Origin of the sequence: Streptomyces daghestanicus (genome assembly GCF_020521275.1) — a bacterium.
GTDB lineage: Bacteria > Actinomycetota > Actinomycetes > Streptomycetales > Streptomycetaceae > Streptomyces > Streptomyces griseoviridis.
Window position 1 is genome coordinate 54,811 of record NZ_BNDX01000011.1, and the last position, 115,343, is coordinate 170,153.

A 115,343-nucleotide genomic window follows, 5' to 3' on the forward strand; every position below is an offset into this window, starting at 1 on the left:
GACGCGGGCCCGGTAGGTGCCGTTGGGGTGGGCCGGGGCGTCCGGCACGGGAACGGCACTCGCCCACAGGTCTCGCAGTCTGCGGCGGACCTCCAGCGGGACGATGTCGTCGGTCGGCCTGGTGGGGTGCCGGTGACCGTCCGAGCCGAGCAGGAGCAGGTCGCGCGGCATCAGACGGGCGTCGCGCGCCAGGCGTACGTCCGCCGAGTGGAAGTCCATGGACGTGGGGAGGCCGTCGGCGCCGGTACGGACCGTCCCCGTCATCAGGCCCACGTCACGGTAGAAGGGCCGCTTGCCTACGTTCAGTTCGCGGTACTGGTCCTCGAAGCCCAGCAGGTGCCCGATCTCGTGGGCCAGCGTCTGCAGGTCGCTGTCCCGGTCGTCGGTCAGGCTCCAGAGCCTGGAGTGCGCCCGCTGGGCGTTCGCGGTGAGGCCCACCGTGTGGTGCGCGTCCTCGGCCGAGTCGGTGAACTCCACCCGTACGGCGAGCCGGGCCCCGTCGGGCAGCCGGTACCCGGCGCCGGAGAGGTAGCGCGTGACGCCCTCGTGCGCCTTCTCCTTCGCCTCGTCGGACAGGTGCTGGGCCCCGGCCTCGGGGGAGAGGAAGATCCGCACGGTCAGCTCCGTGGTGGTGGAGCCGTCCGGGTGGGCCAGCCGGCGCACGTGGTAGCGGCGCTGGTCGATGGGGCCCGCGTGCCCGGCCACCGCCTGGGTGGCCGTGGAGGGCGCCTCGACCGGGTACTCCTCCAGGACCCGCTCGCCAGGGTCGTTGTCCCGCCACTCCCGCGCCTCCCGCGCGGCCTCGTCCGCCGGCCGGTGCCGCCAGCCGGCGATGCCGTCCGGCCGGTTCCTGAGGTGGGCGGCGAAGCGGCCCAGTTCCCAGACACCCATCGGCGGGGCGTCCGCGGCGTCGTGGTCGAACCGGGCCCGCGCCAGGTCGGCCGGGCGCAGTCCCTCGCCCGCCAGGTCCAGGCGCACCCGGTCGGCCACCTCGGCCAGCAACTCCTCGCGGGTCTTCGGACGCCGGGTGACGCGCGGCGGCGCCGACTCCTCGACGCGCAGCGTGTACGGCACCGCGGACGCGGTCCCGAGGACATGGTCCAGGTAGCGCGCATACGGGCCCAGCAGCGTGGCCGGCGGGACGTCCCCGCCGCTGAGTCCGAGCAGGCCGGCCACGTGCTCCAGGCCGTCCGGGCCGAGGCGGGCGGGGAGCGCGGGCGGGGCGGGCGGGGCCGGCGGGGTCGGCGGGGGGGCCGGGTCCGGTACGGGCGACGTGTACGAGAGCTGCGGCGGCGCCGTCGACACGACGGGGACGGGCGGGACCGGTGCGAGGGCGCGGGCCGGGTCCGTGCCGGAGGGGGCCGAGCCGTGGGGGACCGCCCGGTACTTGCGGTTCTCGTCGAGCAGGAGCAGCACTCCGCCGTCGTCCGGCCGGTACTCGCCCGCCGCACCGTCGGGCCGGAAGGTGTGAGCGCGGCCGTGGGCGAGGACGGTCACGGGGCGGGCGAGGAGCACGGCCAGCAGCGCCGGGTGGGTGTCCAGGACACTCGGCAGGTCCCGGTCGCCGTCGGTGCCGCGCCGGGCGAGCTGGACGGCGGCCAGCTCCGCGCGGGCGCGGGCCGGCAGCACGGCCCGGTGTTCGGCGGTGCGCACGCCGGCCGACGGGGGGACCACCCCGCGGGCCTCCCACTCGCGCCGCACCCGCGCGGGTGCCTGGAGCAGGGCCGCCACCCGGGTGCCGGCCACCTCGTCCGGGCGGAAGGTGTCGGTGAAGGTCTCGGTGGCGGTGGTGCCGTCGTCGGGATGGGCCAGGGCGACGACGCGGGCCTCGCGGAGCCGGGCGAGCCACCTGGCCCGCTCCCGGCCGGTACCGTCCCGCCCCACGCCGGTGAGCCGCTCGACCGGCCGTGACCCGGCGTCCCGCGCGAGGGCGCCGGCCCGCGCGTCGAAGTCCGGGTCGCCGGCCGCCAGCGCGTCGCCCAGTTCCGCCAGCGCGTCCGGGCCGTACTGGTCCAGGAGACCGAGGACGTCCTCGTCGCCGTAGACGCGGCTGAGGTCGCGGTGCAGCGAGTCGGCGGTGTGTCCCGCCCCGGGCGGCAGGGCGTCGGCGACCGCCTTGAGGAAGCCGTCCCGGTCGGCGGCGGGCGGGGTGAGCGGCAGCGGCCCGGTGACGCCGTCCAGCCGGACGGTGTCCGGTGCGCCGTCCCGGCCGGGGACCACCTCGTAGACGGGGCCGGTGTCCGGTGCCGTGACCGGCGCGGCACCGTGGTCGTGCCGTACCTCCGGGGCGAAGGGGTCGGCGGTCACCCGGTCCGCCGACGGCGTCCGGGCCAGCTCGCCGAGCCGGGCGTACTCGACGGCCGCCTCGCCGAACTTGCCGTTCAGCCGGATCAGTTCCCCCTCGTCGCGCCGCCCGGTGAGCCAGGCGTCCAGGGCACGCTCGTACCCGCGCACCGCCGTCCGCGCCGCGTCGTCACGGGGCCGTGACGCCAGGAACGCCTCCGCCCGCGCGCGCCAGTCGGCCAAGGTCTCCTCGTAGCGCCGCCGCGTCTGGTCGGACCGGGTCCGCAGGGTGTCGTGGGCATGGGCGTGGGCGCGCTGCCGTACCCGCTCCACCTCCTCGTCCAAGGCTGCGGCGACCCTGTCCCAGTGAGCCCGCTCCGGTGCGCTCCCCGCGGTGCCGGCGAGGTCCGCGAACCGTCGCTCCCGCAACCGCTGATGGGTGTCGGACCAGGAGAGCAGGCGCTGGAACAGGTCCAGGTCCGCGTCGGCCCGCGCCAGCGCGGTGTCCGCCGCGTCGCGCTCGGCGCGCCTCAGGTCGAGGTCGGCGGTGGCGGCGCGCACCTCGGGCGCCAGGCCGTCCGTCCCGTCGAGCACCCGGTCCAGCGCGGTACGGGCCTCGTCGAGGCGCCGCCCGGCCGCGGGCGGGTCGAGGCGCCGGCGGACCTCCCGCCAGGCGCGGTGGTTGTCCCGCAGCGCGTCCAGCGCCCGGTCGGCCTCCTCCCACCGGGTACGGGTCGCCTCCGGCAGCCTGGTCTCGTCGAGCAGCCCGGCCTCGCGCGCCAGTTCCTCCCGCACCCAGAGCTGCACCACCGTCTCGGTCGACGCCGCCTGCCTGCCGGAGGCGCCGAACACCCGCCCGCCGACCGGGTGGCCGGTGCCGACGGTGGCCAGGAACGTGGTGGGCACGGCGACCAGGTAGGCGCGGCCCGCCGGCAGGAAGCGGTTGGCCCGCCTCTCGTTCGTCTCCGCGGTGACCGTGGTGGTGCCCACGGCACCGGACCGGCTGCCCTGTACTCCCGCGAAACCCTCCGGTACCCCGCCCGTGACCTGTGCCGCCCCGCCGGTGCCCGCGGAGCTGCCGGACGACTCGGACACCGTCGTGCCGGAGCCGGCGACGTTCTCCAGCGTGACCTGTCCGGACACCCGGAGGATCTTCGCGTCCGAGAGCCGGGGCACGGCGTGCAGGACGACGTCGCCCGCCAGCGGGGCGAAGGCGGCGTTCTCCCGGACGCCGATGATCCGGTGGCCCGCGTCGCCGAGCAGGGTGCCGCCGGCGAGGGCCCCTTGCAGGGACACCGCGTTGGCCCCGTTGCGGATCATCAGGTCCGCCTGTCGGCCCGGCCGGGTCAGCGGGCTCACGCCGGGCGTGCCGGTCGGCCCGGCCTCTCCGCCGACGGCCCGGTCGATCAGCGTGCGCAGCAGGTCCTGCACCCGTTCCGCGTCGTGGACCCGCTCCACGTGCAGTTCGTGGCCGGCCCGGAAGCGGTCGCGCAGCTCCTCCCAGCGGGGGGCGTTCTCGCGCCGGAGCGTCGCCAGCGGCGACCCGGCGTCCGGGCCCGGGGCGTGGTCCCGTACCCGGGTGTCGACCACGGGCAGTCCCGGGCCGCCGGGGACGGAGTCGAGGAAGCCGAGCGGGACCTCGGCGGGGTGCGTACCGCCGTCCAGCACGACGGCGCCCGGCTTGCCGTCGGCGCCCGTCAGCAGGTGCCGGCCGGCGCTGTCCCGCAGGCTCACCACGACGTCCCAGCCTGCCTCCACCTCGGCGAACGGAGTGGCCGCCGCGGTGACCTGGGAGACGACCGAAACGTCCGACGTGCCGGTGGCACGCGACCGGCCGTGGGTGTCGTTGACGGACTCGCTCATGCCGCTGGGGGTGCCGCCGGCGCGTTCGGCCGCCGTCGAGGCCAGCCTCTGTTCCGCGCCGCGCGCGGCCGAGCCGGTCGTCGCGGACGTCACCAGGTGGCCGACGCGGCTCTCGCCGAACGTGGCGATGTCCAGCAACCGCGCGTCACGCGGTACGTAGTCGACGCGGAGTTCGGCGTAGGTGTTCCAGAGGGCGAGGCGCTGTCCGAACGACACGGCGGGGCGCCGGCCCTGGGTGACGACCGGGACACCCGCCTGCATATGGGCCCTGCCGACCGACTCGGAGAGCGCCCTGAACACCGTCTCCTTGAGCGATTCGGGGGCCGACAGCTTCTTCAACTGCCGCCCCAGGGAAGCCAGGTCGGCGTCGGAGGGGCGGACGCCCGCCGCGGGCAGCAGCCCGACCGGGTCGGTCAGGTACGACCGGGGCACGGTGAGGGCGTCCAGGACGGGCCGTGGCACCGCGGGCCTGGAGGGCGCGCCGGCGTCCAGCAGCCCCAGGTCCCTGGCGACCTGCTCCGGCACCAGGCCGACGTAGCCGTCCGGCACGGTGAACGTCCGGTCGGCGGTACCTCCGGGGCGGCCGAGGAGTGAGCCCAGTCCCAGGTCGGTGCCGGCGGCCTCGACCCGGTAGTCGACGTCCGCGGCCACCAGCACCCAGTGCTCGGAGTCGTACACGTTGTTGACGTCCCGGACGGTGGTGGTCGAGGCGCCCTCGGCGAAGCCGCCGCTGTGGCCGAGCGACCACGGGCCGGCCGTGACCAGTCCGGTGGCGCCGCCCCACCTGGACTGGTCCAGGAAGGAGAGACCACCGGTGACGCCGTGGGCCGACGCGGTCGTGGACTCCAGCCCGACCCCCAGCGAGACCGTGACCTCGGGATCGACGGAGAACGGCCCCGACAGGGCCCGCAGGTTCTGCCGTACGCCCGACACCCGCAGCCCGCCCAGCCAGCCCCGGAAGGCGCCGGGCGCGTGGAAGGCGGGCAGTGACAGGCCCGTCGCGCCGAACAGGTCGGTATGCCGTCCGGTCAGCGCCGGTGACCGCAACGCCCGCTCGATCCGGAAGGAGTGCGGGGTCGCGGGCACCGCGAAGCGCCAGTCCCGGTGCGAGGACGAGGCGGCCGCATCCAGGGCCGTCCGGATCAGCTCCGGGTGCGAGGACACCTGGAGGGGCACCGACCGCACCCCGCGCAACGGGTCCCCGCCGGCGGGCCGGGGCGTCGCCGGTGGCGCCCCCTCGGGCGGGGTGAAGTCCCGGTCCGGTACCGCGACGTCGATCTCGAAGGGGATGCGCCGGGCGTCGTCGGCGCCCGTGGCAGCCCGTGCGCGGTGCCGGTCGCCCAGACCCGGTATCCACTCCACCAGGTAGCCCGGGTGGCGGCTGCGCTCCATCGACACCGTGAACTCGCCGGTCAGCCGGTACAGATGGGAACCGGCCGGCTTGAGCTGGGTCAGCGCGTCACTGGTCGCGGTGTAGAGCGCCTGATCCCGCCGGGTGGTGTCGTAGGAGGCGGTCAGGCCCACGTCGGCGCCGAGGGTGTGGCCGCCGGCCGTGCGGGTGCCGCGCGCGGTGACCCCCAGAGCGGCCCGGAATCCGGTGGTCTGCGCCGACCCGCCGCGCGCGCTGCCGCCGACGGTGAACCGCTGCTGCAGACCGTGGTCGGTACCGACGTACGAGACGGGGTCGTCGAACCGGGGCCGTACGGTCACCATCACCGAGTCCCGGCTGAAGGCACCGGTGCCCAGCAGCAGGATCGGCACGCCCTCCGGCTGGAACTGGTGCAGTGCGGCGCGGGCCCGGTCGCCCTGGAACGCGGCGACCACCTGGAGGGTGTTGTGCACCGCGCGGGCGTACTGCGGCTGGAGCAGGGACCGCCAGATGCCGCCCTTCCACCGCTCGGCCTCCCGCTGGGGCACCACCAGCGTCGGGTGCTGCTCGGCGATCCACGCCAGGGTGTCGGTGACGAGGGTCTCGGTGGCGGAGGCGTACGCCGCGTCCGCCGCGGCCTCGGCCCGCGCGTCGCCGCCCGCACCGCCCTCGCCGGAGGTGACCGGCCGGGTGACGTCCTCGCCCACCCGCAGCGAGCGGACCGAGGTGAGGTAGAGACGCTTCCGCTCACCCGGGCCCTGCAGGAAGGGCGGGACGGGTGGTTCCGCGTCGCCCTGCCGCAGCCCGAGACGGTCGTCCCAGCCTGCCATCGCCCACAGGTCGTGCAGCGGGCTCTGGATCACCATGGAGGTGGTGAAGACCCGTTCCTGACCGCCGGCCAGCCGGACCGGCAGTTCGATGTCCAACACCGCGAGCGCGGTCGGCACGTCCCGGTACTTGGCACCCGTCGTCTGCTGTCCGGCGCCCCCGCCCAGCACCTGGTGGCCGTGTGATCCGGTGACGCCCAGGACACCGCCCACCGTGACGGTGGTGTCGCCCACGGGGCCGCGGAAACCCGCCTGGACACTGCCGCTGCCCGCGGCGGTGGTGGCGCTGACCGTCTCGTCGCGCGCGGTGTACTGGTCCGCCGTGCGGATCTCGGTCCCCGACCAGAGCGCCTTGACGCGCAGGCCGACCGGCTTGGCCCGGCCGAGACTGATCCCGGCGGCGGAGGCGTGAGCGAGGGCGGACTCGGCGCCGACCCCGCCCGCCAGCAGGTCCGGACCGTGCGCGGTGAGCCGCTCGCGGGAGAGGAGCCGGTCGACCGCGCGGGCCCGTGCGGGGTCGGGCGAGCTGGGCAGGTGGTCCACGGCCCACCGGCGGATGTGCTCGGTCGGCCCGAATCCGAGCACGCTGGGCCGGCCGACCGGTCCGGCGAACTGGCCCGGTCCCAGGGTGGGCACCCGGTCGCCGGGGCGGGGTGCGGTCAGCCCCTTGGGGAGGGTGATCTCGGCGCTGTGGAGGGCGTTGGGGGTGACGGCCCGGACCGGGTCCGTCCCCCGGGGTCTGTCCCAGACGGAGTCCTTCCAGCCGGGCGCGTGGTCGGAGATCTCGAAGCGGATGTGCCGCACCTCGCGGTCGGTGCCGCTCACCGCGCGTGACTCGCTGCTGGGGGTGTGGGTGCCGCGCAGGTCGGCCGCGTGGCTCTCGCCGCGCTGCCCGGAGACCGTGGCCGTGACGAGGACCGGCGGCACGGCGGCGGTGCCGCTGACGGCCAGGGCCGTGGCGACGGCGGAGGCGTGGCTCTGCCCGAAGTGCTGGGCGGACCGGTGGTTGACCTGCGTCCTGAACGAGGCCTCGGCACCACCGGGACCGTCTGCCTTGCCGAGTACGTCGGCCTTGACCACGACCGGACGGGACTCGGTCCGCCGGATCAGCCGGAGCAGCGGGTTCGCCGCCCGCAGGCGCGCCTCGAAGGTCCGTCCCTCACCCAGCAGGGAGTGGGGGGCGGTGGACAGCACCTGCCGCAGACCGGGTACGTCCACGATCTGCGGGGTGGTGGCCAGGGGAGCCACCAGCTTGCCCAGCAGGCCCTTCGGCACGTGCGCACCGGCCGGGTCCGGGCTCCGGTAGAGGGCGTTCTGGCGTTCCACCAGCCCGGCGGCGATCCGGTCCACCTCCTCCGGGGTCAGCCGCATCTCACCGGGGCCGAAGAGTGCCGCCAGCAGTTCGCCGTCGCTCTCGTCGAGGATGAAGGCGGTCTCGGGGGCCGGAGCCGCCGGCGGGTCGGCGGAGGGCGTCGGGCCGGCGGTGGGCGGGGGCTCGGCGGGCGTGAGGCCGGTGGTGGGCTGCTCGGTGGGCGTGAGCCCGGCGGCAGGGTGCTCGGTGGCCGGGGGATCGGTGGCCGGGCCGTTCTCCGGTCCGGTGCTGTGGAGCGGGGCCAGTTCGTGGCTCTCCGTCGAGGGCGTGCCCTCGGGGGTCGTCGCGGTGGGGAACGGGTTCGCCGAGGTGGTCCGGTACGGGGCCGCACCGGAGCCGCGCGGCAGGGCGCCCGGGGTGTCGTCCTGACCGGTGCGGGGGACCGGTCGCGGCGGGGCGTCCCCGGACTGCCCGGCGGTGTTGGCGAAGCGCGGGGTGGTGGCCGGAGCGGGTGCGGCGGTGGGGGAGGGTGCCGGCGGGACGGTCGACGCGGTGACCACCGGGGGCGCGGGCAGGGGCGGCCCGATGCCGTCGTCACTCTCGTCCACGTCCAGCATGTCGAGCACACTGTCGGTGTCGGTGTCGGTGTCGGTGTCGGTGTCGGTGTCGGTGTCGGTGTCGGTGTCGGTGTCGGTGTCGGTGCCGGTGCCGGTGCCGGTGCCGGTGCCGGTGCCGGTGTCGGTGTCGGTGTCGGTGCCGGTGCCGGTGCCGGTGCCGGTGCCGGTGCCGGTGCCGGTGTCCGTGTTCGTGTCGGCGTCCGCGCCCGTGCCGTCCGGGTCGCCCGCCGCGCTCCGGTGATCTTCCGTCACCTGCTCGTCCCCGGCGGAGCCCTCCCCGTCCCGGCCGTCCGTCGACTCCGTGGGCACCGACCGGGGCGTCTCGGATGGTGGCGCGGCCCCGTCCCGGTCACCCGACGCACCGTCCAGCAGACCGGCGTCACCGGTGTTGGGACCGGTGTACCGGGACACGCCACCGGAAGTCAGCTTGGAGACGAGAGCCTTCAGCGGCTCGGTGTCGACGTGCGGCCCGACCGCCGCGGCCAGCGGGTGCACGACCATCTCACGTGCCCCGTGACTGAGCCCGGTCGTGAGGAACCCGGAGAGGAACGTCTCCCAGGTCGAGGTGAAGCCGTAGCCGTGCATCTGGTTGTAGACGCCCTCGGCCAGGTTCTGGCCGACGCCCTGCATCACCATGTCGGTGCCGTACATGGTCAGTTTGAAACGGAGGTTGCCGGTGTGCCCGGCCTTCGCCAGGGCGGCGGGCAGGTCGCGGGAGAGCGTCTCGGCCGTCTCCTTGGAGACGGTGCCGCCCAGCACGGTCCGGAGCCGGTCGGTGAGGTGCCGGACCGAACCGGACCCGGCGGCGCCGCCCCAGTGCTCGACCACCGTCCGGGTGACCTTCTCGCCGATCTCCCGGGCGGCCGGTCCGGCCAGGCCGTCGAACCCGTGCCGCTCGAAGAGGTCGCCGCCCTTGGCGATGAAGCGCTTCTCGAAATCCTTGAACTCCTTGCCGAACCCCTTCTGGAGCTGGTTGTCGGCGGAGGACAGCAGGTCGGCGAAGGCGCGGCCGAGACGGTTGCCGCCGGCCTCGTCGCCGCCGGCCCGGCCGAACTGCTTGAAGAGGGTGCCCAGGTCGTCGCGGAGCATCCGGTCGAACCCGGTGCCGAACCGGTTGCCGAGGAACGTGCCGAGCCCCGCGCCGAGCAGGCTCACCGGGCCCGTGATCACGCCCTGGATCGCGGCGAACTTCAGCGAGTCGAGCAGCAGTTTGTCGTCGAACTTGTCGCGGTGGCCCTGGTTCTTCTGGACGAGCTGGATGATCCGGTCCATCGCGAAGGCGAGGCTCGTGGAGATCGCCACGTGCTGGGCGATGGCGAGGAGCAGCCGCTTCATCAGCAGCGGGAGCAGGGTCCGCAGCAGCGCGGTGCGGAAGGCGACCTCGGCCGCGACGGCCTGCCCCAGGCCGGGCACCCACCAGACGGCCGCCTCGAACATCATCTCCGCGAGCAGCTCGATGACCTGGGCCAGGATCATCCACTTGTAGTACTCGGCCTGGTTGGCGGAGCTGCGGGCGATGTCCGCCATGTGCTGCGCCTGCTTGGCGGCGGCACCGAGGAAGGAGTCGTCACCGCCGGCCAGTACGTCGGCCAGGGCGACGAACGCCTCGGCGGACTCCCCGGCGAACGAGCCGGCCACCGCCCGCCCGACCTCCACCAGCGCCTTGTCGATCTCGCCGAACACCGCGGCCAGACCGTCGTAGTCGTCGGCGACCGCGCGGAGCCGGTCCTCGTCGATGGACGGCCACTTCATGCCGCTGAGGGCCTCCATCAGACCCTGGGCGGCGGGAGACGGGGTCAGCACGGGCGTCCCCGCGTCACCCGGAGTGCGGTGACGGTCACTCGCCGCCGCTCTTCCACGAGTCGGCCAGCTCCATCGCCTCTTCCTCGGCCCGGGTGAGCAGCGCGGTCACGTCCCCGCCCGCGGTGCCGGTGCGCTGCACCAGGTCGGCGAGGAGGGTGAGCAACTGGGTGAGTTCCTTCATGCCGGGGTCGATCACGGCGAAGTACTGCTTGCCCACCTCGTCCTTCCCGCGCCCGCCGGCCTCCGCGTTGGTCCGGTTGATCTTCGTCACGAGGTCGTTGGCCCGGTCGATCAGGTCGCTGTTCAGCCCGTACGTCTGGAACAGCGCCCGGAGGCGGTCGGTGGTGACGAGTTCCTCAGCCACGGCGGTCGTGCTCCCGGTCCTGGCCGGCCGCGTCGGCGGGGGGCCACAGGTCCCGCAGCGGCCGCAGCATCTCCTCGACGTCGGAACCGCCGGTCATCGACCGGCGCAGCCCGGTGCCGGTCTCCCGCAGCGGCGCGAAGACGGCACGGGACTTCTCCCCGGCCTCCTCCAGCGCCTTGGTGAGGGTCTCGACCAGGGCCCGGCCCAGCTCGGCGGGGGCCATCTCGCGGTACGCCTCGGTGTGGAAGCGGACCTCCTTGACGACCCCGCCGGCGCCGGCGACGACCGTGAGCATCCGGTCCTTGGACCGTACGGAGACGGTGGTGGCCGCCGCCTCCCGCTGGGCCGCGGCCAGCCGGTCCCGGTAGTCGGCGAGCCGGCCCATGGCGGCCTCCAGTTGCTGCTGGAGGGAGTGGTCGGGGGTGGGTTCCATCAGCCGATCACTCCTGTTCCCTTGACCTGGGTGGTGCCCCAGGTCTCCTCGTCCTCGTCCAGCCAGGTGCGGCGGTCGCGGTCCCGGCCACCGGGCGCTCCGCCCGCGCCCATGCCGGTGCCCGGCGGCATGGCGGTAGGGCCGTTGGTGCTGGTGGTGGCGGTGCCGCCGGTGACGGGCGTCTCCTTCGGCGCGGTCCCCGGGATCGCGGTGAGCCCCTCGGTGGAGGTGGTGGCAGCCTTGAGCTGGGCGGCCGTGGCGCCGGGCAGGCGGGTGGCACCGGTGATACCAGCCCCCTTCGCGGCGGCCGGGGCGAGCGCCTCCCCGAGCGCCCCGGACGAGGCGCGGGCGTTCTTCAGGGCCCGTTGGTAGGCGGCCTCCTGGGCCGCTTCCTGGGCGGCGAGCGCGGCGGTGGCGGAGTTCCGCCTGACCCCGGGGACGAGGGCGGAGCCGAGGGAGGACCCGGACGGCAGCCGTACGACGTTGCCCTTGCCGTCGGTGAGCAGGCCCCCGCCGGGCTTGGTGACGGTGCCGCCGGGGTTGATGACCGAACCGGCAGGCACGGTGACCGGGTTGCCCTCGGAGTCGGTGAGGGTCCCGCCCCCCGGGGCGACGATCTCCTGGGTGCCGTCGGCGGGAAGCTTGACGCCGTTGCCCAGGTCGGTGGAGCCGGTGCCCGGCGGCGAGGAGGTGCCGTCCCCGGTGCCCGCGCCCGTCCCCTCGTAGGCGCCCAGCGTGCCGACGTCGGGCGCGGAGTCCCCGGACCCCGTCTCCGGAGTGGTCGACGGCGGATCGTCGGTGGTGATGTCGTCGGTGACGGTGTCGTCGGAGGTGGTGTCGTCGGACCCCGGATCGTTGGCGGACGGCTCCTGGTACGGCGTCCGGTACCGGGGGGCGATGAGCGAGGCCGGGATGGCCTGCACGGCCTGCTGGTAGCTGGCGCCCAGGCTGCGGACGTGGGTGACCGCGGCGGTGTCCAGCTCCGTCAGGCCCTGCGTCCAACGGGTCTTGGCGAGGGCCTCCACCTGCTTCATGGTCGCCTCGTCCGCCGCGTTGCCGTAGCCCTTGAAGGTCAGGCTGGTGACATCGGCGTTGGAGCCGTACCCCAGCGAGTAGTTGGTGGTCACCTCCTGCCAGACCTCGTTCAGGACGTTGTACGGCACCGCCACGGGCTTGGGGCGCCACGCCTCGTACGCGGAGGCGAGGTCCCAGGAGCGCAGCCGGGCCGCGGCGCCGGCGGCGCGGATCAGGGCGACGGGGTCGCCCTGGGCGAGCACTTGGTGGCGCAGGTTCTCCAGCTGGCCGGCGATGGCGGTGAGGGCGGCCTTGAAAGCGCCGGCGGCGCTGCCCTGGGCGGGCGAGTCGTCCTCGTCGATCTGGTTGCCCCAGGTGATGAGGCGGTCGTGCTGGGCCGTGAGCAGGGCCAGCACCCGCTCGAGGGAGTCGGCGGCGGTGTCGAAACTTCCGTACTTCACCGCTGTGTTGCCGGTCGGCGTGGATGCCACCGGGCCGAGGATGTTCCAGGTCTGCCGCCAGAAGGCGCCCAGCGGAGACTCCTCCGCCCACATCTCGTGCGCCAGGTTGACGCCCACGCTGATCAGCGTGCCGTCGGGCATCTGGTAGTTGGCGGTGAGGTCGTAGTCCTTGCCCTGGACGAGCTGGCGGTTGCTGCGCAGGATGACGCGCGGTGCCCCCAGCCAGGTCATGCCGGTGACGTCCTCGCGGGTGACGACCTTGTCGGCCGTGAAGCCCTCCAGGGCCTCCTCCCACCTGCCGGCACCCATACCGTTTCGCCGCCTCTCTCGTGCCCCGCCGGGACCGTCCCCCGGCCACCGCGCCCCGGCGCGGTCAGGTGGTCGTCGTGCTCCTGTAACCGAGTCCGCCGAGCCCGTCGGAGAGGACCGCGGCCATCTCGCCCGCCGTCAGCTCCGCGTCCTCCTCGCCCTTGCGGAGGATCTGGTCGACCTCCAGCAGGGTCACCCCCAGGGTGTCGAGGCCCGTGCTCAGGGCGTTCAGTTGGCCGATGAGCGACGCGGAGAACGACTTGAACCGGGCGTGCAGCTCGTCTGCGTTGTCGATGCGCCCCTTGTCACTGGCCGCGCACAGCCCCGGATAGGTGCCCGCGTCCTCCGACATGACGGACAGCGTGGTCTGCGGGTCGCCGTTGCGCAGCGTCCTGGAGATGTCGGTGACGTAGGTGTGCGCGGGGCCGCTCAGCCAGCCCTCGGTCACCTTGATGGTGCCGGTGCCGCCGTCCTCGGATGCCATGGCCGCCGTCCTCAGAAGGCGTTCGCGCCGGTGTGGTCGGCGCGGATCTGCTGGTCGACCATCTGCTCCAGGCTCGCCGCGCCCTGCCCGAAGGCGTTGTTCATCTGCTGGATGGCGGTCTGGGCGCGGGACTGGAAGTCCTTCCACGCCTCGGCGGTGGCACCCTCGAAGGACCGGGCCGCGGGGGTGATGCCGGTCAGCATGTTCTCCAGCGCGTTCACCATGACGGTGTTGGCCTGGACCATGTCCTCGATGGCCTGGTTGGCCTGGTTGATGACGAGCGTGACGTCCGACATCTGCTGCTCCTGGGTGACGGCGACGCGGCTCCGGGCGGTGCGGGGCGCGCGGGTGGGTGGAGGGTCCGGTGGAGGTGGAGGTGGAGGTGGAGGTGGAGGTACGGGGCGGGCGCGCGAGGGGTGCGGTGCGCGCCGCACCGTCAGGTCAGGGCCTGGTAGAAGCTGTCGCCGGTGTTGGCCCAGGCGCCGGCGTACTCGGCGGCGCTCATCTCGCCGGTGTTCTGGATCTGGTCGGCGTCGGTCAGGGCCTGGTGCAGGTGGTCCACGGCCTGCTTGATGTTCGTGTAGGCCTGCATCCACTCCTGGAGCTTCGAGCTGAAGATCGAGGACGAGGCGGCGACGTAGGACAGGCGGACGTCGTCGTGGATCTGCTGGACGGTGTTGCCCGCCTTCACCATCTCGGCGATCTGCGTCTCCAGGGCGGCGCGCGCGGTGTCGATGTCCTGTTGCGCGCGGTTGTAGACGGAACCTGTGGGGGTGGCCATGGTGTTCCTCTTTCGCTGGCTCCGGGGCGCGGAGCGGACGACGGCGACGGAGCGGCGCGGCGCCGGGCGGTGCGGGAGGGAACGGGCGCCGCGGCCGGTCACGGCCTGTCTCGCGGACTCCCGTGCACCGCACCGGCCGGTCCCGGCAAGGGTGTTGGAAAGATCTCCGCCCGAAGATTGCCCTATGCGTCCGCTGTGGTGCAAGAACGATCCTGCTCAGCGAGGATGCGAGTGACTCACGTCACACACCTGGCGCGGGAGCCGTGCCCCGCGTTCACCGGAACTCTCTCCCCGGTCTTCCCTGTGGCGCCCGAACTGCCCGTCCCGGAACCGGAGTCGGGCGTGGCCCGCCCGCCCGGCCCGCCGGGCGCGGAGGCCGCCGGGACCAGACCGCGGGCCGAGATGGCGGCCGGATCGAGCGAGGGCCCGGTGGGCAGCAGCGCGAGCAACCGCGCGGGCAGACCGACCGCGGCGGAGCTGTCATAGCCGAGCCGTTGCGCCGCGGCGCCGGAGGGCACCGGATACGCCACCCCGGTGTCCGTGACCAGGAAGAGCGCGCCACCGGTGCCGGCCGACGACAGCGCCCGCACCAGCACACCGCCGCCGGCGCGCACCGAGATCCGGTCCGCGGGCACACAGGCCGCAGTCACCCCGGGCTCGGCGTGCGGCGCCGCACCGGCGGCCCCGGTGGCGTCCGCCACCACCACGGTCGTGGTGACCGGCCGGTCACCACGACCCGGCGCGATCCGGGCGCAGACCCGCTGCCCGCCGGCGGCCACCGGCACCGCCCGGGGCGCGGTCGCCGGCAGCGCCTCCGGCAGCAGGGTGGCGGTGTCGTCGGCCAAGTGGGCGGCGAGATCCGCGCCGCCCACCTCCCGCACGGTCACCCGGCCGCCGCCGTAGGCCGACTCCTGGGTGCGCGGGTCACCGCGGAGCAGGCGGAACTCCAGCTCGGTGAGGGGAGCGAGGCCCTCCCGGGTGAGGACGTACTCGCGGCCCGCCGCGGTGTAGAGCCGGCCGACCCGGCTGCCGGCGCCGGCCAGGTCGGGGCCGGCCGAGCCGCGCCCGGCGAGATCGGGCGGGGCGATGTCCGGGCCGGCGCTGAACGCCCCGAGGAACGCGGCACCGACCTCGACCGGCCGTACCCCGTCCCAGCCGAGGGCGGAGTCGGCGCCGTGCGCGGTGTCCACCGCGTACCGCCGCCCCCGCCACAGCAGATGGACGCCGCCGTCCCCGGCCCCGGTGGTCACCAGCACGCCCCGGCCGGAGTCCAGGCCCGTCCCCGGGTCCGCGGTGCCGACGGCCACCGAGGTGAGCGCGGCCGTCCCTGGCGTGGTCCCGCCGGCGGTGCCGTGCACCGCGCACACCTGCCACGCGGCACCGGAGAGATTCTCGGTGGGCAGCCCGTCCGGGGCGCCGACGATGCCGAGGGTGGCGCCCCGGGGTGCGCCGGCCAGGGAGGCGGCCGCCACCTGCCGCACCGCCTGCCGGTCACCGGCCAGCAGCCGGGCCGAGGTCTGGTTGAGCACCGGGTGCAGGGTGCCGTTCAGATACAGGTAGCGGGCACCGGTGTCCCGGACCACCACCAGGGTGCCGTCCACCGCCCACCCGGTGGCGCCGCCGGGCGAGATGAGTCCCCAGATCAGGCAGACCGCCCCCGCCAGCGCGGTGACCAGCGCCCCCCAGGCCACCCCGCGCCGGGTGCGGGCGGTGGGCGGCGAGTCGGGCGAGTCGAGATCGGTGCGGTGCAGGCCGGCGGCGACCCGGCCCATCACGAACAGGTGCGCCTGTACCTGGTCCTTGCGTGACTGCACGGCTCACCCCCGGATCGCGCGGAGCTGGCCGAAGACTCCGGCGAGCAGCGCCGCGAGCGGCAGCAGGGACAGGGCGGCGAAGGTGTGCAGCAGGTCGGCGGCCCGGCCCCAGTACGGCACGAGCCGGCGGCCCGGGACCGTCCAGGAGGCGACCACCGCGACCGCGGCCAGCACCACGACACCGCCGACGACCAGCAGCCGGGCCGGCAGGTCGCCGCGCACGGCCGTGACACAGGCGGCCAGGGCCAGCGCGTACGCCCCCGGCAGCGCCATGGTGAGCCGGCCGCGCAGGCCGCCCAGGGTGCGCACGTGCAGCAGGAGCAGGACACCGAGCACACAGCCGAGGACGGGAGCGGTCGGGCCGTGCCGCTCCGGTGCGGTCAGCAGGACGGTGGCACAGGCCGCGGCGACCAGGCCGAGGGCGCCGTGCAGGGCGTTGAGGTACCCGTCGGCGCGCTCCGCGCGGACGCGGACCCGGGCCGCCGGGTAGGGATCGATGCCCTCCTGCAACTCGGCCGCGTTGGACGGCAGCGGCGGCAGCCGCAACCCGGCCAGCCGGAACGCGAGCCCCGGCACCAGGCCCCCCGCGAGCACGGTGGCCACCGCCGTCCAGCCCGCCGTGTGCACCGGGTCCACGCCGGAGGTGACCAGCGCGCCCCAGACGGCCGTGAACACGGCGACCGTGCCGCCGGCGAGGAAGAGCGGGGCGTGGGTGCCGACCGCGCCGAGGGCGAGGACCGCCGCCCCGGCCGCCGCTGCGCCCGCCGCCAGCAGCCGCGGACCGAGCAGCGACTCCCCGGCCGACCCGGCCGGCACCAGCGCGCCGGCCAGTGCGAGGAACGGCACGGCGGCGGCGCCCAGGACCGCCCCGGCGGCCGCGTCACCCACCGCCCGGGAGGCCGTGGCCGCGCCGCCGGTCAGCAGCACCGCCAGCAGCGCGGCGGCGGCCGCACGCCAGCCCGCCGCGCCGGGCAGCAGCAGCGCGAACAGGGCGGCCGCGAGCGCGGTCAGGGTGAACCCGAGCAGCAGCCGGCGGCTCAGCTCGGGCCGCCAGCCGTCCCGGCGGTCGGCCAGCGTCTCCGCCATCCCGTCCACCACGTCGTCGAAGTCGACGGCCGGGAGAGCCTCATGACGTGCCCTCAGGTAGAGAGTGGTGCCGTCCGCGAGGCCCAGGGTCTCCGCGGTGCCGTTCTCGTCCAGGGGCGCGCCGCCCAGCCGCTGCAGGGTCCAGCCGCCGTGCTCCAGGCCGGCCTCACGCAGGTCACCGCCCGCGTACTCCACCAGGACGGGCAGGAGTTCGGCCAGGGGGACGTCCGTGGGGACGCCCAGTTCCACGACGCTGCCGGGTGCTCTGACGGCTATGCGGCACAATCCGGCGGTCTGATCGCTCACGATGCCTCGGTTCGGTTTCCCCGGACCGGGAACGGCACGCCGTTCCCGTCCGCTGGACTGTCGTTCGACTGGAGATCGGCTGCACATTATCGTGATCCACTGCCGGCTCCGACCGGGCCCCGGACGGCCCGGAGGTCTCCGCGTACGCGGTCCACGGTGCGGCCCCCGCCGAGGTGGGGACCTCACGCCCGGCCGGTTCCCGCACATCCACCGCACCACGGTCTGCCCCGGGAGGGCGCGGAGTTGAGTACCGTCACGTTCCGCCGGGCCCCGCGCCGCGCCGGTCCGCAGATGCCCGAGGGCGAGCTGGCCCTCCAGGAACCGCCCGCGCTGCCCGAACCACAGGGCGCGATGGGCGGAGTCGTCACCTACCTGCCCATGGCGTTGAGTTCACTCGGCATGCTGCTGGTGTTCATCCGGCCGGGCGAGGGCAACGGCGTCCTGATGTGGGTGGCCGTCGGGGTGATGGCGGTGTCCGCCGTCGCCATGCTGGTCAGCCAGTTCCTGAAGGCGTCCGGGGACCGCAAGCGGCAACTGCGCGGCGAACGCCGGGACTACCTGCGCTACCTCGCCACCAGCCGGCGCCGGGTGCGCCGCGTCGTCGACCAACAGCGCCGGGCCCAGAACTGGCAGCGTCCCGCGCCCGAGACCCTGTGGTCCCTGGTCGGCACCGCCCGCATGTGGGAACGCCGCCCGGCCCACGACGACTTCGCCGAGGTGCGGACGGCCACCGGGGAACAGGACCTGTCCCTCTCCCTCACCCCGCTGTCCACCCGGCCGGTGGAGGACCTCGAACCGCTCTGCGCCCACGCCCTGCGCCGCTTCATCCGCACCTACTCGGTCGTTCCCGCACAGCCGATCGCGGTCCGGCTGCGCTCCTTCGCCCGGGTGCTGCTGCCCGGCGACCGGGACACCGCGCGGGCCGTCGTCCGCGGTGTGCTCGCCCAGCTCGCCGTGTTCCACTCCCCGCAGGACCTGGCCATCGCGGTGGTCACCGACGCCGACGCCCTGCCCCACTGGCAGTGGGTGAAGTGGCTGCCGCACACCCGGCACCCCGCCGACACCGACGGCGCCGGAGCCGTCCGGCTCGTCGCCGGGAGCGTCTCCGAACTGGAGCCGCTGCTCGGCGAGGAGTTCGCCGGCCGCCCCGCCTTCGAGCCCGGGGCCCGGCCCGCCCGTGCCGAGCCGTACACGGTCATCGTGCTGGACACCGGGTCGGTCCCCGCCTCGGCGCGGATCGCGGGTGCCGGCTACCGCAACGCCGTCGTCCTCGACGTCCGCGCCACCCTGGCCGACGCCCCGGACCCCGGCACGCTGCGCCTGCACATGGCACCCGGCGAGCTGACCCTGGTCGCCGCCGGCCCCGGCGGACCCGGCACCCGCACCCCGCTGGGCCGGCCCGACGGCCTCGGCGCACCCGCTGCCAGGGCCCTCGCGCTCGGACTCGCCCCGTACCGGCTCGGCGCCGCCGCCCCGACCGGGCAGCCCCTTCAGGAGGACCGCGAGCTGACCGAGCTGCTCGGCATCCGGGACCTCGCCGGCGCCGACCCTGCCGCCCTGCACGCCCCCCGGCCGGCGGCCGACCGGCTGCGCGTCCCCATCGGCGTGGCCGCCGACGGCACCCAGGTGCTGCTGGACCTGAAGGAGTCCGCGCAGGGCGGCATGGGCCCGCACGGCATGCTGATCGGTGCCACCGGCTCCGGCAAGTCCGAACTGCTGCGCACCCTGGTGCTCTCCCTGGCGCTCACCCACTCCTCCGAGACCCTCAACCTGGTCCTGGTCGACTTCAAGGGCGGTGCCACCTTCCTCGGCCTCGACCGGCTCCCGCACACCTCCGCCGTCATCACCAACCTCGCCGACGAGACCGCCCTGGTCGACCGGATGAAGGACGCCCTGCACGGCGAACTGATCCGCCGCCAGGAACTGCTGCGCAGCGCCGGCAACCACGCCTCGGTCCGCGACTACGAGCAGGCCCGGCAGGCCGGCGCCGCCCTGGACCCGCTGCCGACCCTCCTCGTCGTGGTCGACGAGTTCAGCGAACTCCTCGCCGCCCACCGGGACTTCCTCGACCTGTTCGTGATGATCGGCCGCCTCGGCCGGTCCCTCGGGGTCCACCTGCTGCTCGCCTCCCAGCGCCTGGACGAGGCACGCATCCACCAGCTGGAGTCCCACCTGTCCTACCGGATCGGCCTGCGCACCTTCTCCGCCATGGAGAGCCGGGGCGTACTGGGCGTCTCCGACGCCTACGAACTGCCCCCGCAGCCCGGCAGCGGTCTGCTGAAGAACGACGTCGGCACCCTCACCCGGTTCAAGGCCGCCTACGTCTCCGGCCCCTACCGGCAGGCCCGCCCCACCGCGCCGCACGCCGTGATCGCCGGGCAGGTCGTGCCCTTCCGGGCCGAATGGGTGGCACCCCGGCACGTCACGCATCCCGCCGCACCCGACCCCGCACCGGAACCGGAGGGCGGCGAGGCGCCGAGCGTACTGGACGTCGCCGTGGAGCGGCTGCGGCACTGCGGACCGGCCGCCCACCAGGTGTGGCTGGCGCCACTGGCCGAGTCGCCCACCCTGGACCTGCTGCTCACCCCCGACGAGCCCCGCCCGCCGCTGACCGTGCCGGTGGGCGTGGTCGACCGGCCCTTCGACCAGCGTCGTGACGAACTGGTCGCCTCCCTGGCCGGGGCCGGCGGCCACGTCGCCGTCGCGGGCGGCCCGCAGAGCGGCAAGAGCACCCTGCTTCGCACCCTGATCTGCGCCCTCGCCCTCACCCACACCCCCCGCGACGTGCAGTTCTACTGCCTCGACTTCGGCGGCGGCCTGCTCGGCGCGCTCACCGGACTGCCGCACGTCGGGTCCGTCACCGGCCGGCTCGACCGCGAACGGGTCGGCCGGACGCTCCAGGAGGTCACCGAGATCCTCGCCCACCGGGAGCGGTTCTTCGCCGAGCACGGGGTGGAGTCGATGGCCGACTACCGCCGCCGCCGGGGCGCCGGTGAATTCGCCGGGGAACCCCACGGCGACGTCTTCCTGGTGGTGGACGGCTGGTCCACGGTCCGCCAGGACTTCCTCGACCTGATGCCGGTGTTCACCCAGGTCGCCTCCCGCGGCCTCAACTTCGGCGTGCACCTGTTCGTCTCCGCCGGCCGGTGGGGCGAGATCACCGGCGGCCTCCGCGACCTGCTGGGCACCCGCTTCGAACTGCGGCTCGGCGACCCCGTCGACTCGGTCGTCAACATGCGCGCGGCCGGCACCGTGCCCAAGCTGCCCGGCCGCGGACTCACCGACGAACGGCTGCACTTCCTCACCGCCCTGCCCCGTCTGGACGGCGACGCCGACCCGGCCACCGCCGCGGACGGCCTCGCCGCCCTGGTACGGCAGACCGCCGCGGCCTGGGACGGGCCGCCGGCGCCCCCGGTCCGGGTCCTGCCCGCGCTGCTGCCCGCCGCCGGGCTCCCGGCACCGGAAGGGGAACTGCGGGTGCCGCTCGGTCTGGAGGGCGCCCGGCTCGGCACCCTCTGGCACGACTTCGAGGAACATCCGCACCTGGTCGTCGTCGGCGACGTGGAGAGCGGCAAGACCAACGCGCTCGCCCTCGTCGTGGACGCGGTCACCCGGCGGTTCGCTCCGGGCGAGGCGAAGATCATGACCGTGGACTACCGGCGCGGCCTCACCACGGCCGTCCCCGAGGAGTACCGGCTCGGCTACGCCGTCGGACCGGACCTGGTGCACCGCATGGTCGACGGGACCTCCCGGGCCATGCGGGAACGCGTCCCCGGTCCGGACATCGGCCCCGACCGGCTGCGGGCCCGCGACTGGTGGACCGGGCCGCGCGTGTTCCTCGTCATCGACGACCACGAACTGGTCGCCGGCGGCGGCGACCTGTTCGGCCCGCTGCACGAGGTGCTGGTGCGTGGCGCCGAGATCGGCCTGCACGTGATCGTCGCGCGGGGCGCCAACGGGGCGGGCCGCGCCCTGCTCGGCGACCCGTTCCTGCGCCGCCTGACGGAGGCCAACTCACCCGTCCTGCTGCTGTCCTGCCCGCCCTCCGAGGGCCAGGTCGTCCCGGGCCGGAAGCCGCGTGTGCAGCGGCCCGGACGCGGCGAGTACGTCACCCGCCGGACGGCGGTGGAGACGCAGCTCGCGCTGCGGGGACGGGACGCCCAGGACGCACAGGACACGACGGACCCCGAGGGCACCCGGCGGTAGGCCCTGGCGGGGACGGCTCAGCGGGTGCCGGCGGCCCAGCGCCGGCGGCGCCCGCGCGGGACCGCGAAGGCGGTGGCGGCGGTGAGGACGACGACACCGGCCGCCGCGCCCGCGACCCACAAGGCGGTGGCCCGGCCCCGATGACCCGGCGGGCCGGACAGGGCGAGACCGCCCCGGGCGCCGGTACCACCCGGCCCGTCCGGCACCGCGGCCTGCCGGCCCTCCGCCGCGCCGGTGCCGCTCGCGGGGGTGAACGGCGCCGAGACGGCCTCCGCCGGGTCCACCGTGCCCGCCCCGGCGCCCGCCGCCGGGTAGGCGGTGGCGGTCAGCCGGTCCCGCAGGGCGGCGGCCGGCAGACCGGGCCGGCGGGCGTCCACGAGGGCGGCCGTCGCGGCCACGAAGGCGGTGGCCAGCTCGGCGCCGCCGCCGGTGAACGGGCCACCGCCGGGGCCGATGCCGGTGAGGGAGGTGCCGGGGGCGTAGAGGTCCGGGGCGGTGACGGGCGCGACGGTCTCCTCGGGCACCCCCTCCGGGGTGAGACCGGCCACGGCCAGCACCTGCGGCAGCGCCGCCGGGTACGCGGCGGGAGCGGCGGCGGACGCCTTCGCACCCGCGCGGCCCGAGGCGTACGCGGGGGCGACGACCACCACCTCGCGCCGCTCGGCCAGTTCCACGGCCCGGGTGAGCGCGGCGCTCCCCGAGGGCAGCGCGAAGGGCACGTCCACCACCCGGGCGCCGCCCGCCACGGCCGCCTCGATCCCGTCGGCGATCCGGCCCGCGGTGGTGACACCGTCGCCGTCGGTGACCCGGACGGACAGGATGCGGGCGTCGGGAGCCACCCCGGCGAAACCGGTGCCGCCCGCCGCGCCGGCCCCCGCGACCAGCCCGGCGACGAAGGTGCCGTGGCCGATGCAGTCGTCACCGGCCCGGCCGCCGCCGACCACGTCGGGACCGGCGGTGACCCGCCCGGCCAGCGGGGCGGTCCCGGTGCCGGCGACTCCGGTGTCCAGCACGGCCACGGTCACCCCGGCGCCCCGGCTCCACTCCCAGGCCCGGGACGGTGCCAGGTACTGCTGAGCCCACGGCGTCCCCGGGACGGAGCGGGTGGACCGGGCGACACAGCCCCCGTCGTCCGGGGGAGCGGCGGACACCCGGGGCAGGGTGTCCCCGTCGGCGGCGGCCGGGCCGGCCGTGCCGACGGCGGCCGTCGTGGCACCGATCAGCAGCAGGACGAGCCCCGCCGACGTGCCCGTCCCGCCCCGTCCCACCCGCCTGGTCGTCACCATGGCGGTGATCGTACTGGGGTGCGGGCCACCCGCCCCGGCCGCCCCGGCGCCGGACGGGCGCCGACTGCCGGGTCAGCCGGCCGAGTCGGCCGTGCCCCCGCCGGGGACGTCCTCCGGCAGCAGCGCCCGCAGCTCGTCCGGCCCGGCGTCGGGCAGTTCGCTGAGCCGTCCCGCCTGCCGGGTCACCATCGTCTCCAGTACGGTCCTGGCGTACCGGGCGTTGCCGAAGCCGGGGCCGCGCTCGACGCTCTCGAAGTGCCGCAGCAGCGCGTCCACCGTCGCCGGCGGGCAGGTGTAGCCGTCCCGGGCGCAGGTGCGCAGCACGATCTCCACCAGCTCGGCGGCCTCGTAGGCGGCGAAGCGCACGGTACGCGGGAACCGGGAGGCGAGTCCGGGATTGGAGGCGAGGAAACGTCCCATCTCGGCCTCGTAGCCGGCCACCACCACGGCGGTGTCCTCGCGGTGGTCCTCCATGAGCTTCAGCAGCGTGTCCACCGCTTCCCGCCCGTAGTCGGAGGGGGCACCGCCCTCCGGGGTGAGCGCGTACGCCTCGTCCACGAACAGCACACCGCCCCGCGCCCGCTGGAACGCCTCCCGGGTCAGCTGGGCGGTGTGGCCGACGTACCGGCCCACCAGGTCGGCCCGGGACACCTCCACCAGCTGGCCCCGGGGCAGCACGCCGAGGGCGCCCAGCAACTGGCCGTAGAGCCGGGCCACCGAGGTCTTGCCGGTGCCGGGCGGCCCGGCGAACACCAGGTGGTGGCCGACGGAGGAGACCGGCAGTCCGGCGGCCCGGCGCCGCTCGCCCGCCGACAGCAGGTTCACCACGTCCCGTACCTGGGCCTTGGCCTCCGCGAGCCCGACCAGGCCGGTCAGCTCCGCCAGCAGGCCCGCCACCGGACGGGCGCCGCCGCCGGGGCCGGCGCCGACGGCGGCCGCCGCGTGCTCCCCGACGTCCTCCGGCACCAGCAGGACCAGCTCGTCCTCGGTGGCCTCGGGTGTGCCGGCCAGCCGGTACGCCTGCCGGTCGATCATCTCCTCGAAGACCTTGCGGGCCTCGCGCGCGTTGCCGAACGTCTCGTCCCTGGGCAGGCGCGCGAAGTGCACCGCGAGCGCCCGCTCGGTGTCCTCCCGCAACCGGAAGCGGTCCCGCTCGCAGAGCCGGCGCACGATGGTGACGAGTTCGTCGTCGCCGTAGTTCTCGAACTCCACGGTCCGGCTGAACCGGGAGGCGAGGCCGGGGTTGGAGGCGAGGAAGTCCGTCATCGGCGCGGAGTAGCCGGCGGCGATCACCACCACGTCGTCGCGGTGGTCCTCCATCAGCTTCACCAGGGTGTCCACCGCCTCCCGGCCGAAGTCCGGGCCGCCGGTGCCGCCGCCGCTGGTCAGCGTGTACGCCTCGTCGACGAACAGCACCCCGCCCAGGGCCCGCTGGAACACCTCGGTCGTCTTGAGCGCGGTGCCGCCGACCACCCGGGCGACCAGGTCCGCGCGAGCCACCTCCACCAGGTGGCCGGAGCGCAGCACACCGAGCGAGGCCAGGATCGAGCCGTACAGCCGGGCCACGGTGGTCTTGCCGGTGCCGGGCGGCCCGGCGAAGACGAGGTGGCGGACGGTGGCCGGGACCGGCAGGCCCATCTCCCGGCGCCGCCGGGCCAGCCGGTTGACGTTGACCAGCGTCGCCACCTGGTCCTTGACCCCCTTGAGGCCGACCAGCGCGTCGAGCCGGGCCAGCGGGTCCGCGGACGGGCCGCCGTCGTCCGGGCCACCGTGCGCGTCCCGGGGACGCGCCCCGTCGGCGCGTCCCCCGCCCAGCACGTCGGGCTCCCCGTTGCCGTGGGCGGTGAGGCGGTCGGCGGCCAGGCTGCCGCCCGGGTCGGTCTGCCGCAGCCCCGCGCCCCGGTTGCCGGTCACCGTGCACCCGACGGCCCGCACCGGACCCGGCCCGGTGACCCGCAGGCCGTCCCCGGCGCCGTCGGACAGCACGCACTCGGTGAGCGCGGCCGTCGCGTCCCCGGCGACCAGCGCGCCGTGCCCGGCACTGCGCAGCAGTCGTACCCGGACCGCCGTCAGCTCCGCCTCCCCGTCCAGCGCGAGCCCGTCGCCGCCCGCGTCCTGTGCGGCGCAGTCGATCAGCTCGGCGGTGCCGCCGTCCCCGACCACGAACCCGGTGCCGGTGCCGCCCCGCACGGTCGCCGCCCGGAACGCCGTACGGGCCCGGCCGGCGATCCTGACCCCGTGGCCGCCCGCCCCCTCTACCCGCAGCTCCTCCCACCGGCCCCGGCCCTCGTCGCGGACCTCCACCCCGTTGCCGCCGCTGCCGGTGACCTCCGTACGGCGCAGCACCGGGTCGGCGCTCCCGGCCACCACCACCCCGTGTCCGGCGGGCCCCGCCACCTCCAGCCGCTCCAGCCGGGCCGTGCCGGAACCGTCGAGCACCACGCCCTCGGCGCCGCCGCCGCGCACTCGGGTCCGCCGCACCACCGGCGCCGCCCGGTCACCGGCGTGCAGCCCGGCCGCGCCCGACCCCTCGACGTCACAGTCCGTCAGCACCGCCCGGGACCGGTCGAGGAGCGCCACGCCCTGGCCCCCGCTGTCCCGCACCCGCAGCCCGGTCAGTTCCGCGGCGCCCGTGCCACCGGTGAGCACGCCCTGGGTGGCGGCCCGCTCCGCCACGCAGTCGGTGAGCCGGGGGGCGCCGGCGGAGGCCACGTAGAAGCCGATGACACAGTCCCGCGCCGTGGTGCGCCGGACGGCGGTGGTGGCGTCGCCCTCCACGGCGACGCCGGGCTTCACCGTGCGGGAGACGACGCAGTCCTCCACCGTCCCCCGGGCCCGGCCGTTGGCGAGGATCCCGTTGCCCCGGGCGTCGTCGATCCGGCAGCCGCGCACGGTGGTCTCCGCCTCCTCACCGAGCACCACCGCGGAACTGCCGAAGTCGGACAGCGCGCAGTCGACGACCACGCTGGGCCGGGCGGAGAGGTCCACGATGCCCGCCCCCTCCGGGTTGGACACCCGGCACTCGCGGACCGCGACCGAGCCCGTCTCGCGTACCAGGACGGCCGTCCAGGCCGCCCCGCGCACCTCGCACCCCGCCAACTCGGCCTGCCCACGCGGCACGTCCACCACCGGCGCCTCCTCGTCGCTGCCGGTGAGCAGCAGTCCGGAGAGCTTCACCGCCTCCGCCAGCACCTGGACGGCGCTGCCGTCACCGGGCGCGATCTCCACCGTCCCGTCCGGTTCGTAGGCGGCCAGGGTGACCGGCCGGGCCAGGACCAGGTTCTCCGGGTAGCGGCCCGGACGCACCCGGACGAGCGCCCCGGCCCTCGCCTCGGCCAGTGCGGCGGTCAGAGTGCGGTAGGGGGAACCTCCGGCCGGGTCCACCACGATGAGCTGACGCGACAACAGGGTCCCCTCTCACAACAGTTGATCACCACATCATGCCGTGCGCCCCCGACCGCCCACCAGCACGGTCCCGCCTCCGGGCCACGGGCGGGCCGGGCCGTCACGCCCGGCGGTCGGTAGCCTTCAGGCGGCGTGGGACGGGGAGGGCCCCGGCGTGAACGTCCCGGAACCTCCCCGGAAACCCCCCGCGCGCCCACCGTCCGGGCCGGTACACGCAGACAACGAGGTGAGAGGCCCCATGTTCACCACCCGCCCCACCCTCCAGGGCACCTTCGGCATGGTGTCCGCCACGCACTGGCTGGCCTCCGCCGCCGCCCTGGCCGTGCTGGAGGACGACGGCAACGCCTTCGACGCCGCGGTGGCCGGGGCGTTCACCCTGCACGTCGTGGAGCCGCACCTGAACGGCCCGGCGGGCGAGGTGCCGGTCATCGTCGCGCCCGCCGGGGCCGCGCCCCGCGTGCTGTGCGGGCAGGGGCCCGCGCCGGCCGGGGCGACCATCGCGCACTACACCTCCCTCGGCCTGGACCTGGTCCCCGGCACCGGCCCGCTGGCCGCCGCCGTGCCCGGTGCCTTCGACGCCTGGCTGCTGCTCCTGCGCGACCACGGCACCAAGTCCCTCGCGGACGTGCTGAAGTACGCCATCGGATACGCCGAGCACGGGCACCCGGCGGTCGAGCGGATCGGCGCGACGGTGGAGACGGTCCGGGAACTGTTCGAAACCGAGTGGACCAGTTCCGCCGAGATCTACCTCCCCGGCGGCCGGCCCCCGGCCCCCGGTGCCCTCCTCAAGAACCCCGCCCTCGCGGCGACCTGGCGGCGTCTGCTCACCGAGGCACGGGCGGTCGCCGGGGCCGTCGTGGGTCCCGCACGCCGGGAGGCGGAGATCGAGGCGGCCCGCCGCGTCTGGCGGGAGGGGTTCGTCGCGGAGGCGCTGGCGGACTTCGCCGCCCGGCCCACGAGGGACACCTCCGGCGAACGCCACACCGGCACCCTCACCGGCGACGACCTCGCCGGGTACGCCGCGCACTACGAGGAGCCGGTCACCCACACCTGGAACGGCTGGACCGTCGCCAAGGCCGGCCCCTGGAGCCAAGGCCCGGTCTTCCTCCAGCAACTCGCCCTGCTGGACGACGACTTCGGCGCTCCCGGCAGCGGGGCTGAGTACGGCGGCGCGGAGTACGTGCACACCCTGGTCGAAGGCACCAAACTGGCGATGGCCGACCGGGAGGCGTGGTACGGCGACGCGGACCCCGCCGCCGTACCGCTGCGGACGCTGCTGTCACCCGGGTACAACGCGGGACGGCGCGCCCTGGTCGACGCCGGGCGTGCCTCGTCCGAGCTGCGGCCGGGCCGCCCCGACGGGCGGACGCCCCGGCTGCCCGCGGCGGCCTCCCCGGACGCGGACCCCGCGGTGGCCGTCACCCCGGGGGCGGGCGAGCCGACCGTCGCCCGGGACGGCGCCACCCGGGGCGACACCTGCCACCTCGACGTCGTGGACCGCTGGGGCAACATGGTCGCGGCGACACCCAGCGGCGGCTGGCTCCAGTCCAACCCCGTCGTCCCCGCCCTCGGCTTCCCGCTCGGCACCCGGCTCCAGATGACCTGGCTGGAGCCGGGGCTGCCCAACTCCCTCACCCCCGGACGGCGCCCGCGCACCACCCTCACCCCGTCCCTCGCCCTGCGCGACGGCGTGCCGGTGCTCGCCTTCGGCACCCCCGGCGGTGACCAGCAGGACCAGTGGAGCCCGCACTTCCTGCTCGCCGTCGCCCTGCGCGAGAGGTTCCGCGGCGGCCTCGACCTGCAAGGCGCGATCGACGCCCCGAACTGGCACACCGAGAGCTTCCCGTCGTCGTTCTACCCGCGGCTCATGGACCCGGGCTCGGTCGTCCTGGAGTCCCGCTTCGGGGCCGACGTCATCGACGGCCTGCGCCGCCGCGGACACCGCGTCACGGTGTCCGGCCCCTGGTCGGAGGGGCGGCTGTGCGCGGTCGCCCGCGATCCGGAGACCGGCGTCCTGTCGGCGGCGGCCAACCCGCGCGGCATGCAGGGGTACGCCGTCGGCCGCTGAGCCGCTGCCCTACCGCCCCCCGCCCGGCTGCCGTACCTCCGCCCGCTCCCACCCCGGCCGGTCCGGCCGGGGGCCGAGCCGCTCCGGGTCGCGGGAGCGGTAGACGACGTACGGACGGACCAGGTACTGCACCGGCGCGCTGAACATGTGCACCAGCCGGGTGTACGGCACCAGCGCGATCAGCAGCATGCCGACCACCGCGTGCGCCTGGTACAGCGCCGGCACGTCCGCCATCAGGCCCGTCTCGGGGCTCAGCCGGAACAGACTGCGCGCCCACGGGGCGAGGGAGTGCCGGTAGTCGTAACCCGTGCCGGTGGAGTGGGCGAGCTTGGCGGCCATGCCGAGGAGGATCGCGCCGACCAGGAAGACGTACATGAACTTGTCGTTGGCGGTGGTGGCCCGGAAGACCGGTGCGTTGGTGCGCCGCCGGTAGACCAGCGCCCCGATGCCGAGGACCGCGAGCGCCCCGGCGAGAGTGCCGCCGTACAGGGAGAAGAGGTGGTAGGCGCGCTCGTGCACACCGATCGCGTCGGTCCACGACTCGGGGACGAACAGGCCGATGAGGTGGCCGGCGAGGACGAACAGGATGCCGTAGTGGAAAACCGGGGAGGCGATGTTCAGCAGCCTGGACTCGTAGACCTGGGAGGAGCGGGTGGTCCAGCCGAAGCGGTCGTAGCGGTGCCGCCAGACCAGTCCGGCGACCAGGGAGACGAACGCGGCGTAGGGCAGGACGGCCCAGAGGAAGACGGTCATCGGCGGGCTCCGGCGGTGGCGGGCGGCAGGGTGGCGCACACCGCGTCCAGGACGCACGCGTAGGGCGTGCCGAAGGCGGTGAGCCGGGTACGGAGCTGCTCCAGGGCGTCGCGGTACTCGACCAGCGGGCCCGTCTCCCCGGTGCGGGAGGTGAACTCCAGCACGGCGGGCAGGAAGTCGGGGAGTTCCTCGCCGGTGCACTCCAGGCCGTGCGCGCGGTACAGCTCCTTGAACCGGACCAGGGACATGCCGCGCCGCCGGGTGTCGCCGTCGCTCCACCAGCTCAGGTAGAGACTGTGCCGGTTCCTGAAGTCGAACACCTCGACGTAGTGCGCCTGGAGTTCGGGCTGGGCCGTCACCACCGCGTGGTCGGTGAACTCCCGCAGCTGCGGCGCGGCCTCCCGCAGCAGCGGCAGCCGGGCCCGGAAGTCCTCGTCCGGGTAGGTCAGGCAGAGCGCCGCCGCCTGGTAAAGCACCTCGAAACCGGGCATCAGACCTCCCTGTCGGACGGCTCGTCGGCGGTCTGCCGGCGGCGCAGGATGTGGAAGTTCTCCACCGGCACCAGCGGCAGCCGCCTGCGGCCCGAGTCCTGGCCGAACGGCCCGTCGCCGTCCACCGCGCAGGTGTCCGGCAGCGCGGACGCCTCCAGCCGGTGCGCGTCCCCGACGGCGGCCGTCGGGATGACGTACCGCTCCTCGTACTTGGCGATGGCGAGGAGGCGGTACATGTCCTCGATCTCGTCCGGTGCCATCCCCACGGCGCCCGCGACGCCGGGATCGGTCTCCTCGCCGAGGTTGACCGCCCGCATGTGGGCGCGCATCGCGGCGAGCTTCTCCAGGGAGGCCCGCACCGGCCCGGTGTCCCCGGCGGCGAACAGCTCCGCCAGGTACTCCAGCGGGATGCGCAGGGTGTCGATCGCGCCGAACAGGTTGCCGGCGTCCTCCCCGTCGTGCCCGGTCTCCGTCAGCGCGTCGACCACCGGGGAGAGCGGCGGGATGTACCAGACCATCGGCATCGTCCGGTACTCCGGGTGCAGCGGCAGCGCGACCCGGTACCTGCTGATCAGCGCGTGCACGGGGGAGCGGCGGGCCGCCTCGATCCAGTCGTACGGGATGTCCGCCGCTTCCGCGGCCCGCCGCACCGCGGGGTCCTCCGGGTCGAGGAACACGTCCAACTGGGCTTCGTACAAGCCGCGTTCGTCCGCCGTTCCGGCCGCCGCCGTCACCTTGTCCGCGTCGTAGAGCAGCACACCCAGGTAGCGCAGCCGGCCCACGCAGGTCTCCGAGCAGACCGTGGGCTGCCCGACCTCGATGCGCGGGTAGCAGAAGGTGCACTTCTCGGCCTTGCCGGTGCGGTGGTTGAAGTACACCTTCTTGTACGGGCACCCCGTCACGCACATCCGCCAGCCCCGGCAGCGGTCCTGGTCGACCAGGACGATGCCGTCCTCCGCGCGTTTGTACATCGCCCCGGACGGGCAGGACGCCACGCACGACGGGTTGAGGCAGTGCTCGCAGATGCGCGGCAGGTAGAACATGAACGACTCTTCGTAGGCGAACCGCACCTTGTCCGACGCCTCCCGCCGGACCCGCTCCACCACCGGGTCGAGGTCGCCGTAGGCCGGGGCGCCGCCCAGGTTGTCGTCCCAGTTCGACGACCAGGCGATCTTCATCGGCTTGCCGTCGAGCTGGGAGACGGGCCGGGCCACGGGGTAGTCGGTGCCGAGCGGGGCGTCGGTGAGGTTCCTGTAGTCGTACGTCCAGGGCTCGTAGTAGTCCTTGATCTCGGGGAGCCTGGGGTTGGAGAAGATCCCGGCGAGCTTCTTGAACCGGCCTCCCGCCTTGAGCTTCAGCGCGCCGCGCCGGTTCAGCTCCCAGCCGCCGCGCCACTTCTCCTGGTCCTCGTAGCGGCGGGGGTAGCCCTGGCCGGGGCGGGTCTCCACGTTGTTGAACCAGACGTACTCCATGCCCCGGCGGTTGGTCCACGCCTGCTTGCAGGTGACCGAGCAGGTGTGGCAGCCGATGCACTTGTCGAGGTTCATCACCATCGCGATCTGTGCCATCACACGCATGTCAGTACTCGACCTCCTGGCCGCGCCGGCGGATCACCGTCACCTCGTCGCGCTGGTTGCCCGTGGGGCCGAGGTAGTTGAACGCCCAGGAGAACTGGGCGTACCCGCCGATCAGATGGGTCGGCTTGAGGATCAGCCGGGTCAGCGAGTTGTGGATGCCGCCGCGCATGCCGGTGGTCTCGGCCAGCGGGACGTTCACCGTGCGTTCCTGCGCGTGGTGCATGTAGACCGTGCCGGGCGGCATCCGGTGCGAGACGATCGCGCGGGCCACCACCACGCCGTTGCGGTTGACCGCCTCGATCCAGTCGTCGTCCGCCACCCCGATGGCGTCGGCGTCCTGCGGGGCCATCCAGATGCTCTGCCCGCCCCGGGAGAGGGACAGCATGAACAGGTTGTCCTGGTACTCGGAGTGGATCGACCACTTGTTGTGCGGGGTGAGGTAGCGGACCGTGACTTCCCGGGTGCCGTCCGGGCCGAGCCGGGGCTCGCCGAACAGGCGGTGCATGTCCAGCGGCGGCCGGTAGACCGGCAGCGCCTCGCCCAGCTCGTGCATCCAGTCGTGGTCGAGGAAGAGGTGCTGCCGGCCGGTGAGGGTGTGCCAGGGCTTGAGCTGCTCGGTGTTCTGTGTGAACGCCGTGTACCGGCGTCCGCCGTGCTCGCTGCCCGACCACTCCGGGGAGGCGTTCACCGGCACCGGCGCGGACTGGGTGTCCGCGTAGGTGACCCGCCGGCCCTCGTGCTCGGCGGCCAGGTGGGCCATCTCCTGCCCGGTCTTCGCCCCCAGGGTGCGGAACCCCTGCACGGCCAGGCGGCCGTTGGTGGTGCCGGACAGGGCGAGGATCGTGTTGGCCGTCTTCACCGCCGTGTCCAGCGCCGGACGCCCGTGTGCCGGGCCGCCGCGCACCGCGCCGTTCAGCTCCCGCAGCAGCGCCACCTCCTCGTCCGGGCGCAGGGTGATGCCCTTGGCGGGCAGCCCCTCGGCCTCGGCCAGCGGGCCGAGCGCCGCGAACTTCGCGCCGATCGCCGTGTAGTCGCGCTCCACGACGGTCAGCGCGGGCAGGGTCCTCCCCGGCTCCGGTTCGCACTCGCCGCGCTTCCAGTCCCGTACCACACCGCCGGGCTGGGCCAGCTCGCCCGGGGTGTCGTGCTGGTGGGGCGAGGCGACCAGGTCCCTGCGGACACCGAGGTGCCCCGCGGCCAGCTCGCTCAGTTTCTCCGCCAGCGCCTTGAAGGTGTCGACGTCGGTGCGGGCCTGCCAGGGCGGGTCGACCGCCGGGGAGAAGGCGTGCACATAGGGGTGCATGTCGGTGCTGGACAGGTCGTGCTTCTCGTACCAGGTCGCGGCCGGCAGGACGACGTCGGAGAGCAGGGTGGAGGAGGTGTGCCGGAAGTCCAGCGAGAGCAGCAGGTCGAGCTTGCCCTCGGGCGCCTCGTCGTGCCAGACCACGTCCCGGGGCCGCTCCCCGGGCGCCGCCTCCTGGGCCCGGAGCGAGGAGTGCGTGCCCAGCAGGTGCTTGGTGAAGTACTCGGCGCCCTTCGCGGAGGACCCCAGCAGGTTGGCCCGCCACAGGGTCACGATCCGCGGCCAGTTCTCCGGCGCGTCCGGGTCCTCGCACGCGAACCTCAGCGTCCCGGCCCGCAGTTCGGCCACCGCCTCGGCCACCGGGTCGCCGGACACCTCGCCCAGCTCCAGCGGATTGCGGTCGAAGGTCGGGTACGACGGCATCCACCCCGCCCGCGCCGACAGCGCCAGGCAGTCCGCGCCGGTCATGCCCCGGAACCTGCCCTCACCCAGCGGCGAGGCCAGGACGTCGGCGCCGAACCGGTCGTAGCGCCACTGGTCGGTGTGGAGGAACCAGTACCCGGTGCCGATCATCTGCCGGGGCGGCCGGGCCCAGTCCAGGCCGCCCGCCAGGGAGGCCCAGCCGGTCAGCGGGCGGCACTTCTCCTGGCCGACGTAGTGCGCCCAGCCGCCGCCGTTGCGGCCCTGACAGCCGGTGAGCTGGAGCAGGGCGAGGAAGGCCCGGTAGATCGTCTCGGAGTGGAACCAGTGGTTCGTCCCCGCGCCCATCAGGATCATGCAGCGGCCCTTGGAGCGCTCCGCCGTCCGCGCGAACTCCCGGGCGACGCGCACACAGGCCGCCGCTGGCACCGAGGTGTGCGTCTCCTGCCAGGCCGGGGTGCAGGGGTCGGCCGGGTCCTCGTACGACGCCGGCCAGGTGCCCGGCACGCCGGGGCGGGCGACGCCGTACTGGGCCAGCAGCAGGTCGAAGACGGTCGTCACCAGCGGGCCGCCGGGGCCGCCCAGCCGGGTCGCGGGCACCCCGCGCCGGACCGCCTCGCCGCGCCCCTGGCCGTGCGGGCCGCCGTCGGTGTCGAAGCGGGGGAGGAGCACCTCGACGCCCGCCGCGGCCTCGTGGCCGTGCAGGGTGAGGCGGGGGCCGACGTCCCCGAGGTCCAGGTTCCACCTGCCCTGGTCGGCCTCGTTCCAGCGGAAGCCGAGCGAGCCGTTGGGGACCACCGCCCGGCCCGTCGTCTCGTCCAGCACCACCGTCTTCCACCGCGCGTCCTCGCCGCCCTGCCCGAGGTCGGCGGCGCGCAGGAACTTCGCCGGGACGTACGCCCCGTCCCGCTCGGCCAGGGTGACCAGGAACGGCAGGTCGGTGAAGCGCCGTACGTAGTCCGTGAAGAACGGCGTCTCCCGGTCGACGAAGAACTCCTTCAGCACCACGTGCCCCATGGCCAGGGCCAGCGCGGCGTCCGTGCCGGGGTGCGGGTGCAGCCACTGGTCGGCGAACTTGGTGTTGTCCGCGTAGTCCGGGGAGACCACCACGACCTTCTGGCCCCGGTAGCGGGCCTCCGCCATCCAGTGCGCGTCCGGGGTGCGGGTGACCGGGACGTTCGTGCCCCACATGATCAGATACGCCGCGTCCCACCAGTCGCCCGACTCCGGCACGTCCGTCTGGTCGCCGAAGACCTGCGGGGAGGCGACGGGGAGGTCGGCGTACCAGTCGTAGAACGACAGCATCGGCGCGCCGATCAGGGAGTGGAAGCGGGCGCCCGCCGCGTGCGACACCATCGACATCGCGGGGATCGGGGAGAACCCGGCGATCCGGTCCGGGCCGTGGGCCTTGATGGTGTGCACGTGCGCGGCGGCCACCAGCTCCACCATCTCGTCCCAGGACGCCCGCACCAGGCCGCCCTTGCCCCGGGCCCGCTGGTAGCGGCGCCGCCGCCCGGGGTCGCCCTGGAGGTCCGCCCAGGCCAGCACCGGGTCCTTCAGCCGGGCCTTCGCCTCCCGGTACATCTCCAGGAGCACCCCCCGCACGTACGGGTAGCGCATCCGGGTGGGGGAGTACGTGTACCAGGAGAAGGCGGCGCCCCGCGGGCAGCCGCGCGGCTCGTACTCCGGGCGGTCCGGGCCGACCGACGGGTAGTCCGTCGCCTGGGTCTCCCAGGTGATGATGCCGTCCTTGACGAAGACGTTCCAGCGGCACGAGCCCGTGCAGTTGACGCCGTGCGTGGAGGTCACGACCTTGTCGTGGCTCCAGCGGTCCCGGTAGAAGGCGTCCGCCTCGCGCCCGCCCGCCAGCCCGATGCTGTGCAGGTCGGGCGAGGCCGTCCCGCGCCGCAGGAACCGTCCCGCGCGCAGCAGCACCGCGCCCGGCTCGGCGGGCGGTGTCCGCGTGTCCGTCACGTGCGCTCCCTTGCCGGCGGCCCTGGTTCACGAACCTAGGGCCGGGCACGGGAGCGCACCCGTTCACGGCGCCCGTACGGGTTCCCCCGCCGGGGTCGCCGTACGGGTTTCCCCGCCGGGGTCGCGCGTACGGGTTCCCCCGGAGGGGTCGCGCGTACGGGTTCCCCCGCCCAGGGTCAGGGCTTGCGGGCCCCCCGCGTACACCGGCTCGATGCCCTCCGCCCGCGCCGCCACGTCCACCGGCTCCGGCCGCCCCCCGGTCACCGGGAGCACCCCCGGACCCAGCAGCTCCGGACCGTCGGAGAACCGGGCGGACCCGGCCGGCGGACGCGGGAGGAACGGGGTGCCGTACCGCGCGGACAGCGCGGCGGCCCTGCCCACGGCCTCCGGGTTCAGATCGGCGGTGACCTGCGACAGGACCAGGAAACCGCCGGGCGCGAGGGCGCCGACGCACCGCTTCGGCAGCCCGTGCGCGCCGCCGCCGTCGACCGCGTCCCCCAGGTGGTGCGTCAGGGCCACCGGCGACAGGGCGACCGGCCGGGCCGGGTCCAGGGACTCGCCCGCCGGCCGCAGGATCGTGTCCGGGCCGCGGACGTCGGCGTGGACGTGGTCGGTGGCGCCCTCGGCGGAACCGGTCAGCAGCGCCTCGGCGTGCCGCGGCACGATCGGGTCGTTGTCCGCGCACACCACCCGGCACCCGGGCGCCACGCCCTGCGCCACCTGGTGCGGGTTCGGCCGGGCCGGTACGCCGGTGCCGACGTCGAGGAACCGGCGGATGCCCGCCTCGGCGGCCGTGCGCACCGCCCGGTGCGTGACTCGGCGGTTGGCGCGGGCGCCGCGCACCGCCGTCTCGTCGGCGGCGAGCATCCTGCGGGCCGGCTCCTCGTCCACCGGGCAGTTGACCTTGCCGCCCAGCCACCGGTCGTGGGACACGGGCCGGGTGCGGCCGGCCGGTGCCGGTGGCGGGCACGGCGTCGTCCCGGGCGGTCACGCGCGGCGTTCTCCTCGGGGCTCCGCGTACGGGCCGGCCGTCTCGGGCGGGGTGCCCGGGGGGCCTTCCGGGACGGGGCGGGCTCAGCAGCGCTCGCGGTACTCGCGCAGGATCTTCTGCGTACGCGACGCGGAGGCGGCCAGCGCCGTCATGTGGTCCAGCACCTCCAGGTGGGTGGAGACCTCGTCCCGGGAGTCCAGGTACAGGGCACCCGTCAGATACTCGGTGAAGACCATGTCCGGCAGCTCCGGCTCCGCGAACCGGAACAGCGTGAACGGCGCGTACGTCCCCGGGTGCGGGCCGGTGGCGAACTCGGCGACCTGAAGGGTCACCCGCTCCCGGCCGGCGAAGTCCAGCAGCTTGTCGAGCTGTTCCCGCATGACCCGGCCGTCGGAGCTGACCGGGCGGCGCAGCACCGTCTCGTCCATGACCACCCACAGGTGCGGCGGCCCCTCGCGCTCCAGCAGCCGCTGCCGCTCCATGCGCAGCGCGACGTGCCGGTCGACCGTGTCCGGCCCGGAGGTGCCGATCGTGCCGGTCTCCATCACGGCCCGCGCGTAGTCCTCGGTCTGGAGCAGTCCCGGTACGAAGTGCGGCTCGTAGGACCGTATGATCCGGGCGGCGCCCTCCAGGCTGACGTACAGGCTGAACCAGTCCGGCAGCACGTCGTGGTAGCGCTGCCACCAGCCCGGCCGGTTGGCCTCCTCCGTGAGGTCGACGAAGGCCGTCACCTCGTCCTCGGGCACCCCGTACGCGTGCAGCAGCAGCTGGACGTAGGGGATCTTCAGGGCGACCTCGGCCGTCTCCATGCGCCGTACGGTGGCGGGGGCCACCCGCAGCACCTTCGCGGCCGCCTCCCGGCTCAGGCCGGCCGCCTCCCGCAGCTCCTGGAGCCGCTTGCCCAGCACCACCTGACCGACGGTGGGCGCGGGTCGTCGGTCACTCACGCCACGCCCCTCCCACGTGCCCACGCATGCGCGCAGTCTTTCACGCCACCCGCCCCCTACCACAAGCCGGGCCGGGCACCGGCACGATGACCTCCGGGGTAATCGACCGGCCGCCGCCTGTCCGTCATCGTGGGGCGCACACCGGGCGCCGGGCCGGTGAGCCCCGTCCCGGCCCCCGGTGCCCCGCCCGCTCCCGCACCGCCCGGAGGCGTCCCGTCATGTCCACGACCTACTTTGCCGTCCTCGCCCGGACCCGTGAGCCCGGCGTGGCGCTCCGCCGCTTCCTGGCCCTCGACGCCGCGGTGACCGGCGCCAACGGGCTCGCCTACCTCGCCCTGTCCGGCCCGCTCGGCGACCTCCTCGGCGCGGGCTCCGGGCTGCTGCTCGCCCTCGGCGCGGCACTCGCCCTCTACGCCGCCGCCGTGGGCCTGCTGGCCGGCCGCCGCGAACCGTCCGCCACGGGGGTGCGGACGGTCGTGGCGGCCAACCTCGCCTGGGCGGTGCTGAGCCTGGCGGCCCTCGTGCTGTGGCTGTCGCCCACCACGGCCGGCGCGGTCTGGACGGTGGCGCAGGCGCTGGTCGTCGCCGGCTTCGCCCTGGCCCAGCACCGGTCGCTGAGGGAGCGTCAGAGCGCGCGTCCCTGAAGGTACTCGGCGGTCGCCGGGTCGGCGGGGAGCAGGGTCTCCACGGCCAGCTCGGCGACGGTCACGTCCATCGGCGTGTTGAAGGTGGAGATCGAGGAGAGGAACGACAGCGTCCGCCCGGCGTGCTCCACCTGCATCGGCAGCGCGGGGAACGGCTCCGGTTCCTCGGGCCCGGCCTCCGGGCCGCCGCCCTCGGGCACCGGATAGGCCGCGACCTCGTCGTACAGCGCCCGCAGCCGGGGCGAGCGGTGCAGGGCCGTCTGCCGCTCCAGGCGGGCCAGCAGGTGTCCGCGCCAGACGCGCAGATTGCGGATGCGCGGTGCGAGGCCCTCCGGGTGCAGCGTCAGCCGCAGCGCGTTCAGCGGCGGCGCCAGCAACCGCTCCGGGACGCCGTCCAGCAGCATCGTGACCCCCCGGTTGGCGGCCACCACGTCGTACGCCGCGTCCACCACCAGCGCCGGGTAGGGCTCGTAGCCGCGTATCAGCCGTTCCAGGCCGGCCCGCAGGGTGTCCAGCGCCGGGTCGTCCAGCGGGGTCTCCGGATAGTGCGGGGCGTAACCGGCCGCGAGCAGCAGCGCGTTGCGCTCCCTGACCGGTACGTCCAGGTGCTCGGCCAGCCGCAGCACCAGCTCGGCGCTCGGCCGGGACCGGCCCGTCTCCACGAAGCTGATGTGCCGGGCGGAGGAACCGGCGCGCGACGCCAGCTCCAGCTGGCTCACCCGGCGCCGCTCCCGCCAGGCCCGCAGCAGCGGACCCACACCCCGGCAGGCGGCGGGCACGGACGACGCGTCAGCGGTCATGAGGGGAACCGTAGCCGACCGGCGCGGCCGCGCGGAGCCCGTACGGCCCTCCTGTGGCACGCTGGGGTGGACCCCGGCCGACGCCCGCCGCCGGGGGACCGCCGCCCGCCCTCCGGGGCGCCGTCAGGGAAGGAGACGCGGCCCATGCCCGTCGTACCGCTGTCACCCGAGGAGATCGAGGACCGGCTGGCCGGGCTGCCGGGCTGGTCGCTCGACGGCGACCGCCTCACCCGCTCCTACCGGCTCGCCTCCCACACCGCGGCGACGGCGATGGTCGTGCACATCGCCCAGGTCCAGGAGGAACTCGACCACCACTCCGACCTGACGCTCGGCTACGACACCGTGTCCCTGAGCGTGCACACGCACAGCGCGGGCGGCGCGGTCACCGAGAAGGACGTCGGACTGGCCCGCCGCGTCGAGGCTCTCGCCCCGGCGCACGGGGCACGCTGACGCACGGCAGGCCGGGCCACGTTGACGTACGGCCGGCCGGGGCACACTGACGTATGTGCTGGACTACGACAAGGAAGCGGAGCGGTACGACGCCGCGCGCGGCGGCGAGCCCCGGGCGGCCGCCGCCGCCGAGGCCGTCCTGAGCCTCGTGCCGCCCGGCGCCCGCGTCCTGCTCGACGCGGCCTGCGGCACCGGGATCGTCACCCGGCGCCTCGCGGCGGCCCGCGACGGACTGCGGGTGACCGGGGTGGACCTCACCGACGCCATGATCCGGCGGGCCGCGGCCCGGCTGCCCGGCGCGGTGGTCCGCGCCGACGCCCGCCGGCTGCCGTTCGGGGACGGCCGGTTCGACGCCGTGACCAGTGTGTGGCTGCTGCACCTGACGGCCACCGGGGAGGACGCGCGGGCCGTCGTCGGCGAGTGCGCCCGGGTGCTGCGGCCCGGCGGGGTGTACGTCACCACGGTCGACAAGGGCGCCTCGCACAACGTGGGCAGCGACATCGACGCCGTCCTCGCCGCCCGCCCGCCCAGCCCCGTCCGGGACGCCGCCGAGGCCGTCGAGGCGTACGCCCGCGCCGCCGGCCTGGTCCCGGCCGGGCGGGCCCGCTTCACCGGCCACGGGCAGGGCCGCAGCCCCCGGCGGACCGTCGAGGACCTGCGCCGTGGCTGGTTCATGACGCTGCCGCCCGACTCCCCGACGGCCGACGAGTTCGCCGCCCGCCTGGCGGCCCTGCCCGACCAGGACCGGCCCCGCCCCGACCCGGTGTTCACGCTGCGGGCCTTCCACAAGCCCTGAGGCCGAAGCCCGCCGGGCCACCGTGCGGGGGGCGGCAACTCCGGTGCCGTCGGCGGCGACTGGGAGGAGAACACCCCCGCCCTCCCAGGAGGCCCCCCATGAAGCACCCGCACGGGCGCGGCAGACGCCGTGTCCTGGTCCCCGCCCTCGCCGCGGCCCTCGCGCTGGCCGGCGCCGGACTGACCGCCCTCGGCGCCGACACCGCCGAGGCCGCCACCGCCCGGCAGGTCGAGAAGCTGGACCGGGGCGTCGTCAGCGTCCACACCTCGGCCGGCAACCTGGTCAGCTGGCGCTGGCTCGGCACCGACCCGAACGACGTCTCCTTCAACGTCTACCGGGCCGGCACGAAGGTCAACTCGTCCCCGGTCACCGGCTCCACCAACTACTTCCACTCCGGCGCCCCCGAACAGGCCGACTACACCGTCCGCGCGATCGTGAACGGCGTCGAACAGGCCGACTCCGTCCACGCGGTGCAGTTCCGCGCCGGCTACAAGGACGTCCCGATCTCCCCGCCGGCCGGCGGCACCACCCCCGACGGCGTCGCCTACACCTACGAGGCCAACGACGCCTCCGTCGGCGACCTCGACGGCGACGGCGCCCTGGACTTCGTCCTGAAGTGGCAGCCCACCAACGCCAAGGACAACTCCCAGTCCGGTTACACCGGCAACACGATCGTCGACGGCGTCAAGCTCGACGGCACCCGCCTGTGGCGGATCGACCTGGGCCGCAACATCCGCTCCGGCGCCCACTACACCCAGTTCCAGGTGTACGACTACGACGGCGACGGCAAGGCCGAGGTCGCCATGAAGACCGCCGACGGCACCACCGACGGCACCGGCGCGGTGATCGGCAGCGCCTCCGCCGACCACCGCAACTCCTCCGGGTACGTCCTGTCCGGCCCCGAGTACCTGACCATGTTCAACGGGCAGACCGGCAAGGCGATGGGCACCGTCGACTACGCCCCGGCCCGCGGCACGGTCTCCGCCTGGGGCGACTCCTACGGCAACCGCGTCGACCGCTTCCTGGCCGGCACCGCGTACCTGGACGGCGCCCGGCCCTCCCTCATCATGGCCCGCGGCTACTACACGCGCAGCGTGATCGCCGCGTGGGACTGGCGCAACGGCGCCTTCACCCGCCGCTGGACCTTCGACACCACCTCCTCCACCAACAGCGGCAAGGGCTACGACGGGCAGGGCTCGCACAGCCTCTCCGTCGGGGACGTCGACAACGACGGCAAGGACGAGATCGTGTACGGCTCGATGGCCGTGGACGACAACGGCAACGGCCTGTGGACCGCGAGGACCGGCCACGGCGACGCCCAGCACCTCGGCGACCTGGACCCGTCCACCGCGGGCCTGGAGTACTTCAAGGTCTCCGAGTCCACCTCCCAGCCCGCCGAGGTGTACCTGAACCCGGCGAACGGCGCGGTCCGCTGGAAGCTTCCCGCCTGCTGCGACAACGGCCGCGGCGTGGCCGGCGACATCTACGCGGGCAACGACGGCGCCGAGGTCTGGTCGGCCTCCGACACGTCCATCCGCGACGAGGCCGGCGCCACCAAGGGCCGCGAGCCGTCCTCGGCCAACTTCCTGTCCTGGTGGGACGGCGACCCGGTGCGCGAACTCCTCGACGGCACCCGGATCGACAAGTACGGCACGTCGTCCGACACCCGCCTGCTCACCGGCGCGGACGTCCACTCCAACAACGGCACCAAGGCGACCCCGTCCCTGTCCGGCGACATCCTCGGCGACTGGCGCGAGGAGGTCGTCTGGCCGACGGGCGACAACACGGCACTGCGGATCTACTCGACCCCGTACGAGACCACCACGAAGATCACCACCCTGCTGCACGACACCATGTACCGGACCGGGCTGGCCTGGCAGAACACCGCCTACAACCAGCCCCCGCACCCGAGCTTCTTCCTCGGCAACGGCATGGCGACCGCGCCGCGGCCGGCGGTGTACACGCCGTAGCCGCCTGACCAGGCGCAATAAGCTATCCAGGTCCAGTGATGGGTCCGCCGGGCCTCCCGTGCGGACCCATCACGCATCGTCTCCGCCGATCTCTGGGGAGGAACTGGGGAGATCCATTTCCGAAGCATCACCTGAGGCGTCCGCTTCAGCCGGCGGCTCCGAGATGAAGCTCCCCAGCGCCGCCCGAGCACGGTTCCCCGCCTTCGGCATGAAGTGCACATACGTCCGCAGCGTGAACGCCGGATCACTGTGCCCCAGCCACTCGGCCAGCTTCGTGATCGTCTCACCCTCCGCCAGGACGACGCCGGCGAACGTGTGCCGCAACACATGGAAGCCGAACTCCCGCGGCATCTCCCACTTGTCCCGCCGCCACGGCTTCCCGCCCCGCTTCGACTCCACCCACTCCCGTACAGGCGGCTCGATGAGCCCTGCTTCGACGAGAGCCGGCTTCCACTGCCGGTCGTTGAACGTGTCCCGGCTGATGGCGCCGCCGCGGACGCTGTCGACGTGGCTGGTGGTGACGAGCAGGGTGGCACGCGCCTCGACGACGCGCGCCACCCGGCGGTGCACCGGACCGCCGGGCACCTGCGAAGCGGCGACCGCACCAAGGGCGTCGTCTCCCCCCTCGCCTTGCGGGCGACCGGCACGCCGGCCTTCCTGGGCACCGCCGGAGAGCAGGGGACAGCCCGGCCCCGTCAGCCCAGCACGCCCCGCACCGCCTTGGTGAAACGTTCGGCGACCCAGTCGATCTCCGTGTCGGAGGCGTGCACGGTGGTGCCGAAGCCGGCGCCCAGGTGCCGGTCCGAGACGCCGACGGACAGGGCCACCGCTCGGGCCAGGCAGTCGTCGGTCCGGGGGAGGGCGCCGGGCCGCAGAGCCGGGCCCGCGTACCGTCCGCCCGGCGCCGTGAGCTGGCGCATGTTGCCGTAGTAGTGCTGGCCCGAGTCGCGCAGCGTCGTGGTGCCCAGGGCCGAGGCGACGGCTCGTGCGTCCCCGGCCCGGTCGAAGAGGTGCACCAGCAAGGTGCCGCACTCCCCGGCCGCGTCGTGCAGTGTCCGGCGCCGGACACCCTCCCGTGCCGGGATCGCCGCCGCCAGCCGCCGCTTGACGGCCCGGGTCCGCCTCAGCACGGAGTCCAGCTTCGCCAGCTGGGCGCAGGCCACGGCCGCGCTCAGTTCGGGCATCCGCAGGTTGAGGCCGAAGAGCGGGTCGCCCGCGGGCCCGTCCGCCGGATACCGGCCGTGGTCCTTGAAGGCGGCGGCGCGCCGGTGCAGGCCGGGGTCGTCGGTGAGGACGAACCCGCCGTCGCCACTGGTGAGAACCTTGTAGGGGTTGAGGGAGAACGCGCCCAGGGCCCCGAACGTGCCCAGGGCCCGGCCCTCGTAGGTGCCACCGCACGCCTGGGCCACATCCTCGACGAGCAGCAGGCCGTGGCGTTCGGTGACACGGCGCAGTGCGGTCAGGTCGCACGGCGCGCCGAGCATGTGGACGGCCATGACGGCGCGGGTCCTGGGGGTGATGCGCCGCTCGACGTCGGCCGGGTCGAGCGTGAGCGACTCGTCGATCTCGGCGAGCACCGGCACCGCGCCCAGATGGGCGACGCTCGCGATGGAGGCGACGAAGGTGTAGCCGGGCACGATGACCTCGTCGCCCGCGCCGATCCCGGCCGCGACGAGCGCGGCCAGCAAGGCCGACGTGCCGCTGTTGGTCGTCACGGCGTGGCGGGCGCCGAAGACCTCACCTGCCAGGGCCTCGAAGCGGTGCACGAACGACGCCGGTTCGGGGCGGCCGTAGGCGTGCCGGGTCCGCTCCCAGTGGTCCAGCACCTCTTCGACGTTCGCGCGCTCCTCCGGGCCGAAGAAGGCGTATCCAGGACCGGGCATCTCCACTCACTCCTCGGTTGCGAAACGGTCGACACGGCCGATGGGGGTGTCGGGGCGCCAACTGAGCATGGGGATATGGGCGTTGAACAGCTCGCCGTTCTCCTTGGTGGCGGGGGCCGGCGGGTGGGCCAGGTGCAGCAGCACGTCGTCGTAGCTGTCGAAGGCGGTGTGGAAGTCCATGCGGTAGGCGAAGTCGTTGTCCTCGCCGCCCCAGCCCTCGTACCGTTCGTCCATGCCGCCGATGCGGTGGAACGCCTCGGTGCGCACCCACAGGCAGCAGCCCGGGGGCCGGCGGAGCACGAAACCCCGCAGGTCGGCGGTGTCCGCCTCGGCGGCCCCGGCCAGCACCCGGGTGCGGATGGCGGCGTCGCTGGCCCGTTCCCCGAGGTTCAGCATGTTCCGGTAGGTCAGGTGGCCGCTGGTGCCGGGCCGCCGGAACCGGGCCGCGTTGCGGGCGACGAACTCCCGGTCCACCAGGACGTCCGCGTCGAGGACGCAGATCGCCTCCGCCGCGCCCGCTGTCTCGACCACCCCGACGTTGACGGCCCACGACTTGTTGAACAACCCGGGTTTGGGTGCGAAGACGTAGCGGTCGGTGCGGGCTTCGACGGCCTGCCGCCACCGCGGCCGGTCGTCGGCCTCCACCACCGTGACGCGGTAGCGGCCCCGGTCGTAGGACTGGTCCGCGAGGGCGGCGAGACACGCCAGCAGGTTACGCAGGCGGGCGCCGCCGGTGTCGCGGTCCCGGAACGGGATGACGACGACAAGCTCCGCGTCCTCGTCGGCTCGGCCGGGCGCCGGTGGGACGGCGAGCAGCTCCTGTACGTCCACCGGATCGGCTCCGGTTCGGTACCGCGCGCCGAGATGATGTCCCAGCCGGTTGACGCTCTCCGCCTCCCACGCCGCGGTGAAGACCGGGACGGAGTACGGGTCGTCCGCGCCCCGGGCGGCGAGAGCGGCGGTGAGCGCGCGGTGCCGGGCCGGGTCCTGCGGGTGGGCCGCCAGCGCCCCGGCCGACGCGGCGATCACCGGATCGGCGTGGCCGGTGGCCGCGTCGAGGACGTGCTCCAGGCGCGGTCGCGCGTACTGCCAGTACAGCAGGCAGGCACGGCGTGCCTCCGGGTCGTTGGCCACCACGATGCTGTCGGCCACCGCTTGCGCCAGTACCCGCGGGTCGGTGGACATCAGGGCGGTCATGTGTGCCTCCTGGGCCGGGTCGGTGGGTGCGCCGCGGGTCCGTACAGCAGTCCGGCGGCGGCGAGGGTGAGCAGAGGCACCAGGGTCAGGGCGGCGGGCAATCCCCACACTTGGGCCAGGGAGCCGATGACGGGTGGTCCGGCGAGGAAGCCGAGGCCGCCGATCGCCGTCACCACGGCGACGTCGCGGGCGGGCCGGTGACCGCGCAGCCGCCCCGCCGTCTCGATGGCGGTCGGCACGACCAGGGACAGTCCGGCGCCCAGTGCGGCGAAGCCGGCCAGCGTGACCGTCGCCTGCCCGGTCGCGAGCGCTGCGCCGAAGAGCACGGCACCGGCGGCGGCGCCGTACGCCGCGGAGCGCGGACCGCCCCAGCGCGCGGTCACCCGGTCCCCGCACAGCCGGGCGACCGCCATGGCCACGCAGTAGACGGCGTACCCCAGGGCGGCGAACCCGCTGCTGCGCCCCAGGTCCTCGTGCAGGTGCACGGCGGCCCAGTCCGCAGTCGCCCCCTCGGCCGCCAGCCCGCACAGACAGGCCAGCGCCAGCACGGCCAACGCCATCCGGTCGCGTGCGGCGCCCGCCGACTCCGCTGCGGGCACGGGCGGGTGGGTGCCGGTGCCGGTGGCCGGGGCGGTCGCGGCGGACGCCCTTTCGCCGGACGGCGCGGTGGGCGCCCCGCACGGAGCCGACGGGACCGGTGGCACCGACGGGGCGGACGGCACCGACGGCCCCGACGGAACCGGCGCCCCCGAACCGGTCCGCGAGACCCGCCCGGCGGGTGCGGGCTCCGACGGTGGCAGCCGGCTGCCGCACACGGCGTTCGCCGTGACCAGAGCCGCCGCGACCAGGGTGAAGTGCGCCACCGGAGCGATCCCCCGCGCGGCGAACCACGCGCCGGTCGCAGCGCCCGTGAGGCCGCCGACGCTGTAGGCGGCGTGCAGGGAGGACATGGCGGAGCGGCCCGCCTGCCGGCCCAGGACGAGGGCCTGCGCGTTCATGGCGACGTCCGTCACTCCGAGCACCACGCCGAAGGCAGTGAGGGCCGCAGCGAGCGAGTACGGGCCGTCGGCGACGGCCATCGGGATCACGGCCGGGCAGGCGAGCAGGACGCCGGTGCGGTACACCGCGCGGCTGCCGTACCGGGTGACGAGACGGCCCGCCGCCCACTTGGCCGACAGGGCGCCCGCCGCCATGGCCCACAGGCACCACCCGAGGCCGGCGCCGCTGACGCCCGTGCGGTCCTTCACGGCCGGGATCCGCGCCGCCCAGGTGCCGAACAGGACGCCGCCGGTGAGGAAGACCAGGGTCAGCGCGACGCGGGGCCGGCGGACGTCCACGGCTTCTCCTTCCCCCTGCGGCGTCCCATCCGTCCCTGTGGTGTCCGGTGGCGCATCGGTGACGACGTCCGAAGCGTTTCCCCGCGTTCGCGGCCCGAACCGGAGCGAACAGCACCGGAAGTTCAATTTCCGGAAGAAGGAGTTCCTAGGATCAAGGTCGACCGCCGCACTACGGTGGCCCCACCGCCCGGTCCCGACGTGTCCCGGCCCAGCAGTGACGTTTCCTCAACCGCCAGCCGAAGGGAGCGACACCCCGTGCGCTTCGTTGACGAGGTCGACCAGGACGACGCTCATGTTCCGCCCCGCCCGGCCCCCGAGACCCGTCGGCTGTCCGACCTGCTCGGCGCGGCCACCGGGCCCGTGGTCCGGGACGCCCCGGCGCTGCGCGCGGTCCTGCGCGGCGGTGACGACCCCGTGCTGTACACGGCGCAGCGGGACGCCGACCCCCGCCGCCCGCTGCCCGGCCCCGCCGGCGCCCTCTACTGGCGGGGCGACCTGGTGGAGTACAGCGGCGGTGTCATGGCCGACGGCGAACCCGTCCGCTCGATCGGGCACTGGAACCCGCCCGAGCAACTGGAGGTCTTCCAGGTCGTCTCGGGCAGGGTCGTGCTGCTGATGGGCGACGACGCGACGCCGGCCACGATCTCCCTGGCCGAGTACGGCCCCGGTGACACGGCCGTGGTGCCCCGCGGGTGGTTCCACCTCACCGGCGCGCCCTGGGGACCGGCGACCGTCTTCAACATCTACACCGACCGCCGGGGCACGGGCGGCACCGACGTCGCGGGCAAGTACCACGCGCGTGCTCCGCTGCCGTACCTGATCGCCATGTCCGGCGACCGCCCGGTGGCCGAGCCGGCGGCGGGCGCCCCGGCCGTCCCGCCGGTGATGCTGACCGGGCACCTGCGCCCGGACGGCCTGGCGCTGCCGGACGACCTGCGCCGTTTCCTGACCGGGGCCGGACCGGCGGAGCTGGCGGACCTGCGCGAGCGGCTGGCCGGGCTGTCGGCGACCGGCTGGCCGCGCGCCGCATGACCGCCCCGCTGCCCCCGGTCCCGCTCCGCGCGGAGCCGGGGCCCGGCACACCCCCCGCCACCGTGCCGCCCTCGCTCGCGCAGGCCGCCGCCCGCCTGGGCCTGGACCCGGTGGGCCGGATGGACAGCGGCGGGTCGGACTCCGTGTGCGCCCTGGTGCGCGACGGCGACGGCACCCGTTTCGTCCTCAAGTACCTGCGCTCGGCCACCGGACGGGTGGACGGACACGGTCTGGGCACCTTCCGCGCCAAGGAACGGCAGCAGCGCCACCTGGCCCGGGTGGCCCCCGCCGTGGCGGCCCGGTACCTGCCCGTGCTCCACGCCGAGCACGGACCGGGCTGGTCGGCGTTCCTGCTGCCGTACAGCCCGTACCCGTCACTGGCCGACACCGGCCGCTCGGCCGGGACGGCGGACTTCGTCCGGTTGCTGGACGCGGTGGTCGGCCCGCTCGTCGACGAAGGCTACGCACCGGGCGGCCATCCGCCCGCCCCGGATCTGTGGCAGTCGGTCTACCTGGAGCGGCTGCCCCGCCGCCGCTGGATCCTGCGCCGTCATCTGCCCGCGGACCTGTGGCGGGACACGGTCGTCGTCAACGGCCGGCGGGTGCCCACCATGGAGCCCCTGTACCGGGCGGCCGGTGCCCCGCGGGTCGCCGCCCTGTTCACCGGGAGCCGGCTCTCCCTGCCCGTGCACGGCGACCTCAACCTGCGCAACGTCCTGGCGGACCCACGCCCGTGCGCCGCCCCCGAGTTCCACCTCATCGACCCGCGGGGCACCGTCCGGCCGTGGGACGTCGTGTACGACCTGGCCAAGATGCTGTTCACGCTCACCCTCTTCGACGACTGCATGCGCACCGGGTACACCGTCCACTCGCCCGCTCCCGGCGAGTACACCCTCGCGCCGGCCGGGCCGAGCGGGCTGCGCCATGCCGTGCCGGGGTTCCTCGACCTGCTGCCCCGGGTGTGGGAGGGGCTGGCCGCCGCGGGCCTGGGCGACGGCCCGTGGCTCGCCCGGCTGCTGCTCGCCCACGCCAGCCACGTCCTGGCCGAGTCGGCCTGCCGGCTCTCCGACCGCGCCGCCCCGCCCGCGACCCGGCTCAACCGCGCCCTCGGACTCCACCTCGGCGGACTGCTGCTCATGGACGACCTGCTACGGCGGCTCGACGGCGGCGGACCACCCGACGCCGCCGCCCACCTGGCGACGACCGGCGCCGCCTGACCCGGCCGCCCGGCCCACGACGAGATGCCCCGGAGGTCTCCCATGCCGTCCGTCCGTTCCGTGACCGCGCGCGAGGTGCTGGACGCACTGGCGGTGCCCACCGTCGAGGTGGACGTGGTCCTCGACGACGGCAGCCGTGGCCGTGCCTCGGTCGCGGGCGGCATCTCGCGGGGGCCGTTCGCGGTCGAACTGCGCGACGGCGGCGACCGGTTCGCCGGGCTGGGCGTCACCCGCGCGGTACGGGGGGTGCGGGAGACCATAGGGCCGGCCCTCCACGGCCACGACGTGACGGACCAGCGCGCGGTGGACCGCCTGCTGTGCGACCTCGACGCGACCCCCGACAAGTCGAGGCTCGGCGCGAACGCCACGCTCGCCGTCTCCGCCGCCGTCGCCCGGGCCGCCGCCGCCTCCACCGGCGCCCCCCTGTACCGGCGGCTGGCCGGGGACGGGACGCCCACGCTCCCGGTGCCCCAGATGAACGTGCTCTCCGGACGGGGCCCCGGCGCCGTCACGGACGTACGGGAGTTCATGCTCGTGCCGCACGGCGCGTCGTCGTTCCGGCAGGCCCTGACCTGGTGCGCGGAGACCCACCGGGCGCTGCGCTCCCTGTCGCGGGCCCGCGGCTGGGCGACGGCGGTCGACGACGAGGGCGCGCTCGCGCCGCCGGTGGACGGCAACGACGCCGCGTTCGCGCTGCTGGCCGAGGCGATCGAGGCAGCCGGACTCCGGCCCGGGACCGACGTCGCCGTGGGGATCGACGTCGGCCCCGGGCGCCGGGCCGACGGCACCTACCGGTTCGACGGCGCGGTGCGGGACACGGAGGGCATGATCGGTCTGTACGCCGGGTGGCTGGCACGCCACCCCCTGGTCTCGGTCGAGGACCCCCTGGACGCGGCGGACCGGGCGGGCTGGACACAGCTCACCGCAGCGCTCGGCGACCGCCTCCAGCTCACCGGCGACAGCCTGTTCGCCGGGCAGGCGGAGCGGTTGCGCCGGGGCATCGCCGACGGCGCCGCCAACGCCGTCCTGCTGAAGCCGGGCCAGCTCGGCACGCTCACGGAGACACTGGACACCATGGCGCTGGCCCGGGAGAGCGGTTACCGCTGCACGGTCAGCCACCGCACCGGCGAGACCGACGATCCGCTGATCGCCGAACTGGCCGCCGCCACCGGCTGCGGACAGCTCAAGAGCGGCGCGCCGGTCCGCGGTGAACGGGTCGCCAAATACAACGAGTTGCTGCGCATCGAGGAGGACCTCGGCGCGGCGGCCCGGTACGGCGAGCGGACGGAGGCGCGGTGACCGACGAGCTGATCACCGCTCGGCTGCGTCTGCGCCGGTGGCGCCCGGACGACCTCGGGGCGCTGACGGCCCTGTTCGCCGAGCCCAGCTTCTCCTGGCATCCGTTCCGCCGCGCCCGCTCCCCCGAGGAGGCCGCGCGGTTCCTGGAGGGGGTCCGTGACCACTGGGAACGGCACGGTTTCGGCCGCTGGGCGGTGTGCGCGCGCTCCGACGGCCGGCTCCTCGGGTACGCCGGGCCCGCCGCGTCCTCCTGGCCGCCCGTCCCGCGCGGCTGGGACATCGGCTGGCGGCTGGCGGCCCGGGCCCGTGGCCGCGGCCTGGGCGGCGAGGCGGCCGGGGCCGCGGTGGCCGACTGCCTGGACCGCGGGGTGCGCCCGCTGGTGGCGGTCGTGGAGTCGGGCAACGACGCGAGCCTGCGCATGTGCCACCGGCTCGGGATGCGTGAACTGGACACCAGGACGCACCCCGCGTTCGGCACCGCGCACACCGTGTTCGTGCTGGCCGACGACAGACCCCTGAGGCGGAGGGACGCGAAGTGACCGAGACGGTGCGCGACAACCAGCCGGAAACCGATACGGAAACGGGGGAAGCGCACGGAACACCGCCCTGGCCCGGGACGGCCGTACCGTCCGCGCTGCTTCCGCTGCCCCGGAGCTGGAGCCTCCGGCCCGGACCGCCGTTCCGGCTGGACGCGGACAGCGAGATCGACGCCGGTCCGGGCACGGAGGACACGGCCCGCTGGCTGAGCGCCACCGTGGGCGCCGCCACCGGCCTTCCCCTGCCCGTCCGGGACGGCAGCGCGCCGGGCGTGCGGCTGCGCCTGGACGCGAGGACCGAGCGGTCCCTCGGCCCGGAGGGCTACCTGCTGGAATCCGGCCCGGCGGGCGTGACGCTCACCGGCGGCGGTCCCGCCGGACTGTTCTGGGCCGCGCAGACCCTGCGCCAGCTGCTGGGCCCCGCGGCCTACCGCCGGGCCCCGGTGCGCCGGGACGCGGTCTGGACGGTGCCGCCGGTCGTCATCGAGGACGCCCCGCGCTTCCGATGGCGCGGACTCATGCTCGATGTCGCCCGGCACTTCCTGCCCAAGGACGGGGTCCTGCGCTACCTGGATCTCATGGCCGCGCACAAGATGAACACCCTGCACCTGCACCTGACCGACGACCAGGGCTGGCGGGTGCAGATCCGGCGGTACCCGCGGCTGACGGAGGTCGGCGGCTGGCGGCCGCGCAGCAGGCTCGGCCTGACGTCCTCGCCGCTCTGGGACGAACGCCCGCACGGCGGCTACTACACCCAGGACGACGTGCGGGAGATCGTCGCCTACGCCGCCGACCGGCACATCACCGTCGTACCGGAGATCGACATGCCGGCCCACTCCCAGGCGGCCATCGCCGCCCACCCGGAGCTGGGGGTGGGCGACGTGGTGGACACGGCCGCAGTGGAGGTGTGGACCGAATGGGGACTCAGCCCCAACGTGCTGGCCCCGTCCGACACCGTCCTGCGGTTCTACGAGCACGTACTCGAGGAGATCCTGGAACTCTTCCCCGGACCGTACGTGCACATCGGCGGCGACGAGTGCCCGATGGGGCAGTGGCGTGCCTCGCCGTCGGTGCAGGCCCGCAGGACCGCGCTCGGCCTGCCCGACGAAGTGGCGTTGCAGCACTGGCTGAACCGGCACTTCGCCGAGTGGCTGGCCGAGCGCGGCCGGCGCCCGGCGGCCTGGGACGAGATCATGGACCGGCGGTCCCCGGCCTCCGGAGCGGGCGCCCAGGCAGCCGCCTGGGCCGACACCGGCGCCGCGTTCGGGGCGGTCTCGGGCGCCGTACGGGCGGATGTGCGGCCCGACGCGCGACCTTCCGCCGAGTCCGATCTGCCGCCCGCGACGACCGTGCTGTCCTGGCGGGGCACCGCCGGCGGCGTCGCGGCCGTCCGCGCGGGCCACACGGCGGTGATGTGTCCGGAGGAACACCTCTACCTGGACCACCGGCAGGCGGCGGAGGGCGAGCCGGTGCCCATCGGCTACGTGCGCACACTCGCCGACGTCTACCGGTTCGAGCCGGTTCCGGCGGGCCTCACCGAGGAGGAGGCCGGACGCGTGGCCGGCGCCCAGGGCAACGCCTGGTCCGAGGCCCTGGAGACCCCGCAGCGCCTGGACTACCAGGTGTTTCCCCGGCTCGCCGCGCTGGCCGAAGTGACCTGGTCCGACCTGCCGGCCCCGGCCGAGCGGGACGTGGCGGAGTTCGAGGCGCGGATGGCCGGGCACCGTGCCCGGCTGGACGCGCTCGGCGTCGACCACCGCCGGCCCGGCGGCCCGCTTCCCTGGCAGCGGCGCCCCGGTGTGCCCGGCCGGCCCATGGCGTGAATCCATCCACGGTTGGCCCGCAGGTCGCGCTGCCCTCGCCGTGCGTTCAACTGTCCACGAGATTGCCCTCTTTGACGTAGCAGGCGGCCGGGGTGCCTCCCTAGTCTGGCGCGACGGACCGTCGACCACGGGGAACGATGAACATGCGCAAGCAGGGTCAGGACGAGCAGCGGGCGGCGAAGGCCGCACCGGCGCCGCGGCAGCCGTCGCCCGCCCCGCAGCCGCCGTTGCTCGCCCTCCAGCGCACGGCCGGTAACGCCGCCGTGGCGCAGACGCTCAAGCGGTCGGCGAGCGCCGGCGAGCGGCTGACCGCCGCCCCGGCGCCCGCGACGCGGCACGCCCGGGACGGCCACGCGCACGGCGCCCCCGTGCAGCGTGCGGAGACGGACACCGACGGGCGCGAGGCGGGGACGGGCGAGCGCCGCAGGGTGCTGGTGGTCTGCGACGAGAGCGGGCTCGGTCTCGGCGGTGTCCCGGTCTTCAACATGGAGCTGGTCAAGGGACTCCACCACGACCACGACGTCACCCTGCTCACCGTCGACGCGCACGCCGACTACGACCATGGCAAGACGACCACCCAGCACGGCGGTGCCCGCGTCGTCAACGCCTCGGTGCCCGGTGTGGAGGAGGGCCGCGACCGCCTCGACGTCGTCGCCCAGGGCTCGCCGGGCGAGTACGGCCTGCCGACCGGCAAGGACGCCTTCGACATCGTCATCGGCCACTCCCGGTTCTCCGGGCCCGCCGCGCAGAAGATCCGGAACGCCTGGTATCCCAGCGCCCGGGTGGTGCACTTCCTGCACACCAGCCCCGTACGCCTCGACAAGATCAAACAGGCGCCGAAGAAGGGTGCCGAGAAGGCGATCAAAGAACGTGCGGCCATGCAGAAGGCCGATCTGGTGGCCGGGGTCGGATCGCTGCTCGCCAAGGAGGCCGAACGGCTCTCCGAGGGGGTACTGCGCGTCCCCGCGCTGCACGACTTCGTCCCGGGCACCGAGGTCGGCGAGCCGGTCGAGCCGTCCCTGCTCAACCAGGCCAAGTACATGCTGCACCTGCCGCGCAAGCTCAAGGTGCTGCTGCCGGGACGGGCCGCGGACGAGATCAAGGGCGTGGAGGCGGCCGTCCAGGCCATCGGTATGCTGCGCCGCCCGAAGGACCAGGGCGGTCGCGGACTCGATGTCCGGATGACGATCCGCGGCACCCCGGACCCGGAGAAGGAACCGGAGAACTACGCCAAGTGGAAGTCGATCGTCGACACCCACGGCGCGGGCGGGGTCATCATGCGCCCCTTCAGCAAGAACCCGGCGGATCTGGAGCACGACCGGGAGACCACCCACGCGGTGATCATGCCGTCGCTGCACGAGGGGTTCGGGCTGGTCGCCACCGAGGGAGCGGGGCGCAGCCTCCCTGTCCTGGTCAACGGGGAGAGCGGCGCGGCCCAGTTCCTGAGGCAGGTGACCGACGGTTCCTTCATGGGGGTCGTCGACGCGCCCTTCAACGTCGACTCGGCCGGCGGCAAGGAGGTCGCGGGCGGCGCCGACTCGCGGGCGCGGGCGTGGGCCACGGCCATCGAGAACCTGCGGACCAACCTGCCGGGCGCCCGCGACGAGGCGGAGCGCCTGTACGAACTCCTCAAGGGCTACTCCTGGCGGCACGCCGCCCAGGCACTGGTGACGGCCACCATGGCGACGGCGCCACCCCTCCGGGACCCGTCGCGTCCGGCGGACGAGCCGTACCACGGCGCGGTCACCCGGCAGGGCCTGAACGGCACCGTGGAGGAGGTCAAGGACCAGCGGGGTGACTGGGCGCCGCACGCTTACTGGGACGGCTCGACCCCGGAACCGGCCGGACCCTGGGACCCGGCGGAGCAGAGGGCCCACATGGAGAAGCTCGTCCTCGCCATGAAGTCCGGCCCCAGACGGAGCAACTCCGCCGAGGTCCTGCATTCCGGCCGGCACACCGGCATCGACGGCAAGGAACGGCCGCGGCCCAGGGACGGGGGGACATGGCGAAAAGAGGAGAACTGACGGCGCTGCTGCGCTACCGCAGGGCACAAGTCGACCCCGTGGACGCCGGGTTGCCGCGCCGCGGCGGCCGGGGCCGCCGGGCGGCCGGCCTGTCCCAGGCGCAGGTGGCCCAGCTCCTGTTCCGCACCGAGCGGTGGTACGGCCAGTTCGAACGGGGTGGCATCGACGCGCCGCCCCCACAGCTGCTGGAGGACGTGGCCCGCGTACTGCGGATGAACGAGCAGGAACGGGCCTCGCTGTACCTGTACGCGCTGGGCCAGGAACCTCCGGACCGGTCCGCCGGCGGTCCGCAGGACGACCCCGCCCACGACACCCCGGCCGGCCTGTCCTGGGCCGGTCTGCTCGACGACGTGTCACCGCACCCGGTGGCCGTCACCGACGTCGCCTGGACCGTCGTCGCGCACAACCGCGGCTTCGCCGCGTTCCACCGGGCCCTCGTCGGCGAGCGGGCCGGAGAGGGGACCCCGGACGGCTTCAACCTCCTGCACTGGCAGTTGCTGTGCGAGGAGGCACGGGAACGGCAATTGCTGGGCTGGGAGGCCGAGTGGGCCCGGTCGGCCGCCGCGCGTCTGCGGTACTCACTGGCCCGGCACCCCAACAACCGGCGACTGCGCCGGATCGAACGGGAGGTGCTCGCCGACCCGCGGGCCGAGGCGGTCTACCGCGAGTGCGCCCACACCTTCGAGCCCGAACGGCACAGCCACCCCATCCGCCTCGACGGCTGGGGCTCGGGACGGCTGGCCATCCTCTCCATGCGGCCCTACAGCGTCAGCAGGACGTGGCTGAACATCATGGTCCTGGAACCGGAACCGGAACCGGCGCAGCCGGGCGTGGCCGGGGCCTGAAGCGGAAAGAGACCCGGGACGAGTTCGGCGAGCCGGTGGACATGCCGTCGGCCGAACCGGAGAAGCGGCCGGCTTCCGACATGGATTCCCCAGCGGTCGATCGCTGGAACACGTCAGACCACATGGGAGGGACCTGCCAGCGCAGGTCGCCTGTCGTGACGAACCGGCTAGGGGGTTCCTTCGGGAGCGCACGAGCTGCCGTCCACTCGTCCTCGCCGCTGCGGCAGGTGATGACGCGTCGGACCGGATGCCCGAGGGACTCCTCCCGCCACCGGCCCGTCGTCTCGGCCGTCCTCCGATGTCCGGGCATGTCCGGGCCCTGTGCGCTCCAGCTGGAACGGTCGACCGCGCCTGTCTCGAGGGACCCGGCGCACGAGCTGCCCGCCACCGCTCACGCCGATGTCCGCTGCCCGCCGTCAGGTCACAGGGGCGGCTGGACGGACGTCTACGCCGGCGCGAGGCAGCTGCCGCTGACGGGGAAGGCCGGCCTGTTCCCGGAAGCCGGAGGGGAGCCCCGACCGCTCCCGGACCATTGCACGGCAGAGCAGCGGGAGCCCGCGGAGATCCCGTGTCCCACCGGCGCCGGTCGTGGCCCGGCCTTCCGGACCACCGCCTGCAGGCCCCTGCGGCGGGCTTCGCCCCTGACCCGAGCAGCCTTCTGCCCGGCTCGCGCCCGCACGGACCGCCACCGGCAGTACGGCTCCCCTGGGGGGCCGTCCGATCGGCTGCCGAGCGCTGCCCAGCGCACACGTCCGCCCCGTCCTCCGTGGTTGAGGACGGGGCGGACGTGCGTCGACGGTCAGGCGCCGTTCTGGTCGCGGAGCGCGTGGACGGCGCTGCCGGTGAGGGTGTCGTCCTGTTGCTCGTAGTGGGAGAGGGCGAGTCCGAGGCCGAAGAAGGTGGGGGCCCATTCACCGACGAAGAGACCCCAGCGGTCGGCCCGGGCTATGCCGGCGCCGGGTTCGGCGCTGAGACTGGTGGCCCAGGCGGCGACGGTGAGGCCGATGGAGGCGAAGGCGGCCAGGTAGGCGTGTTCGCTCTTGACTCCCATGTCATGCATCTTCTTGACGATCATGATGACTCCGATGTGACGTGTGGGGTTCATGTGCCGGAGTGCCCCCTTCGGTGGGCGGCTATTCAACCCATATCGGAATGATGTGAAGTTCCCGTCGGCCCGTGGGCCGGTCCTGCTCGGGGCCGACAGGAGGTTGCTCGCTCCGCTGGTACCGCGGTCGCCGGACGAGCCCGGGCGTCGGACCGCCGGATCACCAACGGGAGGGTCCGCAAGATCCGTACCGAGTCTCGGGGCGTGGTCTGCCGCAACGGCACGGGCTCCGGCAGACGGGTGCACCCGCTTCCGCCGCTACGCCCTCGACGGGGCGTCCACCTGGGCTCCGCAGGAGATCCGGGCCCTGCGGATGCCGACGGCGGCACCGACTGGCTGGTCCGGATCGACTCCCCTGTCGCCCGCGCCCGCCAGTGAGCCGCCACCGGCCGCCGAGGAGGTGGCACCGGCAGGGCGAATCGGACGATCACACCCTCGGTCGATCTCTGCGGTACGGACGGACAGGTGAGCCGCCTCGGCGTCAATGCCGAGCCGGGGCAGTCGCCGTCGCCGCGATCGGCCGGGCCGGGCGTTGGGCCGGGCCCGCTTCCCCGCTGCGGATTCCATGGCGAGTCGGCGCACATCTCACCGCGGGATCGCATAGAGGTTCGGCGCTTTCCCGCAGGGAGCGAAGTCCCGGCGAGCGGCCTGGATCAAAGAGGTTTCCGCAGGTCAGGCTGACATGTGCCGTTACGGGGCGGGCTCCGCGCCGTCCTGACCGGTCTCCGGCCGCCTGACCGGCTTGCGCATCCGGCTCCGGGACGGTCCGAGGGGGGCGGCGAGCACGTCCGCGGACACGCCCCGGTCGCGGGCCGCGCGCGGCGCGTCGTCCCGGAGCCGTCTCCAGCGCCGGGCCGCTCGCTTCCCCGCCGTCCCTCGCTGCGCCGCACGGCCGCCGACACCGGCAGCCTGCCCGGCGCGCCGTCCCGCCGCCGTCCCGTGCGGCCCCCTTCCTCGGCCCGGATCCGCCTGTGCCACCGCGGTCCAGCGAGGGAGAGGCCGTCCCCAGGAGCGCGGGGCGGGCGTGTGGAAGCCCGCGCGGCCGGGGCGCACGGGCAGGCGGGACGGGTGGGGCGGACGCGGTCAGCGGGGCTGCCGCAGCCCCGCGACGAGCAGCCGGACCATCCGGCGCGCGTCGTAGCGGTCGTCGCTCTCCGCGCCGACGCAGAGGTTCCCGACCCCGCGCATCAGCGTGTACGCCTCCAGGCCGGGGCCGATCTCGCCCGCCTCCTCGGCCGCCGCCAGCAGCCGGCCGCACACGGGGGCGAGCCGGTCGAGGAAGGAGGCGTGCAGTGCCTGGAAGCCGGGGTCGTCGGAGTTCAGCACGGCGGCGAGGCCGTGCTTGGTGACCAGGAAGTCGGCGAAGAGGTCCACCCACCGCCCCAGGGCCTCGTACGGTGTCGGGCAGCTCTCCAGCAGGGCCGGACCGGCCTCGGCGCACGCCTCGATCTGGTGCCGGTACACGGCGACGACGAGATCGGCGCGGGTCGGGAAGTGCCGGTAGACCGTGCCCGTGCCGACCCCGGCCTCGGCCGCGATGTCCCGGACCGGCGCGTCCACGCCCGACCGGACGAAGACCGCGGCGGCCGCGTCCAGCAGCGTCCGCTGATTGCGCCGGGCGTCCGCCCGCCGGGGCCGCGCCGTGCGCTCCGCACCTTGTCCGTCCGCGGTCACTGCCACTCCCTCCGCCGCCTCTTGCAAAGCGGAACGTTGTTCCGTATGTTTAACGGAACAAGGTTCCGCTTGTTCCATCATGCCGGACGGGCGCCGCCGCCACCAAGCCGCGCCTCCGCGTCTCCCTCATCAGCATGCTCGAAAGGCACCTCCATGTCCGAGTCCCAGCCGTCCGGTTCCCAGCCGGTGACCGTCCCCGTACCGGTCGTCTCCGTCAAGCCCGTCGTCCTCCCGGCCCCCGGCCGGGGCGACGACCTGCGGGTCCAGGTCTCCGCCCCCGTCACCGGCCGCGACCTGCCGGTCGTCGTCCTCTCGCACGGCTACGGCGGGTCCCTCGACAGCTATGCCCCGCTGGCCGACCACTGGGCCGCCCACGGCTTCGTCGTCCTGCGGCCCACCCACCTCGACTCCCGCACCCTCGCCCTGCCCGCCGACGACCCCCGGACCCCGCTGATCTGGCGCACCCGGATCGACGACCTCACGCGGGTCATCGACCACCTCGCCGGCCTGGAGGCCGCCGTACCGGGCCTCGCCGGACGGGTCGACCACGGCCGGATCGCCGTCGCCGGGCACTCCTGGGGAGCCCAGTCGGCGAGCATGCTGCTCGGCGCCCGGGTCCTCGACGCCGACGGCGCCCCCGGCGATGACCTGACCGACCCCCGGGTCACGGCCGGAATCCTGCTCGCCGTGCCCGGACGCGGCGGCGCCGACCTCTCCCCGTTCGCGGCGGAGAACTTCGCCTTCATGAACCCCTCCTTCGACCGGATGACCACCCCGGCCCTCGTGGTCGCCGGCGACCACGACGACTCCGCGCTCTCCGTCCGGGGACCGGACTGGTTCACCGACGCCTACCGGCTGAGCCCCGAGGAGAAGAGCCTGCTCACCCTGTTCGGCGCCGAGCACTCGCTCGGCGGCATCACCGCCCACGAGCACACCGAGACCACCGACGAGAGCCCCGAGCGGGTCGCCCTGCTCCAGCGCCTCACCCTCGCCTATCTGCGCAGCGCCCTCGGCCCCGACGACGACGCCTGGCGGACGGCCGCCGCCGCGCTCGCGGCCGAGCCCCGGCCGCTGGGCCGGCTGGAGAGCAAGTGACCCTGCCCGCACCGGCCCGGTTCGGCATCATGACCGCACCCTCGCAGGTCGACTACGCGGACCTGCTGCGGGTCTGGCGCGAGGCCGACACCGTCCCCGGGATCGAACACGCCTGGCTCTTCGACCACCTGCTGCCGATCTACGGCGATCCCAGGGGAGTGACGTACGAGGGCTGGACCCTCCTCGCCGCGCTCGCCGCGCACACCCGCCGGCTGCGGCTGGGCGTGATGGTGACCAGCAACCGGTTCCGGCCGCCGGCCGTCCTCGCCAAGATCGCCGCGACCGTCGACGTCGTCTCCGGCGGACGCCTGGACTTCGGCATCGGCGCCGGGTCCCGGCCCGACGTGCCGATGGCCCGGCGCGAGTACGAGGCGCACGGCCTGCCCTACCACGACGGGGCGCACGCGGTCAGCGCCCTCGCCGAGGCGTGCGCGGTGATCCGCCGGCTGTGGACGGAACCGGAACCGTTCGACTTCACCGGCGAACACATCCGGCTGGCCGGCGCCTTCGGCAACCCCAAACCGGTCCAGCGCCCGCACCCGCCGGTCCTCGTCGGCGGCCGTGCCTCCGCGACCCTGCGGGTGGCCGCCGAACACGCCGACGTGTGGAACTACCCCGGCGACGACGTGGCGGACGCCGTCCGGCGCGGCGCGCTGCTCGACCGGCACTGCGCCGACCTCGGCCGCGACCCCGCCTCGATCACCCGCTCCCTGGTGCTGCCGGTCTCCTACGACGACCCGGCGCCCGTCCGCGAGACGATTCGCCGGGCCACCGCCGCGGGGTTCCGCCACCTCGTCCTCATGCTGCCCGCGCCCTACCCCGAGGGGGTGGCGCGCTGGCTCGCCGACGAGATCATCGGGGCGCGGCCGGTGTGACGCGCGGGAACGGGGCGTGCTCCCGCCGGAGAGCACGCCCCGCCCGTCCCGCGCGCGGCTCAGCCGACCGCGCAGTTCTTGCCGCCCAGCGTGAACGCCGCCGGTTTCCCGTTGCTCCCCGACCACGCGCCGGTGAAGCCGAAGCCCACCGACGAACCGGCCGCCACCGTCCCGTTCCAGCCGGTGTTCTTCGCGGTGACCGCGGCACCCGACACCGCGTGCTCGGCGTTCCACATCTGCGTCACCTTCTGGCCGTCCGGGAAGGACCAGTTCAGGGACCAGCCGTTCCAGGGGGCCGAGCCCGTGTTGGTGAGCTTCACGTCCGCCTGGAAGCCGCCCGCCCACTGGTTGGTGACGGTGTACGTCACCGAGCAGTGGGCGGTGGGCTCCGGACCGGGACCGGTCCCGCCGCCCGAGGTGTCGCCGTAGACGACGCCCCGCCCGTTGGTGGCGACGTACACCCGGCCGTAGACCCTCGGGTCACCGGTGATCGCGGCGCCGGTCCAGCCCCACTGGTGGGCGTCGTCGTTGATCCGGGTCCAGGTGGCGCCCTGGTCGGTGGAGCGGAAGACGCCCCGCACCCCGGCGATCTTCGCGCTGGTGTACAGCGTCTGGTACGAGGCGCCCGGCGCCGCCTTGCCGAAGCCGATGGTGTCGGCCTGCTCGACACCGGCCAGCTTGGTGAAGCTCGCGCCGCCGTTCACCGAGTGCCACAGGCCGTACGCCCCGTCCGGGGCACCGCCCGCCAGCCAGATGTCGCCCTTGCCGCCCGGCAGCGCCTTGAAGCGGACGCTGTCCCCGCTCGGCAGCCCGGCCGCCGCCGACGCGGTGAAGGTCGCGCCGCCGTCCGTGCTGACGTAGAACTTCCCCGACTTGAAGCCGTAGAAGGTCAGCGGGTCGACCCGGTCGGACTCGACGACCGCGCCCGCCGGGATGCCGGTGGACGCCTGCCAGGACGTGCCGAAGCCGGTGGTGTACCGCACCCCGGTGCCGGCCGGGCTCCACACGAACCGGGCGCCGTCCGCGCCGGCCGCGACCGTGCCGCCGCCGCTCACCCCGGCCGGGTCGGTGCCGGCGAACCAGGTGGCGCCGTTGTCCGTGGAGAAGGCGATGTGCGGGCCGGAGTCGTGGTCGCCGACGCGGACCACCGTGTCCGGTTTCGTCTCGGCGTAGTCCAGGCTCGTGCCGGACGTGAAGTTCGGCGAGGTGAACATCATCGACGGGACCTTCGTCAGGTCCGTGTGCCGGAAGCCGCCGAGGTCACCGAGGGCGCTGAGCAGCGGGGCGCCGGACGGGGGTGAGGCCAGGTCGTTGACGGCCGTCTCCTCCAGGCCCCGGACCATCGGCGTGATCGTGAACTTGCCCCCGGCGTCCCAGTCGGTCAGGTTCTCCGTGCCGTAGACCGTCGCGCCCGTCCCGTACATCATCCGGTCCGAGTCGAACGGGTCGATCTCCAGCGCCTCCGTCATCCAGCCCAGCTTCGGCGCCTGTTCGGGCGGCGCCGGGTTCGCGCCCCAGGTCAGCCACGGGGCGGACGACACGTCCATGGTGTAGCGGTTCGCGCGCTCCGGGTACGAGGTGTAGCTCCACGCCTGCGTCCAGGTGCCCCCGCTGTCCGTCGAGCGGAAGATCTGGGTGTCCGGCCACCAGGAGCTGTACGCCGTCGCCATCACCGTGCCGGGGTGCTGCCGGTCGACGGTCAGACCGCTGAACCCGAAGTAGGTGTCGGCCTCCGCTACCGGACTGATGTCGGTCCACGTGCCGGTGGCCGTCGCGTACCGGTACAGCCGGCCCTTGCCGCCGTCGTACGGGCCGCCGGTGTCGCTGTAGGCGAGGTACAGGTAGCCGTTCCCGGCGTCCAGGACGCCCTTGTGGGCGAGGTACCCGGTGGGCTGGCCCGGCAGCCGCTCCCAGGTGGCGCCCGCGTCCGTCGACCGGTAGACGGCGTTCTCCTTGTCGGCGACCCCGGCGTAGACCGTCCTCGTCGCCGTGCTCCCGCTGCCCGTGGACTCGTCGAAGGTCACCCAGGTGACGCCCTGGTTGTCGGAGGCGTAGCCGCTGGTGTCGCTCGGGTCCTGGGCGTAGTTCCCCGGGTTCGGGAAGGACGTGACCTGCTTCCAGGTGACGCCCGCGTCCGTCGACCGCCACAGGCCCTTGCCGCTGGGCGCCCCCAGGTAGAGCACGTCGTTGTCGTGCGGGTCGACGGCGAGGCGCTCGCCCATGCCCCGGCCCGGCATGTTGCCGCCCAGCTTGAACGGCAGACCGGTCTTCTGCCAGGTGGCGCCCCGGTCGGCGGAGCGCAGCACCGCTCCGTTGCCCGGGTCCCAGTCGTTGGTGTACGTGCCGACCGCCGCGTACACCCGGTCCGGATCCACCGGGTCGGAGACGACGCTGACGACGCCCGTGTGCCCCCAGTCGTCCCAGCCGACGTGGTCGAGGAGCGGGGTCCAGGTCTTCGTCGCCTCCTGCCAGCGGTAGGCGCCGCCGATGTCGGTACGGGCGTAGGCGAGGTCCGGTTCGGTGCGGCTGAAGACGATGCCGGGGACGAAACCGCCGCCGTCGATCCGGGCGTTGTGCCAGGTGTAGGTGTCGGCGGCGAGGGCCGCCGCCGCCGGCGGCGGTTCGGCGGCCAGCGCGGCGGGCGGTCCGCCGGTCAGCAGGCCGGCCGCGAGCGCCAGCGCGGCGGTGAGGATGCGGGTCCTTCGCACGGTGGGGGTTCCCTTCACACGAGGGGGCGGGTACGCGAGACCGGGCGGCCCCTGTGCGGGTGGGGCCGCCCGGCGCGGTACGCGGAACCTTTCAGCGGGGACTATTCGAGGAGTTCCGCGTACGAGCCCATGGCCAGGGCTATGTCGGCCTGGGCCCAGAACCGGTGGTACGTGAAGACGGGTGCGGCACCGCCCGCCAGATAGCTCTCGATCTTCGACCAGTTCGGGTCGTCCTGGTAGAAGGAGCGGATCGACTCGAACGTGGAGGACGCGTTGATCGTGTCCCCGCCCGGCATGGTGCCGGTCCAGCCGCTCGGGACGTACACGCCGTCGTCGAAGCGGTTGTAGTCGGCGCGGGTCTCCGGGACGGCGATGCCGAGCGCGTCCTGGTCGTTCTCCCACATGCCGTCCAGCAGCGCCTTCGCCGTGCTCGCCGCCTCGGTGTCACCGGAGCGGTCGGCGTAGTACGTCAGGGTCTTGGCGTACGCCGCCGCCACCCCGACGTCGTTGGTGTAGTCGGCGACGGTGACGTGCAGGCCGCTGTTGGCACCGGGGGAGGAGGCGTTCCAGGTGTCGGGCTTGCCGGACCACTGGAGCGTGGAGGGGATGCGGAAGGTGCCGTCCGGGTTGACCGTCGTCTCCGACAGCGCCCAGTCGACCCACTTGTCGAGCACCGCCTTGGCGTCGGCGTCACCGGTCTGCTGGTAGTACTCGGCGACCCGCTCCATGGACCACGCCTGGAAGCCGAACCACTGGTTGGACGGCGGGTCGTGGTACACCGGCTTCTCGTCGTAGTACATGCCGTAGAACGTGGGCGTCCCGGCCGGCGGGGTGGCGTACCGGCCCTGCCAGCTGTTGGTCGCACCGCCCGCGATGGCTCCCTCGTCCGACTGCAGCCAGCGGTAGAACTCCAGCTGCCGGTCGAGGGACTTGGCCCAGTCCGCCGCGCCCGTCGCCGACTTCGGCTTCAGGTCGGCGTAGCTGCTCAGCGCGTACGCGGCGAGCGGGTTCTGGTAACCGCCGTGGGCGTGGCTGGAGCCGATGCGCCAGGCCCAGCCCGCCGAGGTGTCCACCGCGCCGCCCCAGGCGTAGTACCAGGAGAGCAGGTAGTGCGAGGAGTCCTTGCCGGTGCCCGCCGGGCAGGTGGTCGGGCCGACGCAGTTGCCGACCTTCTTGAAGTACTTGTCGAACATCGCGTACCGCAGGTAGTCGCCCATCTTCGCGGCCTTGGCGACGGTCGCGGAGACCTGCGAGCCCTTGCCCTGGTCCTTGGCCCACAGGTCTGCCCAGTACGCGGCCTGCACGGCCCGCGCGTCGGCGTCCGGGGCGTTGGTGAACTTCCACTGCTTGGCGTAGGAGGCGTCACCGGTGAACAGGTCCAGGTAGCCGTTCTTCCCGCCGTACTTGAAGGCGTCGCAGGTCGGCTGCGGCACCGTCTCCCACACCGACTCCTGCGCGCCGCGCTGGAAGGTGTTGATGTACGACGGTCCGGTGTCGGCCGGGCCCGCCTCGCACTTGCCGGGCGAGTTGCCGTAGCCGTACACGTTGTCGACGTCCTGGAGCCAGTGCATGCCGTACACGTCGTCCGTGCCGTACGCCGACTTCAGCTCGGAGGCGATCGGGTCGGGACCGACGGAGACCCCCGGGTCCAGCCTCGCCGGGTACTCCTGCGGGGTGTCCAGCTCGGGCGCGTAGGTGGCCGGCTTGGACGCGTTGTACGAGGAGTTGGTCGGCTGGTCCGCGTGGGTGGGGATCATGTACTTCTCCATGATCTCCCAGGCCCCGTTGAACCTGGACCAGTCACCGGTCACCTTGCCGTACATGGCCTGGAGCCACAGCAGGTAGCTGTACGCCTCCGACGTGGTCTCGTGGCCGTGGTCCGGCGCCTCCACGATCAGCGTCTCCACCGAGTGGTACGGGATGCCCTCGGGGGAGAAGTAGCCGTTCGCGGGGTCGGTGATCTTCCCGTACAGCTCCAGGAAGCGGGCGTCGTACTCCGTCGACGCGGCGAGCTGGGTCACGGTGACCGTGGCCTTGCCGTGGCCGGGGGCCGTCGACTCGAAGACCGCCGAGCCGGTGCCGGAGGAGTCCGCGCCGACGGTCACCTTCTGCGCGGTGTTCCAGTTCGACGGCGTGAAGGTGAGCGTCGCGCCGCCGGTCACCGACAGGCCCGTGTTGCCGCTGGCCCGCGCGGTCGTCACGGTCACGTTCGCGGTGGGCTGCGTGGACAGCTTCACCTCGTACGTCCCCGACTTCCCCTGCTGGACGCCCAGTTGGGCCGGGGTGGCCACCACCGTCGGACCGGCGGCGACCGTGATGCCCACCGGGGTCGAGGCGGCGGAGGCGCCCAGGCTGTCGTACGCCTTCGCCAGCAGCGAATGGCTGCCCACGGAGAGGCCGGCGGCGGAGTACGTGTACGGCGCGCTGCTGTCGGTGCCCAGCAGCGTGGTGTCGTCGTAGAACTCCACCTTGCTGATCGTGGCGTTGTCGGCGGCGGCCGCGGTGGCCGCCAGCGGCACCGCCGCGCCCTGGCTGTACACGGCCCCCGGCGCGGGGCTGGTCAGCACGGTGATCGGCGGCTGGTGCGCGCCGGTGCACGGGGTGCCGTTGACCGCGAAGGAGGCCGGTGCCGTGTTGGTGCCGCTGTAGGTGAACTGGGCGCCGGTGGTCACGGCGGCGCCGGCGCCTATTCGAGCGTTGTACGGAGCGTTGGTGACGGTGACCGTCCGCCCGGACTGCGACCAGGTGCCGTTCCAGCCGTTGGCCAGCTTCTGGTTGCCGGTGTAACCGTAGGTCAGGGTCCAGCCGTCGAGGGCCTCGGTGCCCCGGTTGGTGAGGGTCAGCTCGGCGGTGAAGCCGGACCCCCAGTCGTTGGTCTTGTAATCGACGCTGCACTGCACCGCCGCCGCGTGGGCGGTGGTCGTGCCGGTGCCCACCAGGGCGAGCGGGAGCGAGAGGGCCGCGAGCGCGGCGGTCCACAGCCGGCGGACGCCGCGGCGTCTTCGGGCTCGGTGCGGATGCATGGTTGCTGGTTCCTCCTTGCGGCTCGGTGCGGGGGAGCGGGAGCGGAGCGGGAGGGAGCGGGAGCGGTGGTGGGGGGAGGAGCGGTGGGGAAGGTACGTCAAGCCTTGAACCAGTGGGAGCGCTCCCATGTTGAGGAGAGGGGTGGGGGCGGTCAAGGTGTGTGAAGAATCGAAAAAGTTCGACAGCCCGAACGCGGGGAAAGTCTGTGCCTCCCCTGTCCTTTGCCGTGACTTGGCGCTAGCTTCGTTGACACCAGTGGGAGCGGTTCCATCAGTCCGGCGCGTCCGCCACGGCGTGCCCGCACACCGATGAAGAGGAAACCCGCACCCATGAGCCGTAGCAGAACTGCGTTACTGGCCGCTCTCGCGCTCGTCGCCGGGGCATCCGGCGCGGCGTACGCCGTCGTACCAGGGGACGTCGGCACGGCGGCCGTCCCGTGCACCGTGGACTACAAGGTGCAGAACGACTGGGGCTCCGGCTTCACCGCCGCGGTCACCGTCACCAACAACAGCGCCGCCAAGTCCGGCTGGTCCCTGAAGTGGTCCTACGCCGGCAACCAGAAGGTGACCAGCGGCTGGAACGCCAAGCTCAGCCAGAGCGGTACGGCCGTCACCGCGGCCAACGAGTCCTACAACGCCGCCCTGTCGACCGGTGGTTCGGTGAGCTTCGGCTTCCAGGGCACCTACAGCGGCAGCAACGCGATCCCGGCCACCTTCACCCTGGACGGCGTGACCTGCAACGTCGACGGCGGTGGCGGCCCGACCGACCCGCCGGACCCGGGCACCCCGGGCACCCGGGTGGACAACCCGTACGCCGGCGCCAAGGGCTATGTGAACCCGGAGTGGTCCGCGAAGGCCGCGGCCGAGCCCGGCGGCAGCCGCATTGCCAACCAGCCCACCGGTGTGTGGCTGGACCGGATCGCCGCGATCAACGGCGTCAACGGCGGCATGGGCCTGCGGGACCACCTCGACGAGGCGCTGCGGCAGAAGGGCTCCGGCGAGCTCTACATCCAGCTCGTCATCTACAACCTGCCCGGCCGTGACTGCGCCGCCCTCGCCTCCAACGGCGAGCTGGGCCCGACGGAGATCGACAAGTACAAGACGCAGTACATCGACCCGATCGCCGCGATCCTGGCCGACTCGAAGTACTCCTCGCTGCGGATCGTCCCCGTGATCGAGATCGACTCGCTGCCCAACCTGGTCACCAACGTCAGCCCGCGGGCCACCGCCACGCCCAACTGCGACGTGATGAAGGCCAACGGCAACTACCAGAAGGGCGTCGGCTACGCGCTGAACAAGCTCGGCGACGCCCCCAACGTCTACAACTACATCGACGCCGGGCACCACGGCTGGCTCGGCTGGGACGACAACTTCGGCCCCTCGGCCGAGATGTTCAAGACCGCCGCCACCACCGAGGGCGCGACCGTCAACGACGTGCACGGCTTCATCGTCAACACCGCCAACTACAGCGCGCTGAAGGAGGAGAACTTCACGATCAACGACAGCGTGAACGGCACCTCCGTGCGCCAGTCCAAGTGGGTCGACTGGAACCGGTACACCGACGAGCTGTCCTACGCCCAGGCGATGCGGCAGAAGCTGGTCTCGATCGGCTTCGACTCCAACCTCGGCATGCTCATCGACACCTCCCGCAACGGCTGGGGAGGCTCGGCCCGGCCCACCGGCCCGGGTGCCACCACCAACGTCGACACCTACGTCGACGGCGGCCGCTACGACCGCCGGCTCAACACCGGCAACTGGTGCAACCAGTCCGGAGCCGGCCTCGGCGAGCGGCCCCGGGCCAACCCCGCCGCCGGGATCGACGCCTACGTCTGGATGAAGCCCCCGGGTGAGTCCGACGGCGCCAGCAAGGCGATCGACAACGACGAGGGCAAGGGCTTCGACCGGATGTGCGACCCGACGTACACCGGCAACCCGCGGAACAACAACAACCTGTCCGGCGCCCTGCCGAACGCCCCGCTCTCCGGGCACTGGTTCTCCGCCCAGTTCCAGGAGCTGATGAAGAACGCGTACCCGCCCCTGTCCTGACCCCCTCCCCGCCCCGTGCGGCCCGGTCCGTGTGTTCCCCGGACCGGGCCGCACGGCCATGTCGTTTTGCGGTAACGGCAACAAAAGTTGCCGATCTCCGGTGGTCCGGCGCAGGCTGGCGGCAACGGGAGACGGGAGGCCGGCCACCATGGCGCACACACACCAGCACGAACACCAGCACCAGCACCAGCCCGAGCAGCAGCACCAGCCCGAGCAGCAGCACCAGCACGACCACGACCACGCCGACATCGACTGGGCCGAGATGGCGCCGCTGCTGGAGGGCGAGGCGGAGCTGTACACCCCGCTGTACGCGCGGGCCATGGCCTGGCTGGCCGAGCAGGTGACCGGGCCCGGCCTGGTCGTCGACGCGGGCAGCGGCCCCGGCGTCCTGTCCGGGCTGCTCGCCGACGCCTTCCCGTCGGCCCGGGTGGTGGCCGCCGACGGCGCCGCGCCGCTGCTGGAGCGGGCCCGCGCCCGCGCCGGACGGGACGGGTACGCCGACCGCTTCGACACCCTGGCCGGCGAGCTGCCCCAGGTGCTGGACGGCCTGGACTACCCCGCCGACCTGCTGTGGGCCAGCCGCAGCCTGCACCATCTGGGCGACCAGCGGGCGGCGCTGGCCGCCTTCGCCGGGCACCTGGCGCCCGGCGGCACCCTGGCGATCCTGGAGGGCGGGCTGCCCGTACGGTTCCTGCCACGCGACCTCGGCTTCGGCCGCCCGGGGCTCCAGGCGCGGCTCGACGCGGCGCACGAGGAGACCTTCGCCCGGATGCGGGAGTCCCTGCCCGGTTCGGTCGCCGTCGCCGAGGACTGGCCGGCGCTGCTGACCGCCGCCGGGCTGAAGCACACCGGGACCCGCAGCTTCCTGCTCGACCTGCCCGCCCCGCTCCCGGACGCGGCCCGCGCGCATGTCGCCGCCTCGCTGACCCGGCTGCGCGCCATGGTCGGCGACACCGGCCTGGACGCCGGGGACCGCGCCGTCCTGGACCGGCTCCTCGATCCCGACGACGCGGCGAGCGTGCACCGCCGGGCCGACCTGTTCCTGCTGACCGCGCACACCGTGTACACGGCGGTCCGCGCGGACTGACCCGCCCGCCGGCCGTCCACGGGAAGGGCCCGGCACCCCGCTCGCGGGATGCCGGGCCCTTCGGGGCGCACTCGGCGGGTCAGTCGTTGACCTCGGCCGGGTCGAAGCCCACCCGGCGGTCCTCGTTGAGCGCGCTGATCGCGGCGAGGTCCTCGTCGTCCAGCCGGAAGTCGAAGACCTCGATGTTCTCCTTGATCCGGGACGGCGTCACGGACTTCGGGATCACGATGTTGCCGATCTGGAGGTGCCAGCGCAGCACCACCTGGGCCGGGCTGCGGCCGTGCTTGCGGCCGATGGCGACGATCGCCGGGACCTCCAGCAGGCCCTTGCCCGAGCCGAGCGGGGACCACGCCTCGGTGGCGATGCCCTGCTCCGCGTGGTACTCGCGGGCCGCGTGCTGCTGGAGGTGCGGGTGCAGCTCGATCTGGTTGACCGCCGGGATGACCGACGTCTCGCCGGTCAGCCGCTCGATGTGCTCCGGCAGGAAGTTGGAGACACCGATGGCACGGGCCCTGCCGTCGGCGAGGATCTTCTCGAACGCCTTGTACGTGTCGACGTAGCGGTCCCTGGCCGGCATCGGCCAGTGGATCAGGTAGAGGTCGACGTACTCCAGGCCCAGCTTGTCCAGGGAGGCGTCGAAGGCGCGCAGGGTGGAGTCGTACCCCTGTTCGCTGTTCCAGAGCTTGGTGGTGACGAAGAGGTCCTCACGGGGGAGGCCGGAGGCGGCGATGGCCTTGCCGGTGCCCCTCTCGTTGCCGTAGATCGCCGCCGTGTCGATGCTGCGGTACCCGGCCTGGAGGGCCGTCGCGACGGCGGTCTCGGCCTCGTCGTCCGGTACCTGCCACACGCCGAAGCCCAGCTGGGGCATCTCGACGCCGTTGTTCAGGATGATCGGGGGGACCTGGCTGCTCACGGGCTGTTGATCCTTCGGTTGTGGTGAAGTGGTGCTTCCATCGTCAACGATCACGAGGCGATCCGCATTCCTGATCGACGAATTGGCGCGACTCAAACCCTGTAGAGGGCATCCACTTCCGCTTCGTACGCCTTCTCGATGGCCTTCCGCTTCAGTTTGAGCGAGGGGGTGAGCAGCCCGTGCTCCTCGGTGAACGGCTGGGCCAGGATGCGGAAGGTGCGGATGGACTCGGCCTGCGAGACGAGCGTGTTGGCGGCGACCACCGCGCGCCGCACCTCGGTCTCCAGGTCGGGGTCGCGCACCAGGTCGGCCGCGGCCATCCGGGGCTTGTTGCGCATCGCCAGCCAGTGGTCGACGGCCTCCTGGTCGAGGGTGACCAGGGCGGCGATGTACGGCCGGTCGTTGCCGACCACGACGCACTGGCTGACCAGGGGGTGGTCCCGGACGCGTTCCTCCAGGACGCCCGGCGAGACGCTCTTGCCGCCGGAGGTCACCAGGATCTCCTTCTTGCGGCCGGTGATCGTCAGGTAGCCGTCCTCGTCCAGCGCGCCCAGGTCGCCGGTGGCGAGCCAGCCGTCCTGCAGGGTCTGGCCGGTCGCCTTGGGGTTGTTGAGGTACCCCTGGAAGACATTGCCGCCGCGCAGCCAGATCTCGCCGTCGTCCGCGATGTGCACGGTGACGCCCGGCACGGGGTGGCCGACCGTGCCGTAGCGGGTGCGCTCGGGCGGGTTGGCGGTGGCCGCCGCCGTCGACTCGGTCAGGCCGTACCCCTCGTAGATCCGCACCCCGGCGCCCGCGAAGAACAGGCCGAGCCTGCGGTCCATCGCGCTGCCGCCGGACATGGCGTTGCGCAGGCGTCCGCCCAGCGCGGCGCGGACCTTGGCGTAGACGAGCTTGTCGAAGAGCTGGTGCTGCACGCGCAGGCCCGCCGAGGGGCCCGGACCGGTGCCCCACGCCTTCGCCTCCACGGCCTCCGCGTACTGCACCGCCACGTCCACGGCCTTCTCGAACGCGCTCGCCCGGCCCTCCCGCTCCGCCTTGCGCCGGGCCGCGTTGAACACCTTCTCGAAGATGTACGGCACGGCCAGGACGAACGTCGGCCGGAACGCGGCCAGGTCCGGCAGCAGGGCCGCGGCGTTGAGCTGCGGCTGGTGGCCGAAGCGGACCCGGCCGCGGACCGCCGCGACCTCGACCATCCGCCCGAAGACATGGGCGAGCGGCAGGAAGAGCAGGGTGGCCGCCTCGTCGCCCTTGCGGGAGTGGAACACCGACTCCCAGCGGCCGATGACGGTGTCCGCCTCGAACATGAAGTTGCCGTGGCTCAGCACACAGCCCTTGGGGCGGCCGGTGGTGCCGGAGGTGTAGATGACGGTGGCCACCGTCTCCGGGGTGACCGCCCGGCGGTGCCGGTGCACCACCTCGTCGTCGAGGTGCGCGCCGGCCTCGTACAGTTCCCCGACCGCGCCGGCGTCGAGCTGCCAGAGCTGCTCCAGGCGGGGCAGCCGGCCGATGACGGTGGCGATGGTCATCGCGTGGTCCTCGTGCTCCACGACCGCCGCGCTCACCTCGGCGTCGTACAGCATCCAGAAGCACTGCTCGGCCGAGGAGGTGGGGTAGACCGGCACGACCTGCGCGCCGATCGTCCACAGGGCGAAGTCGAAGAGCGTCCACTCGTAGCGGGTGCGGGACATGACGGCGACCCGGTCGCCGAACCGGACGCCCCGGGCGAGCAGTCCCTTGGCGAGCGCCAGCACCTCGTCGCGGAACTCGGCGGCGGTCACGTCCCGCCAGCGGCCGGTGTCGTCCTTACGGCCCAGCGCGACGCACCGGGGGTCCTCCCGCGCATTGCGGAAGACCGCGTCGGCCAGGCCGCCCACCGGTGGCGGCAGTGCCGACGGAGGGCTCGTGAACTCGCGCAAACCCCGCTCCCCGATCCTTGTGACGCCCCGCACAGCGCGGTGAAAGCTACCCCAAGGCCGTGGGTTGCTGACGGTCGGGTAACTTCCGCGACCGTAATCTCCACGGAATCTGTACCGGGCGGTTACCGGGGGTAGGGGAGGCGCGGCGGCCACCTGGGGCGCGGGTGCGTCGTGGTCGCTCGCGCGGTTCCCCGCACCCGTGAGGGACGCGACCGCGGGAGGCGGCGGGGAACCGCGCGACAAGCCACGACCCGCCTGCGGCCGGCACGCGGACCGGACCGCCCCGTACCTCACCCGCGAACGGCGGCGGCCACCGCGGGCCCCTCCGACCTCGTCGCCACCGCCGTCGTCCGCGGCACCGCCGAGCTGTACGCCCACCTCAGCGGACCGCTCGGCCACCTGGCGGACGTGCGGTACGTGGAGGCGTCGCCGTTCCCGCGCCGGGTCAAGCAGCTCATCTGTCCGCGCCCGCGTTCCTGACCGGGTTCCCCACCGTGTGCAGCCGGTCGCCGCCCGCCAGGACCGCCGCCGCCAGCGCGTCCGCCGCGTCCTGCGCCGAGGTCCGCCGCTCCCCGGTGACCAGGACGAAGTCGACCCGCCCCAGCTCCGGCAGCCCGGCCCGCTCCGGCACCCGGACCAGTCCCGGCGGGATCAGCCCCCGGCTGTGCGCCATCACGCCGAGCCCGGCGCGGGCCGCCGCGATCAGGCCGTTCAGGCTGCCGCTGGTGCACGCCACCCGCCACTCCCGGCCCTGGCGCTGCAACGCCTCCAGGGCGAGGGCCCGGGTGATGCCGGGCGGCGGATAGACGATCAGCGGCACCGGACGCGCCGGGTCCAGACGCAGCCGCTCCGCGCCGATCCACACCAGCCGGTCGTGCCAGACCAGCTCGCCCCGCCGGTCCTCGGGCCGCCGCTTGGCCAGGACCAGGTCGAGCCTCCCGGCGGCGAGCTGCGCGTGCAGGGTGCCGGACAGCTCGACCGTCAGCTCCAGGTCGACCTCGGGGTGGTCGTGCCGGAAGCCCTCCAGGATCTCCGGCAGCCGGGTCAGCACGAAGTCCTCCGACGCCCCGAACCGCAGCCGCCCGCGCAGCCGGGTGCCGGTGAAGAACGCGGTGGCCTGCTCGTGGACCTCCAGGATGCGCCGGGCGAAGCCGAGCATCGCCTCGCCGTCCTCGGTCAGCTCCACCGAGTGCGTGTCCCGGTCGAACAGCGGCCGCCCGGTCGCCTCCTCCAGGCGCCGCACGTGCTGGCTCACCGTCGACTGGCGCAGCCCGAGCCGCCGGGCGGCCTGGGTGAAACTCAGCGTCTGCGCCACCGAGAGGAAGGTCCGCAGCTGGGAGGGGTCGTACACGGGGCGAGCTTATCGCCGAACGCGATGGCAGTCAGAGCGGTGTACGGGATTCCCGATCGCCGGGTGAGGGAGCAGGATGGAGCGGGGACCCGTGTTCCCGTATCCCTGGGCCCCCGGGTCGGAGCGTCCGACGATCGAACGAGCAAGTGGAGCACCGTGAAACGCCTGCGATGGCCGCGCTGGATGCCGGTCGACCCGTACATCCTGCTGCTGGCGACGGTGGGCCTCGCGGCGCTGCTGCCCGCCCGCGGGACGTCGGCGGATGTCGCGAACGGCGCCTCCACGGCCGCGATCGCCTTCCTCTTCTTCCTCTACGGCGCCCGCCTCTCCACCCGGGAGGCCCTGGACGGGCTCAAGCACTGGCGACTCCATGTCACCGTCCTGGCCTGCACGTTCGTCGTCTTCCCGCTGCTGGGGCTGGCCTCGCGCGGCCTGGTCCCGGTCCTTCTGACCGACCCCCTCCATCAGGGCCTGCTGTTCTGCACGCTGGTCCCGTCCACCATCCAGTCCTCGATCGCCTTCACCTCGATCGCCCGGGGCAACGTGCCCGCCGCGATCTGCGCGGGCTCCTTCTCCTCCCTCGTCGGCATCGTCGCCACCCCGCTGCTCGCCGCCGCGCTGCTCGGCGGCTCGGCCGGCGGGTTCTCCGCCGACTCGCTGGTGAAGATCGTGGTTCAGCTGCTGGTGCCGTTCGTCGCCGGGCAGGTGCTGCGGCGCTGGATCGGCGGCTTCGTCACCCGGCACAAGAAGGTCCTCGGGCTGGCCGACCGCGGCTCGATCCTGCTCGTCGTCTACACCGCGTTCAGCGCGGGCATGGCGCAGGGCGTCTGGCACCAGGTCAGTCCGGTCCGGCTGGCCGGACTGCTCGCCGTGGAGGCGGTGCTGCTCGCCGTGATGCTGGCGCTGACCTGGTACGGCGCGAAGGCGCTGCGGTTCGGCCGGGCGGACCGGATCGCCATCCAGTTCGCCGGCTCCAAGAAGTCCCTCGCCTCCGGACTGCCCATGGCCGGCGTCCTCTTCGGCGCCCACGCCTCGCTGGCGGTGCTGCCGCTGATGCTCTTCCACCAGATGCAGCTGATGGTGTGCGCGGTCATCGCCAAGCGCCGCTCGCACGACCCGGAGGCCGAGGACACCCCGGACCCCGGGACGGCCGCCCGGCCCACGGCCGGCACCGGCGCCTCCCGCGGCTGACCTGGTCAGCCGCCGGCGTCCACCCGGTCCAGCGGCAGCCACAGCACCACGTCCCCCGCCGCCGCCTCGCCGCCGGTGACCTCGTCGTCGGTCAGCGCCCGCCGCCACACCCGTACGTCGTCCACCGCGCCGGTGAAGTGCGCCCGGCCGTCCATCCGAACGCCCACGTGCACCCCGAACGCCGAGAAGCGGCTGACCGAGCCCGGCACGTCCGCCGTCCCGGCGCGTTCCCCGTCGAGGAACAGGGTGAGCCGTCCGCCGCCCCGGCGCAGCACGAGCCGGTGCCAGCGGCCGTCGTTGCGGGCGCCGGCGATCCGCGCGTACGCCGACCGGGGCGCCGCCGCCCCGTCCCGCGCCGTCATCAGCCCGGTCACCCGGTCCCGCGCGGGCTCGGCGCGCAGCCACACCTGGGGCTGGCGGGTGCCGATGCCGCCCATCCACAGCAGCGGCTGCTCCCCGCTCGTCGCTGTGTACCGGAACCACAGCGACGCCGTGAAGTCGCCGTCCCCCAGCGGCAGTTCCCTCCGGTACGGCAGCCGCACCCCGTCGTCGGCGCCGTCGAGGACGAGCGCGCCGCCGACCGCGCCGTCCGCCGTCCTACCGGCGCCGCCCAGCACAGCGGCCGCGGCGGCGCCCGGCGCGCGGTCCGGGGTGGCCGGGTCGGCGCCGCGCCGGTCCCGGAGCCGGCCCTCGCCGAACCGGGCGAAGCGGATCTCGTCGCGGGCGTCGGCCGTGCCCGCCTCGTACAGCAGCCCCGCCGACGCCGCGTCGAGGGCCGCCAGGTCCGAGTAGCCGGACCAGTCCCGGGTGACCACCGTCGCCCGGTCCACGCTGTCCCAGGTGGCGCCGCCGTCCCAGGAGGAGCGGATCACCATGGTCCGGCGGCGGTCGGGGTCGGCCGGCGCGGACAGCAGCACCCGGTCGCCCAGGCGCAGCAGCGCGCCCTGCACCTGCGGGGTGTACAGGTCGGGAACGGCCTCGAAGGGCGCGGCGAAGCTGTCGCCGCCGTCCCGGCTGACGGTCTGCGCGCGGTGGCCGAGGTCGGCGCCGTCCTGTTCGCGTCCGCCGACCAGCAGCGAGCCGTCCCCGAGTTCGGCGAGCGTCACCTCGGACGGCTTCTGCCGGAAGGTGCCGTCCCCGGCCACCGGCCAGGTGTCGGTGGCGCCGACCCGCCAGTGCGCGCCGCCGTCGTCGCTGACGACCAGCGCCGCGTGGTTGGCGGTGACCCGGCCGCCCGCCCAGGTCTCGGCGTTCACCCCGAGGACCAGCCGCCCGGCGTGCGCGCCCGTGGTGAGCTGCACACCGTGCACCGGGCCGGTCGCGTACCAGGAGTTCCAGTCGTCCGGCCGGATCCCGGTGCTCAGGTCGCGCGGCTCGGACCAGGTCAGTCCGTCGTCGTCGCTGTACTGGAGGTGGGGCACGCGGTCGCAGGGGATCGCGCAGCCCGCGTCGTCCGCCCGGCCGGTGTTGTGGGTCTCCACCAGCAGCACACGTCCCGTGGCGCGGTCCACCACGGGCGCCGGATTGCCGTGCGTGTCCCCGCCGCCCTCGGTGACGACCCGCAGCGGCCCCCAGGTACGGCCGCCGTCGGTGGAGCGCTTCAGCACGATGTCGATGTCGGCGGCGTCCCCGCAGTCGCGGACCCGCCCCTCGGCGAAGGCGAGCAGCGTCCCGTCCGTGGTCCGCACCAGCGCGGGGATGCGGAAGCAGGCGTACCCGGGGTCCCGGTCGGCCCGGAAGAGGACCCGCTGCTCGAACGCGGCGGCGCGGGCGTGCGCCGGGGCGGGGACGGCGACGGCCGCCGCGACGCCGAGGGCGGACAGGGAGGCGAGCACGGCCGTACGGAATCTCGGGCGGGGACGGCGGGGGGAGGACGGCATGGAGCGGTGGCCCTTCACGCGGCTGGCGGGAAGCCGGTCATCAGGGCATCAGTAGATCAAGTCATCACATGCCGGATACGACGCGCTGGATCACCGCGCGTGTCGCCGCCACCGCCCGGCACGGCATCACCCCGGCCCGGCGCAGGGGGCGCTCCCCGCCGGCCGGGGTTCCGCCGCCGTGCCGCGGACGGGCGCCTCAGCCCTGTACGGCCGCGGTCCGCAGGGCGATCCGCTCCTCACCCGCGTACACGTTCATGGAGGCGCCCCGCAGGAAGCCCACCAGGGTCAGGCCGGTCTCGGCGGCCAGGTCCACGGCGAGCGACGAGGGCGCCGACACCGCCGCCAGCACCGGGATGCCGGCCATCACGGCCTTCTGGGCCAGCTCGAAGGAGGCCCGCCCGGAGACGAGCAGCACCGACCGGCTCAGCGGCAGGCCGCCGTGCTGAAGGGCGCGGCCGACCAGCTTGTCGACCGCGTTGTGCCGGCCCACGTCCTCCCGGACGTCGGCGAGTTCGCCGTCCTCGGTGAACAGGGCCGCCGCGTGCAGCCCGCCGGTGCGGTCGAAGACCCGCTGGGCGGCGCGCAGCCGGTCGGGCAGCTCGGCGAGGAGAGCGGCGTCGATCCGGACCGGCGGGGTGTCGGCGATGGGCCAGCGGGCCGTCGTACGGACCGCGTCGAGGCTGGCCTTGCCGCACAGCCCGCAGGAGGAGGTGGTGTAGACGTTCCGTTCCAGGGTGATGTCGGGCAGGACCACGCCGGGCGCGGTCTGCACGTCCACCACGTTGTACGTGTTGGAGCCGTCGGCGGTCGCGCCCGCGCAGTACACGATGTTCCGCAGGTCTTCCTCGCGGGCCAGCACCCCTTCGCTGACCAGGAACCCGGCGGCGAGCGCGAAGTCGTCGCCGGGGGTGCGCATGGTGATGGCGAGGGGTTTGCCGTTGAGCCGGATCTCCAGTGGCTCCTCGGCGACGAGCGTGTCCGGCCGGGCGGAGACCGCCCCGTCGCGGATGCGGATCACCTTGCGTCGTTCCGTGACTCGTCCCATGTCCTGATCAGCCCCGGTTCTGTACGTGCTGGTGGCCGAAACGGCCCTTGATGCGGAGATCGCCGTGGGTCACCGGGCTGTCGTGCGGCGAGGTGACCTCGACGCTCTCATTGTCCTGTACGCGCAGGGTGAGGGCGCAGCCCGCTCCGCAGTACGGCGCACACCGTGGTCGTGGCGGTCTGCGCCGACTCGTCCCACGCCGGGCCGACCTCGCCCGGGTCGTCGGTGGCGTGAGGACGCGCGGTGAAGTCACCGCGCGGGCTGCGCGCGCGTACGCCGTGCCGCCGCATGGCCGCCAGGTGCGGTCCGCGGGCGACGAGACGGACGCGGGCGCCGGCGCGTTGGGGCGCGGCGCCCACGCGGACGCCATCGCGCCGGCGCCGAGGACGGCGACGTTCATGGGGGTAGCTCCGTTCGGCGAGGGTCGTACCGAGGAACCGGAGAGCGTGCCGCGACTCTGTCGGGGAATATTGTCTACAGTATGGAAGTGGGGTCGGCAAGGGACCGCGCAGGACCGGCCGTCCCGGTGGTGACGGCGCGGGCGGCTGCGGCGGACCCGGCGGGCGGTCGCGTCGAGGGAGGCTGTGCTCGGGCCTTCCCGGCTCCCCCCGCAATGCCTGACGTACCGTCATGCGACCGATACCGGGCGGAGACCTCGTACGTCTTCTCAACGCGGCGTTTCCTTCCTACCGTTCGGGATCATGAGTCCCCCCGTAGCACCGCCCGGCTGGAGCCGCTGGCTCGTCCCCCCGGCCGCCCTCTCGGTCCACCTCTCCATCGGGCAGGCGTACGCCTGGTCCGTGTTCAAACCGCCCCTGGAATCCTCGCTCGGCCTCAGCGGCACGCAGAGCGCGCTCCCCTTCCAGCTCGGCATCGTCATGCTCGGCCTGTCCGCCGCGTTCGGCGGCACCCTGGTCGAGCGGCGCGGGCCGCGCTGGGCGATGACGGTGGCGCTGATCTGCTTCTCGTCCGGCTTCCTGCTCTCCGCGCTCGGCGCGGCCACCGAGCAGTACTGGCTGATCGTCCTCGGCTACGGCTTCGTCGGCGGCATCGGCCTGGGCATCGGCTACATCTCGCCGGTCTCCACGCTGATCAAGTGGTTCCCCGACCGGCCCGGCATGGCCACCGGCATCGCCATCATGGGCTTCGGCGGCGGCGCGCTGATCGCCTCTCCCTGGTCCGCGCAGATGCTGGAGTCCTTCGGGGCCGACAGCTCCGGCATCGCCCTCGCCTTCCTCGTGCACGGACTGGCGTACGCCGTCTTCATGCTGCTCGGCGTGCTCCTCGTGCGGGTGCCCCGCGCGCCCGTCCCGTCGGCCGGCCGGCCCGTCCCGTCGGCCGGCGTCCAGGTGTCGGCGCGCTCCGCGGTGCGGACCCCGCAGTTCTGGTGCCTGTGGATCGTGCTCTGCATGAACGTCACCGCGGGCATCGGCATCCTGGAGAAGGCCGCCCCGATGATCACGGACTTCTTCGCCGACACCTCCGCGCCGGTCTCCGCGACGGCCGCCGCCGGGTTCGTCGCCCTGCTGTCGGCGGCCAACATGGCCGGCCGCATCGGCTGGTCCTCCGCCTCCGACCTGATCGGACGCAAGAACATCTACCGCGTCTACCTCGGCGTCGGCGCCCTGATGTACGCGCTCATCGCCCTGTTCGGCGACGCCTCCAAGCCGCTGTTCGTGCTCGCCGCCTTGGTGATCCTCTCCTTCTACGGCGGCGGCTTCGCGACGGCCCCCGCCTATCTGAAGGACCTCTTCGGCACCTACCAGGTCGGCGCTATCCACGGCCGGCTGCTCACCGCCTGGTCCACGGCCGGGGTCCTCGGACCGCTGATCGTGAACTGGATCGCCGACCGGCAGGAGGAGGCCGGGCGGCACGGCTCGTCCCTGTACGGGCTGTCCCTGGTCATCATGATCGGCCTGCTCGTCGTGGGGTTCGCCGCCAACGAACTGGTACGCCCCGTCCACCCCCGCCACCACGTCACCGCCCCGGACCCCGAGGAGAGCGCCGATGTCGCCCGACAGCAGTGACCGCCCGCCCGCCCGGCGCCCCCTGATCGCCTTCGCCTGGCTCTGGGTGGGGGCGCCGCTCGCCTACGGGCTGTACGAGCTGGTACGGAAGGCCACGCAGTTGTTCACGGGGTGAGCCCGCCGGGCGGTGACGGGCGGTGGCGCGTGTCCGGGGCGAACCCGCCGGACGGCGGCCGGTGTGCACGGGCCCGGCTTCGGACGGCGGCGGGTGTCCGCCGGTCCGGCCCGCCGGACGTGCCGGTGACGGAAGCCGACAAGGGGGGCTTCCGTTTCCTGTCGCATCACCTGCCGCCGTACCCGCGAGTCACTGATCAGACTGGTGGACCCGCTACCGCAGGCACCTAGGGGTTCACCATGCACGGCTCGCGCATCACCGGGCTCGGCCACCACCAGCCCGCCCGCGTCCTCACCAACGAGGACCTGGCGGGCCTGGTGGACACCAGCGACGAGTGGATCACCAGCCGGGTGGGCATCCGCACCCGCCGGATCGCCGGCCCCGACGAGCCGGTCGACGACCTGGCCGCGCGCGCCGCCGCCAAGGCGCTCGCGGCGGCCGGGGCCGCCCCCGCCGACGTCGACCTGGTGCTGGTCGCCACGTCCACCGCCATCGACCGCTCCCCGAACACCGCCGCCCGCGTCGCCGCCCGGCTCGGCATGGGGAGCCCCGCCACGATGGACCTGAACGTCGTGTGCGCCGGCTTCACCCACGCCCTGGCCACCGCCGACCACGCCGTCCGCGCGGGCGCCGCCCGCCGCGCCCTGGTCATAGGCGCCGACAAGATGTCCGAGGTCACCGACTGGACCGACCGCACCACCTGCGTGCTGGTCGGCGACGGCGCGGGCGCCGCCGTCGTCGAACCCTGCGCGGCTGGCGAGGAACCCGGCATCGGGCCCGTCCTGTGGGGATCGGTGCCCGAGATGGGGCACGCCGTGCGGATCGAGGGCACCCCGCCGCGCTTCGCCCAGGAGGGCCAGAGCGTCTACCGCTGGGCGACCACCCGGCTGCCCGCCATCGCCCGCGGGGTGTGCGAACGGGCCGGGGTGGAGCCCGCCGCCCTCGCCGCCGTCGTCCTGCACCAGGCCAACCTGCGCATCATCGAGCCGCTGGCCGAACGGATCGGCGCCGTCGACGCGGTGGTCGCCCGGGACGTCACCGAGTCCGGCAACACCTCGGCGGCCAGCATCCCCCTCGCCCTGGCCAAGCTGGCCGAACGCGGCGAGATCGGCAGCGGCGACCCCGTCCTGCTGTTCGGCTTCGGCGGGAACCTGTCCTACGCCGGGCAGGTCGTGCGCTGCCCCTGACCCGCCCCGGACCGCCCCTGACCCGGACGTTCTCCCCGAACCGTAGACTGTAGACGAAAGACAATTGATACTTTCTTTACTGTCTTTACCTCTCCACTGTCTCCACCGTCTTCGCTTCGTCCGCCTAGGGGGCCGCGATGTTGTCGACAGGACTGCCGCACGGGGCGGTGCCCAGGCTCGAACGCCCGGGGCCGCTGCGCGACCGCGTCTACGAGGCGCTGCTCGAACTCATCACCACCCGCGCCCTGCGCCCCGGCCAGCACCTCGTCGAGAGCGAACTCGCCGGTCACCTCGGCGTCTCCCGGCAGCCGGTGCGCGAGGCACTCCAGCGGCTGAACACCGAGGGCTGGGTCGATCTGCGCCCCGCCCAGGGCGCGTTCGTGCACGAGCCCACGGAGGAGGAGGCCGACCAGTTGCTCACCGTCCGTACGCTGCTGGAGGCCGAGGCGGCCCGGCTCGCCGCGGCCCACGCGGGCAGCGCGGGCGTCACCGCGCTGGAAGAGCTGTGCGCCGAGGGGGAGCGGGCGGTCGCCGCCGACGACGTGGACGCCGCCGTCACCCTGAACGCCCGCTTCCACGCCAAGGTGATGGAACTGGCCGGCAACGCGGTCCTCGCCGAACTCGCCGCCCAGGTCGACCGCCGGGTGCGCTGGTACTACACGCCGATCGCCCGGCAGCGCGGCCGGGAGTCCTGGACCGAGCACCGGGCGATGATCGCCGCGATCCGCGACCGCGACGAGCAGCGCGCGACCCGGCTGATGCGCGAGCACACCGAGCACACCCGGCGGTCGTACCACGCGCGCGGCACGTCCTGAACGTCCGCATCCGCACCGCCCTTTGTCCTGTGAGTGGAGAAAGTCGGCGGTAATTCCCGCACAGCTTCTTCCCAGGTTCGGCAGCCGCTGCTACGTTCCCTTCGAAAGCACAGCAGCGCGCAGCCGATCGGGGCGGGGAGGGGCTTGTGAGACGTATGACCGCACGGCCCGCCAACGCCCACCAGGCCCGGCTGCTCAGACTGCTCCGTGACGGCGGCCCCAACTCCCGTGCCCAGCTCGGCGACCAGGTCGACCTGTCCCGGTCGAAGCTGGCCGTGGAGGTGGACCGGCTGCTGGAGACGGGGCTGGCCGTGGCCGACGGACTCGCCGCCTCCCGGGGCGGGCGCCGCAGCCACAACATCCGGCTCAACCCGGAGCTGCGGTTCCTCGGCGTGGACATCGGCGCGACCTCGGTCGACGTCGCCGTCACCAACGCCGAGCTGGAGATCCTCGGACACATCAACCAGGCCATGGACGTCCGCGAGGGACCCGTCGCGGTCTTCGAGCAGGTGCTGGCCATGGCCGCGAAACTGCGGGCCTCGGGACTGGCGGAGGGCTTCGACGGCGCCGGCATCGGCGTCCCCGGGCCGGTCCGCTTCCCCGAGGGCGTCCCCGTGGCCCCGCCGATCATGCCGGGCTGGGACGGCTTCCCGGTCCGGGAGGCGCTCAGCCAGGACCTCGGCTGCCCCGTCATGGTCGACAACGACGTGAACCTGATGGCGCTGGGGGAGCAGCACGCGGGCGTCGCCCGTACCGTGCACGACTTCCTCGTCGTCAAGATCGGCACCGGCATCGGCTGCGGCATCGTCGTCGGCGGCGAGGTCTACCGCGGGACGACGGGCAGCGCGGGCGACATCGGCCACATCCAGGTGGTGCCCGAGGGCCGCCCCTGCGCCTGCGGCAACCGGGGCTGCCTGGAGGCCCACTTCAGCGGCGCGGCCCTGGCCCGCGACGCCGAGGAGGCCGCCCAGCAGGGCCGGTCCGCCGAACTCGCCGCCCGCCTGGAGGCGGGCGGAAGCCTGGGCGCCGCCGACGTCGCCGCCGCCGCGGCCGCCGGGGACGCCACCGCCCTCGACCTGATCCGCGAGGGCGGCGACCGCACCGGCCAGGTCATCGCCGGCCTGGTCAGCTTCTTCAACCCCGGCCTGGTGGTGATCGGCGGCGGGGTCACCGGCCTCGGCCACACCCTGCTCGCCGCGATCCGCACCCAGGTCTACCGCCAGTCGCTGCCCCTGGCGACCGGCAACCTGCCCATCGTGCTCGGGGAGCTGGGCCCCACCGCCGGAGTCATCGGCGCCGCCCGGCTCATCAGCGACCACCTGTTCTCACCCGCGTAACACCCCGCCGCTCGCACCCCTTTTCCGTACAGCGCGTCGCTCCGCCCTGCCCTGACACCGGCCCGCACGCCCGCCGAGGGGACCTCATGGCACCAGAACCACCGCTGCTCAGCATGTCCGGCATCACCAAGTCCTTCCCCGGAGTCCGGGCCCTGGACGGCGTCGACCTCGACGTCCAGGCCGGCGAGGTGCACTGCCTGCTCGGCCAGAACGGGGCCGGCAAGTCCACCCTCATCAAGGTGCTGGCCGGCGCCCACCAGCCCGACACCGGAACCATCCGCTGGCGCGGCGAGGAGGTCGTGCTGCGCTCACCGATCGCCGCGATGCGCCGCGGCATCGCCACCATCTACCAGGAACTCGACCTCGTCGAGCACCTGTCGGTCGCGGAGAACGTCCACCTCGGCCACGAGCCGGTCGGCGCCGGCTTCGTCGTCCGCTCCAAGGCCGCCCGCGCCACGACCGCCGCCCTGCTCGCCCGCCTCGGCCACCCCGAGATCGACCCCGGCCGCCTGGTCGGCGAACTGCCCGCGGCACAGCGGCAGATCGTCTCCATGGCACGGGCGCTCTCCCACGACGTACGGCTCATCGTCATGGACGAGCCGTCCGCCGCCCTCGACCCCGACGAGGTCGACAACCTCTTCCGCATCGTCGGCGACCTCACCGCCGCCGGTGTCGCCGTCGTCTACATCTCGCACCGCCTGGAGGAGATCCGCCGCATCGGCGACCGGGTCACCGTCCTCAAGGACGGCCGCGCCGTCGCCCGCGGACTGCCCGCCAAGTCCACCCCGACCCGCGAGGTCGTGGCCCTGATGACCGGCCGCGACGTCGCCTACGTCTTCCCGGAGCGCCCGGCCGCCGCCCCCGCCGGCGAACCCGTGCTCAGCGTGCGGGGACTGGCCCGCGAGGGCGAGTTCGGCGCCCTCGACCTCGACGTCCGCCCCGGGGAGATCGTCGGCCTCGCCGGACTGGTCGGCTCCGGCCGCTCGGAGATCCTGGAGACCGTCTACGGCGCCCGCAGACCGACCGCGGGACAGGTACGGGTCGACGGACGCCCGCTCCGGCCCGGCAGCGTCCGGGCCGCCGTCCGGGCCGGCCTCGGACTCGCCCCCGAGGAACGCAAGGCGCAGGCCCTGCTGATGCTGGAGTCCGTCACCCGCAACGTCTCGGTCTCCTCGATGTCCCGCTTCGCGCGCGGCGGCTGGATCGACCGCGCCGCCGAACGGGGCGCCGCCCGCGCCGCCGTCCGCGAGCTGTCGCTGCGCCCCGACAACCCGGACGTGCCCGTGCGCACCCTGTCCGGCGGCAACCAGCAGAAGGCCGTCCTCGCCCGCTGGCTGCTGCGCGGCTGCCGGGTCCTGCTCCTGGACGAACCCACCCGCGGCGTCGACGTCGGCGCCCGCGCCGAGCTGTACGCGGTCGTGCGGCGCCTCGCCGACGAGGGGCTGGCGGTGCTGCTGGTGTCCAGCGAGGTGCCCGAGGTGCTCGGCCTCGCCGACCGGGTCCTCGTCCTGCGCGAGGGACGGGTCGTGCACGAGGCGCCCGCCCGCGAACTCGACGAACACCGCGTACTCGACCTCGTCATGGAAGGGAGCCCGGCAGCATGACGCAGCACATGTCCCCGCCCCGGGACGGCACCGGAAAGGCGCCCGCCGCCGACGGGCCGCCCGCCTGGAAGGGCGTGCTCGCCCGCGCCGACGTCCGCATCCTCTCCCTGCTCGGCGTGCTCGCCGTGCTGGTCCTGATCGGCGGCGTCACCAAGCCCGACGAGTTCCTCGACACCCGCAACCTGCAACTCGTCCTCACCCAGGCGTCCGTGATCGGCGTCGTCACCGTCGGCATGACCTTCGTCATCATGTCCGGCGGCATCGACCTCTCCGTCGGCGCGATCGTCGCCCTCGCCTCGGTGTGGGCGACGACGGTCGCCACCCAGGAGTACGGATTCCTCGGCATCCTGGTCACCGCCGTGGTGGTCGGCGTCGGCTGCGGACTGGTCAACGGGGTCCTCATCGCCTACGGCGCGATGGTCCCGTTCATCGCCACCCTCGCCATGCTCGCCTCCGCCCGCGGCCTGGCCCTCCAGATCACCGACGGGCAGACCCAGGTCGTCACCGTCTCCGGCGTGCTCGACCTCGGCGAGCGCGACGCCTACGTCCTCGGCGTACCGCCGCTGGTGCTGGTCTTCGCCGCCGTCACCGTCATCGGCTGGCTGGTGCTCAACCGCACCACCTTCGGCCGCCGCACCGTCGCCGTCGGCGGCAACGCCGAGGCCGCCCGGCTGGCCGGCATCGACGTCCGCCGCCAGCGCCTCTACCTCTACCTGCTGTCCGGCCTGTGCTGCGGCATCGCCGCCTTCCTGCTGATCGTCCTGTCCGGCTCCGGCCAGAACACCAACGGCAACCTCTACGAACTCGACGCCATCGCCGCCGCGATCATCGGCGGGACGCTGCTCAGCGGCGGACGCGGCACCATCGTCGGCTCCGTGCTCGGCGTCCTGATCTTCACCACGATCACCAACATCTTCGCCCTGAACAACCTGCAGAGCGACGTCCAGCAGATCGCCAAGGGAGCGATCATCGTCGCCGCCGTGCTGGTCCAGCGCCGTACCGCGAGCACGCCTTGAGGAAAGGGTCGACCGTCATGCCAGAGCACACGCCATTCGCGAGCCGCAGAGGGCTGCTCTTCGGAGCCGCCGCCGTGTCCGCCGGTGCCTTCCTCACCGGGTGCACCAGCAACGAGTCCGACGACGGCGCAGGCGGGGCGGAGACCGACACCCGCCCCGCCGCCGCCGACAAGCCCGGCAAGCAGGTCACCATCGGCTACGCGGGACCGCTCGCCGACCACGGCTGGCTCAACGCCATCAACGACCAGGCCAAGGGCCGCGCCGAGAAGTACTCCGACGTGACCCTGGAGGTCACCGAGGGCTCCAACGACACCGCCCAGCAGATCGGCCAGATCGAGACCCTCATCAACAAGAAGGTCGACGTCCTGGTGGTGCTGCCCGCCGACGGCAAGGCCCTCACCCAGGTCGGGCTGAAGGCCATGCGGGCCGGGATACCCGTGGTCAACCTCGACCGCGTCTTCAACACCCCGCAGGCCTACCGCTGCTGGGTCGGCGGCGACAACTACGGCATGGGCCTCAACGCCGGGCACTACATCGGCGAGAAACTCAAGGACAGGCCCGACGCCCGGGTCATCGAGCTGGCCGGCATCGACAACCTCGAACTGACCCGGCAGCGCACCAAGGGCTTCGACGACGCCCTGAAGAACTACCCCAACATCAAGAAGGTCGCCCGCCAGGCCGCCGACTTCACCGTCGAGTCCGGCCAGGCCAAGATGGCCCAGCTCCTCCAGGCCCAGTCGAAGTTCGACGCCCTGTGGAACCACGACGACGACCAGGGCGTGGGCGCCCTGCGCGCCATCGAACAGGCCGGCCGCGACGACTTCCTGATGGTCGGCGGCGCGGGCGCGCTCTCCGCGTTCCAGGCGATCAAGCAGGACAACGGAGTGCTCAAGGCGACCGTCCTCTACCCGCCGACCATGGCGGCCTCCGCGATCGACCTCGCCCGCGCGCTGGGCCAGGGCAAGGGCATCAGCGGTCTCGCCGAGTACGAGATCCCCGCCCACGTCACGCTCTACTCCGCCGTGATCGACAAGGAGAACGTCGACCAGTACATGTCCACCGGTTTCAAGTGACCGGCCGGCGTTCCGCCCCGGGGTCCTGACCAGCCCCGGGGCGGCGACCGGCCGTACCGCGCCACCATCATGAGGAGGACGTACGCATGGGACAGCCGCAAGCGCCCGAGGGGGCCGGGGCGGGAACAGCAGGTACGGCGCCCGTGGCCGGCGAGGCCACGACCACGGGAGTGTCCGTCACCCGACCGCCCCTGCGGGTCGGCATGATCGGCTACGCCTTCATGGGGGCCGCCCACTCCCAGGGCTGGCGCACCGCGGGCCGCGTCTTCGACCTGCCGCTCAACCCCGTACTGGCCGCGATCTGCGGGCGGGACGCCGACGCCGTCCGCACCGCCGCCGGCCGGCACGGCTGGGCCACCGCCGAGACCGACTGGCGCGCCCTGGTCGAACGGGACGACATCGACCTCGTCGACATCTGCACCCCCGGTGACAGCCACGCCGAGATCGCGCTCGCCGCGCTCGCCGCCGGCAAACACGTCCTGTGCGAGAAACCGCTGGCCAACACGGTCGCCGAGGCCGAGGCCATGACCCGTGCCGCCCACCTGGCCGGGGCCCGCGGCCAGGTGGCGATGGTCGGCTTCAACTACCGCCGGGTCCCCGCCACCGCGCTCGCCCGGCGGATGGTGGCCGAGGGCCGCATCGGCCGGCTGCGGCACGTGCGCGTCGCCTACCTCCAGGACTGGCTCACCGACCCGGCCGCGCCGCTGACCTGGCGGCTGCGTCGGGAACACGCCGGCTCCGGCGCCCTCGGCGACCTCGGCGCGCACATCGTGGACCTCGCCCAGTACCTCACGGGTGAGCGGCTGGCCGGCGTCTCCGCCCTCACCGAGACCTTCGTACGGCACCGGCCGCTGCCCGCCGGGGACACCCACGGCCTGACCGCCGCGTCGGCCGGCGGCACCACGGGCGAGGTCACCGTCGACGACGCCGCCGTCTTCACCGGCCGCTTCCCCTCCGGCGCCCTCGCCTCCTTCGAGGCCACCCGGTACGCCACCGGCCGCAAGAACGCCCTGCGCATCGAACTCAACGGCGAGCGCGGCTCCCTCGCCTTCGACCTGGAACGCCTCAACGAGCTGACGTACCACGACGGCACGGAACCGGGCGAGCACGCCGGCTTCCGCCGCATCCTCGTCACCGAACCCGGACATCCCTACCTGGACGCCTGGTGGCCGCCCGGCCACGGCCTCGGCTACGAGCACACCTTCGTCCACCAGGCCCGCGACCTCGTCCACGCCGTCGCCGGGGGCCGCGCCCCGGAGCCGTCCTTCGCCGACGGCCTCCAGGTGCAGCGGGTGCTCGCGGCCGTGGAGGAGAGCGCCGAGAAGAACTCCGTCTACACCCCGATCGCCCCCTGAGGAGGCTGGCAGCGACATGCCGCGCGACTTCACACTCTTCACCGGCCAGTGGGCGGACCTGCCTCTGGAGGAGGTCTGCCGACTCGCCCGCGACTTCGGCTACGACGGCCTCGAACTCGCTTGCTGGGGCGACCACTTCGAGGTCGACAGGGCCCTAGCCGACCCCGCCTACGTCGACTCCCGCCACCAGCTCCTCGACACGTACGGCCTGAAGTGCCGGGCCGTCTCCAACCACCTGGTCGGCCAGGCCGTCTGCGACGCCATCATCGACGAACGCCACCAGGCCATCCTGCCCGCCCGGATCTGGGGCGACGGCGACGCGGAAGGCGTACGGCAGCGGGCCGCCGCCGAGATGAAGGACACCGCGCGGGCCGCCCGCCGGCTCGGCGTCGACACCGTCATCGGCTTCACCGGCTCCGCGATCTGGCACCTCGTCGCCATGTTCCCGCCCGCTCCCGAGGCGATGATCGAACGCGGCTACCAGGACTTCGCCGACCGCTGGAACCCGATTCTGGACGTCTTCGACGCCGAGGGCGTCCGCTTCGCCCACGAGGTCCACCCCAGCGAGATCGCCTACGACTACTGGACCACCCACCGAGCCCTGGAGGCCATCGGCCACCGCCCCGCCTTCGGCCTCAACTTCGACCCCTCCCACTTCGTCTGGCAGGACCTCGACCCGGTCGGCTTCCTGTGGGACTTCCGCGACCGGATCTACCACGTCGACTGCAAGGAGGCCCGCAAACGCCTCGACGGCCGCAACGGCCGCCTCGGCTCCCACCTGCCCTGGGGCGACCCCCGGCGCGGCTGGGACTTCGTCTCCGCCGGCCACGGCGACGTCCCCTGGGAGGACGTCTTCCGCATGCTGCGCTCCATCGGCTACGACGGTCCCGTCTCCGTCGAGTGGGAGGACGCCGGCATGGACCGCCTCCAGGGCGCCCCCGAGGCCCTGGCCCGTCTGAAGACCTACGACTTCGAGCCGCCCAGCGCGTCCTTCGACGCGGCGTTCAGCAGCTGAGCGCCGCGGCTCGGCACATCTCCGGGGTGACGGCGCACCCCGGCGCCCGCACCGCACCTCCTCACCGGCACGCCTTCGCACCCCATCCCGTACGGCCCACCCGTTCCCGGAGGGATTCCCGTGCACAGAACCAGAGTCACCCGTGTCAGGAGAACCGGACTCCGCACCGCCCTCGCCCTCTTCACCGGCATGCTGCTGGCCGTCGGCACCCCCGCCGGCGTGGCCGGCGCCCAGCCCGCCACCGCGGCGAAGGACGCCCCGGCCGCCGCGGCCGAAGGGCAGTTCCAGCAGGTGCCCCTCGCCAAGGGCGAGCCCGAGATGGGCGAGCCCATGTCGCTCGCCGTGCTCCCGGACCGCAGCGTCCTGCACACCGCCCGCGACGGCACACTCCGCCTCACCGACCAGGGCGGTGTCACCAAGGTCGCCGGCAAGATCCCCGTCTACAGCCACGACGAGGAGGGCCTCCAGGGCGTCGGCATCGACCCGGACTTCGAGCACAACCGGGCGATCTACCTCTACTACGCCCCGCCGCTGGACACCCCCGCCGGGGACGCCCCGGAGAACGGCACCGCCGCCGACTTCGCCACGTTCGACGGCGTCAACCGGCTCTCCCGGTTCGTCCTCAAGCCCAACGGCACCCTGGACCTGGCCAGCGAGAAGAAGGTCCTGGACGTCGCGGCCTCGCGCGGCACCTGCTGTCACGTCGGCGGTGACATCGACTTCGACGCCGACGGCAACCTCTACCTCTCCACCGGTGACGACTCCAACCCCTTCGCCTCCGACGGCTACACCCCGATCGACGAGCGCCCCGACCGCAACCCGGCCTTCGACGCCCGCCGCAGCGCCGGCAACACCAACGACCTGCGCGGCAAGATCCTCCGCATCAAGGTCGCCGAGGACGGCTCGTACACCATCCCCGAGGGCAACCTCTTCGCCCCCGGCACCGAGAAGACCCGCCCCGAGATCTACGCGATGGGCTTCCGCAACCCGTTCCGGATCAGCGTCGACGACAAGACCGGCGTCGTCTACGTCGGCGACTACGGCCCCGACGCGGGCGCCGCCGACCCGGAACGGGGCCCGGCCGGACAGGTCGAGTTCGCCAAGGTGACCGAGGCCGCCAACTTCGGCTGGCCGTTCTGCACCGGCGACAACGACCCGTACGTCGACTACGACTTCGCCACCGGCACCTCCGGCGAGCCCTTCGACTGCGCCGCCCCGGAGAACACCTCCCCGCACAACACCGGCCTGGTCGACCTGCCGCCCGCGCAGGCCGCCTGGATCCCGTACGACGGCGGCTCGGTACCCGAGTTCGGCACCGGCTCGGAGTCCCCGATGGCCGGCCCGGTCTACCGCTACGACCCCGGCCTCGACTCCGAGGTGAAGTTCCCCGAGGAGTACGACGGAGACTTCTTCGCGGGTGAGTTCGGCCGCCAGTGGATCAAGCGGATCGAGCAGAACGGTGACGGGTCCGTCGCGTCGATCAACGACTTCCCGTGGACCGGCACCCAGATCATGGACATGGAGTTCGGCCCCGACGGCGCGCTCTACGTCCTCGACTACGGCCTCTCCTGGTTCCAGGGCGACGACGACTCCGCGCTGTACCGGATCGAGAGCGCCGAGGACGGCTTCTCCCCGATCGCCGAGGTGAGCGCCGACCGGACCTCCGGCGCGGCCGGCCTCCGGGTCAGGTTCACCGGCTCCGCCACGGACGCCGACTCCCCGGACCTCACCTACAGCTGGGACTTCGGCGACGGCACCAAGGGCACCGGGCTCACCCCCACCCACCGCTACAAGAAGGCGGGCACCTACAGCGCGACCTTCACCGCCAAGGACCCCGAGGGCAACACCGGCACCGCCGGCGTCCGCATCGTGGTCGGCAACACCGAACCCACGGTGAAGATCGACATACCCGGGAACGGCACCCTGGCCGCCTTCGGTGAACCCGTCCCCTTCAAGGTGACGGTGACCGACCCCGAGGAGAGCGTCGACTGCTCCAGGGTCAAGGTCGCCTACAGCCTCGGCCACGACAACCACGCCCACGAGCTGACCAGCGAGACGGGCTGTGAGGGCACCCTGAAACCGCCCGCCGGGGACGGCGGACACGACCCCAACGCCAACATCTACGGCGTCGTCGGCGCCAGCTACACCGACGGCGGCGGAGGCGGCCAGGAGGCGCTGACCGGCACCGCCCGCACCGTCCTCCAGCCGCTGCACCGCCAGGCCGAGCACTTCACCACCCAGCAGGGCGTCTCCGTCATCGACAAGACCGGCGCCAACGGCGGCAAGACCGTCGGCGACGTCCACGACGGCGACTGGATCTCCTTCAGCCCGTACCGGTTCGACGGCCAGAGGAAGCTGACCGTCCGGGCCTCCTCCGGCGGCGCCGGCGGCTTCGTCGAACTGCGCACCGGCTCGCCCACCGGACCGCTGCACGGCTCGGCGTACATCCCGCCGACCGGAAGCTGGGAGACGTTCCAGGACGTCGACGTGCCGTTGCGGGCCCTGCCCAAGAAGACCACCGACATCTACCTGGTCTTCCGGGGCGGCGACGGCGCGCTCTTCGACATCGACGACTTCGAGTTCTCCAAGGAGCCCTTCAGCAACGGCAAGAAGGTCCTGGTCTTCTCCCGGACCGCCGGCTTCCGCCACGACTCCATCCCGGCGGGCATCGCCGCCCTGAAGGAACTGGGCGCCCCGGCCGGCATCACCGTCACCGCCACCGAGGAGGCCGGGCAGTTCACCACGGCCAACCTCGCCAAGTACGACGCGGTCGCCTTCCTCTCCACCACCGGCGACGTCCTCGACGCCGGGCAGCAGGCCGCGTTCGAGAACTACATCAAGAACGGCGGCGGCTACCTCGGCGTCCACGCCGCCGCCGACACCGAGTACGACTGGTCGTTCTACGGCGGACTGGTCGGCGCCTACTTCGACTCGCACCCGGCCCAGCAGAAGGCCACCGTCCGCGTCGAGGACCACGACCACCCCGCCACCGCGCACCTCGGTGACACCTGGGAGCGCACCGACGAGTGGTACAACTACCGTGCCAACCCGCGTGAGAGGGCCAAGGTCCTCGCCACCCTCGACGAGACCACCTACCAGGGCGGCACCATGAAGGGCGATCACCCCATCGCCTGGTGCCAGGCGTACCAGGGCGGCCGTTCCTTCTACACCGGCCTGGGCCACACCAAGGAGTCCTACGCCGACGAGGCCTTCCGGGGCCACCTGCTCGGCGGCCTCCAGTACGCCACCGGCCAGGTCAAGGCGGACTGCAGACCGGACAAGGGCTACCGGAAGATCTTCAACGGGCAGACCCTGGACGGCTGGAAGCAGGCCGGCCCCGGCACGTTCGACGTCAAGGACGGCACCCTGGAGTCCAACGGCGGCATGGGCCTGCTCTGGTACCAGGCCAAGGAGCTGAAGTCGTACTCGCTCACGCTCGACTGGAAGATGCGCGGCGACGACAACTCCGGGATCTTCGTGGGCTTCCCCGCCTCCGACGACCCCTGGTCCGCGGTGGACAAGGGCTACGAGATCCAGATCGACGCCACGGACGCCGCCGACCGCACCACGGGCGCCGTCTACTCCTTCAAGTCGGCGAACATCAAGGCCCGTGACCAGGTGCTCCGCCCGCCCGGCCAGTGGAACTCCTACGAGATCAAGGTCCAGGGCGAACGCCTCCAGGTGTTCCTCAACGGAGTCAGGATCAACGACTTCACCAACAAGGATCCCGAGCGGAGCCTGACCGACGGCTATATAGGTCTCCAGAACCACGGTGCCGCCGACAAGGTCTCCTTCCGGGACATCCAGCTGAAGGAGCTGCCCTCCTAGCCCGCCCGGGCCCACCAGACGGCGGCGGGCGGGGGACGCCGGACCCCCGCCCGCCGCCACCCCTCCAGCTCCTCCGGGGCCGCCCCGGTTCCGGTGAGGGGGCCGTCTCCGGTCCGGCCGGGACTCGTCCCGGTCCCGGCGAGGGGGCCGCTTTCGGCCCGGCCGAAGATCCCTTCCGGTTCCGGCGAGGGGCTCCGGTGCGGAACGGCCGGGGTCCCTCCTGGTACCGCCGGGGGACTTCCCGCCGGTCCGGCGATGCGGCTCCCGTTCTTCCGGCGCACGGCCCGGTGACCCCGAGGCTCCACCCCGACGCGCTCGACAAGGAGGCTGCCCATGTCCGCGTCCCCTTCCGTTCCCGCTTCCGCATCCGCATCCGCATCGGCGTCCGCATCCGCATCCGCGCCCGCTCCCGATTCCGTGTCCTCCGCCGCCGCCCGCACGGGTGTCTGGCTGATCGGCGCCCGCGGCTCCGTCGCCACCACCGTCGTGGCGGGCTGCGCCGCCCTCACCGCCGGACTGCACGCCCCGACGGGCATGGTGACCGAGACCCCCCACTTCGCCGGCACCGGACTCCCCGCCCTGTCCTCCCTCGTCTTCGGCGGCCACGACACCGTGGACTGCCCCCTCCCCAAACGCGCCGAGGCCCTGGCCGCCGGGGGAGTGCTGCCCCCCGGCCTCCCCGCCGCCGTCACCGCCGAACTCGCCGCCGCCGAACGGGAGATCCGTCCCGGCGGCCCCCTGCCCGGCGACACCCGGTCCGCCGAGGACCTCGTCACGGCCTTCGCCGCCGACATCCGCGCCTTCGCACGCCGCTCGGGCGTGGCCCGGACGGTGGTCGTCAACGTGGCCTCCACGGAGCCGCTCGCCAGGGGCCGTGACCTCCCGCCCAGCTCCCTCTACGCGGCGGCGGCCCTGCGCGCCGGCTGTCCGTACGTCAACTTCACCCCCTCCACCGGTCTGCACCACCCGTCCCTGACCGCCGAGGCGGCGGCACACGCCCTGCCGTACGCCGGCCGTGACGGCAAGACCGGCCAGACCCTGCTGCGCTCGGTGCTGGGCCCGATGTTCGCCCAGCGCGCGCTCACCGTCCGGGCCTGGTCCGGCACCAACCTGCTCGGCGGCGGCGACGGTGCCGCCCTCGCCGACCCGGCCGCCGCCGCGGCGAAGAACGCCGGCAAGGAGCGCGTCCTCCACGACACCCTCGGCACCACCGTCGAGGGCGAGGTCCACATCGACGACGTCCCCGCGCTCGGCGACTTCAAGACCGCCTGGGACCACATCGCCTTCGACGGCTTCCTCGGCACCCGCATGATCCTCCAGACCATCTGGCAGGGCTGCGACTCCGCGCTCGCCGCACCCCTTGTCCTGGACCTGGCCCGCCTGACCGCCCGCGCCCATGAGGCGGGCCTCACCGGCCCCCTGCGCGAGCTGGGCTTCTACTTCAAGGACCCGGTGGGGGACGGGCCGTCCGGCCTGAGCGAGCAGTACGCCGAACTGCTCGGCCTCGCCGACCGGTTGCGGGCCCGGTCCGCGGACGCCGCGGCGGCCGACGCGGGGGAGCGCCCGTGACCCGCCCGGCCGGCCCCGGCCCCCGCCTGCTCGCCTGGACCGAACTCCTCCGCCTGCCCGCCCTGTTCACCGTCCCCGGCGACGCCCTGGCCGGTGCCGCGGCGGCCGGCGCCCGCCCCGGACGCCGCACGCTGCTCGCCATCGGTTCCTCCCTCTGCCTGTACGAGGCCGGCATGGTCCTCAACGACTGGGCCGACCGCGCCGAGGACGCCGCCGAACGCCCCCACCGCCCCCTCCCGTCCGGCCGCGTCCACCCCGCCGCCGCCCTCACCGCCGCGTGCGCCCTCACCGGCGCCGGGCTGGCCCTCGCCGCCCGCGCCGGCCGTCCCGCCCTCGGCGTGGCCGTGCCCCTGGCGGCGACCGTCTGGGCCTACGACCTCGCCCTGAAGCACACCCCCGCCGGTCCGGTGGCGATGGCCGGGGCCCGCGCCCTGGACCTGCTCCTGGGCGCCGCCGGCACGGGCCGGGTCCGCCCGGCGCTGTCCTCGGCGGCGCTGCTCGGCACCCACACCCTCGCGGTGACGTCCGTGTCCCGGCGGGAGACGACCGGCGGTTCGGCCCTGGCGCCGCTCGCGGCCCTCGCCACCACCGCCGCGCTGGCCGCGTCGGTGGCCCGGCGCCGCGTCCGACTCCCGGCAGGCCGACGGGAAGCAGCCTCCCGCGGCCTGCCGGGTCCCACGCGCCCGGATCTGACCGGAACGCCGGCGGCACCCGGGCCGACGCCGCCCGGACGCGTGCTCGCGCCCGGCCCGTCCCGGTCCGCCCCGCCCCGGTCCACCCCGCCGGGCTCCGCCCTGTCGCGGGCGGCGGCGACCCGACCCGTGCCACCGCGGCCCACACCCTCCGCCCCCACGCCCTGCGCCCCCACCCCGCCACCCACCGCCACGCGGATCACCACCTCCCTCGCCGCCGCCTACGCGGCCACCGCGGCCCGCCCCTACCTGCACGCCGCCCTCAATCCCTCGCCCCCGCTCACCCAACGCGCCGTCGGCGCCGGTATCCGGGCCACGATCCCCCTCCAGGCCGCCCTCGCCGCCCGCTCCGGCGCGAGCGCCCTGGGTCTGCTGGTCGCGGGCCTCGCGCCGCTGGGCCGGCGCTTCGCGAGGAAGGTGAGCATCACATGACGCCCCCCGCCCCCCGGGGCACGGCCCTCGCCCCGCTCCGCTTCGGCTACGGCACCAACGGCCTCGCCGACCTCCGCCTGGACGACGCTCTCGCCCTCCTCGCGGACCTCGGCTACACCGGGGTCGGGCTCACCCTCGACCACATGCACCTCGACCCGCTCGCCCCGGACCTGGCCGCCCGCACCCGCCGGACCGCGCACCGGCTCGACGCGCTCGGCCTGGGCGTCACCGTCGAGACCGGCGCCCGCTACGTCCTCGACCCGCGCCGCAAACACGGCCCCTCCCTCCTCGACCCCGACCCCGACGCCCGCGCCCGCCGCGTCGGCCTGCTGCGCACGGCCGTACGGATCGCCGCCGACCTCGGGGCGCACGCCGTCCACTGCTTCAGCGGAACCGTCCCGGAAGGCACCGCCCCCGAAGGCATCCGCACCACGACGGCATGGCACCGGCTGACCGGCGCCCTCGCCCCGGTCGTGGAGGCGGCCGGCGCCGCCGGCGTCCCGCTCGCCGTCGAACCCGAACCGGGGCACCTCGTCGCCACCCTGGCCGACTTCCACCACCTGCGTCGCGCCCTCGGCGACCCCGAGCCCCTCGGTCTCACCCTGGACATCGGTCACTGCCAGTGCCTGGAACCCCTCCCTCCCGCCGACTGCGTACGCGCCGCCGCCCCCTGGCTGCGGCACGTCCAGATCGAGGACATGCGACGCGGCGTCCATGAACACCTCCCCTTCGGTACGGGCGAGATCGACTTCCCGCCCGTCCTCGCGGCCCTCGCCGCCACCGGCTACCAGGGTCTGACCGTCGTCGAACTGCCCCGCCACTCCCACGCCGGACCCCACCAGGCCGCCCATTCCCTCCCGTTCCTCCACCGGGCGGCGGCCGCCGCCGGTGTCCCCGTCGCACGGACACCGGACGGCACCCGCCCCGTCACCGGGGCCCGCCCCACGCGGGCCCCCGCCACCACCGATCTCCCGGCGCCGGCCGCCCCACCCCCAGGCGTGCCCTCCGCCGCCCCACGAGGGAGCACGCCATGACACATCCGCCGACCCACCAGCCCGCCCCCCGGCTCACCCGGCCGGCGGAAGCCGGCGCCGAGCACGACACCGCCCCCCGGCGGTCCGACGCCGCGAGGGACGTCGCGGAACTGCGCGCCGCCCTCACCGCCCGGCTCGACACCGCCGCGCGCCGCTGGCTCGACCAGGCCCTCGACGAGGCCGCCGCGCACCCCGGTGGACACGGCCCGATCTCCACCTGGGAACTGCGCCTCGCCGAGGCCGGCCGCCGCTGCGGACCCGACCACGCCGACGCCGCCCGCGTCCTGATCCTGCACGCGGCCCGCGCCGACGCCGACGCGCTGGCCCGCGTCTACCACCAGGGCACCGCCGACGAACGCCGCGCCGTCCTGCGGGCGCTGCCCGGCCTGGTACCCGGGCCCGATGCCCTCCCGCTCGTCGAGGACGCCCTGCGCACCAACGACACCCGGCTGCTGGCCGCCGCCGTCGGACCGTACGCCGCCCGGCACCTCGACGCCCACCAGTGGCGGCACGCGGTACTGAAGTGCCTGTTCACCGGTGTCGGCACCGGCCACGTGGCGGAGCTGGACCGCCGGGCCCGCGGGGACGCCGAACTCGCCCGGATGCTCGCCGACTACGCCGTCGAACGCACCGCCGCGGGCCGCCCCGTCCCCGGAGACCTGCACCGCGTCCTGGCCCTGACCGAACCGGCGACCGCGTCGCACGGACCGGCGGCCCCCCACGGCAAGGAGTCCTGATGCGCCTCTTCGACCCCCACATCCACATGACCTCCCGGACCACCGACGACTACGAGGCCATGTACGCCGCGGGTGTCCGCGCCGTCGTCGAACCCGCCTTCTGGCTCGGCCAGCCCCGCACCTCACCCGCATCCTTCCGCGACTACTTCGACTCCCTCCTCGGCTGGGAGCCCTTCCGCGCCGCCCAGTACGGCATCGCCCACCACTGCACGATCGCCCTCAACCCCAAGGAGGCCAACGACCCGCGCTGCGCCCCCGTCCTCGACGAACTGCCCCGCTACCTCGTCAAGGACCGGGTCGTCGCCGTCGGCGAGATCGGCTACGACTCCATGACCCCCGCCGAGGACACCGCGCTCGCCGCCCAGCTCCAGCTCGCCGCCGACCACGGCCTGCCCGCCCTCGTGCACACCCCGCACCGGGACAAGCTCGCCGGCCTGCGCCGCACCCTCGACGTGGTCCGCGAGTCCGCGCTGCCCACCGACCGCGTCCTCGTCGACCACCTCAACGAGACCACCGTCAAGGAGGCGAAGGACAGCGGCGCCTGGCTCGGCTTCTCCGTCTATCCGGACACCAAGATGGACGAGGCCCGGATGGTCGCGATCCTCCGCGCCCACGGCCCGGACCGGGTACTGGTCAACTCCGCCGCCGACTGGGGCCGCAGCGACCCCCTCAAGACCCGCGAGGTCGCCGACCTGATGCTCGCCGAAGGCTTCGACGAGGACGACGTGGACCGCGTGCTGTGGCGCAACCCGGTCGCCTTCTACGGGCTCAGCGGACGCCTCGCCCTCGACGTCACCGCGCCCGACGCCACCCACGAGGGCAACTCCATCCTGCGCGGCGGTGAGTGAGCGATGCGCTTCCGGCACCCCGACGGCTCCGTCGTCCACCTCGCCTACTGCACCAACGTGCACCCCGCCGAGACCCTCGACGGGGTCCTCGCGCAACTCCGCGACCACTGCGAACCCGTCCGCCGCCGGCTGGGCCGCGACCGCCTCGGCATCGGCCTGTGGCTGGCCCGCGACGCCGCCCACGCCCTGGTCACCGACCCGTCCGCGCTGCGCGGCCTGCGCGCCGAACTCGACCGGCGCGGCCTGGAGGTCGTCACCCTGAACGGCTTCCCCTACGAGGGGTTCGGCGCGGAGGAGGTCAAGTACCGCGTCTACCGGCCGGACTGGGCCGACCCCGAGCGCCTTGAGCACACCACCTCCCTCGCCCGGGTCCTCGCCGGACTGCTCCCCGACGACGTCACCGAGGGCAGCATCTCCACACTGCCGCTGGCCTGGCGCACCGCGTATGACGACGCCCGCGCCGAGAAGGCCCGCGCCGCCCTGGTCACCCTCGCCGAACGCCTCGACGCCCTCCAGGAACTCACCGGCCGCTCCCTCCGCGTCGGCCTGGAACCCGAACCCGGCTGCGTGGTCGAGACGACCCGGGACGCCATCGCCCCGCTCACCGCCATCGACCACCCCCGCATCGGCATCTGCGTCGACACGTGCCACCTCGCCACCTCCTTCGAGGACCCGCACACCGCGCTGGACGCCCTGACCGAGGCACACGTCCCCGTCGTCAAGTCCCAGCTCTCCGCCGCCCTGCACGCCGAACACCCCCGCTCGCCCGAAGTCCGCGCGGCCCTGGCGGCCTTCGCCGAACCCCGCTTCCTGCACCAGACCCGCACCACCACACCCCGCACCCCCGCGGACACGGCGCGGCACACCACCGCCCCGCACCGCCTCCACGGCACCGACGACCTGGGCGAGGCCCTCACCGGCCACGCGCTGCCCGACACGGCCCCCTGGCGCTCCCACTTCCACGTCCCCCTGCACGCGGCCCCCGCCGCACCGCTCACCTCCACCCTCGACGTCCTCACCACCGCGCTGGGCCGACTGGTCGGCGGCCCGCACCCGCTCACCCGGCACCTGGAGGTCGAGACCTACACCTGGCAGGCCCTCCCTCCCGAACTGCGCCCCCGAGCCCGCGCCCAGCTCACCGACGGCATCGCCGCCGAGCTGACCCTCGCCCGCGACCTGCTCACCGACCTCGGCCTGAAGGAGCTGCCGTGACCCGGACCCGACCCGAGGGCGGGCCCACCCCGCTCCTCGTCCTGGACGTCGTCGGCCTCACCCCCCGTCTCCTCGACCACATGCCCCACCTCAAGACACTGGCCCAGGCCGGCTCCCGCGCCCCGCTCGGCACCGTCCTGCCCGCCGTCACCTGCGCCGCCCAGTCCACCTTCCTCACCGGCACCCTCCCCGCCGAACACGGCATCGTCGGCAACGGCTGGTACTTCCGCGAACTCGGCGACGTCCTGCTCTGGCGCCAGCACAACGGACTCGTCGCCGGCGACAAACTCTGGGAGGCCGCCCGCCGCGTCCACCCCGGCTACACGGTCGCCAACATCTGCTGGTGGTACGCCATGGGCGCCGACACCGACATCACCGTCACCCCCCGCCCCGTCTACTACGCCGACGGCCGCAAGGAACCCGACTGCTACACCCGGCCCCCGGCCCTGCACGACGAACTCACCGGCAGACTCGGCACCTTCCCCCTCTTCCACTTCTGGGGTCCGGGGGCCGACCTGGTCTCCAGCCAGTGGATCATCGACGCCACCCGGCACGTCCTGCACACGCGCCGCCCCGACCTCGCCCTGTGCTACCTCCCGCACCTCGACTACGACCTCCAGCGCTTCGGCCCCGACGACCCGCGATCCCTGCGGGCGGCCACCGACCTGGACGCGGCGCTGGCCCCGCTTCTGGACGACGCCCGCGCGGCGGGCCGTACCGTCGTCGCCCTGTCCGAGTACGGCATCACCCGCGTGGACCGGTCCGTCGACATCAACCGCGCCCTGCGCCGCGCCGGCCTGCTGGAGGTGCACACGCAGGACGGCATGGAGTACCTCGACACCATGGCCTCCCGGGCCTTCGCGGTCGCCGACCACCAGATCGCCCACGTCTACGTCCGCCGCCCCGAGGACCTCGCCGCCACCCGCGCCGCGCTCGACGGGCTGCCCGGCATCGAGCGACTCCTCGACGACGAGGGCAAGAAGGCCCACCACCTCGACCATCCGCGCGCCGGGGAACTGGTCGCCGTCGCGGAACCGGACGCCTGGTTCACGTACTACTACTGGCTCGACGACGACCGCGCGCCCGACTTCGCGCAGCTGGTCGAGATCCACCGCAAACCCGGCTACGACCCGGTCGAGCTGTTCATGGACCCGCTCGACCCCTACGTCAAGGTCAAGGCGGCCACCGCCCTGGCCCGCAAGAAACTCGGCATGCGCTACCGCATGGCGGTCGTGCCGCTGGACGCCTCACCTGTTCGCGGCAGCCACGGCCGCCTTCCCGCGAGCGACGACGACGGTCCGCTCCTCATCTGCTCCACCCCCCGCGCCGTCGGTGACCGTGTCGCGGCCACCGATGTCAAGCAACTCCTGCTCCACCTGGCCGGACTCGACTGAAGAACGGCCGCGTACGGCCCCCCAGTTCCAGCTACCGACAGTGAAGCACGGACCACTGACAATGACCCGCCCCGCACCGTCGGGGCAGGTCGGAGAGACCCACGAGAGACAAGGCAGGCACCCGTGACCCCGTTCTCCCGCACATCCGGCACCCCCGCGGCCACCACCGGCACCCCCGACGAGGCCCTGCGCCGCGGCCTCGGCGTGGGCCGCCGCCGCTTCCTCACCACCTGCACCGCCGTCACGGCCGGCGCCATCGCGGCCCCCGTCTTCGGCGCGGCACCCGCCCTCGCCGGCCAGGACCGGGACCGCGGCCACGAGCCCCACGGCCACGGCCACGGCCACGGCGGTGAGGTCCTGGTCCCCGCGCACAAGCGCGGCATCATCCTCTACACCGTCCGTGACGCCACCGCCCGCGACCCGCTCGCCTCCGACCTGCCCTCCGGCTTCCGGGAGGTCTTCAAGCAGCTCGCCCGGCACGGCTACCGGCAGGTCGAGTTCGCCGGCTACCGCCAGCACGCCAACGCGCCGGGCGGCGCGGACCTGGAGACGGTCCAGGGCGCCCGGCTGCTGCGCTCCTGGCTCGACGACCACGGCCTGCGCGCCCAGGGCAACCACGGCTTCATCCCGCCGTCCTGGCCGCTGACCAGCGCCGACCTGGACACCTTCAAGAAGCACCTGGAGATCGCCAACATCCTCGGCATGGACCACATGGGCACCGGTGGCGACCCCACCGGCAGCTCCTACCGGGCCGACTGGGACATCGCCGCCGACAAGTGGAACGCCATGGGCGCGATCGCCCGCCGCGAGGGTGTCAAGCTCTACACCCACAACCACGACGCGGCCTACGGCTTCCTGCTGGACGGCGGCCCCCTGGACGATCAGGGCCGGCCCACCCGCAGCTCCGGCATCCGCAAGCTGGAGTACTTCCTGAAGGTCACCGACCCCCGGTCCGTCTGGCTGGAGATGGACATCTTCTGGGCGCACGTGGCCCAGTACAAGTTCCACACCTACACCGCCCACGACGGCTCCACCCGGAAGAACGTCTTCGACCCGGCCGGCCTGGTCGCCCGCCACAACAAGCGCTATCCGCTGTTCCACGCCAAGGACGGCGTCGTCTCCACCACCAACGGCATGGGGTACGACATGGTGCCCTTCGGCACCGGCGTCATCGACTACACGACGTTCTTCTCCCGCGTCGGACTGCGCACCTACCGCAACCCGATGATCGAGGACGACAACTCCCCGAGCGCCACCGACCCCGCCCAGTCACTGCGCGAGGCCAAGATCAGCTACGACAACCTGGCGGCCCTGCGCAGGCGCCGCCGCTGACCCGCCCACCGCACCGGCACGGGGCGGCCCCTCCCGCACACCGCGGGAGGGGCCGCCCCGTGCCGGTGCGGGCGTCCGCTTCAGGCCACGGCCCGCCGCCGTCCTGGCTGCCGCAGCAGCAGCGCCAGCGCCGCCGCGGCCATCGACACCCCGCCGGCCAGCGCGTAGGCGCCGTTGTAGCCCCAGGCCGCGACCACCATGGAGCCCAGCCCGCCGCCGAACAGCCCGCTGATCAGCTTGCCGCTGTACACCAGCCCGTAGTTGGTGGCGTTGTAGTTCTCCCCGAAGTAGTCCGGCGTGAGCGCGGCGAACAGCGGGTAGAACGCGCCGCCGCCGAACCCGGACAGGAACGCGAAGAACAGGAACAGCCACTCGCTCTTGAGGTCACCGGCCCAGATCACGCCGAACTGGGCGAGCCCGAGGACGACGATCACGAACACCAGCGTGGACTTGCGGCCCCACTTGTCCGACAGCCAGCCCACGACACCCCGGCCGACCCCGTTGATGACCGCCATGAGGCCCATCGAGGACGCGGCGACCAGCGGGCCGAAACCGATCTCCCTGGCGAAGTCCACCTGGAAGGAGATCCCGAAGATCGACACCCCGGCGGTCATCACGACCGAGATCCACATCAGCGGCAGCATGCCCGTGCGGATCGCCTCCTTGGGCGTGTACTGCCGTACCGCCGGCGGATTCTTCGCGAGGCTCCCCGTGCTCCCGCCCGTGGACGCCGGCACCGCGACCTCGGCGGGCCACCAGTTCTTCGGCGGGTCCTTGAAGAAGAACGCGCACCCCAGGACCACGATCAGGATGTAGCAGCCGATCAGGTCCAGGACCCGGTGGTAGTTGGCGGTGTCGAAGCCGTAGTTGAAGATGAAGATGAACGGCAGCGATCCGTAGGCGAACCCCCCGTTGACGAACCCGGTGCGGGCGCCGCGCCGCTCCGGGAACCACTTGCCGACCATGTTGATGCAGGTCGCGTAGACCAGCCCGGCACCCAGCCCGCCGACCACGCCGAAGCCCAGGACGGCCAGCAGGACGTTGTCGAGGTGGGACAGGGACAGGAAGCCGAGCAGACACATGCCGGAGCCCGCGTACATGGCCCGGCGCGCGGTGAGCAGGCCCTTCTCCCGCAGCCAGCCCGCCGGGAAGGCGATGCCGGCCTGGAAGAAGACCCAGACGCTGAGGATCCAGAAGGTGTTGGACTGCGACCAGCCGTGCGCGCGGGACAGGGTGTCCTCGGCCGAGCCGTAGGCGTACTCGAAGACGCTGATGGCCATCATGGCCAGCCATGGCAAGTACACCATCGACTTGCGAGAGTGACCGAGGATGTCCCGGTCGGTCTCACCGACGCGGTAGACGCGGCCGTGCGCGTCGGTGACTTCGCGGTAGGAAGGGGCAGCGGCGCCGCGCGCCGCGGGTGAGCGGTCGGCAGCGGTGGGGTCCGCCGTCATATCAGGCCATCTCCTCGCCGAGGGGTTGGGGGTTGGGAACGACGCGCTGTGCCTTGGGCCTGCCCGGTGCCCTCAGGAAGAGCGCCAGCACCGCGGAGGCCAGTCCGATCGATCCGGCCAGGGCGAACGCGCCCTCGTAGTCCCAGGCGCCGACGACGACCGCGCCCATACCGGAACCGACCAGACCGGAGACGAGTTTCGAGCTGTAGACCATGCCGTAATTGGTCGCGTTGTTGTTCTCACCGAAGTAGTCCGCCGTCATGGCGGCGAACAGGGGGAAGATCGCGCCGCCTCCGAAGCCCGACACCATCGAGCAGAACAGGAAGAACGGCATCACGCCCATCGTCCCGGAGGCCAGCACGCCGAACTGGGCGACGCCCAGCACGACGCAGACGACGATCAGCGTGTTGCGGCGCCCGTACCGGTCGGAGATCCAGCCGATGACCCCGCGACCGGTGCCGTTGACGATCGCCTTCAGGGACATCGCCGTCGCCACGACGCCGCCCGCGAAACCCATGTCCTTGCCGAACGGCACCTGGAAGGCGATGCCGAAGATGTTGATGCCGGCCGTGCACAGCAGACAGAACCACATCATCCACAGCACGGGGGTGCGCGCGGCCTCCCTGGGGGTGTACTGCTTGACCGCCGGCGGGTTCTTCCGCAGCGCCCGGCGGATCTTCGGGTCGTCGGTCTGCTTCAGCGGGTCGACGTGCGCGGGCCACCAGTTCTTCGGCGGGTCCTTGAAGAACCGGCCCGCCGACGCCACCACCAGGCACAGCCCGACGCCGGCGCAGACCAGCACCGTCTCGTAGTTGCCCAGGTCCATGTACGAGGTGAACAGGAACACGAACGGCACGGAGCCGTAGGCGAAGCCGCCGTTGACGAATCCGGTCTTGCCGCCCTTGCGCTCCGGGTACCACTTGCCGACCATGTTCACGCACGTCGCGTAGACCAGTCCGGCGCCGATGCCGCTGCACATGCCGAAGCCGAGGTAGGCGACGACCACGTGCGGGGCGTAGGCGAGGGACACGTAACCCAGCAGGGTGCCGACCGCGCCGACCTGCATCGCGGCCCGCGCGGGGAGCCGGCCGCTCTCCCGCAGATGCCCGGCCGGCAGGGCCACGGCCGCCTGGAAGAACACCCAGACGCCCATCAGCCAGAAGATGTGCCCGCTGCTCCACAGATGGGCCTCGTGGAGGGTGTCCTCCGCCGAGGTGAACGCGTACTCGGCGGAACTGATGCCCATCATGCCGACCCAGGGCAGGACGACCATCCATGTGCGCGGCCGTCCCATGATGTCGATGTCGGACTCGCCGATCCGGTACACCCGGCCGTTGCGGTCCGTCACCTCCCTGCGCGGGAGGGAGGTCGAGACGTCGGTGGTTGCCATGTCGTGTCGCACCCCTTGCGTTCGAAAGCTCTGGCCAGCGCCCCCTGTCCAATGCCTTTCGCGTGCGCACGGGTCCCGGGCCGGCCGACGCGCACCGTCGGCCGGCCCCGCGCTGCCTCAGCTCATGTACCGCCCCCCAGCACGCCCGCCGCCCGCGCCCAGCGGTACTTCGCGCCGAGCACGGCCACCGGCTTCTCGGTCGTGTACGGGTACGCCGCGACCCCCCGCTCGAAGAGGTACTGGCACGCCTCCTCGACCTCCACGTCGCCCGCGAGGGAGGCCACCACGGGCTTCTCGACGCCCCGCTCGCGGAACTCGGCCACCACGCGTGCGGTGAGTTCGGCGAAGACCATGGGAGGCGTGACGATGGTGTGCCAGTAGCCGAGGACCAGCGCGTGGACGCGCGGGTCCTCCAGGCCCAGCCGGATCGTCGCCTCGTACGTCGACGGAGGCTCGCCGCCGGTGATGTCCACCGGGTTGCCGGCCGCGCCGAACGGCGGGATGAACCGGCGGAAGGCCGCGTCCAGGTCCGGCGGGATCTCCATCAGCTTCAGCCCGTTGTCCGTCACCGCGTCCGACAGCAGCACCCCGCTGCCCCCGGCCCCGGTGATGATGACGACGTTGTCGCCGCGCGGCGCGGGCAGCACCGGCAACGCGCGCGCGTACTCCAGCATGTCGTTCAGCCCCGGCGCCCGGATCACCCCGGCCTGCCGCAGGATGTCGTCGTACACCGCGTCGTCCCCGGCCAGCGCCCCGGTGTGCGACCCGGCCGCCTTGGCGCCCGCCGCCGTACGGCCCGCCTTGAGCACCACGACCGGCTTCTTCGGCACGGTCGCCCGCGCGGCCTCCACGAAGGCCCGGCCGTCCTTGAGGTCCTCCAGGTGCATCGCGATGCACTGGGTGTGCGGGTCCTCGCCGAACCAGGTGAGCAGGTCGTCCTCGTCCAGGTCCGACTTGTTGCCCAGCCCGACGATCGCCGACACACCCGTCCTGGTGGCGCGGGCGAACCCCAGGATGGCCATCCCGATGCCGCCCGACTGACTGGTCAGCGCGACGCCGCCCTTGACGTCGTACGGCGTGCAGAACGTGGCGCACAGGTCCTGCCAGGTCGAGTAGTAGCCGTAGATGTTCGGGCCGAGCAGCCGGACGCCGTACCGCTCTCCTATGGCGACGATCTCCTCCTGGAGGGCGTGTTCGCCGGTCTCGGCGAAACCGGAGGGGATCAGGACCGCGTTGGGTATGCCCTTGCGTCCCACCTCCGTGAGGGCCGCGGCGACGAACCGCGCGGGGATCGCGAAGACCGCGACGTCCACCTCGCCGGGCACGTCCGTCACGCTCTTGTACGCCTTGCGGCCCAGGATGTCGTCGGCCCTGGGGTTCACCGGGTGGATGTCCCCGGCGAAACCGCCGTCGACCAGGTTGCGCATCACCGAGTTGCCGATCTTGCCGGGCTCGTTGGAGGCGCCGATGACGGCGACCGAGCGCGGCTGCATCAGACGGCGCGTCGAGGCGAGGATCTCCTCGCGCGAGTAACGGCGGCGGGATTCCGCCGGCGCCTCGGAGAGGATCACCCGGATGTCGGCGGCGACGGCGCCGTGGGCCGTGGCGATCACCGGATTGAGGTCCACCTCGGCGATCTCGGGGAAGTCCGCGACCAGTTCGGAGACCCGGCGGATCTGCTCGGCCACCGCCCACCGGTCCACGCCCTCCTGCCCGCGCACCCCGCGCAGCACCGGGGCGGCCCGGATGGAGTCCAGCATGGACAGCGCCTCGTCGGGGCCGACCGGCGCCAGCCGGAACGTGACGTCCTCGAGGACCTCCACCAGCACCCCGCCGAGCCCGAACGCCACCACCTTCCCGAACGTCGGGTCGGTCACCGCGCCGACGATGACCTCCTGGCCCTCCGGCAGCAGTTCCTGCACCTGTACGCCGTGGATGCGGGCGTCCGCGTCGTACGCGCGGGCGTTCTCCACGATCCGGTGGAACGCGGCGCGGACGTCGGCGGCGCCCTCGACGCCGACGACCACACCGCCCGCGTCGGTCTTGTGCAGGATGTCCGGCGAGACGATCTTCATCACGACGGGGCCGGCGAAGCGTGCCGCGCAGGCCACCGCCCCGTCCACGTCGGTCGCCAGTTCCTCGCCGGGTACGGCGATCCCGTACGCGTCCGCGACCACCTTGCCCTCGGGCGCGGTGAGCGCGGTGCGCCCCTCGGCGCGCACGGCGTCCAGCAGCGCCCGCACCCGCGCGGTCCGGTCCTCGGCCCTCACCTCAGATCACCCCGTCCGACTTCAGCAGGCGCAGTTCCTCGTCGCCGAGGCCCAGCTCGCCGACGTAGACCTCTTCGTTGTGCTCGCCGAGCAGCGGGGAGCTGCTGACCTCCACGGGGGAGTCGGAGAGCTTGAGCGGGCTGCCGACGGTGACGAACTCGCCGCGCTCGGGGTGGGGGACGCGGACCACCATCTCGTTGTCGGCCAGCGACCGGTCCTCGATGATCTCCTTGGTGGACAGGATCGGCCCGCACGGGATGTTGTGCGCGTTCAGCCGCTCCAGCACCTCCCACTTGGGCAGGGTGGAGGACCACTCCTCGATCAGCTGGAACATCTTGTTCAGCTTCGGCAGCCGGGCCGCCGGGGTCGCCCACTCGGGGTCGTCGGCCAGTTCCGGCCGGCCGATCAGTTCGGTGATCGGCTGCCAGCCGACCGGCTGCACGATGACGTACACGTAGTCGTTCGGGCCGCCCGGCGCGCACTTCACGGCCCAGCCGGGCTGGCCGCCGCCGGACGCGTTGCCGGAGCGGGGAACCTCGTCTTTGAAGTCCTCGTTGGGATATTCGGCGAGTGGACCATGGGTCAGGCGCTGCTGGTCGCGCAGCTTCACCCGGCAGAGGTTGAGCACCGCGTGCTGCATGGCCACGTTCACCCGCTGCCCGCGGCCGGTGCGCTCCCGCTGGTACAGCGCCGCGAGGATGCCCGCCACGGCGTGGACGCCCGTGCCCGAGTCCCCGATCTGGGCCCCCGTCGCCAGCGGCGGCCCGTCCTCGAACCCGGTGGTGGACATCGATCCGCCCATGGCCTGCGCGACGACCTCGTACGCCTTGAAGCCGGTGTAGGGGCCGTCGCCGAACCCCTTGATGGAGGCGTAGACGATCCGGGGATTGATCTCCTTGATCCGGTCCCAGGCGAACCCCATCCGGTCCACCGCGCCCGGCCCGAAGTTCTCGACCATGACGTCCGAGCGCCGGATCAGCTCGGTGAGGATCTCCTTGCCGCGCTCGGTCTTGGTGTTGAGGGTGATGCTCCGCTTGTTGCAGTTGAGCATCGTGAAGTAGAGGGAGTCGACGTCCGGCAGGTCCCGCAACTGCCTGCGGGTGATGTCGCCGGTCGGTGCCTCCAGTTTGACGACGTCCGCGCCGAGCCAGGCGAGCAGCTGGGTCGCGGAGGGGCCGGACTGGACGTGCGTCATGTCCAGGACGCGGATGCCCTCAAGAGCCTTCGCTGTCACGGGCGATCACCTCACTTGTACATGGTCTGGTTCATGGTTCCGGGGGCGTACGCGTCCGGGTCGACCCAGACGTTGATCAGGGAGGGCTTGCCGGACTCGCGGGCCCGCAGCAGCGCGGGGCCGATGTCGGCGGGGTCGCGGACCTCCTCGCCGTGCCCGCCGAGCATCCGCGCGAACTGGTCGTAGGGGACGTCGCCGAGGGTGTTGCCGACCCGCTCGCGGGCCTCGCCGTACTTGGCCTTCTGGCCGTAGCGGATCTGGTTCATGGAGGAGTTGTTGCCGACGATCCCGACGAAGGGGAGGTCGTAGCGGACGAGGGTCTCGAAGTCCCAGCCGGTCAGCGAGAAGGCGCCGTCACCGAAGAGGGCGACCACCTCCTTGTCGGGCCGCGCCTGCTTGGCGGCGAGCACGAAGGGGACACCGACGCCGAGGGTGCCGAGGGGGCCCGGGTCCATCCAGTGGCCGGGGGACTTGGGCTGCACGACCTGCCCGGAGAAGGTGACGATGTCACCGCCGTCGCCGATGTAGATCGAGTCCTCGGTGAGGAAGTCGTTGATCTCGCTGACCAGCCGGTAGGGATGGATGGGGGAGGCGTCCGAGCGGAGTTGCGGCAGCCGCTTGTCGAGTGCGGCCCGCTCGGCGGCCCGCAGTTCGTCCAGCCACTCCTTGCGCCTGGCGGCGCCCCCGTCGATCCGCCCGGAGGCCGCCTCGGCGACCGCCTTGAGCACCAGTCCGGGGTCCCCGACGATGCCGAGGTCGATGTCGCGGTTCTTGCCGACGGTGCGGTAGTCGAGGTCGATCTGTACGACGGTCGCGTCCGGCGAGAGCCGCTTGCCGTAGCCCATGCGGAAGTCGAAGGGGGTGCCGACCACGACGATGACGTCGGCGCCGGAGAAGGCGTAGCGGCGGGAGAGCTGGAAGTGGTGCGGGTCGCCCGGCGGCAGGGTGCCGCGGCCGGCGCCGTTCATGTACGCCGGGATGTTCAGTGCGCGCACCAGCTCGACGGCGGCCTCGGTGCCGCGGGTGGTCCACACCTGGCCGCCCAGCAGGATGGCCGGTTTCTCGGCGTGCGTCAGCAGGTCGGCGAGGCGCTCGACGGCCTCCGGGTCGCCCGCCGAGCGGGTCGAGGCCCGGTAGGCGCCGGCCCTCGGCACCCGTGCCTTGTCCACGGGCACCTTGGCGTCGAGTACATCGCGCGGGATCTCCAGGAAGGAGGGGCCGGGTGCGCCGTGGTAGCACTCGCGGAAGGCCATCGACACCATGTCCGCCGCGCGGGCCGTGGACGGCACGGTCGCCGCGAACTTGGTGATCGGCGTCATCATGTCGACGTGCGGCAGGTCCTGGAGGGACCCCATCTTGTGCTGGGCCAGGGCGCCCTGGCCGCCGATCAGCACCATCGGTGACTCGGCGCGGAAGGCGTTGGCGACACCGGTGACGGCGTCGGTGGTGCCGGGGCCCGCGGTGACCACCGCGCAGCCGGGCCTGCCGGTGATCCGGGCGTAGCCGTCGGCGGCGTGCGCGGCGACCTGCTCGTGGCGGACGTCGACCACCTCGATGCCCTCGTCCACACAGCCGTCGTAGATGTCGATGATGTGGCCGCCGCAGAGGGTGTAGATGCGGTCGACCCCCTCGGCCTTGAGTGCCTTGGCCACGAGGTGACCGCCGGAGATGACGTCCTGGGACTGAGTGTCCTCGGGCATGGCGAAGTAGGTCCCTTCCATGAGGGGTTGGGGCGCTCGCGCAGTACATTGCATACAGTCGACGAATACTGTATGAAACTCGTTATCCCGCATCCCGTGAGTGGTGTCCAGGGGGAGTGGGGCACTTTCGGTCACCGGAGCCCCGGTGGGCCCGGCACCGGCAGACGGGAGCCGAGACGGGCCTGTACGAGCGCCGGGCAAGGCGACTCTCCGCGGAGCACGGCATCGCGGTCTCCCGGGCCGAGGTGACCGACTCGCCCGAGCGGGCCCGGGACACCGCCCGCCGCCCCGGCGGCCGAACCGTGGTCAAGTCGCAGGTCAGGACCGGTGGACGGGGCAAGGCGGGCGGGGTCGTGCGCACCGCCGACCCGGCCGCGGCCCGCCGCGTCCTCGGCATGGAGGTCAAGGGGCACACCGCCGCCGCGGTCATGGTCGCCGAACCGGTCGACGTGGAGAGCGAGTCCCGCGTCTCCTGCGTCCCCGGACCGGGCGGCGGACGGCTTCGTGGCCGTCGCCCCCGCCGAGGGCGGCACGGGGATCGAGGAGGTCGCGGCCCGGCGCCCCGAGGCGGTGCCCGGGTCGCCGTGGAACCGGCCGAAAAGATGACCACCCGGAGGCGGCCCGGGTGGCGGAAGCGGCCGGCCCGCCCCCGCAGACCGCCGACGTCCTCGTACGGCTGGGGGAGGCGCTGGTCCGCGAGGACGCCCGGCTCGTCGAGGTGGACCCGCTGGTGCGTACCGCCAGGGCCGGACCGTCGCCCTCGACGGCAAGGTCACCCTGGACGACAACGCCCTCTTCCGGCACCCCCGTGGGGGAGCGGGGCGTCCCCGCCCGCCGATCCGCTGGAGGCCGCAGCCGCCGCCAAGGGCCTCGCCTACGTGGAACTGGACGGTGAGGGTGGGCGTCATCGGCCACGGCGCCGGCCTGGTCATGTCGACATCCCCGCCGGCATCGCCGAGCCCGGCCGCGTCGGCCCGGTCTCCAAGGCGGCCACCCTCACCTACCGGCTCACGCGGCCCCCCGCCCGGACGGGGGTCAGGCGCCGGTCAGTACGTCCGGACCAGGCGGGCCGTCTCGGCCGGGGTCGCGCCGCCCCTGACGCCGGCCGCTTCCAGGGCGGCCTTCGTCGCTGCGGCCGTACCGGACGAGCCGGAGACGATGGCGCCCGCGTGGCCCATGGTGCGGCCCTCGGATGCGGTGAAGCCGGCGATGTAGCCGACGACCGGCTTGGTGACATGGTCACGGATGTGGGCGGCGGCGCGTTCCGCCGCGTCGCCGCCGATCTCGCCGATCTCGCCGATCTCGCCGATCTCGCCGATCTCGCCGATCTCGCCGATCTCGCCGATCTCGCCGATCTCGCCGATCTCGCCGATCAGCGCGGTCAGGTCGGTGTCGGGGTCGTCCTGGAAGGCGGCGAGGCAGTCGATGTGGCCGGTACCGACGACCGGGTCGCCGCCGCTGCCGATCACCGCACCCGCGCCCGCCCGCCACCGTGCACCGAGAGCGGAGACCGCGCACGGCACCCACCCTCACCCTCAAGAGCGGCACCACCCGGGCCGACGCCTGCCGCCGCTGCCGCGCCGTCGTCCCGAGGCGTTCCGCGACGACCGCGTCCGCGCGTCCGCAAGCTCCGGGACGCCCGCCGGCAGGCCTTCGCCGGCGGGGAGCCGCCGGTGCGGGCCGTGGCCCGGGGACCGGCGGGGGAGCGGCTGCCGGGCAACTTCCCGGACCACCGGCTCATGCCGTGACCGACCGGTCACACCCCGTCCCAGCCACTGCCCAGGGCGCCGATACGCAGGTGAAAGGCACTGCGAAAGCTTGGTATGGTTGTCCATGTCGCCGCGGGGGAACACCCTGGCGGGCGACAGGCACCTGGTCCGGGTGGCGGAATGGCAGACGCGCTAGCTTGAGGTGCTAGTGCCCTTTATCGGGCGTGGGGGTTCAAGTCCCCCCTCGGACACCAGCAGAAACCCCAGTTCACCTGGGGTTTTTCTGTTTCTCCGGCTGTGGCGTGACCGACCACGTGACCAACAGCCTGGAGACTTCCCAGGTCACACTAGGGATGACAGGCCGAGTCGGCCAGCACCGGAGGCGGCCAGTCGGCGCGCTCCGTCCTTACGGGAGTGCCCGTACCAGGCCATCGTGTAGCCCGGCGAGTGGTGCCGGACGTTGGCGGAGACCTCTACGGGGTTCTCCCCGGCCTCCAGATCGTTCGTGACCTTGTTGTGCCGCCAGTCGTGGATACGGAAGTCCTCCGGCAGGTGCAGACGGTTCCGCAGGGTGCGCCACCGAGCAGAGACCTTCTCCGGGTCTTGCGGGCCGCCTGCCTCGCCCCGGTAGAGCTTGAAGCCGTCCCGAGCGAACACCAGGTCATGATCCACCCAGGCGCAGCCGAGACGGGCTCGCTTTTGGATGCTGACCGGGTGAGCCTGCCCGACGTGGACGGGCGGGAGCTGGCCGACGCTTACGGGTGGGCGACGGCCCGGCGGGTGATCACGCTTGTGGAGGATGCCCGGCCGCTGTGGCGGGTGGTTCGCCGGTACGCCCGCATCCTGGGTGAGACCCTGCCCGAAGGGCAGGCAGTCTTCATCGAGTGAACGGCAGAGCAGACGCTCAGGGTTGCGGCCTGTCTGGCAGCGTCCGAGTGCTCGGAGACGATCACGGAAGAGATGGTGTCGGCAGCATTCAGCTTGGTTCGTCGGTCGGTGCAGGACGCAGTGCGCATCACCAAGGGAGCGACCTCCCCGAAGGGGAAGCGGCAGCCGCTCAGTCTTGAGGACAAGGTGCGGGCCCGGATCGAGATGCACGGCGGTCGGGCCACTTCCTCTCAGGTGCTCCCGTACGTGGGAGCGAGCGCAGAAGAGGTCAGGGAACTGCCCGGAATCGTCGTGACCGTGGAACGGTCGGGGAAGACCGGTCGGCCGGCCACCGTTTTCACGGTCCGCGGTGACAGTTCTGGTGACTCTGTGCCGCAGCCGGCCAGCGCAGAGGGTGAGCAGAACAGGGACAGTTCCCGTCACGCAGAGGTGCGGCCGGCAAGCGCGGAGTGTGAGCGAAACCGCGCAACGGTCGTGCGCCTGAACGCTTACCGCCCGGAGTTGAACAGGGTCTCGGAGACTGCGCCCGAACCGAGGCGGTCGGAAGTCGTCGGTAGTACGAATCCGCTCCTCGCGCTGCTCTAACCGAACGAAAGTGAGCCCCGGCCTCAAGGCCGGGGCTTCTCAGTTGCTTCGACTACCTGACAGGGCAGGCCAGTTCAGGCATCGTACGGTTCGGGGAGCACGTCACAACTGCCAGGGATAGGTAGGAAGGGCGTTCGAGGTAGAAGCCCAGTGACACATCTGTGCCGGACTTCAGCCGCTCGGCCATGGAGTTGACCAGTTGGGCCAGGCTGGTGGTGTCCCGGTCACGCTCGGAGGCGAACCGGGGCGCATACTCCGCCAGCCGCTCCCCGATCCACGCTGCCGCTTCCTTGGCCTCATTCCAAGTGCCACGAACTAAGGAACGGGGCTTGATGAGCCAGTACGCCGTTTCGATCGGTGGCAGATCGGATGTCGGGAACTCGGCCACCACCTCCCGGTAGCGCTTGAGTAGCTGCTCTGCCTTCGTGTCTTCATCGGACACGGGAGCCGGTGGAGGCTCAGGGTGTGGGGGACGCCGTAGAGCCTCATCGTCGAAGCGCTCTTTCGGGCCGGTCCATAGGTAGCCGTGGTGGTGCACCAGTCGTTCCCGTTCGAGTGGTGTCAGCCGGGCCGGACCCAGGGACGAGGGATGGACCCGGCCCGGCTGACGGCAGAGGGGAGGATTAGACGTTCAGGCCGAAGCGCGCCGGGTCGATACCGGCCGCGTCCAGCTCCTCCGTGGTGAACCGCAGCGGCTGCGCGTCCGGCCGCTTGCTGTCACCGAGCGCCCAGACGCCGTCACCGATCTGGGCCAGGGTCACGCACCCCTCCGGACAGGGGCCACCGCACGCCTTCACGAACGAGGCCCCGCTGATGTCGAGCGCGTACAGGTCGGTTCCGTTCCGCATCACTGCACCTTCCTGCTCAACTAATCGCGGTCATGGCTGACCGCCGCCGCCCACGCCGGGCGGGAGTTCAAGGGCATGGAGCACGCTTCAGGTCCTTGAGCGCTTCCCGGAGCCGGTGCAGCGCCAGCACTCGCAGGGGGGCCACACGTTCGTCATCAGAGGCGGGAGGTCATCGGTAGCAAATACGGCCTGCTCGGAACCCCAGGTCTGACCCGAGTCATGCGATACCCGAAGCGTCATCAAGGGGCGCTCCGCCACGAGCTGGGCGTAGGTCTTCCCGCTCATGACTCAGTGCGCCCTTTCCTGGTGCTGACGCAGCTCCACGTTCGCGTCAGATACGGCGCTGTAGTCGCCTCTGGAGCGGGCGTTCTCTCTGCTGACCGAGAGGGACAGACAGTCCGAGCAGCCAGGCGCAGCGGAGGGCTCGGCCGGTAGCTCGCCCAGGTGGTAGCCCTGCGGCTGCTGTGACACTGCTTCCTCCCCGGCTCATCTGGCGCGATGAAAGGACGCTAGGAGTCGACGCGTCCGGGGCTCTACGAACTTGCATGAGCTTGCACGCCAATTTGACTGTGAGGAAGCGGTATTGACGGTGTATCCGCAGTTCAACGAAGCTGATGCAAGCCCGAGCAAGCACCTAGCCGAGGGAGCCAGATATGGCCGTGGAGTTTGTTGGGATCGACCCCGACACAGACCGGGACCACTGCCCCACCGTATGGGCGGACGAGGAAGCTCAGGAGATCTTGTTGCAGGGGTGGAAGCCGAGCACCGAGACTCAGGCGGAGTGCGAGGCAAGCAGCCCCGCGAACGGGCCGGTGCCTGAGAGTGAAGCGATCGTCAGGATTCCGGCCCGGATGATCCCCATGATCATGGAGGCGTGTGATGCCGTCGAGCGTGCCCAGCTTCGCTGAGCTGCTTGGACAGTGTGACCGGTCTGCCGTCCATCTGGAGCTGCGCGACTGTTACGCCCCGACGGACCGGTTCGAGGCGTGGAAGCGGGGTGAGCGCATCAACTGGGAGGACCGCGAGTCCTGGTGGCATCCCTACGACCAGTTGATCGCAGATACGGTGGCACGAGGTGTATCCGTCCGCCGGGCTCGGGTCGTATCCGAGCCCGTATCGGAGTACATCCGCTGGGAGCACCACGTCACCCATGCCAACGTCACAGCGGGTGAGGAGGTGCGCTGGCTGCCACGGCGACGGGCCACAGACATCGCTCTGCCGGGGAATGACTTCTGGCTGTTTGACGGCGCACTGCTCCGGGTGCATCACTTCTCCGGTGACGGCGTAGTGGTCGAGGACGAAATCACGGCGGACCCGGAGACCGTGAAGCTGTGTTCCACTGCCTTCGAAGCAGTCTGGGAGCGAGCGACCCCGCACCACCTGTACAGGATCTGACGAAGGCCGGCTCCATGCCCCCGCATCCCTCTTCAAGCGTCCAGAAGGCCCGCGAACACCTCGCCGGCCGCCTCCGTGAGATTCGGAAGGATGCCGGGATCAGCGGGCGGGAGCTGGCCGTCAGGTGTGGTTGGTCGGAGTCGAAGTCGTCCAGGATCGAGAACGCCCGGACACCTCCCGCTGACTCGGACATCAAAGCCTGGTGCCGGGCTTGTTCCGCTGAAGATCAGGTCCCCGACCTGATCGCTGCCAACAGGCAGTCCGCCGATGCTCACGTGCAGTGGAAGCGACTCCAGCGCAGTGGTCTCCGCCGCCTGCAAGAGTCGACAGGCGATCTCTACGAACAAACAAAGATGTTCCGTGTCTACGTTTCTGACGTGATCCCTGGGTTCCTTCAGACACCCGGCTACGCCACTGCCCTCTTGTCCTCCATCGCAGACTTCCGGGGGACGCCGGACGACGTGAGTGATGCGGTCGCGGCCCGCATGAGGCGTAACCAGGTGATGAGCAACGGCGCTCGGCGGTTCTCGTTCGTCTTGGAGGAGGCGGTGTTGCGGTACCGGCTGTGCAGTGCCGAGACCATGGCGGCACAGCTCGGTCACCTGCTCGAGGTCATGGATCTTCAGAACGTCGCCGTAGGCATCGTGCCGTTCTCTGAGCAACGAACTGTGTGGCCTATGGCTACCTTCACGATCTTCGATGACACCAGGGTGCACGCGGACACGCTGGATGCTGCTTCCACCCTCACACAGCCCAGCCAGGTCGAGCTGTACGCCCGAGCCTTTGAGCGGCTTGCGCAAGGGGCCGCACGGGGAGCTGCGGCGCGTTCTCTGATAGCTGGTGCGTTGGCATCGCTGGACTGAGTGAGGATCGTCCGTGAACGGGTTGGACACGTGACCAACGCATGACCAACAGCGGCCAGGAACGGGCAGAAAC

The 115,343-nt window shown here is 73.5% G+C and carries 79 protein-coding genes, 1 tRNA gene and 6 pseudogenes (1 of these 86 running past the window's edge); 44 read left to right on the forward strand and 42 right to left on the reverse strand.

Translation table 11 applies throughout. The annotated features are described in order from the left end of the window. The 9 genes from Sdagh_RS22680 to eccD all read right to left on the reverse strand — a co-directional run. Window positions 1–10,074: the 5' portion of a WXG100-like domain-containing protein gene (locus Sdagh_RS22680; protein ID WP_226535582.1), read on the reverse strand. 3,525 nt of this gene lie to the left of the window's left edge; the window shows 10,074 of its 13,599 coding nt (coding positions 1–10,074); it begins with the start codon at window positions 10,072–10,074; its stop codon lies beyond the left edge, outside the window. Window positions 10,075–10,108: 34 nt separating this feature from the next. Then, window positions 10,109–10,438 carry a hypothetical protein gene (locus Sdagh_RS22685; protein ID WP_189418274.1) on the reverse strand — a complete coding sequence of 110 codons (330 nt, stop codon included), beginning with the start codon at window positions 10,436–10,438 and terminating at the stop codon, window positions 10,109–10,111. After that, window positions 10,431–10,871 (reverse strand): YbaB/EbfC family nucleoid-associated protein, encoded by a 441-nt coding sequence (locus tag Sdagh_RS22690; protein ID WP_190010517.1) that lies wholly within the window; start codon window positions 10,869–10,871, stop codon window positions 10,431–10,433. The genes Sdagh_RS22685 and Sdagh_RS22690 overlap by 8 nt, the downstream gene beginning before the upstream one ends. Further along, the gene (locus Sdagh_RS22695; RefSeq protein ID WP_190077162.1) at window positions 10,871–12,655 is read right to left on the reverse strand and encodes a hypothetical protein; all 1,785 of its coding nucleotides are present in this window, start codon (window positions 12,653–12,655) and stop codon (window positions 10,871–10,873) included. Before Sdagh_RS22695 ends, Sdagh_RS22690 begins: the two co-directional genes overlap by 1 nt. 64 nt (window positions 12,656–12,719) lie before the next feature. After that, window positions 12,720–13,139 carry a hypothetical protein gene (locus Sdagh_RS22700; RefSeq protein ID WP_189418281.1) on the reverse strand — a complete coding sequence of 140 codons (420 nt, stop codon included), beginning with the start codon at window positions 13,137–13,139 and terminating at the stop codon, window positions 12,720–12,722. Window positions 13,140–13,150: 11 nt separating this feature from the next. Next, window positions 13,151–13,435, reverse strand: coding sequence for a hypothetical protein (locus tag Sdagh_RS22705; protein ID WP_189418283.1), 285 nt, complete (start codon window positions 13,433–13,435; stop codon window positions 13,151–13,153). 140 nt (window positions 13,436–13,575) lie between these two features. Further along, window positions 13,576–13,920: a hypothetical protein gene (locus tag Sdagh_RS22710; protein WP_189418286.1), complete on the reverse strand. Its 345-nt coding sequence runs from the start codon at window positions 13,918–13,920 to the stop codon at window positions 13,576–13,578. Window positions 13,921–14,156: 236 nt separating this feature from the next. Then, on the reverse strand, window positions 14,157–15,734 hold the full coding sequence (eccB, locus tag Sdagh_RS22715) for a type VII secretion protein EccB (protein ID WP_190077161.1): 1,578 nt from the start codon (window positions 15,732–15,734) through the stop codon (window positions 14,157–14,159). Window positions 15,735–15,737: 3 nt separating this feature from the next. Beyond that, window positions 15,738–17,126, reverse strand: coding sequence for a type VII secretion integral membrane protein EccD (gene eccD, locus Sdagh_RS22720; RefSeq protein WP_308288759.1), 1,389 nt, complete (start codon window positions 17,124–17,126; stop codon window positions 15,738–15,740). A gap of 243 nt (window positions 17,127–17,369) precedes the next feature. Between eccD and eccCa the strand changes: the two genes are divergently transcribed. After that, window positions 17,370–21,332, forward strand: a complete 3,963-nt coding sequence (eccCa, locus tag Sdagh_RS22725; RefSeq protein ID WP_195826295.1) for a type VII secretion protein EccCa — start codon at window positions 17,370–17,372, stop codon at window positions 21,330–21,332. A 17-nt stretch (window positions 21,333–21,349) separates the two neighbouring features. Here the strand turns inward: eccCa and Sdagh_RS22730 are convergent, their stop codons facing one another. Further along, window positions 21,350–22,618, reverse strand: a complete 1,269-nt coding sequence (locus Sdagh_RS22730) for a S8 family serine peptidase (RefSeq protein WP_190077160.1) — start codon at window positions 22,616–22,618, stop codon at window positions 21,350–21,352. A 72-nt stretch (window positions 22,619–22,690) separates the two neighbouring features. Next, a complete protein-coding gene (locus Sdagh_RS22735) occupies window positions 22,691–26,023 on the reverse strand; it encodes a right-handed parallel beta-helix repeat-containing protein (RefSeq protein ID WP_190077159.1) in 3,333 nt (1,110 codons plus the stop codon). 238 nt (window positions 26,024–26,261) lie between these two features. Here Sdagh_RS22735 and Sdagh_RS22740 point away from each other — a divergent pair, with 238 nt between their 5' ends. After that, window positions 26,262–28,091, forward strand: a complete 1,830-nt coding sequence (locus tag Sdagh_RS22740) for a gamma-glutamyltransferase family protein (RefSeq protein WP_189418295.1) — start codon at window positions 26,262–26,264, stop codon at window positions 28,089–28,091. Between the two features lie 9 nt (window positions 28,092–28,100). On the opposite strand, the gene narI is transcribed toward Sdagh_RS22740, so the two are convergent. The 6 genes and pseudogenes from narI to Sdagh_RS22770 form a co-directional block, all read right to left on the reverse strand. Next, window positions 28,101–28,844 carry a respiratory nitrate reductase subunit gamma gene (narI, locus tag Sdagh_RS22745; protein ID WP_189418297.1) on the reverse strand — a complete coding sequence of 248 codons (744 nt, stop codon included), beginning with the start codon at window positions 28,842–28,844 and terminating at the stop codon, window positions 28,101–28,103. Next, window positions 28,841–29,335: a nitrate reductase molybdenum cofactor assembly chaperone gene (gene narJ, locus Sdagh_RS22750; RefSeq protein ID WP_189418299.1), complete on the reverse strand. Its 495-nt coding sequence runs from the start codon at window positions 29,333–29,335 to the stop codon at window positions 28,841–28,843. The genes narI and narJ overlap by 4 nt, the downstream gene beginning before the upstream one ends. Beyond that, entirely contained in the window at window positions 29,335–30,912 is a 1,578-nt protein-coding gene (gene narH / locus Sdagh_RS22755) for a nitrate reductase subunit beta (protein WP_190077158.1), read from the reverse strand. The genes narJ and narH overlap by 1 nt, the downstream gene beginning before the upstream one ends. 1 nt (window position 30,913) lies before the next feature. Continuing rightward, complete coding sequence (locus Sdagh_RS22760) at window positions 30,914–34,609, reverse strand: nitrate reductase subunit alpha (protein WP_190077157.1); 3,696 nt, start codon at window positions 34,607–34,609, stop codon at window positions 30,914–30,916. A gap of 176 nt (window positions 34,610–34,785) precedes the next feature. Then, a pseudogene (locus Sdagh_RS22765) lies at window positions 34,786–35,600 on the reverse strand (SAM-dependent methyltransferase). 83 nt (window positions 35,601–35,683) lie between these two features. Then, the gene (locus tag Sdagh_RS22770) at window positions 35,684–36,547 is read right to left on the reverse strand and encodes a Sco1979 family transcriptional regulator (RefSeq protein ID WP_189418304.1); all 864 of its coding nucleotides are present in this window, start codon (window positions 36,545–36,547) and stop codon (window positions 35,684–35,686) included. 218 nt (window positions 36,548–36,765) lie between these two features. Here Sdagh_RS22770 and Sdagh_RS22775 point away from each other — a divergent pair, with 218 nt between their 5' ends. Then, window positions 36,766–37,191, forward strand: a complete 426-nt coding sequence (locus Sdagh_RS22775; RefSeq protein WP_189418305.1) for a hypothetical protein — start codon at window positions 36,766–36,768, stop codon at window positions 37,189–37,191. On the opposite strand, the gene Sdagh_RS22780 is transcribed toward Sdagh_RS22775, so the two are convergent. Continuing rightward, the gene (locus tag Sdagh_RS22780; protein WP_189418306.1) at window positions 37,173–37,991 is read right to left on the reverse strand and encodes a helix-turn-helix domain-containing protein; all 819 of its coding nucleotides are present in this window, start codon (window positions 37,989–37,991) and stop codon (window positions 37,173–37,175) included. The genes Sdagh_RS22775 and Sdagh_RS22780 overlap by 19 nt on opposite strands. A gap of 144 nt (window positions 37,992–38,135) precedes the next feature. On the opposite strand from Sdagh_RS22780, the gene Sdagh_RS22785 reads away from it, so the two are divergent. The 3 genes from Sdagh_RS22785 (at window position 38,136) to Sdagh_RS22795 (ending at window position 41,207) form a co-directional block, all read left to right on the forward strand. Further along, window positions 38,136–38,441, forward strand: a complete 306-nt coding sequence (locus Sdagh_RS22785) for a 4a-hydroxytetrahydrobiopterin dehydratase (RefSeq protein WP_189418307.1) — start codon at window positions 38,136–38,138, stop codon at window positions 38,439–38,441. Between the two features lie 55 nt (window positions 38,442–38,496). Continuing rightward, entirely contained in the window at window positions 38,497–39,237 is a 741-nt protein-coding gene (locus Sdagh_RS22790) for a class I SAM-dependent methyltransferase (RefSeq protein WP_189418308.1), read from the forward strand. 98 nt (window positions 39,238–39,335) lie between these two features. Then, on the forward strand, window positions 39,336–41,207 hold the full coding sequence (locus tag Sdagh_RS22795; protein ID WP_189418310.1) for a rhamnogalacturonan lyase: 1,872 nt from the start codon (window positions 39,336–39,338) through the stop codon (window positions 41,205–41,207). Between the two features lie 69 nt (window positions 41,208–41,276). Here the strand turns inward: Sdagh_RS22795 and Sdagh_RS22800 are convergent, their stop codons facing one another. The 4 genes from Sdagh_RS22800 to Sdagh_RS22820 form a co-directional block, all read right to left on the reverse strand. Beyond that, entirely contained in the window at window positions 41,277–41,765 is a 489-nt protein-coding gene (locus Sdagh_RS22800) for a tyrosine-type recombinase/integrase (RefSeq protein WP_189418312.1), read from the reverse strand. 137 nt (window positions 41,766–41,902) lie between these two features. Next, window positions 41,903–43,090 (reverse strand): DegT/DnrJ/EryC1/StrS family aminotransferase, encoded by a 1,188-nt coding sequence (locus tag Sdagh_RS22810; protein WP_190077156.1) that lies wholly within the window; start codon window positions 43,088–43,090, stop codon window positions 41,903–41,905. A 6-nt stretch (window positions 43,091–43,096) separates the two neighbouring features. Further along, complete coding sequence (locus Sdagh_RS22815) at window positions 43,097–44,287, reverse strand: galactosyltransferase-related protein (protein WP_190010505.1); 1,191 nt, start codon at window positions 44,285–44,287, stop codon at window positions 43,097–43,099. Further along, on the reverse strand, window positions 44,284–45,624 hold the full coding sequence (locus tag Sdagh_RS22820) for an MFS transporter (protein WP_190077155.1): 1,341 nt from the start codon (window positions 45,622–45,624) through the stop codon (window positions 44,284–44,286). Before Sdagh_RS22820 ends, Sdagh_RS22815 begins: the two co-directional genes overlap by 4 nt. A 255-nt stretch (window positions 45,625–45,879) precedes the next feature. Between Sdagh_RS22820 and Sdagh_RS22825 the strand changes: the two genes are divergently transcribed. The 7 genes from Sdagh_RS22825 (at window position 45,880) to Sdagh_RS22855 (ending at window position 54,400) form a co-directional block, all read left to right on the forward strand. Continuing rightward, window positions 45,880–46,656 (forward strand): cupin domain-containing protein, encoded by a 777-nt coding sequence (locus tag Sdagh_RS22825; RefSeq protein WP_190077154.1) that lies wholly within the window; start codon window positions 45,880–45,882, stop codon window positions 46,654–46,656. Continuing rightward, window positions 46,653–47,873: a hypothetical protein gene (locus tag Sdagh_RS22830; protein ID WP_190010502.1), complete on the forward strand. Its 1,221-nt coding sequence runs from the start codon at window positions 46,653–46,655 to the stop codon at window positions 47,871–47,873. The genes Sdagh_RS22825 and Sdagh_RS22830 overlap by 4 nt, the downstream gene beginning before the upstream one ends. A 42-nt stretch (window positions 47,874–47,915) precedes the next feature. Further along, the gene (gene eno, locus Sdagh_RS22835) at window positions 47,916–49,172 is read left to right on the forward strand and encodes a phosphopyruvate hydratase (RefSeq protein WP_189418320.1); all 1,257 of its coding nucleotides are present in this window, start codon (window positions 47,916–47,918) and stop codon (window positions 49,170–49,172) included. Next, window positions 49,169–49,711 carry a GNAT family N-acetyltransferase gene (locus Sdagh_RS22840; protein WP_189418321.1) on the forward strand — a complete coding sequence of 181 codons (543 nt, stop codon included), beginning with the start codon at window positions 49,169–49,171 and terminating at the stop codon, window positions 49,709–49,711. The genes eno and Sdagh_RS22840 overlap by 4 nt, the downstream gene beginning before the upstream one ends. A 95-nt stretch (window positions 49,712–49,806) precedes the next feature. Continuing rightward, entirely contained in the window at window positions 49,807–51,531 is a 1,725-nt protein-coding gene (locus Sdagh_RS22845; protein ID WP_189418565.1) for a beta-N-acetylhexosaminidase, read from the forward strand. A 143-nt stretch (window positions 51,532–51,674) separates the two neighbouring features. Then, complete coding sequence (locus Sdagh_RS22850) at window positions 51,675–53,555, forward strand: glycosyltransferase family 4 protein (RefSeq protein WP_190077153.1); 1,881 nt, start codon at window positions 51,675–51,677, stop codon at window positions 53,553–53,555. Then, window positions 53,534–54,400, forward strand: coding sequence for an MmyB family transcriptional regulator (locus Sdagh_RS22855; protein ID WP_190077152.1), 867 nt, complete (start codon window positions 53,534–53,536; stop codon window positions 54,398–54,400). The genes Sdagh_RS22850 and Sdagh_RS22855 overlap by 22 nt, the downstream gene beginning before the upstream one ends. A 799-nt stretch (window positions 54,401–55,199) precedes the next feature. Here Sdagh_RS22855 and Sdagh_RS22860 read toward each other — a convergent pair. Together Sdagh_RS22860 and Sdagh_RS22865 are read right to left on the reverse strand one after the other, a co-directional pair. Then, window positions 55,200–55,475 (reverse strand): hypothetical protein, encoded by a 276-nt coding sequence (locus Sdagh_RS22860; RefSeq protein WP_189418567.1) that lies wholly within the window; start codon window positions 55,473–55,475, stop codon window positions 55,200–55,202. Between the two features lie 1,113 nt (window positions 55,476–56,588). After that, window positions 56,589–57,179 (reverse strand): TetR/AcrR family transcriptional regulator, encoded by a 591-nt coding sequence (locus Sdagh_RS22865; RefSeq protein ID WP_226535586.1) that lies wholly within the window; start codon window positions 57,177–57,179, stop codon window positions 56,589–56,591. Between the two features lie 153 nt (window positions 57,180–57,332). On the opposite strand from Sdagh_RS22865, the gene Sdagh_RS22870 reads away from it, so the two are divergent. Then, a complete protein-coding gene (locus Sdagh_RS22870) occupies window positions 57,333–58,274 on the forward strand; it encodes an alpha/beta hydrolase family protein (RefSeq protein ID WP_189418328.1) in 942 nt (313 codons plus the stop codon). Further along, a complete protein-coding gene (locus Sdagh_RS22875) occupies window positions 58,271–59,149 on the forward strand; it encodes an LLM class flavin-dependent oxidoreductase (protein WP_226535588.1) in 879 nt (292 codons plus the stop codon). Before Sdagh_RS22870 ends, Sdagh_RS22875 begins: the two co-directional genes overlap by 4 nt. Window positions 59,150–59,208: 59 nt before the next feature. Here Sdagh_RS22875 and Sdagh_RS22880 read toward each other — a convergent pair whose 3' ends face one another. Next, window positions 59,209–61,857: a cellulose binding domain-containing protein gene (locus Sdagh_RS22880; protein WP_190077151.1), complete on the reverse strand. Its 2,649-nt coding sequence runs from the start codon at window positions 61,855–61,857 to the stop codon at window positions 59,209–59,211. Between the two features lie 101 nt (window positions 61,858–61,958). Beyond that, window positions 61,959–64,880, reverse strand: coding sequence for a glycoside hydrolase family 48 protein (locus tag Sdagh_RS22885; RefSeq protein ID WP_190077150.1), 2,922 nt, complete (start codon window positions 64,878–64,880; stop codon window positions 61,959–61,961). Between the two features lie 330 nt (window positions 64,881–65,210). Between Sdagh_RS22885 and Sdagh_RS22890 the strand changes: the two genes are divergently transcribed. After that, window positions 65,211–66,926, forward strand: coding sequence for a glycoside hydrolase family 6 protein (locus Sdagh_RS22890; RefSeq protein WP_190010495.1), 1,716 nt, complete (start codon window positions 65,211–65,213; stop codon window positions 66,924–66,926). A 148-nt stretch (window positions 66,927–67,074) separates the two neighbouring features. Continuing rightward, complete coding sequence (locus Sdagh_RS22895; RefSeq protein WP_190077149.1) at window positions 67,075–68,013, forward strand: class I SAM-dependent methyltransferase; 939 nt, start codon at window positions 67,075–67,077, stop codon at window positions 68,011–68,013. 79 nt (window positions 68,014–68,092) lie between these two features. On the opposite strand, the gene Sdagh_RS22900 is transcribed toward Sdagh_RS22895, so the two are convergent. Continuing rightward, window positions 68,093–68,926, reverse strand: a complete 834-nt coding sequence (locus Sdagh_RS22900; RefSeq protein WP_189418340.1) for an aldo/keto reductase — start codon at window positions 68,924–68,926, stop codon at window positions 68,093–68,095. A gap of 92 nt (window positions 68,927–69,018) precedes the next feature. Continuing rightward, complete coding sequence (locus Sdagh_RS22905) at window positions 69,019–70,845, reverse strand: AMP-dependent synthetase/ligase (protein ID WP_189418342.1); 1,827 nt, start codon at window positions 70,843–70,845, stop codon at window positions 69,019–69,021. Window positions 70,846–71,148: 303 nt separating this feature from the next. Between Sdagh_RS22905 and Sdagh_RS22910 the strand changes: the two are divergent. After that, a pseudogene (locus Sdagh_RS22910) lies at window positions 71,149–71,325 on the forward strand (AsnC family protein); the annotation flags it as partial. Here Sdagh_RS22910 and Sdagh_RS22915 read toward each other — a convergent pair. Further along, window positions 71,300–72,196 carry a LysR substrate-binding domain-containing protein gene (locus Sdagh_RS22915; protein ID WP_190010492.1) on the reverse strand — a complete coding sequence of 299 codons (897 nt, stop codon included), beginning with the start codon at window positions 72,194–72,196 and terminating at the stop codon, window positions 71,300–71,302. The pseudogene Sdagh_RS22910 and the gene Sdagh_RS22915 sit on opposite strands and share 26 nt — an antisense overlap. A gap of 156 nt (window positions 72,197–72,352) precedes the next feature. On the opposite strand from Sdagh_RS22915, the gene Sdagh_RS22920 reads away from it, so the two are divergent. Further along, window positions 72,353–73,387, forward strand: a complete 1,035-nt coding sequence (locus Sdagh_RS22920; protein WP_190077148.1) for a bile acid:sodium symporter family protein — start codon at window positions 72,353–72,355, stop codon at window positions 73,385–73,387. Between the two features lie 5 nt (window positions 73,388–73,392). On the opposite strand, the gene Sdagh_RS22925 is transcribed toward Sdagh_RS22920, so the two are convergent. The 4 genes and pseudogenes from Sdagh_RS22925 to Sdagh_RS22940 all read right to left on the reverse strand — a co-directional run. Further along, window positions 73,393–75,267: an exo-alpha-sialidase gene (locus Sdagh_RS22925; RefSeq protein WP_190077147.1), complete on the reverse strand. Its 1,875-nt coding sequence runs from the start codon at window positions 75,265–75,267 to the stop codon at window positions 73,393–73,395. A 196-nt stretch (window positions 75,268–75,463) separates the two neighbouring features. Next, complete coding sequence (gene fdhD / locus Sdagh_RS22930; RefSeq protein ID WP_190010489.1) at window positions 75,464–76,312, reverse strand: formate dehydrogenase accessory sulfurtransferase FdhD; 849 nt, start codon at window positions 76,310–76,312, stop codon at window positions 75,464–75,466. Window positions 76,313–76,319: 7 nt separating this feature from the next. After that, window positions 76,320–76,509: pseudogene (locus Sdagh_RS22935) on the reverse strand (2Fe-2S iron-sulfur cluster-binding protein); the annotation flags it as partial. Window positions 76,510–76,512: 3 nt separating this feature from the next. After that, window positions 76,513–76,712: pseudogene (locus Sdagh_RS22940) on the reverse strand (ketopantoate reductase family protein); the annotation flags it as partial. Between the two features lie 301 nt (window positions 76,713–77,013). On the opposite strand from Sdagh_RS22940, the gene Sdagh_RS22945 reads away from it, so the two are divergent. The 19 genes from Sdagh_RS22945 to Sdagh_RS23030 all read left to right on the forward strand — a co-directional run bounded on the left by Sdagh_RS22945 (window position 77,014) and on the right by Sdagh_RS23030 (window position 100,934). Then, window positions 77,014–78,339 carry an OFA family MFS transporter gene (locus Sdagh_RS22945; RefSeq protein ID WP_190077146.1) on the forward strand — a complete coding sequence of 442 codons (1,326 nt, stop codon included), beginning with the start codon at window positions 77,014–77,016 and terminating at the stop codon, window positions 78,337–78,339. Continuing rightward, window positions 78,320–78,454, forward strand: a complete 135-nt coding sequence (locus tag Sdagh_RS36520) for an MFS transporter small subunit (protein ID WP_264201198.1) — start codon at window positions 78,320–78,322, stop codon at window positions 78,452–78,454. The genes Sdagh_RS22945 and Sdagh_RS36520 overlap by 20 nt, the downstream gene beginning before the upstream one ends. A 239-nt stretch (window positions 78,455–78,693) precedes the next feature. Beyond that, window positions 78,694–79,641 carry a beta-ketoacyl-ACP synthase III gene (locus Sdagh_RS22950; protein WP_190077145.1) on the forward strand — a complete coding sequence of 316 codons (948 nt, stop codon included), beginning with the start codon at window positions 78,694–78,696 and terminating at the stop codon, window positions 79,639–79,641. A gap of 137 nt (window positions 79,642–79,778) precedes the next feature. Then, window positions 79,779–80,456 carry a GntR family transcriptional regulator gene (locus Sdagh_RS22955; protein WP_190077144.1) on the forward strand — a complete coding sequence of 226 codons (678 nt, stop codon included), beginning with the start codon at window positions 79,779–79,781 and terminating at the stop codon, window positions 80,454–80,456. Between the two features lie 155 nt (window positions 80,457–80,611). Then, window positions 80,612–81,793 carry an ROK family protein gene (locus Sdagh_RS22960; protein WP_189418360.1) on the forward strand — a complete coding sequence of 394 codons (1,182 nt, stop codon included), beginning with the start codon at window positions 80,612–80,614 and terminating at the stop codon, window positions 81,791–81,793. An 86-nt stretch (window positions 81,794–81,879) separates the two neighbouring features. Next, window positions 81,880–83,397, forward strand: coding sequence for a sugar ABC transporter ATP-binding protein (locus Sdagh_RS22965; protein ID WP_189418363.1), 1,518 nt, complete (start codon window positions 81,880–81,882; stop codon window positions 83,395–83,397). Then, on the forward strand, window positions 83,394–84,413 hold the full coding sequence (locus Sdagh_RS22970) for an ABC transporter permease (protein ID WP_190077143.1): 1,020 nt from the start codon (window positions 83,394–83,396) through the stop codon (window positions 84,411–84,413). Before Sdagh_RS22965 ends, Sdagh_RS22970 begins: the two co-directional genes overlap by 4 nt. A 17-nt stretch (window positions 84,414–84,430) precedes the next feature. Next, window positions 84,431–85,486 (forward strand): substrate-binding domain-containing protein, encoded by a 1,056-nt coding sequence (locus Sdagh_RS22975; protein WP_189418367.1) that lies wholly within the window; start codon window positions 84,431–84,433, stop codon window positions 85,484–85,486. A gap of 86 nt (window positions 85,487–85,572) precedes the next feature. Continuing rightward, window positions 85,573–86,841 (forward strand): Gfo/Idh/MocA family protein, encoded by a 1,269-nt coding sequence (locus Sdagh_RS22980; RefSeq protein ID WP_189418369.1) that lies wholly within the window; start codon window positions 85,573–85,575, stop codon window positions 86,839–86,841. Between the two features lie 16 nt (window positions 86,842–86,857). Next, window positions 86,858–87,856, forward strand: a complete 999-nt coding sequence (locus Sdagh_RS22985) for a sugar phosphate isomerase/epimerase family protein (protein ID WP_189418372.1) — start codon at window positions 86,858–86,860, stop codon at window positions 87,854–87,856. A gap of 189 nt (window positions 87,857–88,045) precedes the next feature. Further along, window positions 88,046–91,684, forward strand: a complete 3,639-nt coding sequence (locus Sdagh_RS22990) for a ThuA domain-containing protein (protein ID WP_372478466.1) — start codon at window positions 88,046–88,048, stop codon at window positions 91,682–91,684. 417 nt (window positions 91,685–92,101) lie between these two features. Continuing rightward, window positions 92,102–93,253: an inositol-3-phosphate synthase gene (locus Sdagh_RS22995; protein WP_226535590.1), complete on the forward strand. Its 1,152-nt coding sequence runs from the start codon at window positions 92,102–92,104 to the stop codon at window positions 93,251–93,253. Beyond that, on the forward strand, window positions 93,250–94,377 hold the full coding sequence (locus Sdagh_RS23000) for an SCO3242 family prenyltransferase (protein ID WP_190077140.1): 1,128 nt from the start codon (window positions 93,250–93,252) through the stop codon (window positions 94,375–94,377). The genes Sdagh_RS22995 and Sdagh_RS23000 overlap by 4 nt, the downstream gene beginning before the upstream one ends. Further along, the gene (locus Sdagh_RS23005; protein WP_190077139.1) at window positions 94,374–95,411 is read left to right on the forward strand and encodes a sugar phosphate isomerase/epimerase family protein; all 1,038 of its coding nucleotides are present in this window, start codon (window positions 94,374–94,376) and stop codon (window positions 95,409–95,411) included. The genes Sdagh_RS23000 and Sdagh_RS23005 overlap by 4 nt, the downstream gene beginning before the upstream one ends. Further along, the gene (locus Sdagh_RS23010; protein ID WP_189418384.1) at window positions 95,408–96,148 is read left to right on the forward strand and encodes an EboA domain-containing protein; all 741 of its coding nucleotides are present in this window, start codon (window positions 95,408–95,410) and stop codon (window positions 96,146–96,148) included. The genes Sdagh_RS23005 and Sdagh_RS23010 overlap by 4 nt, the downstream gene beginning before the upstream one ends. Next, entirely contained in the window at window positions 96,148–96,996 is an 849-nt protein-coding gene (locus Sdagh_RS23015; protein WP_189418387.1) for a TatD family hydrolase, read from the forward strand. The genes Sdagh_RS23010 and Sdagh_RS23015 overlap by 1 nt, the downstream gene beginning before the upstream one ends. 3 nt (window positions 96,997–96,999) lie before the next feature. Beyond that, window positions 97,000–98,208, forward strand: a complete 1,209-nt coding sequence (gene eboE, locus Sdagh_RS23020) for a metabolite traffic protein EboE (RefSeq protein WP_190077138.1) — start codon at window positions 97,000–97,002, stop codon at window positions 98,206–98,208. Continuing rightward, window positions 98,205–99,602: an alkaline phosphatase family protein gene (locus Sdagh_RS23025; protein ID WP_190077137.1), complete on the forward strand. Its 1,398-nt coding sequence runs from the start codon at window positions 98,205–98,207 to the stop codon at window positions 99,600–99,602. Before eboE ends, Sdagh_RS23025 begins: the two co-directional genes overlap by 4 nt. 123 nt (window positions 99,603–99,725) lie before the next feature. Continuing rightward, window positions 99,726–100,934, forward strand: a complete 1,209-nt coding sequence (locus Sdagh_RS23030; RefSeq protein WP_190077136.1) for a sugar phosphate isomerase/epimerase family protein — start codon at window positions 99,726–99,728, stop codon at window positions 100,932–100,934. A gap of 80 nt (window positions 100,935–101,014) precedes the next feature. Here Sdagh_RS23030 and Sdagh_RS23035 read toward each other — a convergent pair whose 3' ends face one another. The 5 genes from Sdagh_RS23035 to Sdagh_RS23055 form a co-directional block, all read right to left on the reverse strand. After that, on the reverse strand, window positions 101,015–102,388 hold the full coding sequence (locus Sdagh_RS23035) for an OFA family MFS transporter (protein WP_190077135.1): 1,374 nt from the start codon (window positions 102,386–102,388) through the stop codon (window positions 101,015–101,017). Window position 102,389: 1 nt separating this feature from the next. Then, window positions 102,390–103,778 (reverse strand): OFA family MFS transporter, encoded by a 1,389-nt coding sequence (locus tag Sdagh_RS23040; RefSeq protein ID WP_190077134.1) that lies wholly within the window; start codon window positions 103,776–103,778, stop codon window positions 102,390–102,392. A gap of 122 nt (window positions 103,779–103,900) precedes the next feature. After that, window positions 103,901–106,048, reverse strand: coding sequence for an acetate--CoA ligase family protein (locus tag Sdagh_RS23045; protein WP_190077133.1), 2,148 nt, complete (start codon window positions 106,046–106,048; stop codon window positions 103,901–103,903). A gap of 1 nt (window position 106,049) precedes the next feature. Beyond that, the gene (frc, locus tag Sdagh_RS23050; protein ID WP_190010477.1) at window positions 106,050–107,282 is read right to left on the reverse strand and encodes a formyl-CoA transferase; all 1,233 of its coding nucleotides are present in this window, start codon (window positions 107,280–107,282) and stop codon (window positions 106,050–106,052) included. Between the two features lie 11 nt (window positions 107,283–107,293). Then, window positions 107,294–108,982 carry a thiamine pyrophosphate-binding protein gene (locus Sdagh_RS23055; RefSeq protein WP_189418408.1) on the reverse strand — a complete coding sequence of 563 codons (1,689 nt, stop codon included), beginning with the start codon at window positions 108,980–108,982 and terminating at the stop codon, window positions 107,294–107,296. A 182-nt stretch (window positions 108,983–109,164) separates the two neighbouring features. Between Sdagh_RS23055 and Sdagh_RS23060 the strand changes: the two are divergent. Further along, a pseudogene (locus Sdagh_RS23060) lies at window positions 109,165–109,921 on the forward strand (ATP-grasp domain-containing protein); the annotation flags it as partial. Window positions 109,922–110,028: 107 nt separating this feature from the next. Here the strand turns inward: Sdagh_RS23060 and Sdagh_RS23065 are convergent. Then, window positions 110,029–110,463, reverse strand: a pseudogene (locus Sdagh_RS23065) (hypothetical protein); the annotation flags it as partial. A gap of 394 nt (window positions 110,464–110,857) precedes the next feature. Between Sdagh_RS23065 and Sdagh_RS23070 the strand changes: the two are divergent. Further along, window positions 110,858–110,945, forward strand: a tRNA-Leu gene (locus Sdagh_RS23070). A gap of 88 nt (window positions 110,946–111,033) precedes the next feature. Here the strand turns inward: Sdagh_RS23070 and Sdagh_RS23075 are convergent. Then, window positions 111,034–111,348 carry a site-specific integrase gene (locus Sdagh_RS23075; RefSeq protein ID WP_190077132.1) on the reverse strand — a complete coding sequence of 105 codons (315 nt, stop codon included), beginning with the start codon at window positions 111,346–111,348 and terminating at the stop codon, window positions 111,034–111,036. A gap of 57 nt (window positions 111,349–111,405) precedes the next feature. Here Sdagh_RS23075 and Sdagh_RS23080 point away from each other — a divergent pair, with 57 nt between their 5' ends. After that, the gene (locus Sdagh_RS23080) at window positions 111,406–111,579 is read left to right on the forward strand and encodes a hypothetical protein (protein ID WP_226535592.1); all 174 of its coding nucleotides are present in this window, start codon (window positions 111,406–111,408) and stop codon (window positions 111,577–111,579) included. 637 nt (window positions 111,580–112,216) lie between these two features. On the opposite strand, the gene Sdagh_RS23085 is transcribed toward Sdagh_RS23080, so the two are convergent. Both Sdagh_RS23085 and Sdagh_RS23090 read right to left on the reverse strand, forming a co-directional pair. Continuing rightward, window positions 112,217–112,702: a hypothetical protein gene (locus Sdagh_RS23085; protein WP_190077131.1), complete on the reverse strand. Its 486-nt coding sequence runs from the start codon at window positions 112,700–112,702 to the stop codon at window positions 112,217–112,219. An 85-nt stretch (window positions 112,703–112,787) separates the two neighbouring features. Continuing rightward, complete coding sequence (locus Sdagh_RS23090) at window positions 112,788–113,012, reverse strand: DUF397 domain-containing protein (protein WP_190077130.1); 225 nt, start codon at window positions 113,010–113,012, stop codon at window positions 112,788–112,790. Window positions 113,013–113,665: 653 nt separating this feature from the next. Here Sdagh_RS23090 and Sdagh_RS23095 point away from each other — a divergent pair. The 3 genes from Sdagh_RS23095 to Sdagh_RS23105 are packed head-to-tail and all read left to right on the forward strand — an operon-like array spanning window position 113,666 to window position 115,270. Then, complete coding sequence (locus Sdagh_RS23095) at window positions 113,666–113,920, forward strand: hypothetical protein (protein ID WP_190077129.1); 255 nt, start codon at window positions 113,666–113,668, stop codon at window positions 113,918–113,920. Further along, window positions 113,892–114,407 (forward strand): DUF6879 family protein, encoded by a 516-nt coding sequence (locus Sdagh_RS23100; RefSeq protein ID WP_190077128.1) that lies wholly within the window; start codon window positions 113,892–113,894, stop codon window positions 114,405–114,407. The genes Sdagh_RS23095 and Sdagh_RS23100 overlap by 29 nt, the downstream gene beginning before the upstream one ends. Before the next feature lie 14 nt (window positions 114,408–114,421). Next, a complete protein-coding gene (locus Sdagh_RS23105) occupies window positions 114,422–115,270 on the forward strand; it encodes a helix-turn-helix domain-containing protein (protein ID WP_190077127.1) in 849 nt (282 codons plus the stop codon). Window positions 115,271–115,343 lie beyond the last annotated feature (73 nt).

Coding starts and splice junctions, on each gene's coding strand:
- Sdagh_RS22690 (WP_190010517.1), bottom strand. CDS start 10,871: ATGGAACCCACCCCCGACCACTCCCTCCAGCAGCAACTGGAGGCCGCC.
- Sdagh_RS22695 (WP_190077162.1), bottom strand. CDS start 12,655: ATGGGTGCCGGCAGGTGGGAGGAGGCCCTGGAGGGCTTCACGGCCGAC.
- Sdagh_RS22700 (WP_189418281.1), bottom strand. CDS start 13,139: ATGGCATCCGAGGACGGCGGCACCGGCACCATCAAGGTGACCGAGGGC.
- Sdagh_RS22705 (WP_189418283.1), bottom strand. CDS start 13,435: ATGTCGGACGTCACGCTCGTCATCAACCAGGCCAACCAGGCCATCGAG.
- Sdagh_RS22710 (WP_189418286.1), bottom strand. CDS start 13,920: ATGGCCACCCCCACAGGTTCCGTCTACAACCGCGCGCAACAGGACATC.
- Sdagh_RS22730 (WP_190077160.1), bottom strand. CDS start 22,618: ATGGTGACGACCAGGCGGGTGGGACGGGGCGGGACGGGCACGTCGGCG.
- Sdagh_RS22740 (WP_189418295.1), top strand. CDS start 26,262: ATGTTCACCACCCGCCCCACCCTCCAGGGCACCTTCGGCATGGTGTCC.
- narI (WP_189418297.1), bottom strand. CDS start 28,844: ATGACCGTCTTCCTCTGGGCCGTCCTGCCCTACGCCGCGTTCGTCTCC.
- narJ (WP_189418299.1), bottom strand. CDS start 29,335: ATGCCCGGTTTCGAGGTGCTTTACCAGGCGGCGGCGCTCTGCCTGACC.
- narH (WP_190077158.1), bottom strand. CDS start 30,912: ATGCGTGTGATGGCACAGATCGCGATGGTGATGAACCTCGACAAGTGC.
- Sdagh_RS22775 (WP_189418305.1), top strand. CDS start 36,766: ATGTCCACGACCTACTTTGCCGTCCTCGCCCGGACCCGTGAGCCCGGC.
- Sdagh_RS22780 (WP_189418306.1), bottom strand. CDS start 37,991: ATGACCGCTGACGCGTCGTCCGTGCCCGCCGCCTGCCGGGGTGTGGGT.
- Sdagh_RS22785 (WP_189418307.1), top strand. CDS start 38,136: ATGCCCGTCGTACCGCTGTCACCCGAGGAGATCGAGGACCGGCTGGCC.
- Sdagh_RS22795 (WP_189418310.1), top strand. CDS start 39,336: ATGAAGCACCCGCACGGGCGCGGCAGACGCCGTGTCCTGGTCCCCGCC.
- Sdagh_RS22810 (WP_190077156.1), bottom strand. CDS start 43,090: ATGCCCGGTCCTGGATACGCCTTCTTCGGCCCGGAGGAGCGCGCGAAC.
- Sdagh_RS22815 (WP_190010505.1), bottom strand. CDS start 44,287: ATGACCGCCCTGATGTCCACCGACCCGCGGGTACTGGCGCAAGCGGTG.
- Sdagh_RS22830 (WP_190010502.1), top strand. CDS start 46,653: ATGACCGCCCCGCTGCCCCCGGTCCCGCTCCGCGCGGAGCCGGGGCCC.
- eno (WP_189418320.1), top strand. CDS start 47,916: ATGCCGTCCGTCCGTTCCGTGACCGCGCGCGAGGTGCTGGACGCACTG.
- Sdagh_RS22850 (WP_190077153.1), top strand. CDS start 51,675: ATGCGCAAGCAGGGTCAGGACGAGCAGCGGGCGGCGAAGGCCGCACCG.
- Sdagh_RS22855 (WP_190077152.1), top strand. CDS start 53,534: ATGGCGAAAAGAGGAGAACTGACGGCGCTGCTGCGCTACCGCAGGGCA.
- Sdagh_RS22860 (WP_189418567.1), bottom strand. CDS start 55,475: ATGATCGTCAAGAAGATGCATGACATGGGAGTCAAGAGCGAACACGCC.
- Sdagh_RS22870 (WP_189418328.1), top strand. CDS start 57,333: ATGTCCGAGTCCCAGCCGTCCGGTTCCCAGCCGGTGACCGTCCCCGTA.
- Sdagh_RS22885 (WP_190077150.1), bottom strand. CDS start 64,880: ATGCATCCGCACCGAGCCCGAAGACGCCGCGGCGTCCGCCGGCTGTGG.
- Sdagh_RS22890 (WP_190010495.1), top strand. CDS start 65,211: ATGAGCCGTAGCAGAACTGCGTTACTGGCCGCTCTCGCGCTCGTCGCC.
- Sdagh_RS22895 (WP_190077149.1), top strand. CDS start 67,075: ATGGCGCACACACACCAGCACGAACACCAGCACCAGCACCAGCCCGAG.
- Sdagh_RS22925 (WP_190077147.1), bottom strand. CDS start 75,267: ATGCCGTCCTCCCCCCGCCGTCCCCGCCCGAGATTCCGTACGGCCGTG.
- fdhD (WP_190010489.1), bottom strand. CDS start 76,312: ATGGGACGAGTCACGGAACGACGCAAGGTGATCCGCATCCGCGACGGG.
- Sdagh_RS22945 (WP_190077146.1), top strand. CDS start 77,014: ATGAGTCCCCCCGTAGCACCGCCCGGCTGGAGCCGCTGGCTCGTCCCC.
- Sdagh_RS36520 (WP_264201198.1), top strand. CDS start 78,320: ATGTCGCCCGACAGCAGTGACCGCCCGCCCGCCCGGCGCCCCCTGATC.
- Sdagh_RS22950 (WP_190077145.1), top strand. CDS start 78,694: ATGCACGGCTCGCGCATCACCGGGCTCGGCCACCACCAGCCCGCCCGC.
- Sdagh_RS22955 (WP_190077144.1), top strand. CDS start 79,779: ATGTTGTCGACAGGACTGCCGCACGGGGCGGTGCCCAGGCTCGAACGC.
- Sdagh_RS22960 (WP_189418360.1), top strand. CDS start 80,612: ATGACCGCACGGCCCGCCAACGCCCACCAGGCCCGGCTGCTCAGACTG.
- Sdagh_RS22965 (WP_189418363.1), top strand. CDS start 81,880: ATGGCACCAGAACCACCGCTGCTCAGCATGTCCGGCATCACCAAGTCC.
- Sdagh_RS22970 (WP_190077143.1), top strand. CDS start 83,394: ATGACGCAGCACATGTCCCCGCCCCGGGACGGCACCGGAAAGGCGCCC.
- Sdagh_RS22975 (WP_189418367.1), top strand. CDS start 84,431: ATGCCAGAGCACACGCCATTCGCGAGCCGCAGAGGGCTGCTCTTCGGA.
- Sdagh_RS22980 (WP_189418369.1), top strand. CDS start 85,573: ATGGGACAGCCGCAAGCGCCCGAGGGGGCCGGGGCGGGAACAGCAGGT.
- Sdagh_RS22985 (WP_189418372.1), top strand. CDS start 86,858: ATGCCGCGCGACTTCACACTCTTCACCGGCCAGTGGGCGGACCTGCCT.
- Sdagh_RS22990 (WP_372478466.1), top strand. CDS start 88,046: ATGCTGCTGGCCGTCGGCACCCCCGCCGGCGTGGCCGGCGCCCAGCCC.
- Sdagh_RS23005 (WP_190077139.1), top strand. CDS start 94,374: ATGACGCCCCCCGCCCCCCGGGGCACGGCCCTCGCCCCGCTCCGCTTC.
- Sdagh_RS23010 (WP_189418384.1), top strand. CDS start 95,408: ATGACACATCCGCCGACCCACCAGCCCGCCCCCCGGCTCACCCGGCCG.
- Sdagh_RS23015 (WP_189418387.1), top strand. CDS start 96,148: ATGCGCCTCTTCGACCCCCACATCCACATGACCTCCCGGACCACCGAC.
- eboE (WP_190077138.1), top strand. CDS start 97,000: ATGCGCTTCCGGCACCCCGACGGCTCCGTCGTCCACCTCGCCTACTGC.
- Sdagh_RS23035 (WP_190077135.1), bottom strand. CDS start 102,388: ATGACGGCGGACCCCACCGCTGCCGACCGCTCACCCGCGGCGCGCGGC.
- Sdagh_RS23040 (WP_190077134.1), bottom strand. CDS start 103,778: ATGGCAACCACCGACGTCTCGACCTCCCTCCCGCGCAGGGAGGTGACG.
- Sdagh_RS23055 (WP_189418408.1), bottom strand. CDS start 108,982: ATGCCCGAGGACACTCAGTCCCAGGACGTCATCTCCGGCGGTCACCTC.
- Sdagh_RS23090 (WP_190077130.1), bottom strand. CDS start 113,012: ATGCGGAACGGAACCGACCTGTACGCGCTCGACATCAGCGGGGCCTCG.
- Sdagh_RS23095 (WP_190077129.1), top strand. CDS start 113,666: ATGGCCGTGGAGTTTGTTGGGATCGACCCCGACACAGACCGGGACCAC.
- Sdagh_RS23100 (WP_190077128.1), top strand. CDS start 113,892: ATGCCGTCGAGCGTGCCCAGCTTCGCTGAGCTGCTTGGACAGTGTGAC.
- Sdagh_RS23105 (WP_190077127.1), top strand. CDS start 114,422: ATGCCCCCGCATCCCTCTTCAAGCGTCCAGAAGGCCCGCGAACACCTC.